Source organism: Streptomyces sp. NPDC020780 (assembly GCF_044334475.1).
Taxonomy (GTDB): domain Bacteria; phylum Actinomycetota; class Actinomycetes; order Streptomycetales; family Streptomycetaceae; genus Streptomyces.
Genome location: NZ_JBIRTB010000012.1, coordinates 113906 through 227374, shown reverse-complemented (window position 1 = coordinate 227374; position 113469 = coordinate 113906). Strand labels below are relative to the sequence as shown.

Here is a 113469-nt window from a genome sequence, read left to right as displayed (position 1 = left end):
CCGGGTCGGCTCGCCGAACGGGTCGTTGCCACGCCAGCCCACGGTCCAGAGACCGAAGGTGAACCTGTCCGCGGGGGTGGGGGTGAAACGGTCCGACATTGATCAGCCTCTTGTCGCCGAAGGCCCGGGCGGCAGCTCTGCCGCCCCGCCTATTTGTTTGCTTGCAGTACTAATACTCCATCCGGCCGGGGGTTTCTAGACCGTTTCCGTGACGTATCGCTCACGTGGCGCCATCGGGGCCGATCGGGCATGGGTGGTGAAGCTCGCGGTATCCGGGCAATCCGGCTGTTCCTGTCGTGCACCGATCCTGGCGGTGGCATTTGTTTTGTGTACGATCAAAATCGAGGGGACCCGCCGCCGCGCTGACCGCAGCCGCACTGACGTCCCGCATCCCAGAACCTCCGACTCCCGTACTTCCGAGACGGATGAAGGACCACCCCCATGAAGTTCACCGACGGCTTCTGGCAGTTGCGCAACGGTGTGCACGCCTCCTACGCCACCGAAGTCCGCGACGTCCGCCTGGAGGACGACCGTCTCGCCGCCTACGCCGCCGTGAAACGCGTCGAGCGCCGCGGTGACACGCTGAACGCGCCGCTGATCACCGTGGACGCCTACGCGCCCGCCGAGGGCGTCATCGCCGTGCGTCTCACCCACCACGCGGGCAGGCGTGGCAAGGGGCCCGACTTCGAGCTGCCGGGCGCGGCCGCCCGGTCCGCCGCCACCACCCGTACCGAGGGCGCGACCGCGGAGCTGACCAGCGGGCCGCTCACCCTGCGCGTCCCCACCGAGGGCACGTTCGGCCTGGAGTTCCTCGACGGTGACGGACGGCTTCTGACCTCCGCGGGCCGCAAGGGCACCGCCTTCGCGACCGTCCCCGACGGCAGCCACCACATGGTCGCCCAGCTCGCCCTCGGCGTGGGGGAGACCGTCCACGGCCTCGGCGAACGCTTCACTCCGTACGTGAAGAACGGCCAGGTCGTCGACATCTGGCAGGCCGACGGCGGCACGAGCAGCGAGCAGGCGTACAAGAACATCCCGTTCTACCTCTCCTCACGCGGCTACGGCGTCTTCGTCAACCACCCCGGCAAGGTCTCCTTCGAGGTGGGCTCGGAGGCCGTCGGCCAGGTGCAGTTCAGCGTCGAGGACCAGACCCTTGAGTACTTCGTCGTCGCGGGCCCCACGCCGAAGGAGGTGCTGTCCAGGTACGCCGCCCTTACCGGCCTCCCCGCCCTCCCGCCGGCCTGGTCGTTCGGGCTCTGGCTCACCACGTCGTTCACCACGGCCTACGACGAGGCCACCGTCACCTCCTTCGTCGACGGCATGGCCGAGCGCGGCATCCCGCTGAGCGTCTTCCACTTCGACTGCTTCTGGATGCGCGAGTACCAGTGGTGCGACTTCGAGTGGGACCCGGCCGTCTTCCCCGACCCGGAGGGCATGATCTCCCGGCTCAAGGACAAGGGCCTGAAGATCTGCGTCTGGATCAACCCCTACATCGGGCAGAAGAGCCCCCTCTATGAAGAGGGCGCGGAGAAGGGGTACTTCGTCGAGACGCCCGGCGGGGACATCTGGCAGTGGGACAAGTGGCAGGCCGGCATGGCGCTGGTCGACTTCACCGACCCCGAGGCCACCGCGTGGTTCCAGGCCAAGCTGAAGGTCCTCCTCGACCAGGGCGTCGACGGCTTCAAGACCGACTTCGGTGAGCGCATCCCCACCGACGTCGTCTGGCGCGACGGCTCCGACCCGGAGCGCATGCACAACTACTACACGCACCTCTACAACAAGGCCGTCTTCGAACTCCTGGAGACCGAGCGAGGCCAGGGTGAGGCCGTCCTCTTCGCCCGCTCGGCGACGGCCGGCGGCCAACAGTACCCGGTCCACTGGGGCGGCGACTGCTGGTCCTCCTTCGAGGCCATGGCCGAATCCCTGCGCGGCGGCCTCTCGCTGTCCCTGTCCGGGTTCGGGTTCTGGAGCCACGATATCGGCGGCTTCGAGGGCACCCCCGACCCGGCGGTCTTCAAGCGCTGGCTCGCCTTCGGCCTGCTCTCCTCGCACAGCCGGCTGCACGGCTCGTCCTCGTACCGCGTGCCGTGGGAGTTCGGTGACGAAGCGGTGGACGTGGCCCGGCAGTTCACCCGGCTGAAGCACCGCCTCATGCCGTACCTGTACGGCGCCGCGGTCGAGGCCCACCGCACGGGCGTGCCGACCATGCGGCCCCTGCTGCTGGAGTTCCCCGAGGACCCGACGGCCCGCACGGCGGACCGCGAGTACCTGCTGGGCCCGGACGTCCTCGTCGCGCCGGTCTTCACCGAGGACGGTCAGGTCGAGTACTACGTCCCCGAGGGCACCTGGACCCGTCTGCTGACCGGCGACACGGTGACCGGTCCCGCCTGGCGCCGCGAGATCCACGGCTTCGACAGCCTGCCCCTCCTGGTCCGCCAGGGCGCGGTCCTGCCGCTGGGCGCGGACGAGTCCCGCCCGGACGGCGAGTGGCTGGACGGCCTGGAACTGCGTGTCTTCGCCCCGGCGGGCACCGGCGACTTCACCCGCACGGTGACGGTCCCCGACCGCACGGGCGCGGTGGCGGCGACGTACGAGGTGGTCCGCGAGGGCGGCGAGGTCCGGGTCACGGCGGACACGGACCGGCCGTACACGGTCACGGTGGTCGGCGAGGAGGGACTGACGGCCGTCAGCCGCTGAACCCGCCCCCGGGCAGGCAGCCGGAGCGCCGTGACGACGGCGGTCCAGCCGCCTGCCGGGGACGTCGCCCCGAGCGACGCCGATGGACGAACCGGGCGGAACACCCGCTCACCCGGTCGCCCTGTGACACTCCGGCGGCCTCCCGCGGGCGGCGTCGCGCGGAGCCGTAGGCTCGGGTCGCTCTGTCGGGGCGAGCCTTGTCCTCCGGGGCCCGGGGGAATGCGATCGTGGGCCGGCAGGTTGGCACCAGCGGCACACACGTTCGCATACGGCGCACAGAGCGGAAGCACCCATGGGTGAGTTGATCCTGATCCGGCACGGCGAGACCGAATGGTCCCGGTCCGGGCAGCATACGAGCTGGACCGACCTGCCCCTGACCGAGCTCGGCGAGCGGCAGGCCCGCGCCCTCGTGCCGCTCCTCGCCGAACGGGAGATCGGCCTCACCCTGGTCAGCCCCTACCTGCGCGCCCGGCGTACCGCCGAACTGGCGGGACTGGCCGCGCCCCGGGAGACCCCGGACCTGCGGGAGTGGGACTACGGGGCCTACGAGGGCATCACCACGGTCGAGATCCGCCGCACCCGCCCCGACTGGAACCTCTGGACCGACGGAGTCGCCGCAGGCCCCGAGGAGCACCCGGGGGAGAGCCCGCAGGAGGTGGGCGACCGGGCCGACCGGATCCTGGCGGAGGTCCGTGCGGCCGCGTCCCGTCTCGGCGAGGCCGACATCGTGCTGGTCGCGCACTCGCACTTCCTGCGCGTGCTCACCGCGCGCTACCTGCGGCTGACGCCCGCGAGCGGGGCGCTCTTCCAGCTCGCCACCGGGGCGGTCTCCCGCCTCGGCAAGGAACACGACAAGCCGGTCGTCACCGCGCTGAACATGGCCCTGCCGGAGAAGCTGTTCCACGCGATCGCCTGACCCGCTTCAGAGCGAGCCGGCCCTGAGAGCCTCGACGAAGCGCGTCCAGTGGGCGGCGCCGAAGGTGAGCGTGGGGCCCTCGGGAGTCTTGCTGTCGCGTACGGGGACGAGACCGGGAAAGGCGTCGGCGACCTCGAGGCAGCTGCCGCCCTCCCCGTTGCTGTAGGACGACTTACGCCAGACCACCGTGCGCGGATCAGGGGCGGTTCCCATGAGGTGCGTGCTCCTTCGCTGCGGATTCGAGCATGACCTGCGAGGCATCCGGTGAGAGTGCCATGGCCCGCGTCAAATTCGACTGCCGGGCCAGCAGGCTCAGTCGCTGCAAATGCCCGCCGCTGCACAGCAGTTCACCGAACCTCTGGGAAAGGTCCACCTGCGGGCGCCGCTCGGCCGCCTCGAAGAGCCCGATGTACGTCCCCGAGCAGAACGCCCGCTCGCCCAGCTCGTTCTGTGACAGCCCCGCCGCGTCCCTGAGGCGGCGCAACTCCGCCCCGTAGAAGGCACGGGGGTTCGCGTAAGGGGCCAGGTCCTTCGACAGTGGCATGGACCGGAAGCGAGCGGTTACCCCGCCCCCGTATGCGGCACGCCCGTTGAACTCACTCGGACGAGTGGGAAAGCCTTTCTGTGTGCGGCGTTTACATGATGTGAGGTCGGCGCTAGCCTCCGATTATGGGAGCGCTCCCAAGCTTGCATCGCATTCCGGCCCCACCCGGCGCCGCAGCGAAGGGACGTACATCGTGATCCATCTGTCCAGGCACCGATTACTGGCGGGCACCCGCCGCAGAGCCCTACTCCTCACCCTGCTCGCCCTCCTCACCACCGTCCCCGCCCTCGGGCTCGTCGTCACGGCGGGGGAGACGGCCGAAGCGCACGGCACCCCGATGAAGCCCGCCAGCCGTACCTTCCTGTGCTGGCAGGACGGGCTCACCGACACCGGTGAGATCAAGCCCGTGAACCCCGCGTGCAAGGGCGCCGCGCAGCAGAGCGGGACCACTCCGTTCTACAACTGGTTCTCCGTGCTGCGCTCGGACGGCGCCGGCCGTACCCGCGGCTTCGTGCCCGACGGACAGCTGTGCAGCGGCGGCAACACCAACTTCACCGGGTTCGACCAGGCCCGCGGCGACTGGCCGGTGACCCACCTGACCGAGGGGGCGACCATCGACTTCTCGTACAACGCGTGGGCGGCGCACCCGGGTTGGTTCTACGTCTACATCACCGAGGACGGCTTCGACCCGACGCAGCCGCTCACCTGGGACGACATGGAGGAGACCCCCTTCCTTTCCGTCGACCACCCGCCGCTCAACGGCACCCCCGGTACCGTCGAGGCCGACTACCGATGGTCCGGCGCACTGCCGGACGGCAAGGACGGCCGCCACATCATCTACATGGTGTGGCAGCGCTCCGACAGTCAGGAGACCTTCTACTCCTGCTCCGACGTGGTCTTCGACGGCGGCAACGGAGAGGTGACGGGCGTCAAGGAGGGGTCCACCACCCCGACCGAGCCCCCGCCCGGCGCGTGCACCGCGACGCGTAGCACCACCGGCAGCTGGGACGGCGGTTACCAGTCCCAGGTGACCGTCACCAACTCCGGTACGGTGCCGATGCTGGGCTGGATGGTGGAGTGGACGCAGCCCGCAGGTCAGAGGGTGGCCAGTCTCTGGAACGGTGCGATGACGACCCAGGGGCAGGCGGTGATGGTCCACAACGCGGACTGGAACGGGTCGCTGGATCCCGGTGAATCCACCACCTTCGGATACGTCTCCGAGGGCGGCGCGGCGGACCCGGTGCTACAACTCGGCTGCACGGTCGGATAGCCCGCAGACACGGCAGCGCGGACGGCCGGTACCTCTGCCCCCGAGGTACCGGCCGGAGCCCATGAGACGGAATCGGACCGCGAGACGGAATCGGACCGCGAGGCGGGATCAGACCGCCTTCTTCAGCGACGTGAGATGGGCGAAGACGACCACGTTCGCCGAGTAGCCCGCCTTCTTGTCGAAGCGTCCCCCGCACGTCAGCAGCCGCAGTTCCGGCCGCCCGGTCGCCCCGTACACCTTCTCGTCGGGGAACTCGTCCTTCGTGTACGTCTTCACCGTGTCGACCGTGAACACCGCGGTCTTCCTGTCCGCCCGTGTCACCGTGACCTTGTCCCCCCGGCGCAGCGCGTTCAGGTTGAGGAAGATCGCCGGCCCCGTCTTCGTGTCCCGGTGGCCCACGAGCAGGGCCGTGCCCGCTTCGCCCGGGGAGGGGCCCTTCTCGAACCAGCCGGCCAGCTTCGGCTTGCTGAGCGGAGGCGCCCCGAGCCGCCCCTTCGCGTCGAGGCCGAGGCCGACGACCGGGGCCTCGATGAAGATGGCGGGAATGGCGACTTTCAGCGGGCGGGAGTGCACCAGGGGCGCGTGCGAGGCGGGTACGTGCTCCTGCGGCTTGTGCGGTGCCCGGCGGAACGGCGCCTGCCCGCCGCCCGCGGCGTCGGTGCCGCGGGCGGCGGTGACCGACGGGGTGTCCTCGGAGGAGTCCGAGGACATCCAGGCGATGCCGGTCACCAGTGAGGACGTCACGCACAGCGTCATGGTGAGACGGCATGCGCGACTCGGTCCTCGTCGTCGTCGCCGTCGGCAGCGGGCGTTATGCCTCGCCACGGGCACGGCGACGTGCGGTCCGTCGGACCATGACCAGGCCGGCGACTCCCGCGGCCCCGGCGACCAGCGCGGCCGTGGTCCCGACGTTCGAGTCGCTCTCGGAGCTCACGCTCTCCATGTCCGGGACACCGCCGCCGCCCGCGGGCACCGCGCCGGACGGCTTGTCGTACTCCTTCTCGGCTGACGCCTCCGACGACGAGCCCCGCTCGCTGGTCCGGTCGCCGCCGTCCCCGCGGCTGCCGCCCTGGCCGCGCTTGGAGCAGTCGACCTCGAAGCTCTTCTGCTTCGGGCCCGCCGGGACGACCCACACCAGCTGGTAGGTGCCCTCCGGGAGCAGGTACTCCTGGCTGCGCGCCGCGCCGTTGATGAGCGGCAGGGTGCCGAGCAGCGTGTCGCCCGGCGGGACGGTCGGAGGCTGCTCGGTGATCGTCCAGGGGACGGCGGGAAGCGACTCGAAGTTGCTCGCCGCGAGCACGAACTTGCAGACCTCGACGCCGTCGCGGTCACCGCGCGAGTGCCAGCCGACCGAGGTGACGTCGATGTTGCCGCTGTCGCCGGGGGCGGCGTAGGCGGCGGGAGCTCCGGCGAGGGTGGCGCCGGCTACGGCGACCGCTGCGGCCACCGTGGTGCCCGTGCGAACGCCGCGGGAGCGGACGGAAGCGGAAATGCGCATGAAGGGCTCCTTCAAGCCGAGATGATTGTCGTACTGATCACCTGATCGCTTAAGGCTTGCCATGGATCACCGTAAAAGTCAGATAAGACACTGAAAAAGCGTCAGAAGTACCCTGATCGGCAGACAGCGGGCCGATGGCAACCGGGTGGTGGAGCCGGAACGCGGCGGAGTAGCGGACGCGGTGGTGCCGGAAACGCGGTGGTGCCGGAAACGCGGCGGTGCCCCTCCCGGCGGACCTCGCCGGAAGGGGCACTCTGCACCGAGGGAGCGTGCGGACGGACTACTTCTGGCTGATCAGCTCGATCTCCGCCAGCGTCGCCGTGCCGTCCAGGACCAGCCGGTACTTCGCGTAGGCGCCGGGCCTGTCCACGGAGAACACCCGGGTCTGCTTGTCCCAGGCGAACGTCTGTCCCGACCGCTTGTCGAGGTCCTTCCAGACCGTCCCGTCCGAGGAACCCTGCAGCACCCACCCCTTCGGCGCCTTCGCCGCCGCGGCCGACGTCAGCGTGTACCTGAGCGCCTTGGTGCCGGCCCCGGCCGGCAGGTCCACCGACCCGACCGCGGCCGAGGTGGCCGAGGTGTCGTCGTAGAGCGCGCCGTCACCCGCGAGCACGTCGCCGGCGGGCGCCGGCACCCTGTCGTCCTGGGTGATGGAGACCGGGGCCGCGTTCTTGCCCGTGCCCCAGGCGGAGGGCTCGGCGCCCATGTCGAACTCCAGCACGCCGCCCTTGGCCAGCAGGTCGTGCGGCAGTGCGGTGGACGTCCACTTCTTGCCGTTGACCTTCAGGCCCTGCACGTAGATGTTCCGGTCGCTGTTCTTCGGCGCCTTCACGACGAGTTCGCGCCCGTTCTCCAGGTGCACCGTCGTCTTCGTGAAGAGCGGCGAGCCGATCGCGTACTCACCGCTGCCCATCACCAGCGGGTAGAAGCCGAGCGAGGAGAAGAGGAACCAGGCCGACTGCTCGCCGTTGTCCTCGTCGCCGTGGTAGCCCTGGCCGATCTCGCTGCCCGTGTACAGGCGGCCGAGGACCTCGCGGACCTTCTCCTGCGTCTTCCACGGCTGCGAGGCCGCGTTGTACATGTACGTGACGTGGTGCGCGACCTGGTTGCTGTGGCCGTACTGCCCCATCCGTACGTCCCGGGCCTCCGTCATCTCGTGGATGACACCGCCGTAGGAGCCGACGAACTCCGGTCCGGCCGTCTCGGGTGTGGCGAAGTACGTGTCCAGTTTCTGGGCGAGGCCGTCGCGGCCGCCGTAGAGGTTGGCCAGACCGCGGCTGTCCTGCGGGGCGGTGAAGGCGTAGCCCCAGCCGTTGGTCTCGGTGTAGTCGTAGCCCCAGACCCGCGGGTCGTACCGGTCCGAGGGCAGGCGCCAGTCACCGTTCGCCTTCTTGCCCTGGAAGAAGCCGGCCTTGCCGTCGAAGAGCTTCACGTAGTTCCGGGCACGGTCGAGGAAGTACGCGGACTCCTCCTTGTAGCGCGCCTTCTTCGTCTTCGTGTAGAGCGCCTTGCCCATCTGCGCGATGCCGTAGTCGTTGAGGTAGCCCTCCAGCGACCACGAAAGGCCCTCGTGCGTCGAGGTGTCGGCGTACCCGGTGAAGACCGAGGTCTCCATGCCCTTGCGGCCGACGCCCGGCGACGGCGGGGCCACGGTGGCGTTCTTCACCGCCGCGTCGTAGGCCGCCTCCGCGTCGAAGTCCACGCCCTTGACGTACGCGTCGGCGAAGGCGACGTCCGAGCTGGTGCCGGTCATCAGGTCGGCGTACCCGGGGGAGGACCAGCGGGAGATCCAGCCGCCGTCCTTGTACTGCTGGACGAAGCCGTCGACCATCTTGCCCGCCTGCCCCGGGCTGAGGAAGGAGTACGCCGGCCAGGTCGTCCGGTAGGTGTCCCAGAAGCCGTTGTTGACGTACACCTCGCCCTCGACGATCTTCGCGCCGGTGCGGGTCGGTGTGTCGGCACCGGTCCGCGGCGAGAAGGGGCTCGCGTAGGTGCTCCTGCCGTCGACCTGCTCGAAGCCCGAGTTCGGGTAGAGGTAGAGGCGGTACAGGCTGGAGTAGAGCGTGGTCAGCTGGTCGGCGTTCGCGCCCTCGACCTCGACCTTGCCGAGGATCCTGTCCCAGGCCTTCTGCGCGTTCTTCCGCACCCGGTCGAAGGAGGTCTTCGCCGGGAGCTCCATGGCGAGGTTCTTCTTCGCCTGGTCCACGCTGATCAGTGAGGTGGCCAGCCGGAGGTTGACCGTGCGGTCCTTGCCCGCGTCGAAGCGGAAGAAGCCGGTGACGTCGTCACCGCCGCCGCCCTTCAGCCTCCCGCTGCCGGTGACCGGAGCGTCGAAGTCGCCGTACACGAAGAGCCGGGTGGCGCCGGTGGAGAGGCCGCTCTTCACGTCGGAGTAGCCCGTGAAGGAGCCGGTCTCCGGGTCGAGGGTGAGTCCGCCGTCGTTGGACACGTTGTCGAAGACGATGCTCGCGTCGTCGCCCGGGTAGGTGAACCGCATCCGTGCCGCGTGGTCGGTGGGCGTCATCTCGGCCTGGAGGCCGTTCTCGAACGTCACCCCGTAGTAGTGCGGCCGCGCCGTCTCGTTCTCGTGGCGGAACGGCAGCGCGCGTGCCGTGCGGGAGGCGTCCGGGGTGCCGGAGGCCGCCGACGGCATCAGCTGGAACGTCTGGCGGTCACCCATCCACGGACTCGGCTCGTGGCTCGCGCTGAACGCCTGCAGTGTGGGCAGGTTGTCCGCGTTGTTGCCGCGCGCGTAGTCGTACAGCCAGCTGGTGGAACCGGCGTTGGTCACCGGTGTCCAGAAGTTGAAGCCGTGCGGGACGGCGGTCGCGGGGAAGGTGTTGCCGCGCGAGAAGCCGCCGCTCGAGTGCGTGCCGCGGACGGTCGAGGCGTAGTCCGCGAGGTGCGCCTTGCGCTTCTCCGGCGCCTGCGGGGCGATCGTGATGTCGTCGATCCACCCCTGGAACTTCGAGGGGCCCTTGGGGGAGTCGTAGGCCACCAGGATCCGGTCGACGGTCTTGCCGGCCGCGACCGAACCGATCGAGGAGGCCACCTTGTTCCACTGGTTGACGTACAGCCGCTTGGCGTCCGCCTGGCCTTGGGGGGTCAGCGGACCGCCGTGGCTGTCGGTCGCGCCGAGGTCGCTCAGATAGGTGCCGTCGGTGAAGGCCAGGTCCACCGCGACGTGGGTGGCCGCGTAGCTGAGATCGTTCCCGGCCATCTGCGGGTAGACCAGGTAGGAGAGCCGCGTGTTCCTGGTGACGGCCGTGTCGACGTCGAAGACCTTGTTGTACGAGTACGCGCGGCCGTCCGGCTTGTGCGTGCCCGCGTAACGCAGGGCCTTCTTTCCGGTGAAGCCCGCGCCGGACTTCGCGGTGGGTGAGCCGGACGGTCCGCGGTCGGTCTGGGTGCGCATCTCGTCGGGGGCGGGGGCGGAGGTGTCCCCGTTCGAGAACTGGACGTCGGCGAGCTGGAGCGCGTCCGCAGCGCCGTTGTTCCGGGTGATCTCCAGCCGGAAGTGCTGGTACGCCGTGTCCGTCGAGACGTCGTACGACTTCGTCTGGAAACGTTCCGAGAAGGTCTGGCCGGTCCGGGTGTCCAGGTCCGTCCACGTCCTGCCGTCGGCGGAACCCTTGAGCGTCCAGTCCCTGGGGTCGCGCTCGGCGTGGTCGTTGGCCGAAGTCAGCGCGTACGTCACGACCTTGGTGGGCTGAACGAGGTCGAACTCGACCCAGCCGGACGGGGCGAAGGCCAGCCACTTGGTGCCGGACGCCACGTCGACGAGGTTCTCCTTGACCTCGCCGCCCCCGGTGTTCTCGCCACTGGCGCGCAGATCCGTGACCTGATCGGTGACATTGCCCGGAATTCCGGCGGAGAACCCGCCGTCGACACCCGATGCCCTCTTCTTTCCGCCGGAGTCCTCTTCGACGGTATTGCGCCAGTCCGGCTGCTTCTCGTCTGCCTCGAAGGAGGTGCTGAACGACGTGTCGCCGGGGGGCTTCTGCGAGGGTCCGGACGGTTGCGCGAAGGCCGCGGTGGGGGCGGCCGCGACCAGCACGAGAGAAGCCGCGAGGACCGCGGCGGAGTGGCTTTGTCTCTTACGGGAGCCTTGGTGAAGACCACGTAGGGGCTGCATACGGAGCCGTTCCTCCTGGGGGCATGCAATGGACAACGTTGTCATGACGCGATGCGGGTTCCAGTAGGGAGTCAAGTGACTGCATGTGTCAAGGGTGTTGCGCGGGGCCCGCAGGGCGAATCGGCCATTATGCGGAAAAGTACGTTCCGCCGTGAGGGCGTGCGGTGCCGAGGAGTCCGCGAGGTCTCAACTCGGGAAAGACTGCCGTTCAAACCTGCATTCGATCTTGCTCAGTTGGCGACAAGTGGACTATACCTGTCGGCGTCCGCACGGCCGTTCCACACGGTCCGCGGGCACGGGGGAACCGGGGGACGGATGTGGGGCGCCGAGGGTGGCTCGCTGTACGGTTCCTGGAAACTCCCCCACTGCACCTGGAAATCCGGCAATCTGCACGACCCAAGCGCAACTGACCGCGGTGGCGGGGCCCTTCGCCTGAGGCGAATTCACTACGGGTGACCGGTACACCGCCTGAGTCCTGGAGAAGGCGAGGACTTGAGCATGGGATCCACCTCCGCCCACAAGAATGAGGGCCTTGGCCGTCGCGATGTGATCAAGCGTTCTGCCGCACTCGGCCTGATCGCTGTTCCCACGATGAGCTTCCTGTCGGCCTGCGCGAGCGGCGACAGCGGCACCGACGACAAGGTCGAGAAGGGCACCAAGAGCGCGAAGAACCCGCTCGGTGTCAACGAGACCGCCGGCCTCGAGGTCGTCATCTTCAACGGCGGTTTCGGTGAGCAGTACGCCATCGACGCCGAGAAGAAGTACAACGAGGCGTTCCCCAAGGCCCCCAAGGTCAAGCACGCCGCGACCGAGAAGATCCAGTCGCAGCTGCAGCCGCGCTTCAACGGAGGCACCCCGCCGGACCTGATCGACAACTCAGGCGCCGAGCAGATGGACATGGGTGTCCTGGTCGGCAAGAAGCAACTGCTCGACCTCACCCCGCTGATGGACGCCCCGTCCTACGACGACCCGGCCAAGAAGGTCCGCGACACGCTGCGCCCCGGTGTCCTGGAGATGGGCCAGTTCGACGGCGACCCCGTCTGGATCATGTACTACGCGTACACGGTCTACGGCGTCTGGTACTCGCAGACCAACCTCGAGAAGCTCGACGCGGCGTACCCGGAGACCTGGGACGACATGCTCGCGCTGTGCGCGAAGGCGAAGAAGAAGGGCATCGCCGGCTGGACCTACCCCGGCAAGTACCCCTACTACCTCCCCTTCTCGCTCTACCCCTTCATCGGCAAGATCGGTGGCCGCGAGGTCCTCGACAAGATCGACAACCTGGAGCCGAACGCCTGGAAGGACCCGGCCGTCAAGGCTGCCTTCGAGGCGTACTACGAGCTCTTCCAGAAGGGCTACATCCTCAAGGGCACGCCCGGCCTGACCCACATCCAGTCGCAGACCGAGTGGACCAAGGGCAAGGCGCTCTTCATCCCGAACGGTTCATGGGTGGAGAACGAGGCCGCGCCGACCACCCCCGACGACTTCAAGATGATGGTCGGCGCGCCGTCCAGCCTGGACGCCTCCGACAAGATGCCCTTCGGCACCATCTGGGCCTCCGGCGGCGAGCCGTTCATCGTCCCGGCGAAGGCGAAGAACCCCGAGGGCGCGATGGAGCAGCTGCGCATCATGCTCAGCGAGGACTCCTCCAAGAACTTCACCAAGTCGGTCAAGTCGCTCAGCGCCTTCAACGGCGGCACCGACGGTCTGACCTTGTCCACCGCCATGCAGTCCGGCGTCGACGTCCTCAAGAAGGCCGGCGACAACGTGGTCAACCCGCGGCTGCAGGACTGGTACGTGAAGCTGCAGAAGGAGCAGATCGGAATCGCCGGCATCGGCGAGATGATGGCCGGCCGCGCGACCCCGGCGGAGACCATCAAGAAGATTCAGGCCTTCGCGGACGCCGCGGCCAAGGACCAGTCCATCAAGCACTACAAGCACCAGTGAGCCACCGTCACCAGCGGCGGCACCCGCTCAGAGATCGGGGTCGGTAAACGATGCAGCACGGCAAGTACCGGTTCATCGCGGGGTTTCTGGCAGCTCCGCTGGCGTTGTACGCCATATTCGTCATCTGGCCCTTCGCCCAGTCCATCTACTACTCGTTCACGGACTGGACCGGACTGAGTCCGGACTTCCAGATGGTCGGCTTCGACAACTACAGCCGGATGCTCGACGACGAGATCTTCTGGAAGTCCTTGCAGCACAGCGTGCTGCTCGTGCTGCTGCTGCCGCTGGTGACGCTGGGCCTCGCGCTCTTCTTCGCCTTCATGCTCAACGTCGGCGGTCGACGGCGCAAAGGCGCCGCGATCGCCGGCGTGCGGGGTTCCTCGTTCTACAAGATCGCCTATTTCTTCCCGCAGGTCCTGTCGATCGTGATCGTGGCCCTGCTGTTCCAGTTCGCTTTCAATCCGACGTCGGGAATGCTGAACGCGACGCTGAAGGCCATCGGGGCGAAAAGCCTTCAGCCGGACTGGCTCGGTGACCCCGACCTCGCGCTGTACTGCGTGATGGTGGTGCTCATCTGGTCGACGGTCGGATTCTTCGTCGTCCTCTTCTCCGCCGGAATGGCGTCCATTCCGAAGGACTTCTACGAGGCGGCGCTGCTCGACGGCGCCAGCCGGATCACGACGTTCTTCAAGATCACGCTGCCGCTGCTCTGGGACACCGTGCAGTCCGGCTGGGTCTACATGGGCATCCTGGCGCTCGGCGTGGAGGCCTTCACCGCCGTACAGGTCATGACGGTGGGCCCCGGCGGCCCCGACTACTCCACCACCGTCCTGCCGCTGTACGTCTACCAGACGGCCTTCCGAGACGCCCAGGCCGGGTACGCGACCACGATCGGTGTCGGGCTGCTCATCGTCACCATGCTCTTCGCCGCCGTCGTGATGCGACTGGGCCGGCGCGAGCGGCTGGAGTTCTGATGCGGGCCCTTCAGGAGTACGGCGACCGGGCTCCCGGCTCCACGCAGATCAGTTCGGTCCCGGTGGCCGGCTCGACAGTTGTACGAGGTGAGCACACGTGAAGGTCACTGAGACTCCTCCCGCCGTTCCGGCCCCGCGCTCGCCGGTGCGCACGACGGACGCCCCGGCCGCGGAGCCGGCGAAGAGCAGCGAGGGCAAGGTCCTCAACGTCTTCTCGCACGGCGTACTGATCATCTGGGCCGTTCTGGTCGTCATGCCGCTGCTCTGGGCGGTGATGTCGTCCTTCAAGTCCGACGACTCGATCCTGTCGACACCGTGGCAACTGCCGGACAGGCTTCACTTCGAGAACTGGACGCGGGCCTGGACCCAGGCCCACATGGGTGACTATTTCCTGAACACCCTTCTGGTGGTGGGCGGTTCACTCATCGGCACGCTGCTGCTGGGCTCGATGGCCGCGTACGTCCTGGCGCGCTTCGACTTCCCCGGGAACCGCTTCATCTACTTCCTCTTCATCGGAGGGATGAGCTTCCCGATCATCCTGGCGCTGGTCCCGCTGTTCTTCGTCATGAACAACATGGGCCTGCTGAACACGGTGCACGGGCTGATCCTGGTCTACATCGCGTACTCGCTGCCGTTCACCGTCTTCTTCCTCACCTCGTTCTTCCGGACCCTGCCGACCTCCATCGCCGAGGCGGCCATGCTGGACGGCGCCTCGCACACCCGGACGTTCTTCCAGGTGATGCTGCCGATGGCGAGGCCGGGCCTGATCAGCGTGGGCATCTTCAACTTCCTCGGGCAGTGGAACCAGTACATGCTGCCGACGGTGCTCAATACGGACCCGGACGGCAAGGTCCTCTCCCAGGGCCTCGTGGAACTGGCCACCAGCCAGGGCTACAAGGGGGACTGGTCAGGTCTCTTCGCGGGACTGGTCATGGCGATGCTGCCGGTTCTCGCCGCGTACATCGTCTTCCAGCGCCAGGTGGTCGCGGGACTGACGGCGGGGGCGCTCAAGTAGGGAGCGCCGGGCCGCCCCGGTAACAGATCTTGTCGGCACCGAGACAACAGCACCGACCAGAACCGAACACACACTCCGCTCCGTAAGCCGCCCTCGGTCACCTACCGAGGGCGGCTTACGGCTTTCCAGTCGTATTGTCCGGTGTCGGTACGTGAAGGCCCCGCGCTCATCGGAGGCTCTCACTGCTCAAGGTCTTGACGGGGACCACCCCAAAACGCTCAGCTTAGGGTTCACATGTTAGAGAAAACGGCAGGAGTGAGAGAGTCGATGGAGACTCCGGGGTCGCAGACATCTCTGCATCGGGCCAATCTTGAGCGGGTCGTACGGGCCGTACGGATGGCGGGGTCGCTGACCCAGGCCGAGATCGCCAGGAGCACCGGCCTGTCCGCGGCCACCGTCTCCAACATCGTCCGTGAGCTGAAGGACGGCGGCACCGTCGAGGTGACGCCCACCTCGGCGGGCGGGCGCCGCGCCCGTAGCGTCTCCCTGAGCGGGGACGCGGGCATCGTCGTCGGCGTCGACTTCGGCCACACCCACCTGCGGGTGGCCATCGGCAACCTCGCCCATCAGGTGCTCGCCGAGGAGTCCGAGCCGCTGGACGTCGACGCCTCGTCGGCCGAGGGCTTCGGCCGGGCGGAACAGCTGGTCAACCGCCTGATCGAGACCACCGGGATCAGCCCCGGGAAGGTGATCGGTGTCGGCCTCGGTGTTCCGGGGCCCATCGACGTCGAGTCCGGCACGCTGGGTTCCACCTCGATCCTGCCGGGCTGGACGGGCATCAATCCCAGCCAGGAGCTCGCCGGGCGCCTCGGAGTGCCCGTCTACGTGGACAACGACGCCAACCTCGGGGCGCTCGGCGAGCTCGTCTGGGGCGGCGGCAGGGGGGTCAAGGACCTCGCGTACATCAAGGTCGCCAGCGGTGTCGGCGCCGGACTGGTGATCGACGGGCACATCTACCGGGGGCCCGGCGGGACGGCCGGCGAGATCGGCCACATCACCCTCGACGAGTCGGGCCCGGTCTGCCGCTGCGGGAACCGCGGCTGCCTGGAGACCTTCACCGCCGCCCGGTACGTCCTGCCCCTGCTGCGGCCCAGCCACGGCCCGGATCTCACCATGGAGCGGATGGTCCAGCTGGCCCGAGAGGGTGATCCGGGCTGCCGCCGGGTCATCGGCGACGTCGGCCGGCACATCGGCAGCGGTGTGGCGAACCTGTGCAACCTGCTCAATCCGAGCCGGGTCGTGCTCGGCGGATCCCTCGCCGAGGCGGGGGAGTTGGTACTGGCCCCTATCCGTGACTCGGTCTCGCGCTACGCCATCCCCAGCGCGGCGCGACAGCTCTCCGTGCTTCCCGGGTCCCTCGGGGGGCGGGCCGAGGTGCTGGGCGCGCTGGCCCTCGTACTCAGCGAGATGGGCGATTCAACCCTTTTGGAGAGCACCGTCCACGCCGGGACGCCTGCCTTCACTTAGATAACGAATGGCACCGTTGTCATCTCGTTAAGAATTTACTCCTTGACGCCGCCCGTGCGGCCGAGTTGACTTCCAGCCACCTCGGCCGCAACGTCGCGGCCTCGTCAGGGAGGTTCGAAATGAACACGCGTATGCGTCGTGCCGCCGTTGCCGTTGCCGCCACCACCATGGCCGTCTCGCTCGCAGCGTGCGGGAGCGCCAAGGAGTCGGGCGACAAGGCCGGCTCCGAGCCGGCGGCCAAGAAGGGCGACGATCTCAAGATCGGCCTGCTTCTCCCCGAGAACGTCACGGCCCGTTACGAGAAGTTCGACAAGCCGATCATCGAGAAGAAGGTCGGCGAGCTGACCGGCGGCAAGGCGGAGGTCGTCTACGCCAACGCCAAGCAGGACGCCACCCTGCAGTCGCAGCAGGTCGACACCATGATCACGAACAAGGTCGACGCCCTCATCATCGACGCCGTCGACGCCAAGGCGATCGAGAACAGCGTGAAGAAGGCCAAGGCCGAGGGCATCCCCGTCGTCGCCTTCGACCGCCTCGCCGAGGGCCCGGTCGACGCCTACACCTCCTTCGACAACGAAGAGGTCGGCCGCGTGCAGGGCAAGGCCCTGCTGGAGGCCCTGGGCGACGCCGCCAAGCCCACCGTCGTGATGATGAACGGCTCGATCACCGACCCGAACGCCGCGCTCTTCAAGAAGGGCGCCAAGTCGGTCCTTGACGGCAAGGTGACGTACGGCAAGGAGTACGACACCAAGGAGTGGAAGCCGGAGAACGCCAACGCCAACATGGAGGGCGCGATCACGGCCCTGGGCAAGGACAAGATCGCCGGCGTCTACTCCGCCAACGACGGCATGGCGGGCGGCATCATCCAGGCCCTCAAGTCCGCCGGTATCTCCAAGCTCCCGCCGGTCACCGGCCAGGACGCCGAACTCGCCGGCGTGCAGCGCATCGTCACCGGTGAGCAGTTCATGAGCGTCTACAAGTCCTACCCGCAGGAGGGCAGGGTCGCCGCGGAGATGGCCGTCGCGCTCGCCAAGGGCGAGAAGCTCGACTCCATCGCCACCTCCAAGGTCGACAACGCCAGCACGAAGGGCATCGCCACCGTCCTGGTCCCGGTCGTCTCGCTGACCAAGGCCAACATCAAGGAGACCGTCATCAAGGACGGCATCCACACGCTCGACGAGATCTGCACGGCCAAGTACAAGGCCGCCTGCGCCTCCGTGGGCCTGAAGTAGGACCCCACCGCCCGGCCGGCCCTCCACGGCCCGCCGGGTGGACCCGAAGCCTGTCCGGCGCCCCGCCCACCAACTGTCCCGCTACCGGGCGGGGTGCCGGACGGAACGCTTCGCAAACCCTTCCGAGCTCTTCGGAGCTCTTCCCGATTCTTCTGCTCGACCACCGCGCCTTCCCCCAGGCGCGGCATCCCCGCCGGGTCAGGCGGCGAAGGAGATGGTTCACGTGTCCGCTACGCCCGTGTTGGCGTTGCGAGGGGTCTCCAAGCGATTCGGTGCCGTCCAGGCGCTCACCGACGTAGAGCTTGAGGTCCACGCCGGCGAGGTGGTCGCCCTGGTGGGTGACAACGGCGCCGGTAAATCAACGCTGGTCAAGACGATCGCCGGAGTACACCCCATCGATGACGGCGTCATCGAGTGGGACGGCCGGGCCGTCCAGATCAACAAGCCGCACGACGCCCAGAACCTGGGAATCGCGACCGTCTACCAGGACCTCGCGCTCTGCGACAACATCGACGTCGTCGGCAACCTCTACCTCGGCCGGGAGCTCCGTAAGTTCGGAATCCTCGACGAGGTCGAGATGGAGCGCCGCTCCCGCGAGCTCCTCAGCACGCTGTCGATCCGTATCCCCAGCGTCCGCATCCCGATCGCGTCGCTCTCCGGCGGTCAGCGCCAGACCGTCGCCATCGCCCGCTCCATGCTGGGCGAGCCCAAGCTCGTCATCCTCGACGAGCCCACCGCCGCGCTCGGCGTCGAGCAGACCGCGCAGGTCCTCGACCTCGTCGAGCGGCTGCGCGAGCGAGGCCACGCGGTCATCCTCATCAGCCACAACATGGCCGATGTGAAGGCCGTCGCCGACAAGGTCGCCGTGCTCCGGCTGGGCCGGAACAACGGGGTCTTCGACGTGAAGACCACCTCGCAGGAAGAGATCATCTCCGCCATCACGGGTGCCACGGAGAACGCCGTGACCCGTCGTGCGGCGCGCAACGCGGAGGCCCAGAAGTGACAACCGACAAGACGTCCACCCCCGTGGTCAACCCGGAGGCGGCCAAGGGCGCCGACACGGTGGTCGACCCCCGGCTCCTCGTGCGCGAGCAGGGCCTCGGCGGCTACCTCACCGAGTTCAAGCGCAAGATGCGCGGCGGTGACCTCGGCTCGATCCCCGTGATCATCGGCCTGCTCATCATCTGCGTCGTCTTCCAGAGCCTGAACTCCGAGTTCCTCTCGGCGAAGAACATCAGCGACATCGCCGTGACGATGGTGGCGACCGGCATGATGGCCGTCGGCATCATCTTCGTGCTGCTGCTCGGGGAGATCGACCTCTCGGTCGGCTCGGTCAGCGGTGTCTCGGGCGCCGTCGTCGCCGTGCTCAGCGTCACGCACGGCATGAACGAGTGGCTCGCCGTCCTCGTCGCGATCGCCAGCGGCGCGGTCATCGGAGCCGTCCACGGCTTCTTCTTCGCACGGATAGGCGCGCCCGCGTTCGCGGTGACCCTGGCCGGTCTGCTGTTCTGGCTGGGCTTCATGCTCCAGCTGCTCGGTGACACGGGCACGATCAACCTCGACAGCGACGGTGTCGTCGGCAAGCTGACCACGTACTACTTCTCCGACGTGGCGGCGGCCTACGGCCTCGCCGTCGTCGCCGTGGCCGGATACTTCCTCTCCGCCTTTCTCGACACCCGCCGCCGCGAGGCCGCGGGCGTCCCGTCGCGGCCGCTCGTCGACATCGTGGTCCGCACCGTCGTGCTCGCGGTGTTCGGCTTCGGCGCGGCGTTCATGTTCAACCAGTACCGCGGTCTCCCGCTGGCCCTGGTCCTCTTCCTCGTCGTGCTGGTGGGCACGGACTTCGTCCTGCGCCGTACCGCCTACGGCCGGAAGATCTTCGCGCTCGGCGGCAGCGTCGAGGCGTCCCGCCGCGCGGGCATCAACGTCACCGCGATCCGTGTCTCGGTCTTCGCCATCGCCGGCACCTTCGCGGCGATCGGTGGCCTGTTCTGGGCGTCCAAGATCGCCGCGGCCAACCAGGGCTCCGGCGGCGGCGACCTTCTGATGAACGTCATCGCCGCGGCCGTCATCGGCGGCACCAGCCTCTTCGGTGGCCGGGGCCGCACCTGGAACGCGCTGCTCGGTGTCATGGTGATCGTCTCGATCCAGTACGGCCTGGCGCTGGAGGGCATCGCCACGCCGATCAACTACATGATCACGGGTGCTGTTCTTCTCATCACGGTCGTCATCGACTCCATCACCCGCAAGACGCAGAAGACCGCAGGCCGCGCCTGACCGTCGTACCTGCGCACCTGTGCCCGGCATCCTCCGCGATGCCGGGCACCCGCGCGTCCGGCGCTCCCGGCACGACGGGGCTGAACGCGCCGCCCGATGACCGGGCCCGCCGGCGGAACATTAGACTCATCGGATCGGCTCGCTCGACCAGCTCACACGCAAGGAGGCACGGGTGGATCTGCTGACCCGCATCAGGGGACCGCGCGACCTGGACCGGCTCGACTCCGAGCAGCTCGAGCAGCTCGCCGGCGAGATCCGTACCTTCCTCGTCGAGGAGGTGTCCAAGACCGGTGGCCACCTCGGCCCGAACCTCGGTGTGGTGGAGCTGACCATCGCCCTGCACCGGGTGTTCGAGTCTCCGCAGGACAAGGTCCTCTTCGACACCGGCCACCAGAGCTACGTGCACAAGCTGCTCACCGGCCGGCAGGACTTCTCGAAGCTCAAGAGCAAGGGCGGTCTCTCCGGATACCCCTCCCGCGCCGAATCCGCGCACGACGTCATCGAGAACTCGCACGCCTCCACGGTCCTCGGCTGGGCCGACGGCCTCGCCAAGGCCAACGAGATCCTCAAGAAGGACGACCACGTCGTCGCGGTCATCGGCGACGGCGCGCTCACCGGCGGTATGGCCTGGGAGGCGCTGAACAACATCGCCGCCGCCAAGGACCGGCCCCTCGTCATCGTGGTCAACGACAACGAGCGCTCGTACGCCCCCACCATCGGCGGCCTCGCCAACCACCTCGCCACCCTGCGCACCACCGACGGGTACGAGCGGTTCCTGGCCCGTGGGAAAGACCTCCTGGAGCGCACGCCGGTCGTCGGCAGGCCGCTCTACGAGACCCTGCACGGCGCCAAGAAGGGCCTCAAGGACTTCATCGCCCCGCAGGGCATGTTCGAGGACCTCGGCCTCAAGTACGTCGGCCCGATCGACGGCCACGACATCGAGGCCCTGGAGTCCGCGCTGCAGCGGGCCAAGCGCTTCGGCGGCCCCGTCATCGTCCACTGCATCACCGAGAAGGGCCGCGGCTACACTCCGGCCCTGGAGGACGAGGCGGACCGCTTCCACGCCGTCGGCAAGATCCACCCGGACACGGGTCTGCCCATCTCCACCTCCGGCCTGGACTGGACCTCGGTCTTCGGCGAGGAGATGGTCAAGCTGGGCCACGAGCGCGAGGACATCGTCGCCATCACGGCGGCCATGCTCCAACCGGTCGGCCTCGGCAGGTTCGAGGAGGCCTTCCCGGACCGGATCTACGACGTCGGGATCGCCGAACAGCACGGCGCGGTCTCCGCGGCCGGCCTCGCCACCGGCGGGCTGCACCCCGTCTTCGCGGTCTACGCGACCTTCCTCAACCGCGCCTTCGACCAGGTCCTCATGGACGTCGCCCTGCACAAGTGCGGGGTGACCTTCGTCCTGGACCGGGCCGGAATCACCGGGACCGACGGCGCCTCGCACAACGGCATGTGGGACATGTCGATCCTCCAGTGCGTGCCGACCCTGCGCATCGCCGCCCCGCGCGACGCCGACCAGGTCCGCGCCCAGCTGCGTGAGGCCGTCGACGTCAAGGACGCGCCGACCGTCGTCCGCTTCTCCAAGGGCGCGGTCGGACCGGCGGTCAAGGCCGTCGGCACGGCGGGCGGCATGGACATGCTGCGTACCGCGGACACGGACACGCCCGACGTCCTCCTGGTCTCCGTCGGGGCGCTGGCCCCGATGTGCCTGGAGATCGCCGGTCTGCTGGACGCCCAGGGCATCTCCACCACCGTGGTCGACCCGCGCTGGGTCAAGCCCGTCGACGAGGCCCTCGCCCCGCTCGCCGCGCGGCACCGGGTCGTCGTGACCGTCGAGGACAACAGCAGGGCCGGCGGGGTCGGCTCCGCCATCGCCCAGGCACTGCGCGACGCGGGTGTCGACGTACCGCTGCGCGACTTCGGCATCCCCCCGGTCTTCCTCGACCACGCCTCCCGCAAGGAGGTCATGGCGGAGATCGGACTCACCGCGCCGGACATCGCCCGCCAGGTCACGGGTCTCGTCGCCCGGCTCGACGGACGGTACGAGAGCCGGGCCGTGGAGCCCGTGCGCGACTGATCCGTCCGCGTCGCCGTTGGGCCGGCCGCCCACCCTGTACGGGTGGTCCGACCGGCCCATTCGCGTGAAATCGGGGCGAATGGCGCGTTTCCGGGACAGCCGGATCCGAATCATGGCGTGCACGACGAGTGCGTGGAGGTACGCCGGTGAGCACGCAGCAGGACACGCCCCCCAGCGGAAAGGGACTGTTCAGGACCAAGACGGTCGAACAGTCCATCCGCGATACCGAAGAACCGGAGCACGCCCTACGGAAGTCGCTCTCCGCGCTGGACCTCACGGTCTTCGGCGTCGGTGTCATCATCGGGACGGGCATCTTCGTCCTGACCGGCAAGGTCGCCAAGGAGACGGCGGGCCCCGCCACCGCGCTCGCCTTCGTCGCGGCGGGCATCGTCTGCGCCCTGGCCGCCCTCTGCTACGCCGAGTTCGCCTCCACCGTCCCGGTGGCCGGATCCGCGTACACCTTCTCGTACGCCTCCCTCGGCGAGCTCGTCGCCTGGATCATCGGCTGGGACCTGGTGCTCGAATTCGCCCTGGGCACAGCCGTGGTGGCGGTCGGCTGGTCCGGTTACGTCCGCTCGCTGATGGACAACATCGGCTGGACGATGCCCGACGTCCTCGCCGGCCCCGACGTGGCGAGCGGCGTCGGCTTCGACATCCTGGCCTTCGGCCTGGTGCTGGTCCTCACCGTCATCCTGGTGCTCGGGATGAAGCTCTCCGCCCGGGTCACCACGGTCGTCGTGGCCATCAAGCTCGCGGTGGTGGGGATCGTCATCATCGCCGGCCTGTTCTTCATCAAGTCGGCCAACTACACACCCTTCATCCCCGAGGCCCAGCCGCTTCCCCCGGGCTCCGGCCTGAGCGCCCCGCTGGTCGAGCTGATCTTCGGTTACCAGCCGACCAACTTCGGCGTCATGGGCATCTTCACCGCCGCCTCCATCGTCTTCTTCGCCTTCATCGGCTTCGACGTCGTGGCCACCGCGGCGGAGGAGACCAGGCTGCCTCAGCGGGACATGCCGCGCGGCATCCTCGCCTCGCTGGTCATCTGCACCCTGCTCTACGTGGCCGTGTCGATCGTGGTCACCGGCATGCAGCACTACTCCGAACTCTCCGTCAGTGCCCCGCTCGCCGACGCCTTCAAGGCCGTCGGGCACCCCTTCTACGCCGGCGTCATCAGCTTCGGCGCCGCGGTCGGGCTCACCACGGTCTGCATGATCCTGCTGCTCGGCCAGACCCGGGTCTTCTTCGCGATGAGCCGCGACGGGCTGCTCCCGCGCTTCTTCTCCGTGACGCACCCGCGCTTCCGGACCCCGTACCGGCCGACCATCCTGCTCGGCCTGATCATCGCGGTCGTGGCCGGTTTCACGAGCATCAACGAGCTGGCGACCCTGGTGAACATCGGCACGCTCTTCGCGTTCGTGGTCGTCGCCCTCGGCGTCATCGTGCTGCGCCGTACCCGCCCCGACCTGCACCGGGCCTTCCGGACCCCGTGGGTGCCGGCGCTGCCGATCGCCTCGGTGGCGGCCTCGCTCTGGCTGATGCTGAATCTGCCGGCGGAGACGTGGCTGCGGTTCGCGATCTGGATGGTGATCGGCGTGATCATCTACTTCGCGTACGGGCGCGGGCACAGCCGGATGGCGAGCACACCCACCCGCTGAGCCCGCCAGGCCCGGGCGGCGCACGGCCCGCCGAGCCGCGGGGAGGCGGTGGCAGCCGACTCGGGGGAGGGGCTGCACGGTCTGCGTACCGGCTATGGGTTGCGGCAGCGGCTTTCTTCCCGTGTGTCGCGGGTCTGCGTACCGGGCGTCAGGCAGCGACGGGCGGAGGGGCCCTCCGGGGCTACGCCCGCGGCCGCACCGTACGAGGTCCCGTGCAGCGGGCCCCGTACGCCTCGACCCGCTGCCGCAGTTCCCGGTCGGCCGTGACCACGAGACAGTCCCGTTCCGCTCCGTTTCCCGGAGCGTGGGCGGCGGCCAGTTCGACGATGAGGTCGTCACCCTGGCCCGGCGCCGACTCCACCCGCACACCCGGTACGGATTCGACGCCCCGCGCGGCGCCCTCGACGACCAGCACCACCTCGAGCGGTCCGGTGAGCCCGGGCAGCCCGGCCGCGGCGTACGGGACCAGCGAGTCCCGCAGCCGCTCGGCGGCGCCTCGCCGGTCCAGCCACCACTTGTCCGGCACCGACCCGACGACGTTCGCGGCGTCGACGATCAGCAGTGTCCTCGCGCTCGGCATCCCAGCAGGATGACAGGTCAGCCGCCGGTGGCCGGCGACTTCTTCGCCGACTCCGGGATCGTGGCGTCCGTCCGGATCGCCTTCCACAGATCGCCGGCCTGCGGCTCGGCCGCCACCACGCGGTTCGGGTCGGTCTTGTCGTAGGCGACCGGCAGCATGAGCGTCTCCATGCTGGAGGGGTCAACGCCGTTCATCGAGCGGGCGAAGTCGCTGAGCGAGGTGAGGGAGGCGAGCCCCTCGTCGGTGGTGAGCGACTTCGTGGCGGAGTTGGCGATCTTGTACGTGGTCGCCGGACTGCCCAGCAGGTCCTGCGACTTGATCTCGGTGAGCAGCGCGAGCAGGAACTGCTGCTGGAGCCCGATCCGGCCCAGGTCGCTGCCGTCCCCGATGCCGTGCCGGGTACGGACGTAGGCGAGGGACTCGGTGCCGTTCAGCTTGTGTGTGCCGGCGGAGAGGTCGAGTCCCGAAGCCTTGTCCTTGATCGGCTCCTCGACCTTGACGGTGACGCCGCCTATCGCGTCGACGAGATCCTTGAACCCGGCGAAGTTGATCTCCAGGTAGTGGTCGATCCGGACCCCTGACATCTTCTCCACGGTCTTCACCACACAGGCCGGACCGGCCTGGGAGTAGACGGAGTTGAACATGACCCGCTCGGCCGGGGCGATCGTCGAGCCGTCGGACGTGGCGCACTCCGGCCGGCTCACCAGGGTGTCGCGAGGGATGGACACGGCGACGGCCTGGGTGCGTCCCTCCGGTATGTGCACCACCAGCGCGGTGTCGGACCGGGCCCCGCTGACGCCGCCGCCTCCGCCGAGCGCCTTGTTCTCCGCCCCGGCCCGTGAGTCGGAGCCGAGGACGAGCAGGTTCTGACCGGTGGTGGGGAGCTTCTCGGGACGGTCCTCGCCGAGCGCCTTGTCGATGTCGACGCCCTTGATGTTGCCGTCGAGGTCCTGGTACATCCAGTACGCGGTACCCCCGCCCGCGAGCAGGAGGACGAGCAGTACCCCGAGCGTGATCTTGAGGCCGCGGCGCTTGGGCTTGTTCCTGCGGCCCCGCGCGGAGGATCCACTCCGGCGTGAGGCGCGCCCGCCCGGAGGCATGACGTCGTTGCTCATCCTGTTCGAGTCCCTTGTTCTCGCGGCCCGATAGGGCTGTGGGGCGGGTTGGACTCGGGTGGGGGGAGGAACCGGTCCGACTTCGGTGTGGGTAGCACTATAGACAGTCCGTCGTGCGCCTGTACGAGCGCTGTGGGGCCCGGCTCGCGCCACGTCGCGCTTCCACGGGATGAGCCGCGAGCTGTGGGCCGTCACGCTTCGGCCACCCAAAATCCTCTCATGTGAGGGTCTAGGATGGGCCAGATTCGAAATCATGCGCGATGCGCCGGACGCCTGGAGAGGTGACTGCGGAAAATGCTCGGACAAGGTGCCCGGGCGACCTCGAAGGTCGCTCCCGGCGCAGGAGTACTGCAGGGCATCTGGCTCACCCGGGGCAGGGAAGGGCGCCTGACTGCGTACGCGTCCGCGGAGGCCGGCCTCCGGCGCTGGACCGAAAACCGGCCCGGGCGACTCGACTGGAGAGACCCCGAGCTCATACCTGTGCCGGGTCTCACGGATCTGTCCGTCACCCAGGACGACAGCGCGTACGTCCACTTCGTCGGGCGCCGTGAGCGTGGGAACGCCGACCGGCGGACCGCCGTCGACGTCGTGTACGCCATCCAGTACCAGTCGGGGCGGCCGGTCACCCAGTGGCGTTCGCTGGGCAACCCGCACAAGGACGCCGAGCAGGGGAGCCGGCTCGGCCGGCCCGTGGCCGTGGTGGCGGCTTCGCGCATGGTGCACATCTTCGTCCGCACCGCGGACGGCGGCCTGAGTCTGCGGCGTGAGCAGAGCGACGGCAAGTGGCGCGGCTGGGAGGACCGTAAGGGCGTCGACGGCATCGAGGGCCCCCTCGCGGCCATCGCCCTGTCCTCCGGGCGCATGGAGCTCTTCGCCACCACCACCGAAGGGACGCTGCACTGGTTCCAGCGGGAGCCGGGCGGGGGACTGGGAGACGGCCAGCCGTCACGTCTGGCGGTGGCGCCGGGCACGCTGGCCGTCCTGGAGACCGGCCCGGACCGGCCCACGTTCTACTGGACCGACCAGGGGGGCCGCGGAGTGGTGGCCTACCGGGCGGGCGGGTGGCCCATGGCTCTCGGCGGCACCCCGGGCGAAGGCCCCCACGCGGCCGCCCGGGCGTTCCTGGACGGCTACGACTGCACGGTCCTGGCCCACCAGGGAGCCGAGGGAACCGCCGTGGTCGGAGTGTGCGTCACCGAGGACGAGGGCAACGGCATGTGGTGGTCCGACACGGGCGTGCGGTGTGTCGCCGCCCCCGCGCTCGCGCAGGACGCCTTCGGCAGACTCGTCATCGCGCTCGTCGGTGAGGACGGGGCGCCGCGGTTCGCCCAGCAGACAGATGAACCGGGCCTGTCGCTCTCGCCATGGCGGACCTTCTGACGCCAGGCCGGGCGGAAGGCCGGATCGCCTGCTCCGGAGAGACATCTCCGGCCCGTCGAGAACGATCGATGAGCGGCGAGGATGGTTGTGTGCCGGGCAGTATGGCGTGTGTCACGCGTCTCTGTCGAGCATTGAGCGCGATCTTGCACATAATCACCACGTTGACATCCTTTAATGTTCACTTAAGATTTGGCACTGAAGCGACGTTCGAGAGCTGGGCCGCAAGCGCTCGACGGGGGGTGACCGGTCGCGGGTCGATGACGACTCGAGGCCGGTCGGTGCGCGGAAGTTGTAGTCGGTATGGCGCAGGCTTTCTCCTGCCTCGAACTGGAGTGTGAGCTATGGCCGACAGGCCCCGTCTGAGCGTCATCGTCCCTTTTCAGGACGTTGAGACCTACCTCACGGAGTGCCTGGAGTCCATCGCGCGGCAGACGTTCCGCGACTTCGAAGTGATCATGGTCGACGACGGTTCGACGGACACCTCGACAGCGATCGCCGAGCAGTTCTGTGCCGACGACTCACGCTTCCGGCTGATTCGCCAGGAATCGCACGGTCCGGGTCATGCGCGCAACACGGGTCTCCGTGCCATGCACCCCGAAGGTGAATTCCTGGTGTTCGCCGACGGCGACGACGTCATTCCCGAGTACGCCTACGAGTTGCTGATCCGGACGCTTACGGAATCCGGATCGGACTTCGTGTCGGGAAACGTCCAGATGATGAACTCCACGAAGAAGTGGCAGTCGCCCCTGCACAAGGGACCGATGCAACGGGACCGCAAGGGGACCCACATCACCCGCTTCGAGGCGCTGATCTACGACCGCACCGTCTGGAACAAGGTGTTCCGGCGGAGCTTCTGGGACTACCACTTCATCCAGTTCCCCGAAGGCGTCCTCTACGAGGACTCCTGGGTCAACATGTTCGCGCACTTCAAGGCGGCCAAGGTCGACGTCATCAGCGACATCGTCTACTTCTGGCGCAGGCGGGACGGCGGGGCCGCCCCCTCGATCACCCAGCGGCACACCGAGCTCAGCAACCTCCAGGACCGCGTCGCGGCGGTGCAGTCCGTGAGCCGCTTCCTCGGCCAGCACCGCTCACGCTCGTTCCGGGACCACAAGCGCAAGTACGACCTCGCCTGCCTGAAGTCGGACCTGATGCTCCACCTCAAGGTGCTCCCCGACGCGGACGAGGAGTACCGGGACGCGTTCATGTACTCGGCCCAGGAGTTCCTGTCCGAGGCGGACGACGACATCATCGAGGAACTCCCCGCCGACGCCCGCGTGAAGTGGCTCCTGGTCCACCAGGGCCGCCTCGACGAGCTGCTGGACGTCCTGGAGTTCGAGCGCAAGGGCGGTCCGCTGCCGGTCCGCAGGAGGTTCCGCCGGTACCTGAACTACCCCCACCTGGGTAACCGGGACACCGGCCTCTACAAGCGTGACTACCGGCTCGACAAAGAACTGTCCCCGTTCAGTTCCCTCACCGAGGCGCGGTGGACGGGGGAGCGGCTGACCCTGACCGGTTCGGCCTACGTGCGCTTCATCAACGTGCACAAGCGGCACATGTCCACCAAGATGCTGGCCCTGCGGAACAAGAAGACGGGCAGCACGCTCGTCAACCTGGCGAAGACCACCTTCTACCCGCAGGCCACCGAGTACTCGAACCAGAACCGCTACTGCTACGACTGGGCCGGGTTCGAGAGCCGTTTCGACACCACGCGCCTCAAGAAGAAAGGGGAGTGGGTCGAGGGAACGTGGGACGTCGCGGCCGGGGTCTTCAGCCGTGGGCTCTTCCGCTACAAGAGCATCGGACGCGGAGGGGCGGGTTCGGCCGCCAACCCGCCGGCCCGTTACGTCGACAGGAACACGCGCATCGTGCCGCTGTTCGTCCAGGGCGGCCTGAAGATCCGTGTCGAGCGGGTGCGGTGCCGCATCACCCGCCACCGTGTGACGGGACAGCACCTCGAACTCGGAGGCGTGTACCTCGGGCCCAAGGTCCCGGAGTGGGGCAAGGTCCGGGTCACGAGCATGAACGGCGCCGGACGGCACGACGCCTGGATGTCCTTCCAGCCCGGTGGCGAGGGGTGGTGCACATTCGTCGCGCGGATCCCGCTGAGCACCATGGTGCCGGGCTCGCGCGGGTCCGGCGACGGGTCCGTACCGCAGGCATGGACCATGGGAAGCAACGGCTGGAAGACGACGGTGCACGTGGAGGGCCGCAAGACGCCGCTGTACCCCGTGATGGCCGAGGACACCGATGACGGCCACTACCGGATGCCCGCGGGCCTCCAGACGGAGGAGGGCGACCGGGAGATCGTCGTCCACCGCAACGGAAGCGGCTACGTGGTCCTCTTCGAGCGCGCCGCGCTGCCGCTGGTGACCGACCACTGCTGGCGCGAGGACGGTTCGCTCGAACTCATCGGCCGTTACTCCTGTGCGGACCTGCTGGCACCCGCGGACAGGATCGCGGCCCACATGGTGGTCAGGTCGCGCGCGCACGGCGCCGAGCGTGCCGTGCCCATCGAGTGGGACGGGCACATCTTCCGCTGCGTGGTCACGCCCGCGGCGATGAGCACCCTCGCCGGCGCCATCCCGCTCGCCGCCGGACGGTGGGACTTCTTCCTGCGCCGCCAGGACCCGTCCGAGGTGGCACCGGACCAGCGCCTGACCGACCTGATGATGAAGATCCAGCAGAGCCTCATCAGCACCTTGCCGCAGGAGATCGAGGCAGGCGGCCGGGGATACGAGCTCCAGGCCGAGGCGTACGACCGGCTGTCGCTGCTCGTGCGCTCCGCGATGGCCGAGAACGCCCGGGGACCGTACCGGCAGAAGCTGCTGCGTACCAGGGACTATCCTCAGGCCCGCCGTGAGCCGATCAAGCCGGCCGTCCTCTTCGACGCCTTCAAGGGCACGCAGTTCTCGGATAGCCCACGAGCGGTCCACGAGGAGCTGGTCCGCCGTGGAGCCGCCCTGGAACACCTCTGGGTCGTGCGCGACGACCAGGTCCAGGTACCGCCGACGGCCCGCCCCGTGCGCATGTGGTCGCAGGAGTGGTACGAAGCCCTGGCGACCTCCCGCTACGTCGTGGCCAACAACCACCTCCCCGACTGGTTCGTCAAGCGCCCCGAGCAGGTCGTCGTGCAGACCTGGCACGGCACCCCGCTCAAGAAGATCGGCCACGACATCGAAGCCGTGCACTTCGCCGACCAGCGCTACCTGGAGCGGGTCGCGAAGGAGGTGCAGAACTGGGACATGCTCGTGTCCCCCAACAGCTTCTCCACCCCGATCCTCAAGCGGGCCTTCCAGTTCCCCGGGGAGATGGTCGAGTGCGGCTATCCCCGCAACGACATCCTGCGCCGCCCCGGAATGGGGCGACGTGCCGCCGAGATCAGGCAGCGCATCGGCCTGCCCCCGGGGAAGCGCGTCGTCATGTACGCCCCGACCTGGCGCGACGACCAGTTCTACGCGCCCGGGAAGTACAAGTTCGACTTCCGTATCGATCTGGAGGACGCCCGGGCCAGGCTCGGCCGGGACCACGTCCTGATGGTGCGCCGGCACCCGAACGTGGTGGACCCCGTCCCCGGAGCCGGCGACGGCTTCGTATTCGACGTCTCCGACTACCCGGACATGGCGGAGCTGTCCCTGATCACCGACGTGATGATCACCGACTACTCGTCACTGATGTTCGACCATGTCAACACGGGCCGCCCGATCCTGTTCTTCACCTACGACCTGGACCACTACCGCGACACCCTGCGGGGCTTCTACTTCGACTTCGAGAGCAGCGCTCCCGGCCCCCTGCTGTACGAGTCCGAGCAACTCGTCTCGGCGATACGCGACATCGACCGCATCCAGGCGATGTACGCCGACCGCTACCGGTGGTTCCAGGACGAGTTCTGCGACCTCGACGACGGGTACGCCTCGGCGCGCCTGGCGGACCGCATCCTGGTGGCCGGCGGAGACCTCGACCCCGGCAGTGCCCAGGCGCCGGCCGTCATGCGGGACGCCGTGCACAACCGCGCGCCGATGCGGGCCATGCTGCCGCAGGCGACCTCCCCGGAGCCTGTCCACGAGGTCAGGCCGCAGGCGACCTACCAGGAGCCTGATCACGAGGTCGGGCCGCACCATCAGTCCCTGGCGCGGACGGAGACCCAGCCCCACCCGCAGATCATGTCCGTGTTCCCGGGCCAGCGAGCCGCACAGGCCCTCACCGACCGCCGTGTCCACGAGGGAGTGATCGTGTGACGCGAAGGCCGCCCCGCGCGGCGCTCGGACGCCCCCGACCCGCCTCCTCAGCGGCAGACGCCGCCTGACCTCGGAGACCGACGACTGTGAAGATCGCCTTTCTGCTCCATGACGCCTACGGGATCGGTGGCACGGTGAGCGCCACCCTCAACCTCGCCGGCGCCCTGGCAAGGCGTCACGAGGTCGAGGTCGTTTCCATCTTCCGCACCCGTGATACTCCGCAGGGCAACGTCGAACCAGGGGTGAGGCTGACTCCTCTGATCGACATACGGGCCGGCAGCGCGGACAAGGACCACCCCCTGTCCCGGCAGCCCTCCGTGGTGAGCCCCCGCAGCCCCTCATTCTCCCAGTTGTACAACGCGCTCTCGGACCAGCGGATAGGCCAGTACCTGGATCGGACCACCGCGGAGGCGGTTGTGGCCACCCGGCCGGTCCTGCTCATGTACCTGTCGCACTTCGGTGAGCGGCACTACCTGAGGATCGGTCAGGAGCACCTGACCCACGACTCGCAGATTCCCGAGCAGCGGGAAAGGCAGAACCAGATCATCCCGGACATGGACGCCTTCGTGACCGTGTCCCACGCTGACGCCGAGATCTACCGGCAGGTCCTGCCGCACGCAGCTTCCCGCATCCTGTCCATCCCCAACCCGGTGACACCCCCCACCGCGGAGCCCGCCCGGAGTAACCAGCGGATCGTGGTCGCGGCCGGACGGCTCGTCAAGGTCAAGCGCTACGACGTGCTCATACGCGCCTTCGAGCAGGTCGTGCGCACCCGGCCCGACTGGAGCCTGAGGATCTACGGCTCCGGCAAGGAGGAGGCGTCCCTGCGCGAACTCGTGATGGAACGCGGTCTCTACAACCACGTCCGGCTCATGGGCGCGCACGCGCCCATGGAGGTCGAGTGGGCCAAGGGCGACATCGGGGCCGTCACCTCGGACAACGAGTCGTTCGGCATGACCATCGTCGAGGCCATGCAGGCCGGTCTCCCAGTCGTAGCCACCGACTGTCCCCTGGGGCCCCGGGAGATCATCCAGCACGGGATCGACGGTTATCTGGCGCCTCCCGGTGATCCGGACGCGGTGGCCCAGGCGCTGCTCGCCGTCATGAACGACGACGAACTGCGTCTGCGGATGAGCGAGGCCGCCCGGCAGAACTCGTACCGCTTCGCACCCGAGGTCATCGCCCAGCGCTACGAGGAGCTCTTCGACCGGTTGCTCGTCAGCCGGGTCCGGCAGCAGGTGCGGCCGGTCTCCCGGTTGTCGCCGCAGGGGCGCTTCAGCGCCGATCCCAGCGGTCTCTTCCGGCTGTGGCTCAAGGTCACCGGCGAGGTGCCGGCCGGTTACGGGGTGGGCCTCAAGCTGCGTGACAGCCCTGAGCTCCGTACCGTCCCGGTCGTCCCCGGCCCCCTGACCAAGGACCCCAAGGGGAGGCTCTGGGCCGAGGTCATGATCGACCCGCGCCTGCTGCGCCCGCACGAGGGAGTCTGGGACTTCAGGCTGCTCTCCCCGGAGGGGACGGACGAACGGATCGTGGCCCAGGGGGTGGAGACCCAGCACCTCAGCGGCCAGGCCCCCTGGCTCGACCCGCAAGGGGTGTCCTCAGCCATCCCGTACCGCACGATCGACGACTTCATCGCCCTGCGCACGTGGTACCGAGCCGCCCACGCGGAGATCGAGCAGGTGGCGGTCGAGGCCGGAAGCACCCGTGTCCTCGCGCACCTGCTGCTTCCGCAGCCGCCGCCCCCCGGAGCCGTGCCGCAGGCAGTGCTGCGCCACCGGAGCGACGCCACCGTGGAGTTCGCGGTCCCGGTCCAGCCGGCCGGTGGCGGCAGCATCGTGTTCGCCGTCCCGCACCGGGAGTTCCTGGCCCGCCGTATCGGCGCCACGGACCTGTGGGACCTGTGGATCTCGGTCGGGGCGGGGGCCCCGGCGGCGCGGGTCGGGCGCATAGGCGGCGACATCATCCGCCGCAAGCACACCGACCGGTTCCCGTCCTCGGTCGACCGGACGGACCTGGGCGTCGCCCACCGGACCGTCGCCTACGTCACCGACGACAACGACCTCTCGTTCTCGGTGAAGCATGCTTGAGTCCTGCCGGAACGCACGCGAGTGCTCGTCGATGCCTGTGCCGCCGGGACCTGGCAGGCGTCGCGTACGACGTCCCGGCCCCAGAGAGGAGTCCCCGCGCCGTGTCCAAAGCCCCAGGCCGTGAAACGCACACCGGTATCGACGTCTCAGGCCCGTATCCCGTCGAATACCGCTTCTCGCACGCCAGAAACGGCAATCAGCACCTCGTGGTAGTGTTCGCCAACTTCTCGGTCCCCGGTGACTACGGATGGTCGAACGGAGTCTTCGACACCCTCCGCTCGAACGTGCTGTGGATCCGCGACCGGTTTCACGGCAAGAACAGCTACTACCTGTGCAAGGGCATGGACTTCGGGCTGGAGCAGTCGGTCGCCGGCCTCATATCGAACGTGCTGGGATCCCTGGGGCTCACGCGTGACCAGTGCACGATGTGGGGCGGCTCCAAGGGCGGGAGCGCCGCTCTCTACTTCGGCCTGAAGTACGGCTTCCGCAACATCGTGGCCATGGTCCCGCAGTTCCGCATCGGTACGTACGTCCTCCAGTACCCCTCCATCGCACAGCACATGATGGGCGAGGTCACGGAGCGCAACACTATGATCATCGATGACGCCATCCCGAGCCTGGTGCGCGCGGGAGCGAACCAGACCGCGAACATCTATCTGCTGTCCTCGCCCCAGGACGAGCAGTACAAGGACCAGGTGGAGCCCTTCCTGGCGCTGTTCGGCGGGTACGACAACCTCAACTTCATCTTCAGCGACTCCCCCCACATCGTGGACCACGCCCATGTGACGGGACGGAACCTCCCCGTGCTGATGGGGCTCGTCAACTTCCTCATCGACGGCATAGCGCCGAGGTACGGCTTCGTCCGCAGCGGTGGCGAGAGGCCCGACGCCGACCGCTCCTCGATCGACGCGTACCTCAAGGCGACCTCACAGGTGCAGGAGGACTTCGCCGCCCCCCTGATCTTCACCCCTGGTGCCGGACAGACGGTGCAGGGGCAGTCGGTGACGTTCACCGGCTCCGCCCGGGGTGCCGTGCGGCTCAGCATGTGGGAGCACGGCAAGTTCCTCGGAGCGCCCGACGTCGCCCCGGACGGTTCGTGGTCATGGGACCTCGGCCGGCCGTGGAGCCTCGGCAAGCACGCCGTCCGGGTCCTCGGGGTGGACGCGGCCGGCTACCACTCCCAGCGGGCCGAAGCCACCTTCACCGTGACGGCGGCGGACGCGGGTACCGCCGGACACGGTACGGCGGCCGGCCCCACGGGGCAGGGTGCGGAGGTGCGGACGGCCGTGTCCACGCAGGCGCCGTCCACTGCCGTGCAGGGTGTACTCGCCCCGGTGATCGCGGTACCCGCACCCGGGCAGCAGGTCCCGGGACCGGTCGTCGCCCTCATGGGATACGCCCGCGGTGCGGTGCGGGTGGAGTTCGTCGAGGACGGCATGAGGTTGGGGATAGCCCAGGTGGCGCCCGACAGCAGCTGGTCGTGGGAGTCGGGATGGTCCTGGGTGGACGGGGTGCACACCGTGGAGTGCCATGCGGTCGACCCGGTCGGCAACGAGTCCCAGCGGGCCGTCGTCACCTTCGGCGTGGGGAACGCCGAAGCCTCACCGACGCCGGAGCAGCACCGCGTTCCCGGCTACTGAGCGGTGACGTCAGCCGGCAGCGATCCCCAGGAGCAGCGCACGGTGGTCCGAGGCCCCGGTCGTACGCACGGAGCAGCCGGTCCTGGGCAGGGCGGTGAAGAGGTAGTCCACCTTGTCACCGGAGAGCAGGGTCGGCCGGCCCTCCCGTGAGGCGAGGGAGGTCTGGTCGCACTCCCGGTACCGGCCGTAGACGGCGTCGGGCCAGATCCGGCTGCCGCCGCCGGTCGCGGGAGGCGCGCTGTTCAGGTCACCGCCGAACACGGTACGCCCGTCGGCGGCCCCCACCAGCGCCCTCAGCTGGTCGTCACGGAACTCCCAGCCAGGATGCTCGAGATCGCTGCCCGGCAGGCTGAGGTGTGCGTTGCACACCCGGACTTCGGGCGTGGCTACGGCAGCGCAGACGATACCGCGGTGCAGCCCGACGGCCGGCTGCTGTGCGTCCGGTACCGAGACACGGGTGAGGGGGGAAGCGGCGAGGATCGCGAGGCCTGCCGGTCCCTGGCCGTCCTCCGCGCACGCGACCGCCGTACGGCGACCCGAGGCCTCGCGGTAGGCGTAGGGACGGAAGACGCTGCGCCATCCCCTCCCCAGCTCCCGCCGCGCGGTCTCCAGGTCTCCGGAGCAGACCTCCTGGAGCATGACCACCCGCGCGTCGTCGACCTCGGCCAGCCGCTTCAGCGCCCGGATCTTCTCACCCCGGTTCCCCGTGTCCTGGCAGTTCCACTGCCGGACGCCGCACATGTTCCAGGTGGCGATCCGGAGCCACCCGGTCTCCCCGAGCGGTCCCGCGCCGCGCGACGGAGCGGAAGGCCCCAGCAGGGCCAGGGCACAGACCGTGCCCAGCAACCATCCCAGCCGGCGCGCCACCGCCGGGCCCCTGACCGCCGTCCCGGCGCCGTGCCCCGTCATCCGGTGTCCCTGCCCCGTCCTCGGCCCCGCATACGGACGGGCCGCACGGAGATGATCCCGTACGGCCCGTCCTCCGCGTCATTCACGTCACGCGGGAACGCTCGCCACGCCCGGTTCCAGGAACCGCTTGCCGGTGACGCGCTCCGAGACGCCCTCGCGGTCCAGGTACGGCGTGATGCCGCCCAGGTGGAAGGGCCAGCCCGCGCCGGTGATCAGGCAGAGGTCGATGTCCTGGGCCTCGGCGACGACGCCCTCGTCCAGCATCAGGCCGATCTCCTGCGCCACCGCGTCCAGGACGCGGTCGCGGACCTGGTCCTCGGTCAGGACGGTTTCGCCCTGCGTGAGGAGGGCGGCGACCTCCGGGTCCAGCTCCGGCTTTCCGGAGTCGTAGACGTAGAAGCCGCGCTTGCCGGCCTTGACCACGGCGGCGAGGTTCTCGGAGACCGTGAAGCGGTCCGGGAACGCGCCGTTCAGCGTCTCCGAGACGTGCAGGCCGATGGCCGGGCCGACCAGCTCCAGGAGCACCAGCGGGGACATCGGCAGGCCGAGGGGTTCGATGGCCTTCTCCGCCGTCTCGACGGGGGTGCCCTCGTCGATGATGTTCTGGATCTCGCCCATGAAGCGGGTGAGGATGCGGTTGACGACGAACGCCGGGGCGTCCTTCACCAGGACCGCGGTCTTCTTCAGCTTGCGGGCGACTCCGAAGGCCGTGGCCAGCGAGGCGTCGTCGGTCTGCTCGCCGCGCACGATCTCCAGGAGGGGGAGGACCGCGACCGGGTTGAAGAAGTGGAAGCCGACGACCCGCTCGGGGTTCTTCAGCTTCGACGCCATCTCGGTGACCGAGAGGGACGAGGTGTTCGTGGCGAGGATCGCGTGTGCCGGGGCGACCGCCTCGACCTCCGCGAACACCTGCTGCTTGACGCCGATCTCCTCGAAGACGGCCTCGATGACGAAGTCGGCGTCGGAGAAGCCCTCCGCCTTGTCCAGCACCCCGGAGACCAGACCCTTGAGGCGGTTGGCCTTGTCCTGGTTGATGCGGCCCTTGCCGAGCAGCTTCTCGATCTCGGCGTGGACGTAGCCCACACCCTTGTCGACGCGCTCCTGGTCGATGTCCGTGAGGACGACCGGAACCTCGAGGCGGCGCAGGAACAGCAGGGCGAGCTGGCTGGCCATCAGGCCCGCGCCCACCACGCCGACCTTGGTGACCGGGCGCGCCAGCGCCTTGTCCGGGGCGCCGGCCGGGCGCTTGGCGCGCTTCTGGACCAGGTTGAAGGAGTAGATCCCCGCCCGCAGTTCGCCGCCCATGATCAGGTCCGCGAGGGCCTGGTCCTCGGCGTCGAAGCCGGCGCTCAGGTCGCCGTCCTTGGCCGCGGCGATGATCTCCAGCGCGCGGTACGCGGCCGGGGCGGCGCCGTGCACCTTGGAGTCGGCGACGGCCTTGCCGCGGGCGACGGCCTGGTCCCAGGCGTCACCCCGGTCGACCTCGGGACGCTCGACGGTGATCTCGCCCTTGAGGACGGCCGCCGTCCAGATCAGCGACTGCTCCAGGAAGTCCGCGCCTTCGAAGAGCGCGTCGGCGATGCCGAGCTCGTAGACCTGCGCGCCCTTGAGTTGGCGGTTCTGGTTGAGCGAGTTCTCGATGATCACCGTGACGGCGCGGTCGGCGCCGATCAGGTTGGGCAGCAGCGCGCAGCCGCCCCAGCCGGGGACCAGGCCGAGGAAGACCTCGGGCAGTGAGAACGCGGGCAGCGCCGTGGAGACGGTGCGGTACGAGCAGTGCAGGCCGACCTCGACACCGCCGCCCATCGCCGCGCCGTTGTAGTACGCGAAGGTCGGGACCGCCAGGCCGGACAGGCGGCGGAAGACGTCGTGGCCGCCCTTGCCGATGGCCAGCGCGTCCTTGTGCTCCTTGAGGAGCTCGACGCCCTTGAGGTCGGCGCCGACCGCGAAGATGAACGGCTTGCCGGTGATGCCGATGCCGGTGATCACGCCCTCGGCGGCCTCCTTCTCGACCTGGTCGATCGCGGCGTTCAGGTTCGCCAGCGACTGCGGTCCGAAGGTGGTCGGCTTGGTGTGGTCCAGGCCGTTGTCCAGCGTGATGAGTGCGAACCTGCCGGCGCCCGCCGGAAGGTCGAGGTGGCGTACGTGCGCCTGCGTGACGACCTCGCCGGGGAACAGCTCGGCCGCACCCTTCAGGAGCTCGGTGGTGGCGGTGCTCACTTGCTGCCTCCGGCTGCGTTGTCGAAGTGCGGGTTCTCCCAGACGACCGTGGCGCCCATACCGAAGCCGACGCACATCGTCGTCAGGCCGTAGCGGACCTCCGGCTGCTCCTCGAACTGGCGGGCCAGCTGGGTCATCAGGCGGACGCCGGAGGAGGCCAGCGGGTGACCGTAGGCGATCGCACCGCCGTACTGGTTGACGCGGGCGTCGTCGTCGGCGATGCCGTAGTGCTCCAGGAAGGCGAGCACCTGCACGGCGAACGCCTCGTTGATCTCGAAGAGACCGATGTCCTCGATGGAGAGGCCAGCCTTGGCCAGGGCCTTCTCCGTCGCCGGGATCGGGCCGTAGCCCATGACCTCGGGCTCGACGCCCGCGAAGGCGTACGACACGAGGCGCATTTTGACCGGGAGACCCAGCTCGCGGGCCACGTCCTCGGCGGCGAGCAGGGAGGCGGTGGCGCCGTCGTTGAGCCCCGCGGCGTTACCGGCCGTGACCCGGCCGTGTGCGCGGAACGGGGTCTTGAGACCGGCCAGGGACTCCATCGTGGTGCCCGGGCGCATCGGCTCGTCGGCGGTGACCAGGCCCCAGCCCGTCTCGCCCGCCTCGGGGTTCGTGCGGCGTACGGAGACCGGTACCAGGTCCTGCTGGATCGTGCCGTTGGCGTACGCCTTGGCGGCCTTCTCCTGCGAGCGGACCGCGTACGCGTCGGCGCGCTGCTTGGTGATCGTGGGGTACCTGTCGTGCAGGTTCTCCGCGGTCATGCCCATGAAGAGGGCGGACTCGTCGACCAGCTTCTCCGAGACGAAGCGCGGGTTCGGGTCCACGCCCTCGCCCATCGGGTGGCGGCCCATGTGCTCGACACCACCGGCGACGACCACGTCGTACGCGCCGAAGGCGATGGAACCGGCCGTCGAGGTGACGGCGGTCAGGGCGCCCGCACACATGCGGTCGATGGAGTAGCCGGGCACCGACTGCGGCAGACCGGCCAGGATCCCGGCGGTGCGGCCGAGGGTGAGGCCCTGGTCGCCGATCTGGGTGGTCGCGGCGATGGCGACCTCGTCGATCGTGGCGGGGTCCAGGTCCGGGTTGCGGCGCAGCAGCTCCCGGATGGCCTTCACGACGAGATCGTCGGCGCGGGTCTCGTGGTAGATGCCCTTCGGGCCCGCTTTGCCGAACGGGGTGCGGACGCCGTCGACGAAGACGACGTCCCTGATGGTACGAGGCACGGTGGCTCTCCTCCAGGGTGCGGGATGGCACTGCTGCGGGACGCGCCGGTGAGCGCGCCGCGCCCCTCATGCTACTTGCGGGTAACCAGACTGCCCACCCCCCATGGCGGGAGCGGTGAAGGTCACACGGCCCGGGACGCTCCCGGTCGGGCCGGGGGCGCGAGGAACTGGCGTGAAATCGATCCCCGGATCCGATCCTCGCCGATGGGCGGGGCGTCCGCACCGCCCCGACACGCGCGCGTCCTGACGGGTCGGGCACGCGTGCGACGCGCGCACGCCCCCGGCCGGGCCGGCCAGGGGCGTGCGGGAGGTGCGGGCGTACGGGGCGATGTGCGTGCGCGGGCCGACCGCGGCGGTCCGGCGGGTCCGTCCCGGTCGAAGGGGACGGGCCGGACGGGTCCGCCGTCGTCAGGCGTGGGCGGCCAGGGCCCGCAGCAGCAGCGGGGCGACCTGTTCGATCTGCCAGCGACGGGCACCGTGGGCGGCGAGGGCGCTCTCCACCGTCTCCGGGGTGAGCGCCTGGGGCGGCTCCCAGCAGATGCGGCGCACCGTGTCCGGGGTGATCAGGTTCTCCTGCGGCATGTGCAGCCGCTCCGCGAGTTCCGAGACCGCCGAGCGGGCAGCCGACAGCCGGGCGGCGGCGGCCGGGTCCTTGTCCGCCCAGGAACGCGGCGGCGGGGGGCCCGCCGGCTGCTGGCCGGGCTGCGGGAGCTCCGACTCGGGCAGCAGCTTCGCCCGGTCCACGGCCGCCTGCCACTGCTCCAGCTGGCGGCGGCCCATGCGGTGGCCGAAGCCGGGCAGGGCGGTGAGGGCCTGTACGTTCACCGGCAGCGCGAGGGCCGCCTCGATGATCGCGGCGTCGCCGAGCACCTTGCCGGGGGAGACGTCACGGCGCTGCGCGACCTGGTCACGGGCGGTCCACAGCTCCCGTACGACCGCGATCTGACGGCGGCGGCGCACCTTGTGCATGCCGGAGGTCCGGCGCCAGGGGTCCTTGCGCGGGGGAGCCGGCGGGGCCGAGGCGATGGCGTCGAACTCCTCCAGGGCCCACTCCAGCTTGCCCTGGCGGTCGAGCTCCTTCTCCAAGGCGTCGCGCAGGTCCACCAGCAGCTCGACATCGAGAGCGGCGTAGCGCAGCCAGGGTTCGGGCAGCGGGCGGGTGGACCAGTCGACCGCGGAGTGGCCCTTCTCCAGCGCGTAGCCGAGGACGTTCTCCACTATGGCGCCCAGGCCGACCCGGGGGAATCCCGCCAGCCGTCCGGCCAGCTCCGTGTCGAAGATCGAGGTCGGGATCATGCCTATGTCGCGCAGGCAGGGCAGATCCTGCGTTGCGGCGTGCAGGATCCACTCCGTCCCGCTGAGGGCCTCGCCCAGGCCCGACAGGTCCGGGCAGCCGACCGGATCGATCAGCGCGCTGCCCGCGCCCTCACGGCGCAGCTGTACGAGGTAGGCGCGCTGCCCGTAGCGATAGCCGGAGGCGCGCTCGGCGTCGACGGCGACGGGGCCGGTGCCCGCGGCGAAGGCCGCGATCACCTCGGCCAGCGCGTCGTCGGTCGCCACCACCGGGGGAATGCCCTCGCGTGGTTCCAGCAAGGGGATCGGCGCCGGGGCGACGTCGTCCGGGGGAGCGCCCCCGGTGGTTCGCAGTGAAGTGTCTGCTGCGGTCTCTTGGGCGTCGGTCACATGCCAAGGGTATCTGTGTGAGCACGGCGTCCGTCGACGGAACGTTCCGTCGACGGACGTCCATGCGCGTAAACCGGCCGGTCGCGCATCCGCGCACGTCCGGGGCGTCTCGCTCGGATCCCGCCCGGCTTCGGCCGGTCCTGCGTGATCCGGAGGCCTGAGCCCGGGCGGGGAACAAGGGAGAAGGGAGAGAGGAGGGGGAGGCAGGGAGAGGTAGGGAGGGAGAGGGAGGGGGCGGGAGGGGAGGGTCAGTGGATGATGCCCGTGCGCAGGGCGACGGCGACCATTCCGGCGCGGTCACCGGTGCCGAGCTTGCGGGCGATACGGGCGAGGTGGCTCTTGACGGTGAGGGCGGAGAGGCCCATCGACACGCCGATGGCCTTGTTGGACTGGCCTTCGGCGACCAGGCGGAGGACCTCCACCTCGCGTCCGGAGAGTTCGCGGTAGCCGCCCGGGTGGCTCGGGGACCCGGGAGGCCTGCGGTGCATACGGGCGGCGTTGGCACCGATCGGGGCCATGCCGGGGCGGGTGGGGTGGCCGATGTTGGTACGGGTGCCGGTGACGACATAGCCCTTCACACCGCCCGCGAGGGCGCTGCGTACGGCGCCGATGTCGTCGGCGGCGGAGAGGGCGAGGCCGTTCGGCCAGCCGGCGGCTCGGGTCTCGGACAGCAGGGTCAGCCCGGAACCGTCGGGCAGGTGGACGTCGGCGACGCAGATGTCGCGTGGGTTGCCGACGCGGGGGCGGGCCTCCGCGATGGACGACGCCTCGATGACGTCACGAACTCCGAGGGCCCACAGATGGCGGGTGACGGTGGAACGGACGCGGGGGTCGGCCACGACGACCATGGCCGTCGGTTTGTTCGGGCGGTAGGCGACCAGGCTTGCGGGCTGCTCGAGGAGAACGGACACCAGGCCTCCTGGGAAGTGGCGGGACGGGCCGGCTCGGGGGTGAAGCCGGGGCGAACCGTGCTTGAAGGGTCATTGACCTCTTCGGCAGCAGGCACGTCCTCCTTTAGAGGAAGATCACGATTTAGTGAGTAACAATTCGGGCAAATAGGACGCGCGATCGATTGTACGAAAAGAGAGCCGGTCCCTGTGCGACCGGCTCCCGGAAAGGTGACGCAGGGTTATGGGGCCTGGGGGCCGCGCCGCTGAGGCAGCGTCACCACCGTCGCGTCCGCCGCGTCGGACGGCGGCAGGCCGGCCAGCTGGCACAGCAGATCGGTCCACGCAGTCAGGTGTCCCGCCACGTCCGGAACGCTGCCGCGCCCCTCGCGCGGGGTCCACGAGGCCCGGATCTCGATCTGCGTCGCCGGACGGCGCGCGGACAGCGCGCCGAAGTAGTGCGAGCCGGCGCGCGTCACCGTACCGCTCGCCTCCCCGTACGCCAGGCCCCGCGCCTCCAGCGCACCCGTCAGCCACGACCAGCACACCTCGGGCAGCAGCGGATCGGCCGCCATCTCCGGTTCGAGTTCGGCCCGCACGAGGGTCACCAGCCGGAACGTCCCCTTCCACGCCTCATGGCCGGACGGGTCGTGGAGGAGGACCAGGCGGCCGTCGGCGAGGTCCTCGTCGCCGTCCACGACCGCCGCCTCCAGGGCGTAGGCGTACGGGGCCAGCCGCTGCGGCGGCCGCGTCGGCTCGACCTCGAGTTCGGGGCGCACACGGGCCGAGCGCAGCGCCTCGACCGCCGACCGGAACGCGGGTGGGACGGATCGGTCCTCCGCGCCTTCCTTGCTGTCAGTGCCGTCGGAATGATCGGAATATTGTCCCTGAGCCGGAGCCATGCGGGGAAGAGTAGGCGGAACGGGAGCTTCGTGCAGGGAGGGACACCCGTGCGGGGTCCGGCTCCTTCGGCCCGCGTGCGAAGATTCTGTGTGTGAGTGCCAACGAACGCCCTCCGGGCCCCAAGACGACATCCGCCACCCACGGGTCGGCGTTCCTCAAGGCGTGCCGACGCGAGCCCGTGCCGCACACCCCGGTCTGGTTCATGCGCCAGGCGGGGCGCTCACTGCCCGAGTACCTGAAGGTCCGCGAGGGCATCGCGATGCTCGACTCCTGCATGATGCCGGAGCTGGTCACCGAGATCACACTGCAGCCCGTACGTCGTCACAAGGTCGACGCCGCGATCTTCTTCAGCGACATCGTCGTCCCGCTCAAGGCCATCGGCATCGACCTCGACATCAAGCCCGGGGTCGGCCCGGTGATCGCCGAGCCCGTCCGCACCCGTGCCGACCTGGACCGGCTGCGCGACCTCACACCCGAGGACGTCACCTTCGTCACCCAGGCCATCGGCATGCTCACCGCCGAGCTCGGTTCCACACCGCTCATCGGCTTCGCGGGGGCGCCCTTCACTCTCGCCAGTTACCTCGTGGAGGGCGGCCCGTCCCGCAACCACGAGCGCACCAAGGCCATGATGTACGGCGACCCGGAGCTGTGGGCCGACCTCCTCGACCGGCTCGCCGGGATCACCGGCGCGTTCCTCAAGGTCCAGATCGAGGCCGGCGCGTCGGCGGTCCAGCTCTTCGACTCCTGGGTGGGCGCGTTGGCACCGGCGGACTACCGCCGCTCCGTGATGCCCGCGTCCACCAAGGTCTTCGACGCCGTCGCCGGGTACGGCGTCCCGCGCATCCACTTCGGCGTCGGCACCGGCGAGCTCCTCGGCCTGATGGGTGAGGCGGGCGCGGACGTCGTCGGCGTCGACTGGCGGGTCCCCCTGGACGAGGGCGCACGCCGGGTCGGCCCCGGCAAGGCGCTCCAGGGCAACCTCGACCCGGCGGTGCTCTTCGCGCCGACCGCGACGGTCGAGGCGAAGACCCGGGAGGTGCTCGACGCGGCCGCCGGCCTGGAGGGCCATGTCTTCAACCTCGGGCACGGGGTCATGCCGACGACCGACCCGGACGCGCTGACGCGTCTCGTGGAGTACGTGCACGAGCGGACGGCCCACTGAACGACCGCCTCCGGGGGCGGGTCGCACGCCCTCGGGGGCAGTACCGGGACGCCGGTGCCGCGACCCGCCGCGGTCAGGCGCTGCCGGCCTCGCGTACCGCCGAGGCCGCCTTGCGGGCGGCCACCAGGACGGGGTCCCAGACCGGGGAGAACGGCGGGGCGTAGCCGAGGTCGAGTGCCGTCATGGCCTCCACCGTCATCCCGGCGGTGAGCGCGACCGCCGCCACGTCCACGCGCTTGGCCGCCCCCTCGCGGCCCACGATCTGCACACCCAGGAGCCGGCCGGTGCGGTACTCCGCGAGCATCTTCACCGTCATCGGCCGTGCCCCCGGGTAGTAGCCCGCCCGGCTCGTCGACTCGACCGTCGCCGTGACGTACCGCAGGCCGACCGCGCGGGCGTCCTTCTCACGCAGGCCGGTCCTGGCGATCTCCAGGTCGCAGACCTTGCTCACCGCCGTACCGACCACACCCGGGAACGTGCCGTAGCCGCCGCCGATGTTGGCCCCGATGATCTGGCCGTGCTTGTTGGCGTGGGTGCCGAGCGCGATGTGGCGGGTACGCCCGGCCACCAGGTCGAGGACCTCCACGCAGTCGCCGCCCGCCCAGATGTCGTCGTGGCCCACGACCCGCATCGACAGGTCCGTCAGCAGCCCACCGTGCGCCCCGAGCGGCAGTCCGGCCGCGCCCGCCAGGGTGGTCTCCGGGCGCACGCCGATGCCGAGCACGACCACGTCCGCCGGGTACGTCCCCTTCTCCGTGACGACCCCGGTGGCCCTCCCGTCCCGGCCGGTCTCGATGCGGGTGACGGCCGCGCCGTTCACCGTGGTGATGCCCAGGCCGTCCATGGCCTCGTGGACCAGCCGCCCCATGTCCGGGTCGAGGGTGGCCATGGGCTGCGGGCCGCGGTTGAGCACCGTCACCTCGAAACCGCGCTTGAGCATCGCCTCGGCCATCTCCACGCCGATGTAACCCGCACCGACGACGACCGCCCGCCGCCCGGGGGCCTTGTCCAGAGAGTCAAGGAGCGCCTGGCCGTCGTCGAGGGTCTGCACGCCGTGCACCCCCGGGGCGTCCATGCCGGGCACGTCCGGGCGGACCGGCCGGGCGCCGGTGGCGATCACCAGCTTGTCGTAGGGCGTCCAGTACCTCTCGCCGCTCTCGCGGTCCAGGGCGCGCACCCGCCGGCCCTCCACGTCGATCTCCGTCACCTCGGTGCGGGTGCGCAGATCGATCGCGCGGGCCCGGTGCTCCTGCGGGGTACGCGCGATGAGCTCGTCGCGCCCGTCGACGTCGCCGCTCACCCAGTACGGGATGCCGCAGGCGGAGTACGAGGTGAAGTGGCCGCGTTCGAAGGCGACGATGCCCAGCTCGTCCGGTCCCCTGAACCTGCGGGCCTGCGACGCGGCGGACATACCCGCCGCGTCGCCTCCGATGACCACCAGTCGCTCCGCCGCCATGCCCGGTCCCTTCGCCGCAGTGTCAGGGACCCACGCTACGGCGCTACGGTGCCGGCGGAGCTTCCGGGCCGCGGCCCGGAGACGCGGCGGGTGAGGCGGGCGCGGCAGCCGGGGGGCCGCCCGCCGCCGTCCCGAAGGGCGCGCGTGCGGGTGCGCCGCGCCGGGCCGTGCGGCGGCGGTGCAGCAGACGCCACAGGAGCGCCAGGACGGCGGCCGTGGCCAGGAAGGGCGCCGTGGCGCCCAGGGCCACGGCGATCCACCGCAGCATCCCGAGGAACGCGCTCCAGCCGGCACCCAGCGCGTCGAGGAAGCCGGGCTCCTCGTCGCCGTCCGTCCGGTCGTCCGCGTACGGTTCGTAGAGGTCGAGCGTGACCGTCGCCAGTGAGGTGCGGTCCTTCAGGGACGCCTGCCGGGCGAGCAGCGACTCGAGGTCCGCCTGACGCCTGCTCAGTTCGCCTTCCAGGGTCACCACGTCGGAGAGCTTCTCCGCCTTCTCCATCAGGGAGCGCACCCGCGCCACACTGGCCCGCTGGGTGGAGATCCTGCTCTCGACGTCCACGACCTCGCCCGTGACGTCCTTCGCCCCGGACGTGCGCGATTGGAGCTTGCCGGCACCCGACAGGGCACGCAGCACGGAGTCGTACCGGTCCTGCGGGACGCGCAGCACGAGATGCGACGTCTCGTGGGTGTCGTCGACCCGTTCCGTCGTCTCCTCCGCGACGAGCCCGCCCGCGCCTTCCGCGGCGCGGCGGGCCGCGGCCACCGCCTTCGGCACGCTGGTGACCTCGATGTCGAGCGTGGCCGTGCGGATGACGTGCACCGCCCCCGCGGCGCCCGGCTTCGGAGCCGCCGGACTCCCGTCGGCAGGCTTCTCGGCGGACCGCTCGCCGGCGCCCGCGCCCTCCGGGGCGGCGGCCTTGCGGTCGTCCGCGACGCTCCTGTCGGCCGAGCTGCCGCCCTCCCCGGCGCCGCAGGCCGCGGTGGACAGGAGGACGGCGAGCAGCCCGGCGGTCAGGACGGCGCGCCGGCGGCGCCGTCCCGGGTGAGCGGTCGGACGGCTGTCCGTGTGACGGTCGATGTGCATGACGTGTCCCCCCAGGGCCGTGTGTGTCAGTGCCGGTTCGACGTACGGGGCCCGCCCGCGGGTTGCCGGTCCGCGGTTTCGAAGCGGTCACGTTCGTGACTCGGAACGGGTTTGAGAGAGTGGACCCATGCAGCGTCCTCTTCAGCGCGACACCACACGCACGGGCCATGTCGTCGTCATCGGCGGCGGAATCGCCGGACTCGCCGCCGCCCACCGGCTGCTGGACTCCGGTCTGCGGGTCACCGTCCTGGAAGCGACGGAGCGGCTCGGCGGCAAGCTGGTGACCGGCGAGATCGCGGGCGCGCCCGTGGACCTCGGGGCCGAGTCCCTGCTCGCCCGCCGGCCCGAGGCGGTCGATCTGGCCACCGCCGTCGGGCTCGGCGACCGGCTCCAGCCGCCCGCCACCGCGACCGCCTCGCTCTGGACCCGTGACGCCCTGCGCCCCATGCCCAAGGGGCACGTGATGGGCGTCCCCGGCGACCCGGCGGCGCTCGGTGACGTGCTCTCGCCCGAGGGACTGGCCCGGATCGCGCAGGAGCGCGACCTCACCCCGACCGCAGTCGGCGACGACGTGGCCGTCGGCGCTTACGTGGCCGACCGGCTGGGCCGCGAGGTCGTCGACCGCCTCGTGGAGCCGCTGCTGGGCGGGGTGTACGCGGGCGACGCCTACCGCATCTCGATGCGCGCCGCCGTACCGCAGCTTTTCGAGGCGGCGAAGGAGGGCGGCTCGCTCCTGGACGCCGTACTCCGTATCCAGGAACGGGCCGCCGCGCGTCAGCGGACCGGGCCGGTCTTCCAGGGCATCGCGGGAGGGGTCGGCACGCTCCCGGACGCGGTCGCCGACGCCGTACGGGCCGGGGGCGCCGACATCCTCACCGCGACTCCCGTGCTCGGGCTCACCCGCACCGGCGACGGCTGGCAGGTGCGCACCGACACGCGGATGATCACCGCGGACGGCGTCGTCCTCGCCACCCCCGCCTGGTCCGCGTCCACCCTCCTCGCCGCCGAGTGCCCCGCGGCCTCCGTCGAGCTCGCCACCGTCGAATACGCGTCGATGGCGCTGGTCACCCTGGCCTTCCGGCGCTCCGACATCGCGGGGACCGAGGCGCTCCGGGGGCGGTCCGGATTCCTCGTACCGCCGGTCGACGGGCACACGATCAAGGCCTCCACCTTCTCCAGCAACAAGTGGCGGTGGGTCGCCGACGCCGCTCCCGGACTGTTCGTGCTGCGCACCTCCGTGGGCCGTTACGGCGAGGAGGACCACCTGCACCGTGAGGACTCCGAGCTCGTCGGGGTGTCGCTGCGCGACCTCGCCGCCGCCACGGGGCTGACCGCCCGCCCCGTCGACACCGAGGTCACCCGGTGGATCGGCGGACTGCCCCAGTACCCCGTGGGTCACCTGACCCGGGTCGCCAGGATCCGCGAGGCCGTGGACGCCCTGCCGGGCCTGCGGGTGTGCGGAGCGGCGTACGACGGGGTCGGGATCCCCGCCTGCGTCGCGAGCGCGCGGCGGGCGGCGGACGAGATCGTCCACGACGTGACGGGCCGGAAGGCGGAAGATCGCCGGGACGGCAGGGAGGGAGATCATCGCCACGCCGACCCGGGTTCAGGGCACTCGGAGCGAGGCGGGACAATAGCCGTATGAGTGCGCCAGAAAAGCTTCCGAACGCAGGCAAGAAGGCCAAGGACCTCAACGAGGTCGTGCGCTACACCCTGTGGTCCGTCTTCAAGCTGCGAGATGTGCTTCCCGCCGACCGCGCCGGTTACGCCGACGAGGTCCAGGAGCTGTTCGACCGGCTCGCCGCCGAGGACATCACCGTCCGCGGTACCTACGACGTGTCCGGCCTGCGGGCCGACGCCGATCTCATGATCTGGTGGCACGCGGAGACCGCCGACGAGCTGCAGGGGGCGTACAACCTCTTCCGGCGCACCAAGCTGGGCCGCTCGCTGGAGCCGGTCTGGTCGAACATGGCCCTGCACCGCCCGGCCGAGTTCAACAAGTCGCACATCCCGGCCTTCCTGGCCGACGAGACGCCGCGCGACTACATCAGCGTGTACCCCTTCGTACGGTCGTACGACTGGTACCTGCTGCCGGACGAGGACCGCCGCCGCATGCTGGCGGACCACGGCAAGATGGCCCGCGGCTACCCGGACGTGCGCGCCAACACCGTCGCCTCCTTCTCCCTCGGCGACTACGAGTGGATCCTCGCCTTCGAGGCGGACGAACTTCACCGTATCGTCGACCTCATGCGCCACCTGCGGGCCTCCGAGGCGCGTATGCACGTGCGGGAGGAGGTCCCCTTCTACACGGGGCGCAGGAAGTCGATCGCAGACTTGGTGGCCGGTCTCGCATAGCCAGCGTTTCCGGCCGCCCCGACCCGGAAGATCAGTTGGCGGGCAACGGCGTGTGTGACGCCGCCCGTCGTTCCAGCGACACCGGGTCCGGTTCCGGGCACACATCGGCCTGTGACCGGCGAACGGCGGTGGCCTGCGGGGGAGTCAGCCATACCTCCCCGCCGGCCGCCGCTCCCCGCCGTGCACGGCCGATGTGGCCCGGGCCGCACAGCAGGCGTGCGCGCCTGTCGGGCCGTCCCCGCGGGGGCGGCCTTCCGCATTCTCCCGACACCTCCGCCTTGTAGGGTGCGTCGGCCTGCAGCCCGTGCAGCCCCTGCCGCCCCCCTGCCGAGGAGCCGAGAGATGAGCACCACCCCCGCCACACCGGCCGGCGACGGTGAACTGACCCGGCGCCTGGGCGTCTTCGACGCCGTCGTGATCGGTCTCGGCTCGATGATCGGTGCCGGCGTCTTCGCGGCGCTCGCGCCCGCCGCCGGAGCCGCCGGCTCCGGCTCCGGGCTGCTGACCGGCCTGGTCCTCGCGGGCGCGGTGGCCTACTGCAACGCCACCTCCTCCGCCCGGCTGGCCGCCCGGTACCCGGCCTCCGGCGGCACGTACGTCTACGGCCGTGAGCGGCTGGGCGCGTTCTGGGGATATCTGGCCGGCTGGGCGTTCGTCGTCGGCAAGACGGCCTCCTGCGCGGCCATGGCCCTCACCGTCGGCTCCTACGTGTGGCCCGGCCACGCGACCGCGGTGGCGGTCGCCGCCGTGGTGGCGCTGACCGCGCTCGACTACACCGGCGTGCGGAAGGCGGCCCTGCTGACCCGCGTCATCGTCGCCGTCGTCCTGGCGGTCCTCGCCGCCGTCGTCACCGCCTGCCTGACCGGTGCCCCCGGCGGCCCCCGCCCGGGCATCGGCGTGGGCACGGGCATCGGCGGGGTCCTCCAGGCCGCCGGGCTGCTGTTCTTCGCCTTCGCCGGGTACGCCCGCATCGCCACCCTGGGGGAGGAGGTGCGCGACCCGGCACGCACGATCCCCCGTGCGATCCCCCTCGCCCTCGGCATCACCCTGGGGGTGTACGCGGCCGTCGCCGCTGCGGTGCTCTCCGTCCTCGGCGCCGGGTCACTCGCCGACGCGACGGCGCCCCTCGCGGACGCCGTACGCGCGGCTGGCGCCCCCGCCCTCGTACCGGTGGTGCGCGTCGGGGCGGCCGTGGCGGCGCTGGGCTCCCTGCTCGCCCTGATCCTCGGCGTCTCCCGTACCACCCTCGCCCTGGCCCGCGACCGCCACCTGCCCCACGCCCTGGCCGCCGTCCACCCCCGCACCCGGGCGCCGCACCGCGCGGAACTCGCCGTGGGCGCGGTCGTCGCCGTGCTGGCCGCGACCGCGGACCTGCGCGGGGCGATCGGCTTCTCCTCCTTCGGCGTCCTCGCGTACTACGCCGTCGCCAACGCCGCCGCGCTCACGCTCACCCCCGCCGAGGGGCGGCCACCGCGCGCCGTACCCGTCGCGGGGCTGGCGGGCTGTCTGCTGCTGGCCTTCGCCCTCCCGGCGGCCTCGGTCCTCACCGGTTCGGCCGTACTCGCGGCCGGTGCCGGGGCGTACGGGCTCCGCACGCTGTACACCCGCGCCCGGCGCTGACGCCGTCGCCCGCCGAGGCTCAGAGGGCGGGGTGCGCGGGGCGGCCGCCGCGCAGGGCCGCCCGCAACTCCGGGTCCTGCAGGGCGTCCACGCCCCGTACGGCCACCGCCGCGAGCAGGTCGCGGTCGGCGCCGCGCACCGGGGCGGGCAGCGAGTCCAGCCACCGCTGTCCGGACGGCGAGGCCCACGGACTGTACGGGTGGTTCTCCACCCGCGCGATGGCCAGGCACCCCAGGGTCAGGACCAGCGGCAGCCCGAACCAGGCCGCCACCGGGCCCGCGTAGCCCGTCTCCTGACCGGGCATCAGCATCGCGGCGGCGGCCAGTACCACCACCAGCACGGCCGCGCCCCGCACCGCCCGTAGCGCCGACTCCAGAGCGGTCCGCGTCCCGTGCGGGACGGCGAGGCCCGCCGCCACGAGCCGGTCCGCCAGGGCGCGTACGGCGTCGGCCGCAGCGGCAGCCGCCCGTATCGGAGCTATCCGGGACTGGCCTTCCGGGCCGATCGCACGGATCACGGTGCGCTCCACCTCGTCCCGGCCCTCCGGGTCGACGACGGTCGCCCAGCCGGTGTGGGCGAGCAGCAGCCGGTGCCGCAGGTGCATGGAGACCAGGGCCAGATCGGCGACCCGGTGCGGGCCGCCTGCCAGGAACGCGGTCTCGTACAGGTTGAGTTCGCGCGGGGACGGGCCCTCGGCGGCATCGGCCGGCCGCACGGCCGCGCCGGCGGTGACGAGGCAGAGCCGAATACAGGTGACGGCCGCCGCACCCCACGCGACCAGAAGGAGTAGAACCCAGAGCATGGCGGATTTCTATGCGAGGCGGACGCGCAGCGCCATGACCTGTTCACGATACGGACAGAATTCGGTCACAGCCGGTCGGTCACGGGTGGCCGTATTCCGCGGCCCTCCCGGTGGACCGGACCGGACCGTGCCCGACCGGAGGTCAGGAGCCGCCGCAACTGGAACCCCCTCCGCAGCTCGAACCGCTGCTGCAACTGGACCCGCTGCCGCTGCCGCAGCTCGACCCGCCGGCACCGCCGCAGCTGCTGCCCGCACCGCACGAGGCACCCGTGCCGCAGGAGGAGCCCGACCCTGATCCGCCCCCGTCGCCGGCACTTCCGCAACTCCCGCCGCCGGGACCCGCACCGGCGCACCACACCACCGGCACGAGCGCCGCGGCGCTGCCTGTGGAGGCGGTCGACGACGCGGCGGACGGGCGGATCCGGGCCGGCCGGTAGCGGGCGGCCTCCGCCAGCTGCGCCCGCAGGGCGGGATCGGGGAGCGCCCGCAGCCCCTGCGTGGCCACCAGGTGGGCGGGGTCCGTCACCTGGGCACAGGCGGCGCGGTAGGCGTCCAGGGCGGCCCGTCCCGCCTTCGTGACCCGTGCCTTGGCGGACGAAGCGGTGATCAGGCCGACCACGCCGCCGGCCACCAGAGCGGGCAGCACCTTCACGACGAAGGGGAACGGCACGTCCTGGTACCCCTCGTGGAAGGCGTACTGCAGGACGGTGAGGACGATGGCGACCGGGACGGCGGCCAGGCAGGCCACGGCCTGGACAATCGCCCAGCGGCGGCGGGTACGGCTTTCACCCGGCGCGACGAGCAGCCCGCGCGCCGCGAGCCCGTCGCCGATCTCCTGCACCGCCGGGTGCCGCATCACTGCCTCCCGCAGCAGGTGCAGCGCCCCGCTCGGAGCCGCGGCCAGCTCCTGGAGCACGGCGCGTTCCACCGCGCCGCGGGCCTCCGCGCGCCGGACGGCGACGATGCCGGGGCCGCCGACGGCCAGCCGCCCGTCGGTGTGCAGGGCGGTGAGGGCGGTGTCCACCGTCCTGGCGGGTCCGCCGCTCAGGAACGCGGCCTCGGAGAGGTCGTGCGCGTACGCGCCGGGGTCACCGCGCCGGCCGGACCTCACGGTCGCGACCACCAGGAGCGTCGAGGAGACCGCCACGGCCAGGGTCAGGAGAAGGGCGAGTGCGTTCATGGCGCTCACTTCCCGGTCAGGACGGCACGGGCGGCCCGCACCAGCCGGGTCCGGCGGCGCGGCGGGTACGGCGCCGACCGGTCCTGCCACCAGTGCGTCAGCCTGCGCCTCGCCGCGTCGTCGGCGGGGTGGCCCGTGATGAGCAGCTGCTCGGCGAAGTCCAGGGCGTCGCGGCGGTAACCGGCGGACATGGGCCGGGACCTGGCGTACGCGAGGAACGCGGAGCGGTAGCCGTCGCCGAGTATCTCGGGCAGCTCGGGCGCCACCCGGGCGACGACCCCGGCCCGCTTGGCGGCCAGGGCACGGCTCTGCACCCCGAGACGCCGGTGGTCGAATCCCTCCGGCACGGGCGTGCCCGCCACCAGGTGCGAGAGCAGCGCGGTCTGCGCGACGGCGGCCCGGCTACGGGCTGTCGTCGTCCCGGGGGCTGTCTCCCCGGTGCTCACGGTCGCGGCGGCCGGCTCCCCGGTGTTCGTGCGGGGGGCGAACGGCTCCCCGGTGGCTGCCTTCCGGGGGTTCGCCGAGGCTGTCGTCCTCCCGGCGTCCGCCTCCCCGGTGTTCGTGCGAGGGGCGAACGGCTCCTCGTGGGGCGTCACTCGCCTGCTCGCCGTGGCTGTCGTCCCTCCGGCGGCTGCCTTCTGGGGACCCGCTTCGGTGGCGGTCCCCACCTTCGGGGCCGCCTCCCGGATCTTCGTCGGGCCGGCGGCCGGCTCCCCGGTGCTCGCCTTTCCGGTGACCGTCTCTCCGCCGGAAGGCCGCACAGGCGGTGCGTGACGCCCTCGGCCGGACGTCCCACCGGCCGCCGCACCGGCCAGCGTGGCCCGGATCGAGGCCAGTTCACCCGCCAGCTCCGCCGTCGGCGGGAAGTCGTCGTCGCGCTCCAGCAGGACGCCCGGCGGATCGACCCGGGCCCGGAGTTCGGCCAGCACGCCCAGGACGGGGGCCGTCACCGGGTGGGCGTGCGTGTCGTGCCAGACGCCGTCCTTCTCGACGCCTCCTGCCACATGCACGTACGCGATGGCCTCCACGGGCAGTTCGTCGAGTGCCGTCGAGGGGACCTCGCCCCGGTTCACGTGATTGGTGTGGAGATTGGCGACGTCGATCAGCAGCCGCACACCGGTGCGCTCCACCAGCTCCGCGAGGAACTGGCCCTCGGTCAGTTCCTCGTCCGGCCAGGAGATCAGTGCCGCGATGTTCTCCAGGGCAAGCGGGACGGGCAGGCAGTCCTGCGCGATCCGCACGTTCTCGCACAGCACGTCCAGCGCGTCCCAGGTCCGGGGCACGGGCAGCAGATGGCCCGCCTCCAGCCTCGGCGACGCCGTGAGCGGCCCTCCCGCCCGTACGAACGCGATGTGCTCCGTCACCAGCGGTGCGCCCAGCAGCGCCGCCCGCGCCGCCAGTCCGGCGAGGCGCTCCGGATCGGGACGGTCGGCCCCGCCCAGTCCCAGCGAGACGCCGTGCGGCACGACCGTGACCCCGCGTTCGCGCAACCGCACCAGTGACGCGGGGAGCCGGCCCGTGCAGATGTTCTCCGAGACGGCTTCCACCCAGTCGATCCCCGGCAGTGCTTCGACGGCGTCCGCGATCTCCGGCCGCCAGCCGATCCCGATCCCCAGCTTCATGATGTGCCTCCCCGTTCTGTGCAGGGGTCATGGCCCCGCCAAGCGGCGCCGAACCCGGAAAGGGGGACGTTCAGAGCTGGATTTGAGGTTCCCGGAGGTGGCTGGTCTGCTTCGTCACCTGACCCCGACCCTGACTCCCCTTGTCCCGATCGGTCGGCAGACCGCCGGCCTGCGCAGACGCACGGGTTCACGGAGAGGGCCGGGAGCCGGGCCTCTCCGGGGCGTGTGAACGACGACCGGTACCGAGAACAGGCCGCAAGGGTCCGACGGTCCTCGCCGGCCCGTGTCCGCGTCAGCCCCGCAGCGCCGGATGGTCGGCGACGACCGTGCAGGAGCCCGGGGCGATCTCGGTGAACCCGGCGTCCCGAACCACCGGGAGCCCGCTCACGGTCAGTTCTCGCCACCGGGCCGGGTCCGGGGCGGCGACGGAGAGCGGGAAGCCCGCCTCGCGCCACGCCTTGCGCTCGGTCTCCGACAGCTCCCACCAGGCCAGCTGCGCACCGTGTCCGGCCTGCGCCATGGTCTTGCCCGCCGACATGTCCAGCCCGGGGTTGAGCCAGAGGACCGGACCGGCCGGATCCGGCGCGGCAGGCACCTCCGGGTCGTCCAGGTCCGTGCCCGACACCTGGAGCTTGGCCAGCTCCTTGGGCCAGCCGTCCAGCGGCACCGGAGGGAACACCCGCACCTCCGCCCGGGCGCCCGTGATCGTGATCCCGGGCAGCGCGGACGCCTTGCGCCACTCCGCTCCGCGGGCCCGCCGCACCACCTTGCGGATCCGGGCGTCCTGCCAGTCCCGTACGAGCCGCGCCCACTCGCCCTCGCCCAGGGAACGGTCGTCCGAGAGCATCGTCAGCACCGCACGGGCGGCGGTGACCAGCGCGTCCGTACGCGCCGGGGGATCCGCCTTCTCGATGCGCACCACCAGCGGCAGCACGTACTGCCGCGCCTCGTCCCGGGACGTCTGCTCCGTACGGAACGGGCTGCCGGCGGGATGCGCGGTAGCCGTCGGCTCGGGAGGGGTCTCGGAAGGGGTCTCGGAAAGGCTGTCGCTGCTCACGTACACCAGTCTGCCAGGCCCCTGCGACAGCCCTCCGGGATCCGCCCTTGGCGGAACGTGGACCTCCGGGTGAGGATGCCCGGCATGAAGAGCGACCTCTTTTCCAGTACGCACATGGCCGGGCCGGCTTCCGCCCCCGGTATGTCCCTCCAGAACGCCAAGTCCGTCAAGTACGTCGTCAACGGGGAGATGCACGCCCGCCAAGGCTCGATGATCGCCTACCGCGGCACCCTGCAGTTCGAACGCAAGGGCCAGGGCATCGGCGGCATGCTCAAGCGCGCGGTCACCGGCGAGGGGCTGCCGCTCATGGCGGTCCGGGGCCAGGGTGAGGCCTGGTTCGCCCACGAGGCCGCCAACTGCTTCATCGTGGAGATGGAACAGGGCGACGTCCTGACCGTCAACGGCCGCAACGTCCTGTGTTTCGACGCGAGCCTCTCCTACGAGATCAAGACCGTGAAGGGCGCCGGAATCGCCGGCGGCGGGCTCTTCAACAGCGTCTTCAGCGGATTCGGCAAGCTCGGCCTGATATGCGAGGGCCACCCCATCGTGATCCCCGTCAGCGCACAGCAGCCGGTGTACGTCGACACGGACGCGGTGGTCGGCTGGAGCGCCCAGCTCACCACCTCCCTGCACCGCTCGCAGAGCATCGGCTCCATGGTGCGCGGCGGTTCCGGCGAGGCGGTCCAGCTGGTGCTGCAGGGCGAGGGGTTCGTGATCGTACGACCGAGCGAGCTCAAGCCGGAGAAGGCGTCCTCCCACTGACCCCGGCCCCCGGAAGGAACGGGCTGCCGTACGGCCCCGCCGCGCCGCTCGGCGTCCTCGGCCGGGCCCGGTCCCGGCCGAGGACGCCGAGGCGTACGCTCGGACGCATGAACCGGCACAGCGGCGAACGCACGGACGACGGGTACTGCGGGACGCGCCCGCCGGCCCCCGTACCGGTGGACGCGGGACCTCCGTACGCCGCGTGCGTGCTGTGCGGGAAGCCGACGGAATACCCGGAGTCGACGAAGGGCAGCACGCTCTGCCCGGTCTGCGAGTGGCAGGAGGCCGGGCGCACCGCCTGCTCGGGCTGAGAGGCGGGTACGGGCCCTCACCTCCCCATCCGGCCCGGCCGGGCCGGGAGCCGGCACGCCGTGGAACCAGGTTCAGCCCCGCATCAGCTCGGAGACCTTCACGAAGCGGTACCCCTGCCTGCGCAGTTCCGGGACCACCCGGCGTACGGCCTCGGCGGTGACGGGCGCGGCGCTGCGGGTGCAGTGCATGACCACCAGTGAGCCCGGCCTCACCCCGTCCAGCACCTGGTCCGCCACCGCGTCGGCGTCCGTGGCGAACGCGTCGCCGCTGACGACGTCCCACTGCACGGCCGTCACCCCCGTGGGCGCGAGGGCCTTCAGCGAGGTGTCGTCGTAGCAGCCGCCGGGGAAGCGGAAGTACGGTACGACGTTGGTGGCCCCGGCCTTGCGGATCTCCGTGAACGCCCGCTCCACATCGCCGCGCATATCGGCCTTCGCCACGGTGGGCAGCCCGTAGCAGGGGGTGGAGAAGGCGTAGTGGCTGTACGAGTGGTTGGCGATCTCGAACAGGGGATCGGTGCCGATCGCGCGTGCCTGGGACGGGTACTCCCGCGCCCAACGGCCGGTCATGAAGACCGTCGAGGGCACCTCGAGCCGGCGCAGCAGGGCGATCAGCTCCGGATTGTCGAAGTGCTCTCCCGCCGCCGCGCGCGGCCCCTGATCCGCCGTCATGTCCGCGTCGAAGGTGAGCGCCACCACCTTCTCGTCCCTGCCGGCGGAGCCCCCGGTCCGTCGCTCGAAGACCGGGGTGAGCCCCGCCGGGCCCGGCGCCGTCGTGGGCGGTTTCCTCCCCGCCTCGGCGGCCACCGAGGGTGCGGCGGAGGCGGGGGCCGGGGGAGTGCCGAGGGGAGTGGCCGGGGGTGCGGCGGCCTGGGTGCGGGCGTCCTCCGCGCTGCCGCAGCCCGCGAGGACCACGGCCAGGGCCGCCGCCGCTGTCATCACTGTCATCGTACGAACAGATTTGATCACTGGAGGACGTTAGCTGATGAGTCGTCAGCGAGCGCCGCGCCGCTCCGGCCGAGCCCGCGGGGGCGGCCGGACGGGCGACCGCCCACCCGGCCCCGCGGTCTGTTTCCGCGCCACCGGCTCCCGCACGTCCCGGGCGACGACGGCTACGGCACCTGGCCGCGTTGCCGGGACGTCCACGTACCTCCGGTCCGCGGACGTCCCTCCGCCGTGCGGTGGACGGCCGCCGGTGCCGCCCGCGGGTCCACCGGGACGTGCGGGAGGGGCCTCAGGCAGGTCAGTGCCAGGGCCCCGTCACCGCGAACGTCGTCCCGGGCGTGTAGCAGTTCACGAACATGGTGGCGCCGTCCGGCGCGAACGTGACCCCGGCGAACTCACCCCACTCGGGTTCCTCGGGCGTCCCGGTGTTCTGCCGGCCCCGTGCCATCGGGTACACCTCACCGCGCCGCGTCACCCCGAGCACGTACTGCGCGCCGCCGCCGTCCTCGCAGACCATCAGGCCGCCGCCGGCGGCGAGACAGATGTTGTCCGGGGACTCGCCGGGCAGCTGGACGTCCGTGTCCGGCCCGAAGACGACCACCAGCGTGAGCCGCCGCCGCTTCGGCTCGTACCGCCACACCTGGCCGAAGTGGTCGGCCGCCGACCCCTGTGCGCTGCGGGCGAAGCTGGAGACGAAGTAGACGGACGAGCCGCCCCAGTAACAGCCCTCCAGTTTCTGGGCGTGGGTGATGCCCTTCGGGCCGAAGTCCTGGTGCCGGACGGGCGTGGAGGCGGCCAGCGGATCCGGTACGGGCACCCATTCGATCCGGTCGAAGGCCGCGCCGGTCTCCTGGATCGCGGAGAGGTCGGGCACTCCGGGCACCCGCATCGCCTCCAGCGTGCCGCCGGCCCGCAGCGAGCCCGTCCCGCCGAGGGGCTTCTCGGGGAGGAAGCGGTAGAAGAGGCCGAACGGGCGCTCGAAAGCGTCCTCGGTCTCGTACACGATCCCGTTCCCCGGATCGATCGCGATCGCCTCGTGCTGGAAGCGGCCCATCGCGGTCAGCGGTACCGCTCCGGTGCGGCGCGGGTCGGCGCCGTCCACCTCGAAGACGAATCCGTGGTCCTTGGTGTAGCCGTTGGTGCCGGCCTTGTCCTCGGTCTCCTCGCAGGTCAGCCAGGTACGCCACGGGGTGGGACCGCCCGCGCAGTTGACGGCCGTACCCGCGATGGCGACCCGCTCGCCGAGGACGTGGTTGCGGCCGTCGAGTTCCAGGGCCGTACAGCCGCCCTTGCCCATCGGGTCGTAGGTGAGGCCCTCGATCGTGGGTACGGGGATGCGGGCGTCGGCTCGGTTCTCGTGGTTGCGCACGAGGTGGACGCGGCCGTGGCGGCCCGCGAAGGCGGCCATGCCGTCGTGGTGGCTGGGCACCCGGCCCTCACCGGAGCGGAGGGCGTCGCCCTCCCGGGAGAGGACCCGGTAGCGGAAACCTTTCGGCAGGTCGAGCAGGCCGTCCGGGTCCGGCACGAGCGGTCCGTAACCGCTGTGACCGCGTGCGGCGGCCGTGCCGGCGAAAAGTTCGGTGAAGGCCCCGGTGAAGGCGACCGAGGCAGCGGCGGCGCCGCTCCCGGCCAGGACCTGTCGTCGTGTCGCGGGCCGTCGAGGTGCGGATGACATGAGGCAACTCCCTGTTGGCGGACAGGTGACGTGACCCGCATGTGTGTACCACGCGTGGTGCCGCACGGGAACCACGCGCACCACGGAGCCCTTGTGTCCCCGGGGCGGCGGACGCCCCGGGGACCCGCCGGATCAGACCAGCGACGCGGTGAGCGTGATCGTCGTGCCCGTGAGCGCCTGGCTGACCGGGCAGTTCGCCTTGGCGTCCTCGGCGGCCTTCACGAAGCCGGCCTCGTCCAGACCCGGGACCTCACCCTCCACCGTGAGGTGGATGCCGGTGATGCCCGTGCCGGGCTGGAAGGTGACCTCGGCCTTGGTGTTCAGCCGGGTCGGCGGATTGCCCGCCGAGGCAAGGCCGTTGGAGAGCGCCATCGAGAAGCAGCTGGAGTGCGCCGCCGCGATGAGCTCCTCCGGACTGGTCCTGCCGTTCGCCTGCTCCGCACGGGACGGCCAGGAGACCGGGTACTCCCCGATCCCGGAGGAGTCGAGGGTGACGACGCCCGAGCCCTCGAGCAGATTGCCTTCCCAGACCGTGTGCGCCTGACGCGTGGTAGCCATACGGGGTCCCTTCAAAGGTGTACGCGGTGGTGCGCTCACGCACGCGGCACTCGGGGAGCGCCACGGACGCGGTACGCCCCCCGAACCTACTGCGCCACCAGACCCTTCGCGTCACGCGCCAGGGCGGTCAGCCGCGAGATCGCCCGGAAATACTTCTTGCGGTACCCGCCGTTCAGCATCTCGTCGCTGAACAGCCGGTCGAACGGGAGCCCGGAGGCGAGCACCGGCACCTCGCGGTCGTACAGCCGGTCCGCGAGCACCACGAGCCGCAGAGCCGTCGACTGGTCGGGCACGGGCTCGACGTCCGTGAGGCAGACGGCCGCGATGCCGTCGGTCAGCGCGCCGTACCGGCTGGGATGGACGCGGGCGAGGTGGTCGAGCAGCGCCGGGAAGTCGTCCAGGGAAGCGCCCGCGGTGGCGTACGCGGCCTTGGTGACCTGGTCGCTGGAGTACGGCGGCGGGGCCTCGGGCAGCCCGCGGTGGCGGTAGTCCTCGCCGTCGATGCGCAGGGGCCGGAAGTGGGCGGAGAGCCCCTGGATCTCCCGCAGGAAGTCGGCCGCCGCGAACCGGCCCTCACCGAGCTTGCCCGGCAGCGTGTTGGAGGTGGCGGCCAGCGCCACGCCCGCCTCGACGAGCCTGCTGAGCAGCGACGACACCAGGACGGTGTCCCCCGGGTCGTCGAGCTCGAATTCGTCGATGCAGAGCAGCCGGTGCCCGCTCAGGGTCTGCACGGTCTGCTGGAAGCCGAGCGCGCCGACGAGGTTCGTCAGCTCGACGAACGTCCCGAAGGCCTTGAGCGAGGGAGCGGCCGGTGTGGCGTGCCACAGGGAGGCCAGCAGGTGGGTCTTGCCGACGCCGTACCCGCCGTCGAGATAGACGCCGCGCGGGCCCGTGGGCGCGGCGGGCTTCCTGCCGAACCACTTGCGCTTCCCGGAGCCCGTCGCGTGGGCCCCGCCGAGCCCGGCGGCGAAGGTGCTGAGCACCTCGACGGCCTCGGTCTGGCTCGGCCGGTTCGGATCGGGGACGTACGTCTCGAACCGCACCCCGTCGAAGCGCGGCGGCGGCACCATCTCCGCGACCAGCCGGTCGGCGGGCACGCGCGGTTGGAGGGCGCACAGGGACAGCGGGGCCGTTTCGGCTATGGGGCTCTGCCCCGGCACGGCGGTGGAGGACGACACAACCCCCCAGCTTAACGGCCCCGCCCGGCGGGCTCTCCCGGGGCCGTTCCGCCGGGAAGCGTGGGACAGCCCTTACCGAAGGCGGGGGCGTCAGGCGCCGTGCCAGACTTCACCGCATGCGACGCCTGCTTCCCGTGACGGACCGGACCGACCCAGCCACCGCCCCCGGCGCCACCGACCGCGAGTGGACACTCGACGAGCTGGCCGACGCCTACGCGTACCCCGACAGGGAGGGGGAACCCTGGCTGCGGGCGAACATGGTGTCCACCCTGGACGGCGCAGCCCAGCACGACGGCCGCTCCCAGGGCATCTCCGGTGCCACAGACATGCGGATCTTCGGCACCCTGCGGGGACTGGCCGACGCGGTCGTCGTCGGCGCGGAGACCGTGCGCCTGGAGGGGTACCGCCCCGCCCGGGCCCGCGAGGCCTTCGCAGCCCGGCGTGCGGCGGCCGGCCAGGGCCCCGCCCCCGCGATCGCGGTCGTCAGCGGAAGCCTGGACCTGGACTTCTCGCTTCCGCTCTTCGTCTCCCCCCTCGTCCCGACCCTGGTCGTCACGGGGGCGGCGGCTCCCTCCGACCGGATCCACGCGGCCAGGGAGGCGGGCGCGGAGGTGCTGATCGCAGGAGAAGGCGCCACGGTCGACCCGGCGCGCGCGGTGGCGGAACTGGCGGGACGCGGCCTGACCCGGCTGCTCACGGAAGGCGGCCCCCGGCTGCTCGGGCAGTTCGTCGCGGCGGGCGTGCTCGACGAGCTCTGCCTGACCGTCTCCCCGATGCTCACGGCAGGTGGTGCGCAGCGGATCGCGCGGGGGCCCGCGGTAGCCGTGCCGGATCGTTTCTCCCTCCTGTCGGTCCTGGAAGAGGCAGGATTTCTCTTCACGAGGTACGCGAAGGGCTGAGACTTAGCGGAATGTGCCGTTCCGGTTGGCTCCGGATGGGCACACTTGGTGCTGAAACCCCGTGCAATTGCGGGGCAGGATGGTTTCAGCAGTCGCGGCCGTCCACGGCCGACGAGATGAAGTGGAAGGGCGCCTGTCGTGTTCACAAGCGTTTTGATGATCGAGAAGCCCCTCACTCCGGAGGACGTGGAGTTCGTCACCACCCTCCACGGGGAGGAGCAGATCTCCTTCGTCGTACTGATGCAGCCCCGCGGCGACCAGGCCGACGTCCTGCTGCGCGCGATCGACGACGTGGCGATCGGGGAACTGCGCGAAGCGGCCCGTGAAAGCGAGGAGCCGGAGGGCCGGGAGGCCCGCGAGCCCGCCACGATCGCGCTGGAGTACTCGCTCCAGGAACTGCGCAAGGCAGGGTCCGAGGCGGTCGGACAGGTGGTCGAGGACCACCCCCTGGACAAGCTGAAGACCGTGGTCGACGACTCCCGGGCCGACGAGGTCATCGTGCTGACCGCACCGCACTACGTCGAGGAGTTCTTCCACCGGGACTGGGCTTCCCGGGCTCGGCACAAGGTCGGCGTACCGGTGCTCAAGCTCTTCGCGCACAGCGAATAGGCTGGGGCGGACCGCACTCACGTCGCACCCTCGGGAGACACACGCATGGCACCCGGTATTCCTGCCGCCCTGGAACGGCCGCACTTCATCGGCATCGGCGGCGCCGGAATGTCGGGCATCGCGAAGATCCTCGCCCAGCGGGGCGCGAAGGTGGCGGGCAGCGACTCCAAGGAGTCCGCCACCGCGGAGGCCCTGCGCGCGCTCGGGGTGACCGTCCACATCGGGCACGCCGCCGGCCATCTGGCGGACGACGCCTCCTGCGTCGTCGTCTCCAGCGCCATCCGCCCGGACAATCCCGAGCTGGTCCGCGCCGCCGAGCTGTCCGTCCCGGTCGTGCACCGCGCGGACGCGCTCGCCTCCCTGATGGAGGGCCTGCGCGCCGTCGCGGTCGCCGGGACGCACGGCAAGACCACCACGACGTCGATGCTCGCCGTCGCGCTGTCCGGCCTGTCGCTGGATCCCTCGTACGCCATCGGCGGAGACCTGGAGGGGCCGGGCACCAACGCCGCGCACGGTGGCGGCGACATCTTCGTCGCCGAGGCGGACGAGAGCGACCGCAGCTTCCACACGTACGACCCCCAGGTCGCGATCGTGCTGAACGTGGAGCTGGACCACCACGCGAACTACGCCTCGATGGACGAGATCTACGACTCCTTCGAGGCGTTCGTCGGCAAGGTCGTGCCCGGCGGCACCCTCGTCGTCTCCGCCGACCAGGCCGGCGCCGTGGAGCTCACCCGCCGGGTCCGCGACACCGCCTCGCTCACCGTCGTCACCTACGGCGAGGCCGAGACCGCCGACGTACGGGTGCACAAGATCACCCCGCGTGGCCTGACCAGCGAGGTCACGGTCGTCCTGGACGGCAAGTACCTCACCTTCACGGTCTCCGTACCCGGCCGCCACTACGCGCTCAACGCGGTCGCCGCCCTCGCCGCCGGTGTCGCTCTCGGCATCCCGGCACACAACCTGGCCTCCGCCATCGGCACGTACACGGGCGTCAAGCGCCGCCTCCAGCTCAAGGGCGAGGCGGCCGGCGTCCAGGTCATCGACTCGTACGCGCACCACCCCACGGAGATGGCCGCCGACCTTGAGGCCATGCGCGGCGCGGCCGCCGGGTCCCGGCTCCTGGTGGTCTTCCAGCCCCACCTGTTCTCCCGCACCCAGGAACTCGGCGCCGAGATGGGCCAGGCCCTCGCCCTCGCCGACGCCTCCGTGGTCCTGGACATCTACCCGGCCCGCGAGGACCCGGTCCCGGGCATCACCAGCGACCTGATCATCGACGCTGCCAGGACGGCGGGCGCCGATGTCGCAGCCGTCCACGACAAGGCGGCCGTCCCCGCCGTCATCGCGGGAATGGCGAAGCACGGCGATCTGGTTCTCACCATGGGAGCGGGCGATGTCACCGACCTCGGCCCGCAGATCCTGGACCACCTGTCGAGCTGAGGGAGCCACCGTGGCGTACGACGTCGAGAAGCCGGACGAGCAATGGCGGGCGGAGCTGACGCCCGCCGAGTACGCGGTGCTGCGCAAGGCCGGCACCGAGCCCGCGTTCGTGGGCGAGTACACCGACACCAGGACGGCGGGGGTCTACTCCTGCCGTGCCTGCGGGGCGGAACTGTTCCGCTCCGACACCAAGTTCGAGTCCCACTGCGGCTGGCCGTCCTTCTACGACCCCAAGGACAGCGACGCGGTCGAACTGCTCCAGGACAACAGCCTGGGCATGGCCCGCACCGAGGTGCGCTGCGCCCGCTGCGGCTCGCACCTGGGCCACGTATTCGAGGGCGAGGGCTACCCGACCCCCACGGACCAGCGGTATTGCATCAACTCGATCTCGCTGACCCTGGCGCCGGACGAGAGCTGAGCCCGACGGGGGCCGGCCCGGGAGGGCTGAGCCCTGCCGGACCGGGCCGACGTGCGGCGCGTGGAGCGGCGGAGAGGCGGCCCCGCCGTCAGGAGGTCCGCTTCTGACGGCGGCCGGCGGGGCGGGGCGGCCCCGCCGGTGCCCCTCAGGTCGGGGACACCGGCGCTCTCACGTCTTCACGAGTTCCACCGGCTCCCGCTGCACCGGGATCTCGCGCTGTAGCCGTTCGCCCTCGATGTCGAGGTCCGGCAGGATCCGGTCGACCGGGCGGGGCAGCCACCACGCGGCGCGTCCCAGCAGATGCATCACCGCCGGCACGAGGGCCATGCGGACGACGAAGGCGTCGATGAGCACGCCGATCGCCAGGGCGAACCCGATGGACTTGATGATCGGATCCGGCATGAACACGAATCCGCCGAAGACCGCGGTCATGATCACTGCCGCCGCCGTCACCACACGCCCGTTGTGGCCGACACCGCTGATGACGGATTCGCGGGCATCGGCGCCGTGGACGAAGTCCTCCCGCATCCGCGAGACGAGGAAGACCTCGTAGTCCATGGCCAGGCCGAAGAGGATGCCGATCAGGAGGATCGGCAGGAAGCTGACCAGCGGCCCGGGGGTGTCGAGGCCCACCAGCTCCGCCAGATGGCCTTTCTGGAAGATCGTGACGGTGATTCCGAAGGTGGCACCGATGGTCAGCAGGAAGCCCAGTGCCGCCTTGACGGGTACCAGGATCGACCGGAAGACGAGCATCAGCAGCAGGACGGAAAGCCCGACCACCAGCAGGAGATAGACCGGCAGAGCGGCGGCCAGCTTCTCGGAGACGTCGATACCGACCGCGGTGGCACCGGTCAGGGAGACGGTGGCGCCCTCGACGTCCGCGACCCGGTCACGGATCTCGTTGACGGTGTCCTCGGTCGTGGCGGCGGTGGGACCGGTTGCGGGGATGACGGCCAGGAGGGTGGTGGTGCCCTTCTCGTTCGTCTGCGGGGCAGCTACGGCCAGTACCCCGTCGGTGTCCGTGATGAGCGCGGCGGTCTCCTCGGCCGCCGTAGCGGTCGCCTGCGGGGTGCCGGCGGACACCACGGCGACCAGTCGGCCGTTGAAGCCCTCGCCGAACCCCTCGGTGGTCAGGTCGTAGGCCTCCCGGTTGGGCGACCCGACCGCCTCGGTGCCCGCGTCGGGCAGCGCCAGACGCATGTCCTGCACGGGGAGGGCGAGAGCGCAGAGGCCGACGACCCCGAGCACGAGGGCGGGGATCCGCAACCGTGCCACGATCCGGCCCCAGCGGAAGCCGAAGCCGGCCTCGGTCTCGGTCTCGACGGGAGGGGAGGCGGCCGTACGGACCTGTGCCCGGTGCTTCCGGGGCAGGACGCGGGTGCCGGCGAAGCCGAGGACGGCCGGCAGCAGAGTGAGGGACACCAGCACCGCGAGAGCGACCGTGGCGGCGGCGGCCAGGCCCATGACCGTGAGGAAGGGCACGCCTGCGACCGCGAGCCCGGCCAGTGCGATGACGACGGTGGCGCCCGCGAAGACGACGGCCGAACCGGCGGTCCCGGCAGCCCTGCCCGCTGCCTCCTCCCCGTCCATGCCGTCCGCGAGGTAGTGACGGTAACGGGAGGTGATGAACAGGGCGTAGTCGATGCCGACGGCCAGGCCCAGCATGAGCGCCAGGATGGGCGCGGTGCTGGTCAGCTCCACCGTACTGCTGAGGGCGAAAAGCCCGGCCATACCGGCCGCGACGCCGACCAGCGCGTTCAGCAGGGTCATGCCCGCCGCCACCAGCGAACCGAAGGTGAGGACCAGGACGAGGGCGGCGACGGCCACACCGATGATCTCGGTCGAGCCGACTTCCGGGACGCCCCGCATGATCTCGCCGCCGTGTTCGACGCGCAGATCCGCGACCGACGCGCCCGCCTTCCTGAACGCCTCCCGCTGCGTGTCGGTGATCCCGTCGACACCTGACGCGAACTGCACCTGGATCAGGGCGTACCGGCCGTCCCGCGACACCGCCTTGGCCTCGAAGGGGTCGACGGCCGCGAGGACACCGGGGACCTCGGCGGCCTCCTCGGTCACCGGGGCCACGGCCGAGGGCGTGAGCGTCCCGCCCTCGGGCGCGGCGACGACTATGGTCCCCGTCGCGCCGCCTGCCTGCGGGAATTCCCGGGCGAGCGAGTCCAGGGCCTTTTGGGACTCGGTGCCCGGGATCGAGAACTTACTGGTGGTGGGCCCGCTGAAGGCTGCCGCGCCCGCGCCGAGCAGGGCGAGCAGCAGGAGCCAGAGGGCGAGGACACGTCCTCGGCGGCGGAAGGACAGCCGGCCGAGCCGGTACAGCAGGATTGCCATGCGAGGGAAGCGTCTTTCTCTTCGGTCTGGACGACTACTGTCAGCCGGTCGGATGCCCGAGGGTTCTCCGTGCTCCCTGGACAAGTTCGGCACGCATCGTGCCGGGGTCGACGTCCACGTCGGCAGCGACCGTGACAGCCACGCCGCCGATCACCATCTGGGCCAGGACGCGCGCACGTGGTTCCGCCGAACGGCCGCCCAGCGCATCCGCGAGCTGGTCGACCGCCCGGGGGATGACGGCCAGGACCGGATGGCCGAGCATGTCGGGCAGTTCGGCGAAGATGATCTTTACTTCGAGGTGGTAGCGCATCGCGAGGCCGACATAGCCCGTGACGGCCGCCTCGACGGCCTGATCGCCGTTCAGCGCCGCCAACTCCTCGCTCAGGGCGGAGAGACTCTCGGCCGGCGGAGTCAGCAGTTCGGTGAGGATCGCGTCCTTGCCGGTGAAGTGGTAGAGCAGGGACGCCTTGGAGCAGTGCGCCTCCACGGCGATGTCGTGGAGCGAGGTCCCCTTGAAACCGTGCTCGGCGAAGAGACGCAGGGCGCAGTCGAGAATCTGACGGCGCATCGCGGACGGCGGACGTGGCATGGCCCCACCGTAGCTGACCGATCGGTCAGGGGATCATCGGGATGCCCGTCACTTTGGCCGTCACTCCGGTCGTTCGTCGTCGAGCCGTCGTCCCGTCGGCGGCGGGGGCGCTGGCGTGGCGGCCGCTCGGACGGCGGGCGTACCCGGACCGAGGCAGGGCGTCGGGGGAGGACGGCCGGCCGCGGCGGCGTCGGGGCCTCGGTGCACCGGAACTCAGGTCGGGTCTGTCGGGCGCATGCCGGGCGGCCTCGGGGCCGAGCGCGAGCCCTCCCCATGGCGGTCAGGTGCGGGTGGTCGCTGTGGCGGCTTCGCGGCCAAGGGCTGCCACCACCACACGTGTTTCACTCCTGGCCGGACTCCGTGCTCAGCTCCGCCCGCAGCAGCGGGTGTACGACGCCGGGGAACACACGGGCGTGCACGACCTCTTCCGCCGACCCGCCCTGGACCACGGTTTCGGCAATGCCCCACGGCCGCCCGGTCAGCCGGACGGTCAGGGTGTAGGAGGACGAGCAGCCCAGGCACTCGTAGCGGTCCGCCCAGACCTCCACGTCGGTGACGCTGCCCGGGTACCGCTTCACGTGCCGGTGCCAGGCGTGGCAGTGGCCGCACCTCTCGCCCGGCTCGCAGGTGCCGCCGCACGGACAGGGCACGTCCAGCGACTCGGCAGGCTGCCAGCGCTGGACGAGCATGGCGTCGCGGGTGGCGCCCATGTCCTTCATGGCCTTCAGATTGCGCGCGGCGACGTTGTACGACTCTCCGGTCGCGGCCATCCGGTCCCGGATGACGTCCTTGCGCCCGCGGTTTGTCGTCATGTGTTCCTCCTGGGTGTACGCAGCCCGCCAGGAGGCCCACGAAATCGTCCCTCCTACGGTACCTGGCGCTGTCCGCTCCCAGGCCCGGCCGCCGCCCCCGCCGTCTCCGCCGGTGCCCTGGTGACGCGGGGTCGCCCGGCGCCGATACGGCAGGTGCGGTCTGCGGGAATCCCGTAGGGCGGAGTGCGACATCTGTCCGGGATTCGAACGGCATGGCTGTTCTTCGTGATCCTGACGCACGGCGGCGCGCCGTCGTCGAGTCGGTTCGGCTTGTTTTTCGCGTGGGCTCCGATTTTTCTGTGAAGCGATGGTGAATTGAATCTTCATACGCTGGTGGGGAAATCCTCTGACCATGTCGAATCATTTATCGCCGATCCGGCCAGGTGGTGTCACCGGATGACCGAATCACTACCTTGACCGGTTCTCGTGGGGAGATACACACTCGCCAGAGGCACTCATGTGTCAGGAGCCACGAGCGCGGATGCGGATGGCCCTGCGAGACCAGATATCGCACGGGGTGAACGACGGGGGATACACGCGGGGGGATCGTGTGTGCGTATTTGACGTATGCATGCAATTCGCCCTCACCTCTCCTCTCATCTCTTGGTGCGCGAAGGGAATGGAGGGGGAATGTCGACACACATGGGCTATCCCGGTGTGTACATCGAAGAACTTCCCAGCGGTGTCCGTGCGATCGCCTCGGTCACCACCTCGGTGACCGCGTTCGTGGGGCACACGCGCCGGGGACCGCTCAACCAACCGGTACGGATCACCAGCTTCGCCGACTTCGAGCGCCGCTTCGGCGGACTCACCTCGCAGAGCGCCCTCAGTTACGCCGTGCACCAGTTCTTCGGCAACGGCGGTACACGCGCGGTGATCGTCCGGGTGGCCAAGGCAGGCACGGGTGAGGAGGCCTGCGTCACCCTCCGCTCCACGGAGGGGCACAGCGAGTGCCCGGTCCTGGAGGTGCACGCGAAGGAGCCGGGAGTGTGGGGCTCGGGCCTGCGGGTGGCCGTCGACCACGACACCCCCGCACCGGACAGGACGTTCAACCTCCAGATCCTCGACGCCCGTGGCGGAAGCCGGGAGTCGTTCGCCGGCCTGTCCATGGACTCCGGCCACGGACGCTTCGTCGAGACCGTCGTCAACGCGGGTTCCTCCCTCGTCAGGGTGAAGGCCCTCGACGGGGACCGGCCGGACCCGTCCGGCACGGTCTCCAAACCGTTCGCGGCGGAGCTGCCCGGCCTGGAAGTCGAGCTCAAGGTCAAGATCGGCCATGTGGAGCGTGAGTTCACGCTCTTCGAGCCCGACGGTGACGGCGAGCCGCCGAGCAGTGTCACCGAGTTGGCCCTCCTGCTCGAGCGCAAGCTGCGCGCGCTGCCCGACGCCCCCGGGAAGCACGCCTTCGCCGGTTCCCAGGTCACCGCCTTCGGCAGGCGGCTCCAGGTCGTCGCCGGGTCCGTCGACCCCGAGGACGTGGTCCGCTTCGTCGGCGAGTGTGCCAACGACCTGGGCCTGGAGGCCTCGGTCAACCCACCCGTCTTCGTTCTGGAGGGCGGCAAGGACGGCGACGTTCCGGGCCCGCGCGACCTCATCGGCAGCGAGGGAGGCAAAACCGGTCTCCAGGCGCTGCGTGACGTGGACGACGTCAATCTGCTGGCGCTGCCGGAGCTGTCGGCGTACGAGTCCACCGAGGACATGGTCACCGTCCTCTCGGCTGCCGAGCGGCTCTGCCAGGAGCGGCGGATCTTCCTGCTCGTCGACTCGCCCTCGACCTGGGGCAGCGTCGACGCCGCCCGGGCCGGCATCGGCGCGTTCGAGCCCGTACGCAGCAACCACGCGGGGCTGTACTTCCCGCACCTCCAGCTGACCGACCCGCTGACCGGACGGCTGCGTTCCTTCCCGCCGTCGGGTGCCGTGGCAGGGGTGATCGCCCGTATCGACGGCGAGCGCGGGGTGTGGAAGGCGCCGGCCGGGACCGAGGCGCGCCTCGCCGGTGTCCGGTCGCTGACGGTCAAGCTGAGCGACCGGGAGAACGGACTGCTCAACCCGCTGGGCGTGAACTGCCTGCGCACCTTCCCCGTCGTAGGGCCGCTGGTCTGGGGCGCCCGCACGCTCGAGGGCGCCGACGCGCTGGACAGCGAGTGGACGTACGTGCCGGTGCGACGGCTCGCGCTGCACGTCGAGGAGAGCCTCTACCGCGGTCTGCAGTGGGTCGTCTTCGAACCCAACGACGAACAGTTGTGGCAGCAGATCCGGCTCAAGGCGTCGGCCTACCTCAACGACCTCTTCAGGCAAGGCGCGTTCAAGGGCGGCACACCGCGCGAGGCGTACTTCGTGAAGTGCGACAAGGACACCACCACCGACGCCGACATCGAGCGCGGAGTGGTCAACGTCCTGGTCGGAATCGCCCCCGTCAAGCCCGCGGAGTTCGTGATCGTCAAGATCCAGCAGTTCGCCGGGCAGTTCGACCTCTCGTAGCCGACCCTTCCTGGCCTAAAAATGGAACACGAAGGAATCCGATGGCTGAGTTCCAGATCAATGCCCATCGCTTCGACCCCTACAAGAATTTCAAGTTCCTGGTCCTCTGGGACGGTCGAACGGTTGCGGGCATCAGCAAGATCAGTCCTCTCAAGCGCACCACCGAAGTGGTCAAACACCGTCATGGAGGTGACCCCAGTTCGCCGCGCAAGTCGCCGGGCCGCTCCGAGTTCGAGGGCGTCACGCTCGAACGCGGCGTCACTCATGATCCCGAATTCGACCGCTGGGCCAACAAGGTCTGGCAGGTGGGCGCCGGGCTCGGCTCGGAGGTCTCGCTCCGGGACTTTCGCAAGGACATCATCATCCAGGTGCTCAACGAGGCCGGACAGGTGGCCGTCTCGCACAAGCTCTACCGGGCCTGGGTCAGTGAATACCAGGTCGTCGGCGAGCTCGACGCGAACGCCAACGCCGTCGCCATCCAGAGCGTGAAGCTGGAGTGCGAGGGCTGGGAACGCGATTACGAGATTCCGGAACCGGTCGAACCGTCGTTCACCCACCCGGCTTGAACGTCGTCGTGAACCCCGGAACGGCCCCCACGGGGCCCGCCGAGCTGCTGGCCACCTGGGAGGCCGGGCTGCCTCTGGGCGCGGCGGAGAAGTCGCTGCTGCTGCACCGGGCGGCCCGCCCGGGGGCCGCGACGGACGCGTTGCTGTCCGTACCGGTCGGTGAGCGGGAGGCGGACCTGTTCGCGTTGCGCCGGTCGCTGTTCGGCGAGCGGATGCAGGTGCGGACCGAGTGCGGTGCCTGCGGCGAGGCCATGGAGTTCGACCTCGACGCCGGCGCGCTGGGCGCCCGTCCGGCGGCGGAGCACCGGCTGCTGTGCGTGGCGGAGGACGACTGGGTGGTCGAGTTCCGGCTGCCCACCGTCGCCGACCTCGCAGCGGCCGGTGCGGCCGCCTCCCCCGCGGAGGCACGCCGACGACTGGTGACGGGCTGTACGGTACGCGCCCTGCGGGCCGGTGAGAGCGTCGCCGCGGAGCGACTGGCCGCGCTGCTGCCCGAACGGGTGGAGCGGCTCATCGCCGAGAGGGCTGCCGAGGCGGACCCGACGGCCGAGGTGACGCTGCACGTGGCGTGCCCGGAATGCGGCGAGGCCACCCCGGCCGAGCTGGACATCACCTCCTACCTCTGGACCGAACTGGACAACTGGGCGAGGGACCTGCTCGTCGACGTCCATCTGCTCGCCACCGCCTACGGGTGGAGCGAGCCGCACATCCTGGCGCTCAGCCCTCTTCGGCGTCGTTACTACCTGGAGCTGTGTACCGATGGCTGACTACTTCGACCGGCTGCTCGCCCGGTACACGCCGGTCGGCGCGGCCGACGGCACCGGTGGGACCGGCACCCGGGTACGGGTGCGGCCACGGCTGTCCGGTCCGTTCGAGCGGACCGAGGCGCTGCGGTACGGCCCGCCCGAGCCGGACGAGCCGGCCGCGCTGATCCCCTCCGCCCCCCTGGCGGACCCGGACGGGCCCAGGCCGATGCGGCCGGACCGGGAGGTGCGTACGGAGCGGCACACCGTGGTGCGCACCGAGCGCGCGCCGCAGCCCGACGGGACGGGACAGCCGGTCCGGCCCGCGGCAGCGGCCCCGGCCCCGCCGCCGCGGCTCCCGGTCGCTCCGGTACCGGAGGCCCGGCCCGGCCCGGCGGAAGGCACGCGTGCGGCACGCCGGCGGCGGTCCTCCCCTCCGGGCGAGCCCTTGGCGGCGCCCGCCGGGGCGGCCGCGCCGGCGCAGGTGGCTGCCGCACCGGCGCGTGCGGCGGCGCTCGCCCCGGCGCAGGGCCCCGACTCCGCCGCTGCGCGGGGCGCCGCGCTCGGATCGGTGGGGCGGCGCGCGCCACGCCCGGCCGAACGCGTCGTGCACGTGCAGATCGGCCGGCTGGAGGTCAGCGCGGCGCCGCCGCCCGGCGCGAACGCCTCACCGGCCGTGCCCCCCGCGCCGCCGGCCGGCCGGCCGGCCCCCGTACTGACGCTGGGCGACTTCCTGTCGCGTGGCGGGAAGGGGGACTGAAGGCATGAGCAACGCACTCGCCGTCGCCACGGTCACCCAGGCGCTCGCCCTCCTGATCGAGAGCAACCTGGGACCCGAGATGGACATCGCGGTCAAGGTGGAGACCCGTAAGCCGCCGTCGGAGCCGCCGGTCGAGCCCACCATCACGGTGTTCCTCTACCAGGTGACCCCGAACGCCGCGCTGCGCAACAACGACCTGCCGACACGCGCCGCCGACGGCACCCTGCGCAACCGGGCGGCAGCACCGCTGGACCTGCACTACGTGATCAGCGCGTACGGGGAGGAGACGGAGCTGGTCGGACAGCGGCTGCTCGGCTGCGTGGTCCGGACCCTGCACGAGATTCCGGTGCTGCCCCGGGAATTGATCGAACTGGCCGCCGAGCGACCGCATCTGGCGGGCAGCGACCTGGCGGACTCCCCGCAGCAGGTCCGCTTCACACCGACGGTCATGGACGTCGACGAGACGTCCAAGCTCTGGGGAATGCTGCACCAGACCCCGTACACCCTGTCCGTTGCCTATCAGGCTTCGCTGGTGGTGATCGAGGGCCGTGAGAAGCCGGTCCCGGCGAAGCCGGTGGTGCAACGCACGGTACGGGTGGTGCCGTCCGGGGTGCCGGCGGCTCCGGTGCCTTCCGAGGCCGGGAAGCCGGAGGCTTCGGCGGCAGCCGTCACTCCGGCGGCCCCGGCCGTTCCCGCCGCTCCCTCGAAGAGAGCGGCACCGAAGAAGGCGGCACCGAAGAAGGCGGCACCGAAGAAGGCCGGCCCCGCGAGGGCTGCCACGGCGAAGGACTCCGCCGAAGGCACGGTCCGGGCTCCTGCCAAGTCCACCGAGGCCGCGACCGGGCGAGCGGCTCGACCGCGTCCCCGCAGGGCCGCCGGGAGCGACACATCGGCGCCGGACGACAAGGGCTGAGCCGCGATGCGGAACACGGGGGGTGAGGACATGGGCGTGGGCGACGCGGAGGCCGGCCGAGGCCGGGGCCGTGACGAGGCGGCACAGGGGCGGGCACTCCTGGCGGCCGTCCACGCCGTGCTGGCCCGCGTCGACACCCACGCCGGGCGCGCGACGCGCGATTCGGGACCGGCCGGGTCCGAGCAGCCGGCGGAGAGCACGGACCCCGGCGCCACCCCGGCCGCGTCCCCCGGCCCCGCGGCCCTCGCCGCCCTCGTCGACTGCTTCGGCCTCAGCCCGTTCGAGCGCCAGGTCGTCCTTCTGGCCGCGGCGGCCGAGCTGGTCCCCACGACGGCCGCCCGCTGTGCGGCGGCCTGCGGTGATCCGGAACGGGCGTACCCCACGTTCTCGCTCGCCCTCGCCGCGCTGGAAGATCCGCACTGGAGCGCACTGACACCCGTCGCCCCGTTGCGGCGCTGGCGGATCGTCGAGCTCGACGACGAGACCCGGCTGACCACGTCCCGGCTCCGGCTCGACGAGCGGATCCTGCACTTCCTGGTCGGCTCGCCCTATCTGGACGCACGGCTCCACGGGCTGCTGCGCCGGACCACCGCGCCGGACACGCTGCCCGCCTCCCACGCCCTGGCGGCGGACCGGGTCGCGGCCGGCTGGGCGGGAGCCGGGCGCGGTGCGCCGCTCCGGGTCGAGCTGGTGGGAGCCGACTTCCGTACGCGCGCGGACATCGCCGCGGTCGCCGCGCGCCGCTCGGGACTCGGCCTCTACGAGATGTCGGCCGCCGACCTTCCGGCCGCCCCGGCCTCACGCGACCTGCTGGCCCGACTGTGGCAGCGCGAAGCGGTTCTGCTGCCGGCCGCGCTGCTGCTGGAGGCCGGTGACCTGGACCGTGAACAGAGCGCGGCCACCGACGCGTTCGTCGAGAGCGCCGCCGTGCCGCTGGTCGTGTCCAGCTCCGGTCCCCGGCAGACGGCCCGCCCCCGCGGCGAGCGGGTCGTCGTACCGCCGCTGGACGCGGACGAGCAGCTCGGGGTGTGGACCGGCGCGTTCGCCGCAGTGCCCGAGGTGTCGGAGGGCGACTTGCGTGACCTCGTCGCCCAGTTCTCGCTGCCGGCCCACCTGGTCCGTTCGGCGGGCGCGTCGGTGGCCAGGGACCTGCCCGGCGAGGACGAGCTGGACGCGACCGGACTGGCCTGGCGGGCGGGGCTCGCCGAGGCCCGGATGGGCATGGACGAGCTCGGCCGCCGGATCGAGCCGCAGGCCGTCTGGGACGAACTGGTGCTCGCGGAGCGGCAGTTGAGGATGCTGCGCGCGATCACCGCGCATGTGCGGCAGCGGCCGACCGTGTACGACGAGTGGGGCTTCGCCGGGACCCTGCGCCGTGGGCTGGGAGTCACCGCGCTCTTCGCGGGCGGCTCCGGCACCGGCAAGACCCTCGCCGCCGAGGTGATGGCGAAGGAGCTGGGCCTGGACCTCTTCGTCATCGACCTCTCCCAGGTGGTCAGCAAGTACATCGGTGAGACCGAGAAGAACCTGCGCAAGGTCTTCGACGCCGCCGAGCAGGGCGGGGCTCTGCTGCTCTTCGACGAGGCCGACGCCCTGTTCGGCAAGCGCAGCGAGGTCAAGGACTCCCACGACCGCTACGCCAACCTCGAAGTCAGCTACCTGCTGATGCGGATGGAGGCGTACCGGGGACTGGCGGTCCTCACGACGAACATGAAGCAGGCGCTGGACACGGCGTTCATGCGCCGCATCCGCTTCGTCGTCGACTTCCCGTTCCCGGGCGAGAGCGAGCGGGCCGAGATCTGGCGCCGCGTGCTGCCCGCGCGTGCGCCGACGAAGGGTGTCGACCCCGCCCTGCTGGCGCGCCTGACCGTGGCCGGCGGTTCCATTCGCAACATCGCGCTCTCCGGTGCGTTCCTCGCGGCGGAGGAGGGCGACCACCTGCAGATGCGCCACCTGCTGGAGGCCGCCCGTACCGAGTACCTGAAGCTCGACCGCTCCCTGACACCGGCGGAGGTGCACGGATGGGTGTGAACGAGCAGCGCACGGTACGGGTGGACATCGGCGAGCTGGTGCTCGAGGGGTTCGGACGGGTGGATCCGGAGCGCGTGTCGGAGGCGTTCCAGGCGGAGTTGGGCCGGCTCGTACGGGACCGGGGCGTGCCGCTCGCAGCCGACGGCGGACAGGCGCTGGAGGCCCTGGCGGGGCTGCCCCCGATGCCCGCGAACCTCTCCTCGCGGCGCCTCGGCCGGGAGCTGGCGCGCGCGGTGCACACGGGCCTCTCGGGCGGGGGTGAGGTGACGCGATGAGTACGTCCCACGCGCAGGAGACACGGTCGGACCAGGCCGGCAGGCGCCGCAAGCGCAAGGACCGTGCCGCGGCCCGCGCGCCCGAGCCGAAGAACATCGTCAGCGGCGCGGGCCAGCCCCTCGACCTGAGCGTACGGCGGGAGCTGGAGGAACAGCTCGGCCACGACTTCGGCCGGGTACGGCTGCACACCGACCGGAACGCGGGCGCGCTCACGGAGATGCTCGGCGCCGACGCGGTGGCGGTCGGCCAGGACATCTTCTTCCGCGAGGGTGCGTACCGTCCCGGCACGCTGGACGGTCAGCGGCTGCTGGCCCACGAGCTGTTGCACACGGTGCAGAACCCGCACGGTCTCGGGGCGCTGCGGGCCGGGCGTGACCTGGGCGCGGTGAGCCTGCCGCAACAGGCGGTGGAGCGCGAGGCGGAGTCGGCGGCGCAGGAGTCCGTACGGGACGGCGAGGCGGGAACCCAGGTCGGGGAGGGGCAGTCGACGCCCGGCTGGCTGCGGTACGCGACCGTGGACGCGGACCGGAACAAGCTGGAACAGATCGACCCGGCCACGCTGGTGGAGCGGCTGGCCAACTCGGTCGTGCGTTCGCTGCGCGGCGACCCGGAGGACCGCTCGAAGCGCACCCGCAGGCAACTGGCCCGGATGCCGGAGGAGTTGCAGGAAATCGTCCTGGAGCGCCTGGAGACCAGGCTGCTCAGCTCGGAGCACGAGCGGGTGCTCGACCTCGTCGACGAGGTGGAGGCCTACGACGATGTGGAGCGGGACTCGCTGGACGCCCCGGCCGTCGAGGAAGATCCGGTCGAGGAACTGCGGTACGAACGGGAGACGGAACGGCGCTCGGCCGAGGAGCGGCGGGAAGAGGAGCAGCAGCCCGCGCCGGCGCCGGGTCCGGAGAAGGACCACGACGACGAGGGCGGTGCTCCCGGGAGTACCCCGAAGAACGGACGTACTCGGCTGGGCGGAAAGCAGGAACAGGGCTCGGGCGCCACTTCGGCGGCCCCGGTTCCCGCACCTCAGCAGCAGGAGACGTCCGCTTCCTCCGGCTCGGCCTCGTCCACGTCCCCGGGCGGGGAGTCCGAGGCCGGCGGCAAGGAGACCACCAGCTCCGGTGAGGGAAAGGAAGGCCAGGAACAGCAGGGCGCCCCGGCCGCGAGCAAGGAGGAGTCCGCGGCCAGGAACCGTCCGGGAGCCGTCGATGCGCTCGTGGCGGGACAGCAGCTGAAGCCGGAGGACAAGGGTGGCTCGGAGAAGCCCACGGGTTCTCCGTCCGCGGCCGGCAAGGATGCCCAGTTATCCGGGGCGTTCAGCACGCTCGACGGAGTACGCAACCAGGATCTCGACGGCCCGGAGCAGAGATCCGACGACGATCCGTTCGGTTCCGGCAGCGAGTCGGAGGTGGAGGCCGGCGGGGAGCCGAGTGCTTGGGACGTCAAACTTCAGCCGGAGGACTTCCTGCCGACGCAGGACCTGGATGTGTCCGCCGTACCGACGGTGGACAAGCTGGACCCCTCCTCGCCAGGCACCGCGGCCGCCCCGTCGTTCCCCGCCCCTCCGGTGACGAAAGCCGACCTGGTGCAGGCTGAGCGGGACGCTGAGGACGCGGCGGCGGAGTCCGAACCCGAGCAGGACAGTGCCGGTCCACCCGCGGACGCGGAACCGTCGGCCGAGGCGGACCAAGACGCGCAGGGAGACGCACAGCCCGGCGGACTCGCGCTGGAGCAGGCCGCCGAGGTACGGCCGGTGACGGACTCGCGCGACCCGAAGAGCGGCGCCGACCCGAAGGCGGGTCCCGTCGCCGCGCAGACGGCCGTCCAGGAGGCGCCCGGCACGTCGGAAGCCGGAAGCGACTCCAAGGAGGCGGCCGAGAAGGAGGAGAAGGGCACTCCCGCCGGGGGAGACACGGCGGTGGGTGCGCAGGAGAAGGCCTCGCCTCAGGCGGTGGCCGGCAACGCGGCGGCGCCGGAGCCGGCGGCCAAGGAGGAGCAGAAGAAGACGGACGCGGCACCGACGGGCCGGAGCGAACCGACGGCGGACTCACAAGCACCCTCGCCCGCACGGGACACCCACGTCTCCGGCGGGTCCCACGCGGATACGTCGGGCGGAGCGCCGAACGAGTCATCCGGAAGCGGCCCGGCGAAGAGTGAGCCCTCTGTTCGTACGGAGAGCCCGGCGCCCACTGCGGCCGCTGAACCCACGAAGACTCCCGACGCGCCGACAGCGGCGAAGGCCGCACCGGCTTCCAAGGCCACGGTGTCCAAGCCGGCTCCCGCCCGTGCGGGATCGGGCGGTGGCGGCGGAGGCGGTGGGGCCAAGCCGGCCGGACCAGGCAGGGGCAAGGGCAGGAAGGACTCGGGCGCGGCCCCGAACCTCTCCGGGGTGGCTCCGGAGGCGGGCCTGACCACGGCCTCGAAGCTCAAGCCGCACAAGGCACTTCAGGCGATGAGCGGCGTGAGCGGATCCGTGGACCGCACCGTCGGCGACGAGCACAGGACCCTCGCGGCCGCTCCGCCCTCGATGCAGCGCCCCGCCGGCGCCCCGCAGACCCTGGAGGGCAAGCCGAAGGCCGACGCACCGGCCGAGTACTCCCAGGATCCGGCGGCGAAGTCGGAGGCTCCGGCGGAGGAGAAGGCCGAGGTCGAGGGGGCCAAGGAGCCCGAAGGACAGATCGAGGCCGAGAAGGCGGAGGAGCCGGGTGGCTGGGACACCTTCAAGATGGCCCTGGGCTTCGGCATCGGCAAGGTACTGAGCTGGGTCGGCTTCGAGGTGGACGCGTCGGAACTGGCCGCCAAGTTCGCAGGGCTGCCGACGAAGGACGAGGCACTGAAGAACGCCCAGGCAGGCAACGCCCCGGGCGTGGAGATGCAGGGCGCCGCCGAGCAGACGGCAGGTGAGCAGGGCACTGCCGTCGATACCAAGGGACAGGAGACCGTCACAACGGGCCGTGACGACGCCGCCCGCCCGATGGGGGAGAACCAGGTCTACCCCAACGCTCCCGAGGAGCAGATGACGGCGAAGGTGCCCGGCGGGCAGGGCGGCAGCGGAGGCGTGCCCGACGGCGGCGCCGGCTCGGGGGCCGTGCCTCCCGAGGCAGCCTCCGAAGTGGCTGAGCACGAGCAGGGACCACAGTTCCAGGCGGCATTCAGCGACGGCCGGAAAAGTATGTCCGAGGGCAGGCAGACCAAGGACAGGGACTTCCGCGACTCGCAGCAGAAGCACAAGGCGAAGGTCGACGCAGAGATCGCGGCCAACACCGAGAGCCAGACGGGCGAGCGCGACAAGGCCCTGGAGGAGGTCACCGCCGAGCGGGCCGACTGGCGTACCGAGCAGGACGCGGAGCTCAAGACCCTCGGCACGAAGAAGACCGAGCGGCACGTGAAGGTCCGCACAGATGTCGAGGACAAGGAGAAGAAGACCGACGAGGACGTCGTCAAGGAGAAGGAGGATGGCGACAAGAAGATCCAGGACGAGAACACCAAGGCCGAGAGGGAGGCCGAGAAGAAGCGCGACGACAGCGTCGAGGAATCGGGCAACTGGGTCAGCAAGGCCTTCGACTGGATCAAGAAGAAGGTCATCGAGATCAAGGACGCGATCGTCCGCGTCATCAAGGCGGCGCGCGACGCGGTCGTCGGCTTCATCAAGAACTTCAAGGAGACGGTCGAGCGCTGGATCAACGAGGCCCGCAAGTTCATCGTCGACGCGATCAAGAAACTGATCGACGATCTGATCGAGTTCGCGAAGGCGATGGTCCGGGGGATCATCGACCTGGCCAAGCGGATCAGGAAGTTCATCACGGGGCTGATCGCGGCGGCGATCGCCCTGGTCAACAGGCTCGCCACGGCGCTGAAGCAGGCCATCACCGATCTGCTGGACGCCATCGGCAAACTCCTGAGCAGCATCCTGGACTTCCTCAAGAAGATGCTTCAGGCCGCCCTGAAAGCGGTCGTGGCGGCGGTGAAGGCGGTACTGGACTTCGCCTCGAAGCTGCTGAGCGCGCTCGGCGACTGGATGCTGATCGCGGTCGACTTCCTCTCCGACCCGGGCGGCTGGCTGGGGGGTGCCAAGAATTCCGCGGTGGACGGCGCGAAGAACCACCTGTTCCGGGAGGTCAAGTCCGCCGTCAAGCAGTGGTTCACCGACAAGATCCAGGAGATCATCGGCGTCCCGAAGGCCATCTTGGACAAGCTGCTCAAGGGCGGCATCAAGATGGAGGAGATCGTCAAGGAGGCCTGGGACGCCGTAGTCCCCCAACTCCCCTTGATCATCGGCGAACTGGTCATGACCAAGATCGTTGCCAAGCTGATCCCGGGCGCGGGCTGGGTCATGGCAGTGATCGACGCCATCCGCACGGCCTGGGGCGCGCTGAGCGCCATCCTGAGCGCGCTGGGCATGGTCCTGGACTGGCTGAAGTCGGTCCGGAGCGGCGGCGCCGGCATCCTCTTCGCCAAGGCGGTCGCGGCGGGCGTGGTCGCCCTGCTCGAAGTCCTCTACCAGGCGCTGATGACCGGCATCGGCAAGTACGTCTCGAAGGTGGGCAAGCGCCTCAAGGGCGTCGCCGCGAAGCTGGGCAAGGGCAAGGGCGGGGACAAAGACACAAACAGGAACAAGGACGGCGCGGGCTCGGACGACAAGGGCGGCGGCAAGCAGAGCCAGGGCCAGGACCCGAAGAAGGACACGCCTGCGCCGGGTAACCGCCCCACCACCACGACTACGAAGCCCGACCTCACCAAGCCCGGGAAGCCCAAGAGCACCCCGGGCACAGGCAAAAACGCCAAGCAGAAGGACAAGAACGACACCAAGCCGGACACCCGCCCGACCCCGTTCCCGAAGCCCAAGCCCAAGCCGGAACCCCCGGCGAAGCCGAAGACCGAGCCGGACACGAAGCCCAAGCCGAAGGACGACACCCCGGGCAAGCACAAGGACTCCACGAAGCCGAAGGACGACGGCAAGGGCGGCCCGAACAAGGCGATGGACCAGGACCCGCAAAGGCCCAGGCCCAAGAGCGACGACAAGAACGGCCCGGGCAAGCCCGTCAAGGAGAAGGGAAGCGGAGGCAGGCAGCCGAAGCCCAACGACGGATACGAGGGTCGGGAGAAGCCGAGGTCGGCCAAGGACAAGGACGGGAAGCCGAAGGACAGGGACAAGGACAAGGACACGGCCAGGGAGAAGCAGGGCAAGAAGGACCGGCGGAAGAAGGAAGAGAGCTCGAAGGAGTCCAAAGAGGAACGGCTGCGAAAGATCGTGGCACGGATGCGCCCCAAAATTCGACCGATGCTCAGACGTGGTGTCAAGGGGGCATTACTCCGCAGCGCTTTGACAGGCATGAGGGTCTGGTATCGCCTGACCGAACTCGCTCTTCGGGGAGACGCCAGCGGTGCTCTGCACGCGGCGCTCAATCCAGAGATGGATGTCGAGACCTTCAAGAAACTCCAGGCACTTCAAGCGGCTAACCGTGCCACGCGCGAAGCGCGGGACAAGACCAGGAAAGAGGAGGGAGAGAAGAAGGAGACACCCGATCCGCTGCATCTGAAGAGCGGTATTCCGCTCGTTGAGCAAGCTTTTGCATTCGAAGAGTGGGTGAGCGGGCTACCGAAGAGCGGAAAGCAAGGGCGAGTTGTGCACCCGCAGGTGGAAGAGGCGCAGTCCCCTCGTGTGAAATTCGGCTTCAAGACCGACCCGGCGGCACCGATCATGAGTCCGGAAAACAAGATGGAGACGTATCAGGACCGTGCGGCTTTCGCTCGTGAGCAGGGATTCGGCTCGGATTATCTGACAGCGTCCGCCGACGTCAGTGAAGGGCGAGTTTCAAATATATCAGCGGAACTGCTGAGTGAGGCCGTATTTGATCGCGTATTGCGTGAGCTGGACGAGAGTATGCGGTCGCCGCTTATGCGCCTCGTAGGTCGCGGAGAAATTCGCTGGGCCCAGCAGGGGAAGGACGAGGAAGAGAAGAAACAGCGGGTGCAAGAGATTTTTCGTCGTGGACTCATGGTCCAGCAGAAGCCGGTCGCGGCGTCCGCGCAGGTGCACAAAATTTTGAAGCTCATGGGCAGTCGGGAACCCGGAGCCCCCATGTCTCACTTCAGCGAGGCGGAGCTGGAGCAGATGGCAGCACTGCTGGAGCCGGACAAGAAGAAGTTCTCTGCGGGGAAGAGCGCCTCGAAGAGGTGGGCCAAGAGGAGAGGGATGGTGACGCCGACGGATGAGCAGCTCCGAGAAAGCGTGGAGACTCCGGAACGATATGTGAATCGCTCGGTGCTCTGGTTGGATCGGATTTCCAACTTCGACGACATCCTCGTCTCTCCGGAGACGCAGGAGAGTGTGGCGAAGTTGCTCCGTCAACGTATTCGAGATGCCCGCAACGCGGACCCTGACATCGAGGAAAAGGTCCCGTGGCTCTGGTTGCCGACCCGCAAGGAAGGCGAGTAGTGAGAGAAGAAGGTCGAGTTTTGGTGGAAGTACCTGAAAGTTGTCATGGTGATCGCTTGATCCTGTCCCGTCCCTCAGCCGAAGCTGAAGTGATGCTCTTTGTCGAGGGGGCGGGTTTCACAGAAGGTCGCGAAAATAATACACCTTACGGCTCTGAGCGGGTCTGGGTGATCGCCGGTCGGCTCTTCTTCCACTATGTAGACAATGTGCAGGCTGGTGTTGCATATGTTCAAGTGACCGGAGGGAGTGAGGTTGATGTCGAGCGTTTCACCGAACTGGCCAGGTCATTCTTCAGCCCCCCGGGCGTCGCCGAGTTGATCGACAGGGTTCATTCCGCAGTAATCCGTGAGGATCTGGCGACTTCCTTGGTGCAGCTTGCCGTGGGACTGCCGTCTGCCCCGCCTGATGAAGCCCTCCAGCTCATTCGGGGCGCCTTTGTCGACGATGATCCTTCGTTGCGGAGGGCTGCACTGCTATCAGCTCTCTATCTGAGCTGGGAAATCGTCGGTCCCTGGGTGAAGCGAATGGCAAAGGATGACGCCGCGGAAACGCTGCGGATGCAGGCGAAATATTTCGTCGACAGGAACGAGGGATCCGCGTGACCCGCTACGCAGACATCCCCAAGCCCATCCGCTCCGGAATCGTCGTCGTCGATCCCGAACGCGGCACCCCCCAGCGCATCATCGTCCTCCAGTTCAACCCCGACACCCTGGAACGCAGCCTCGCCCCCCAGTCCGCCGGCGGGAGCGGGGACTCAGGCGGAGGGGGCAGTGGGACTGGGGACCGTAACGAGGCCCTCCGCCTCAAGGGGCCTGCCCAGGAGACCTGGAAGTTCACCGCCGAGATCGATGCCACCGACCAGTTCGAGGTCGCCGCCCCCGACGGGATCCACCCCGAGCTGGCCACCCTCGAAATGCTCGTGCACCCGACCACCGCCCAGCTGCGCGAGGCGAGCCGGCTCGCCAGGAAGGGGACCATCGAGATCAGCCCGATCGAGATGCCGCTCACCCTCTTCACCTGGGGCAGCAAGCGGGTCATGCCCGTGCGGCTCACCGAACTGTCCATCAACGAGTCGGCGTTCGACGTGAACCTCAACCCGATCCGGGCGAGCCTCAGCATCGGCATGAAGGTGCTCAGCGTCAGCGATCTGCCCGCCGGACACCGCGGGGCCGATCTCTACATGGCGCACCTCGCGCAGAAGGAGCAGCTCGCCAGGGCCGCACGTGGCGGTGGCGGACTTCTCTCGCTGGGGCTGGCCGGGAACCACACCGTCCTGGGGAGGGGCTGAGCGGCATGGCCGAGATCGAACCGTACGAGAACGCGCTGGACGCCGTACCGGGCGCCCACCCCTACCCCCGCTCAAGCCGCTACCACGACGTCGAGATCGGCGTGCACCGGATGCCGGACGGGACCGAGGTGCGGTATGCCAAACGCCGGTTGCTCCCGCCGCTGAGCGAGGCGGCGCAGGAGAGCACCCCGCACACCGTCAGCAGCGGCGACCGGCCGGACCTGCTCGCGCAGCGGTACATCGGCGACCCGGGGCAGTGGTGGCGGATCGCCGACGCCAACCCGGTGCTGGACCCGCACGAGCTGACCGAGGAGGCGGGCCGCATCCTGGCGATCCCGGGAGCCGACGGTCTTCAGGGGGCACGGTATGTCTGACCAGCCCGTGGGGAGGGGGCCCATCCACATCGCGCTGCGGACGGGGCCCCGGCTGACCCGGCCGGTACCGCCCGAGGTCACCGAGGCGCTGCTGTCCGTCCAGATCACCGCCACCGCGGGCGAACGCAGCGGGTTCCAGATGGCGTTCGACCTCACCAAGCACGGTGCGCTCTCCCGGAGGCTGCTGCCGGAGGGCTTCTTCGACCCGAAGACCAGGGTGATCCTGTCCGTGAGCGTGAAGGGCACGGCATGGGTGCTGCTCGACGGGCTGATCGTGCGCCAGGAGGTCGGCGCGAGCAACCAGCCGGGGCACTCCACCCTCACGGTGACGGGTGAGGACCTGACCCTCCTCATGGACCTGGAGGAGCGCACCGACCGGTACCCGAACCTGCGGCCGTCCGGACGCGTCGCCCGCATCCTCGCCAAGTACGCCGACTACGGCATCGAGGCCCGTGTGTTCCAGGAACAGATCGAGCAGCCGCCGCGCGAACAGTTAAGAGTCGACTACCAGTCGGGCACCGACCTGAGCTATGTGAACGACCTGGCCCGGGCCAACGGCTACACGTTCTACCTCGAACCCGGGCCCCGCCCCGGCCACTCCACCGCCGTCTGGGGCCCCGAGGCCCGCACCGGGCAGCGGCAGCACGCACTCAACGTCAACATGGACGTCAACTCGACCGTGGACCAGCTGACGTTCGCGTACGACGGGACGGCCAGGGAGGAACCGCAGGTCCGGGTGCAGGACCCCGCCACCCGGGACAGCCGGCTCCTGCCGCAGCCCGACATCGGGCCGCTGCGCCCCCCGCTCGGCCGCCGCGCCACCCCCGCCCTCAAGCGCCGCACGCTGTCCGGCACGGCGAAGAAGGAGTCGGCGCAGGCTCAGGCCGAGCTGCTGGCGCGGGCCGCGCTGTCCGCCGACGCCATCTCGGGGTCCGGGTCGCTGGACGTCAACCGGCACGGGTACATCCTGCGCCCGCGCGAGCTGGTCGGTGTCCGGGGCGCCGGGGTGACGTACGACGGCGACTACTTCGTCAAGTCCGTCACCCACACCCTCAGGCCCGGCTCGTACCAGCAGAACTTCACGCTCTCGCGTGAGGGCCTCATCGCCAGGAGCGGCACCGTACGACCGTGACGCCCGCGACAGCGGAAACGGAACAGGACCAGGAGAGCTACGCATGGCTGCAGGACCGAACAACCGGTTTCTCGGCAAGTTCCGGGGGCGGGTCGTGGGCAACGACGACCCGCTGCGGATCGGCCGGGTCACGGTCAAGGTGCCGGACGTCCTCGGCGACGAGACGTCCACCTGGGCCATGCCCTGCCTGCCGTTCACCGGACCGCAGTCGGGGCAGTACGCCGTCCCCGCCGAAGGGGCGGGCGTGTGGGTGGAGTTCGAGCAGGGGGACGTCAGCTTCCCCATCTGGACGGGCTGCTGGTACGGCGATTCCTCCGAGCTCCCGCCCGACGCCCTGACCGGGACGCCCGCGCACCGGAACGTGGTGATCCAGACCTCCGACCGGCACAAGCTCGTCATGGGCGACGTGCCGGACGGCGGGAACGGAATCCGTCTGCAGGCCGCGACCGGCGCCTACATCCAGGTCGACGAGAAGGGCGTGACGATCGCCGACGGCCAGGGTGCCTCGATCGTGCTGACCGGCGGCGAGGTCGACATCAACGACGGCCGGCTGATCGTGGCGAAGAAGCAGTGAGCAGGGCGGCAGTGCGGCAGCGCGGCAGTCGCAGACAACGGGGAGAAGAGACATGTCCACCAGTTCAGGGACCATCGTCAGCGCCGCAGCGGCCCTTCGCTGCCCCCACGGCGGCCGGGCCTCCGCCGCGAACGCGCACGCGGCCGTGCGCCTGGACGGGCTGCCCGTGCACACCGCCTCCGACGCCTTCGTGGTGACCGGGTGCCCGCACACCGTCGGGGGTGTGCCGCATCCGTGCACCACCGTCCGGTGGAGCCCGCTGCCGGGCGGCGGCGTGCGGGTCGACGGCGTATCCGTCCTGCTGGACACGAGTGCGGCGCAGTGCCTCGGCGCGGCGCTCGTGCCGCAGGGGCCGCCGGTCGTCGTAGCGGCACTCAGGGGGGTGACGTGCCGATGAGGACCGTACGCAGCGACCTCGCGTTCCCGTTCCGCAGCGACCGGCGCGGCAGGACGGCGCACGCCCGGTACGACGAACACGTGCGGGACCTGGTCGAGCAGGTGCTGTTCACCAGCCCCGGCGAACGGCTGATGCGCCCCGACTTCGGCTGCGGGCTGCTCGACCTGGTGTTCACGCCCAACAGCCCCGAGCTCGCCTCGGCCATGGAACTGTCCGTACAGGCCTCGCTGCAGCGATGGCTGGGCGAGCTGATCGATGTGGAATCCCTGGACGTGGTGAGCGAGGAGAACGTCGTCCGGGTGTACCTGCGTTACGTGGTGCGCTCCACCGGGAGCCGGCGCGACGAGGTCTTCGAAGGGAGCGGGTCCGCATGAACGGCACGGGCAGGGAGCTGGCCTGCCGGACGGACGGCAGGCGCGGCACGGTGCGCGCGGCACGGCTCCACGGCGTGGACGCGGTGGAGGCCGGCGACGACGGGCTGACGCTCACGGTGACGTTCCTCGGCAAGGCCCCGCACGGGCTGTGCCCGGAGAACGTCCGTATCGACGGCGGCCGCCGCGTCACGGGCATCGAGGCGGTCGAGGTGACCGTGGAGAGGGAGGAGGACCCGGAGCTCGACGACCGGCTGCTCGTGACCGTCGACCGGACCGGGGACACCTCGCGCTACCGGCTGTCGGTGGTGGAGACCGATGCGTACGGGCGGCCGGGCACGGTACCTTTCCCCGGCTTCGACCAGCGATATTTCCGGGCGGAGTTCGCGTTCCGGCCGGCCCGTCCCACGCCCTTCGACTGCGCGGACGACCCGGCGGCCGGCGACCCCGGCCCCGGCGCCGAGGCACCCGTCATCGACTACACGGCGCGCGACTACGACTCCGTACGCCGCCTCCTCCTCGACCGGCTCGCGCTGACCGCGCCCGACCGGGTCGAGCGCAACCCCGCCGACCTCGGCGTCACCCTCGTCGAGCTGCTGGCCCACACGGCCGACCGGATCAGCTACCACCAGGACGCGGTCGCGACGGAGGCGTACCTCGACACCGCCCGCAGGCGGGTGTCGGTGCGCCGGCACGTCCGGCTGATCGACTACCCGATGCACGACGGATGCAACGCCCGGGCCCTGGTCACCGTCGAGGTGACGAAGCGGCTGACGCTGCTCCCGGGGACGTTCCGCTTCGCCGCTGTCGACGTCCGCACGCCGGGGCTCCGCGACCGGCCCGAGACCGGTACGGTCCTCGAGGACGGTGAACTGGCGGCCCTCGCCGAGCGCGGCGCGGTAGAGGTCTTCGAGCCGGTGGTGGACACCGAACCGGCCGAGCTGCGCCCGGCGCACAACACCATCCGCTTCTGGACCTGGGGCGAGGAGTTGTGCGCCCTGCCGAAGGGCGCGGTGTCCGCGACGCTCCGGGACGCGTGGACCGACAAGAAGTGCACGGTGCGCTCGCTGGCCCTGGCCCCCGGCGATCTGCTGGTGTTCGAGGAAGTGCGCGGAGCCCGTTCGGGTACGCCCGGCGATGCCGACCCCGCGCACCGGCAGGCGGTACGGCTGACCTCGGTCACCCCGGGCGTGGACGAACTGGCCGGACAGCCGGTCCTGGAGGTCACCTGGGCCCGCCAGGACGCGCTCACCTTCCCCCTGTGCCTGTCGACGCACGGCGGGCCGGACTGCGCGCCGGTGGCGGATGTGAGCGTCGCCCGCGGCAACGTGGTCCTCGTCGATCACGGCCGTTCGCTGACGTTCGGTGGAGCCGCGCCGGAGACGGTGCTCGTGCCGCCGGAGCCCGCTGTGCCCGGCTCCTGCGAGCCCTCCGGCTCCGGCTGCGGGGACGCCGACCGGGGCAACGCGACCGCCCGGCTCCTGGCGGAACGACTGGAACAGACCCGGCGCGGACGGCTGCTCACCGCCGCACAGGTGCGGGAGCTGTCCGAGCGGGCCGGTGACGACCAGGTGACACGCGCCGGGATCGGCCTGGAGCTCGCCGGGCGCCGCCGCGAGAAGGTCGTACCGGGTACGGCGTACGAGCAGGCCGAAGCGCTGGCCACGCTCCTCGCGCAGGTGGTGTACCCCGGGATCAGGCCGAGGTTCCGCCCCGTACTCCAGCGCTCACCCGTGGTCCAGGCGGCGCCGTTCCCGCTGCCGGAGCACGTCTCGGCAGGGCAGGCCGACCGGCTGGCCGCCGTACCCGGGCGGGTCCGGGAGCGGCTGGTGGAGCTGTGGCGCAGCGCGCGTGACCGCGACGGGCTGACCGAGGCGGAGGTCGAGGAGCTCACCGTGCTCTTCGGGCTGCGGACGCTGGAACACCTGGAGCTGCACCTGCACCCCGTACGCGCGCTGCGTGAACTGCTGCACCGGGCGGACCGGCTGCTGGCACCGAAGCTGCGCAGGCTCCACGTGCTGACGGCCCGCGCCCGAGCGGGTGCGGTGCTCGACGCCGGCATCGCCTGGGAGATCGCGCGGACCTGGGGCCCCGGCCACGCGTCAGGGCTGCATCCGGACGAGCCGGTGCTCCGGGGCCCGGCCGCCGCCCTGGTCCAGGATCCGAGGGCCGCGCTGCCGCAGGTGACGGCCGTGGACGGCGACGAGGAGTGGACCGCACAGCGGGACCTGCTCGCGGCCGGCCACCGTGACCGGGCCTTCGTCGGGGAACTGGAGGACGACGGGCGGATCGCGCTGCGCTTCGGAGACGGGCGCCACGGCGCCCGGCCCCGGCCGGGAGCCCGGCTGGAGCTTCGCTACCGGCTCGGCGGCGGCACGGCCGGCAACGTGGGCGCGGAGGCCGTCAACCATCTGGTGCTGCACCGCCCCCTCGGGACAGAGGACGCCGGGGAGGCGCCGCCCGTCGCAGGGGTACGCAACCCGCTGCCGGCGGTCGGCGGCACCGCACCCGAACCGCTGGATCAAGTAAGGCAGTTGGCCCCGCTCGACCTGAAGCGCACCATCCAGCGGGCGGTCACCGCCGAGGACTACGCGGCACTGGCCTCCGTGCTGCCGGGCGTGCAGCGGGCGGCGGCGGAGATCCGCTGGACGGGCAGCGTGCAGGAAGCCCATGTCGCTGTCGACCCCCTGGGGGCCGGCGACCCGGCGCCCGAGCTGCTCGACTCGGTGGCGTACGCGCTGGAACGCTACCGGCGGATCGGACACGACCTGGTGGTCGGCCCCGCGAGTGACGTGCCCCTGGACATCGCCCTGTCGGTCTGCGCGTCCCCCGGACACCAGCACGGGCAGATCCTGGCCGAGCTGTACCGGCTGCTGGGCCGCGGGCGGCTTCACGACGGGCGGCTCGGCTTCTTCCACCCCGACGCCCTGGTGTTCGGCGCACCCGTGCGGCTCAGCCGGCTGGTGGCCGCCGCAGCCGGGGTGCGGGGCGTGGAGAGCGTCACGGTGACACGGCTGCGCCGGCTCTTCGGCGACGCCGGAGACGGCACGGCCCTGGAGACAGGCGTGCTGCGGCTCGGCGCGCTGGAGATCGCACGCTGCGACAACGACCCGGACCGCCCCGACAACGGGCGGCTGACCATCGAACTCGCCGGAGGTAACCGATGAGCGGCGCGGGCGGCTGCGGCTGCGGTGGACACGACGAACGCCGGGCCCCCGAGGCTCTGTACAACCCGCCCGGGCGAACCGCCCTCCACTACCGGGTCGGGGACCACGGATCGTTCCTGGCGGCCATGGTGGACCGGCTCGCCTCCCCGGCCTATCCGGCGCTACGGGGACTGACGGTCCGCACCCCGGACGATCCGGCGATCCAGCTGCTGGACTCCTGGGCCGTCGTCGGAGACCTGCTGACGTTCCACTCCGAGCGGATCATGGATGAGGCGTACCTCCGCACCGCGAACGAGTACCGCTCGCTGGCACTGCTCGGACGCCTGGTGGGACACCACCCGAGGCCGGGCATCGCCGCCGGCACACATCTCGCGTACACCCTGGACCGGGACCCGCGAGGCGTGGACGTGGAGGTGGTCGTTCCGCGTGGGGCGCGCAGCAACAGCGTTCCGCTCACCTCCGAGGAGGAGTCGCAGGTCTTCGAGACGGACGCCGACCTCGTCGCCCGCGCCTCGTGGAACGAACTCGCCGTACGCCGGCGCAGGCCCGCGTTGCTCACCGAGCAGGATCTGACCCGGCGCTCCGAGATCCAGGTGGCCGGCACCACGACCGGCCTGCACCCCGGGGACCGCCTGCTGTTCGTCCTCAAGGGCCAAGGCGGCGACGGCACTCCGGGTCAGCGGCTGCTCCGCACCGTGGTCCGGCTCCGTGTCGACCGGGAGGACGACGTGACGGGGATCGGGCTCCAGCAGTCCGCCCCGCCGTCACTGAGCGAGCTGGTGGCACTGCTCCGCGAGTGGATCACCGAGGACGAGCGGGCGGTCGAGGACGGCGAACCCACGCCCGACAACCCCAACCCCCGGCCGGTCAGCCGGTTCATCGCCGACTTCGACGCCCAGGTGCTCGCGCCTCTTCGGGCCGACCTGGACTCCGTCGCCTCGCCGGCCGCCCTCGCGGCCCGGTTGGCTGAGCCGCACGAGCGGCTGGCGGAGGCGCAGGCCGTCGCCCGCGGGCACGCCGATGTCGTCGCCTGGTTCGAGCAGTTGGAGGCGACGGTCGGCGCCGTGATCGCACAGGCGGCGGACCTGGAGCCCTCCCGGCCGGCGCCCGCTGTGCCGGGTGCCGCCGTGCCGGGTGCCGCCACGTCGGCGTCCGCGGCGCTGCGGGCGCTCGGAGCTCTGCTCCCCGCGCTGCGCGGCGAGGCCGTGCGCCCGTCCCGTGACCGGCCGGTGCCGGCGTACGCCGGTGCGCCACCGGGAGCCCCGGGCTCCGATCTGGGCGCGCGGCTGCTGGCGGCGCTCGACCCGCGGATCGCCGACGGGATGTACCCGGCGTGGCGGCGGGCGGCCCCCACCACGCCGTCGCTCCTGCACGAGGTGCAGGCGCTGCGCGTGACGGCCGCCCCGTTCGGGGCGACGGCCCCGCTGAGGCCGGTGCAGGACGAGCGGGGGCGGGTGATCAGGCAGGCGGACTGGCCGCTGACCGGCTCGGCCCTCACGACGATGCGGGTGGTGTTCGACACGGCGGGCAGGGTCCCGGTGCGTGCCGAGTTCCAGCACACCGAGACGGGGTCGTCCGTCCAGCACGCGGAGAACCTGCCGTCGGAGGCCACGTTCGCTCTCGGGCCCGGCCGGGTCGTGGTCATGACCCGGACCGCTCAGGACCACGATCCGAGCGGGGTGAACGGGCGTCCCGCCGACTCGCGGGAGCCGGGTGTGACCGCGCGGTTGCTCGACGGACTGCCCGCACGGACGCTGTTCGTGTCCCGGCCCGCGGACGACGGCCGTGTCCATGTCGCCGTGCACAACGGCGAGCCGGCGAGCTGGGACCTGGCGCCCGGCGACCACCGGCAGATCAGGTACGCGGGACACGAGCTGACCGTGCGCTACACGGTCGGCGGTGAACCCGCGAACGTGGTGATCGGCATCGCCACGGTGCCGGAACCCGCCGACCGGCGGGTGATCGCGCTGGACTCGGTGTACGACACGATCACGGTCGGCAGCTGGGTCGTGATCGAGCGCCCCCGCAAGGGATCCGCGGGGCCGGACGGCATTCCGGGCGATCCGGCCCTCGGACGCGTCACCACCAGGGTCACCTCCCTGCGCACCGTCGTGTACACCGACTTCGGCATCACCGGCCGCGGTACGGAGCTGACCCTGGCCGACCCCTGGCTCGACGAGCACGACGTACTGCTCTCCACCATCCGCGACGCCACCGTGCACGCGGGCGGGCAGGCGCTGCGGCTCGCCGACGAGCCGCTCGCCGAGGACGTCCACGGCAACGAACTGGAACTCGCCGAACTGTACGACGGGCTGCGCCCGGGACGGCGGCTGATCGTGTCCGGTGAGCGCACCGACGTACCGGCCGCCCCCGCCACCGAACTGGTGACCGTCGCCGGCGTCGAGCAGGTGATCGATCCGCTGCTGCCCGGCGACCACGTGCACACGAGGCTGACCCTGACGGCGGACCTGGTCCACCGCTACCGGCGCGCCACCGTACGCGTACGGGGCAACGTCGTGGCGGCCCGCCACGGTGAGAGCCGGGAGGAGGCGATCGGCAACGGGAACGCGGACCTCGCCCACCAGACGTTCGCGCTCTGGCAGGCGCCGCTGACCTGGCTGCCCGCCGACAACCCGCCGGGCGCGACCCCGGCCCTCGACGTGCGCGTCGACGGGCTGCTCTGGCACCGGGTGGACAGCCTCGCCGGACGCGGCCCGCGTGAGCGGGTCTACGTCTGCGGCTCCGCGGGCGGCCGGACGACGGTGACCTTCGGCGACGGGGTGCACGGCGCCCGGCTCCCCACCGGCCACGAGAACGTCCGGGCCCGCTACCGCTTCGGCACCGGCAGGGCCGCCAACGTCCGGGCCGACCGCGTCACCCAGGCGGTGACCCGCCCGCTGGGCGTCACCGGGGTCACCAATCCCCAGCCCGCGACGGGCGGCGCGGACGCGGACGGCCCCGGGCAGACCCGGTCCGCGATCCCGCTCGCCGTGTCCGCCCTCGACCGGCTGGTGTCGGTCGCGGACTACGAGGACTTCGCCCGCTCCCGGGCCGGGATCGGGCGGGCGGTGGCGCGCGAACTCTTCGACGGCAGGCGGCGGGTGCTGCACGTCACCGTGGCCGGGGTCCAGGACATCCCGATCGCCGAGGACTCCGACGTGATGGCCGCACTGCGCTCCTCGCTCGCCCGGTACGGCGACTCCCGGCTGCCCGTACGGGTGCAGGTACGCGAACTGCTGCTGCTCGTCCTCGCGGCGAAGGTGAAGGTGGCCGCCGACCACAGCTGGGGGATCGTCGAACCGAAGCTGCGCCAGGCCCTGCTGACCCGGTTCGGCAGCTCACGGCGCGAGCTGGGCAGCCCCGCACATCTGTCGGACGTGCTGGCGACGGCCCACTCCGTGCCCGGTGTCGACCATGTGGACGTGGACGTCTTCGGCGGAGTGCCGGCCTCCCTCGCTCCCGAGGGTCTGCCCGCCCTCGCGGACACGCTCACCGAACCGCGGACCACGGTCCCGGCACGGCTCGCCACATACGACGAGGACGTGCACCGGGTGACCGCGCCGGAGGGCGAGACGCTCACCTCGGTGGCCGCCCGGTACGGGATCGCACTCGCCGGACTACTGCGCCTCAACCCGGACATCACCGACACCCGGCGGCTGGAGAAGGGCCGCGCCGTGTGCGTCTTCCGTGGTATCCGGCCCGCACAGCTCGCCCTGTTGTCACCGGACGTCCCCGACACGCTGCATCTCACGGAGGTCACCGCATGAACACCCAGGAAGGGAGCGTCGCATGAGCAGGGAACCGGACGGGCTCGTGGAGCTGCTCCCGCAGTGGCACCGGCTGCGGGACGCGGAGGGCGGGGAGCTGCTGCGCGCACTGCTCGCGGTGATCGCCGAGCAGGTCGACCGGGTGCGGGACGGCGTCGACCAGAGCTACGAGGACCTCTTCATGGAGACGGCCGCCCCCTGGGCGCTGCCGTATCTCGGCGACCTGGTGGGCTACCGCCCACTCCCGGGGTACGAGCGGGTACGCACGGCCGGACTCGGTGGCACGGACGGCGGGAGAGCCCGGTCCCGGCTGGCCGAGGCGCTCGCCCCGCGCCGCGACGTCGCGGCCACGGTCGCCAACCGCCGCCGCAAGGGCACGCTCGCCCTGCTGGAGGAGCTGGCCCAGGAGGTCGCCGGATGGCCGGCCAGAGCCGTGGAGTTCTCCCGGCTGCTCTCCCACCAGCAGCCGGTCAGGCTGTACGGGACCGGGGCGGCCACCGGCGACGTACGCAGACTGGAGCGCGGCAGGCTGGCCGACGTACGCGACGGTGCGCGACTCGACCTGGCGGGCGGGCCGTTCGACGCGCTGGCCCGGTCCGTCGACGTGCGCAGGGCCGCCTCGCCGCGGCGGCAGGGCGGTCATTCACCCGCGGGGGTGGGGCTGTTCGTGTGGCGGCTGAAGCCCTACCGGGTGAGCCGGGCGCCGGCGTACTGCGTCGACCGCGCCCGCAACCTGTACACGTTCTCGATCCTGGGCAACGACACCGCGCTGGTGACCCGCCCGGTGCCGGAACCCTCCGCCACACACCTCGCGACCGTCGACCACGTGCCCGCATCCCTCAGCAGACGGCAGCTCGCGGACCGGCTCGCCGACCACTACGGTCCCGGCAAGAGTTTCACGGTCTGGCGTGACGGACAGGACGAGCCGGTGCCGATGTCGGACATCGTGGTGGCCGACCTGACCGGCTGGCGCTACCGTCCCAGGCTCGGCCAGGTGGCCGTCGACCCGGTGCTGGGCCGGATCGCCTTCGGGTCCCGCGGCGCACCCCGGCAAGGAGTCTGGGTCACCTACCACTACGCCTTCGGCGACGACACCGGCGGCGGCGAGTACCCGCGCGAGCGCGTCACCTCGCCCGCCGCCCGCGTGTACCGGGTCGGGCCCCGCCAGGCCCACCGGCGGATCATGGACGCCTACGCGCAGTGGCGTACCGACCGGGCGTCAGGGCACTGCGGTGCCGAGGGCGTCATCGAGATCACGCACAGCGGCGCCTACCAGGAGCAGCTCGACTTCGACCTCGGCCGCGGCGACCGGCTGGAACTGCGGGCGGCCGAGGGCTGCCGCCCGGTGATCCGGCTGCTCGACTGGTACAGCAACCGCCCCGACGCGCTCAACATCCGGGCGCGGGAGGATCCTCAGGGCACGGGCGACGCTCCCCGGATCGTCCTGGACGGACTGCTGGTCACCGGACGCGGGCTCCACGTCAGTGGCCCCGTCGGCGCGGTCGTGCTGCGGCACTGCACGCTGGTGCCCGGCTGGTCGCTGGAGACCGACTGCGAGCCGCACTCACCCGAGGAACCGAGCCTGGTCCTGGACCGGACCTCCGCCTGCGTGTCCATCGACCGCAGCATCCTCGGCACCATCGAGGTGATCGGCGAGGAGGTGAGCACCGACCCGCTGCCGATCCACATCCGCGACAGCATCCTGGACGCCACCGGCCACGGCCTTCCGGCGCTCTCCGCCCCGGACTGCCGACACGCGCACGCCGTGCTGCACGCGCACCGCACCACCGTCATCGGTGAGGTCCACACCCACGCGGTGCGGATCGCCGAGAACAGCGTCTTCACCGGGCAGGTGCGGGTCGCCCGGCGCGGCATCGGCTGCCTGCGGTACTCCTACGTACCGCCCGGTTCCCGTACCCCGCGCCGCCACCGCTGCCAGCCGGACCTCGCCGGTGCCGGCCTGGCCGGGCAGGTGCGCCCGCTGCTGAGCAGCGAGCGGTACGGCACACCCGCGTACGGGCGGCTCGCCGACGGCGGACCGTGGCAGATCCGGCGGGGCGCCGACGACGGCTCCGAGATGGGGGCCTTCCACCAGCTGTACGAACCGCAGCGTGAGGACAGTCTCCGGGCCCGGCTCGCCGAGTACACCCCGGCCGGTACGGACGCCGGGATCTTCCGCGTGACCTGACCTGACCTGCGCCGCCGCCCAGAACCGCCCGCCCCGCTCTCTTCCTGCTACGTACCTCCGAGGGGGACCCCTTCCCATGCACGCAGACCTCTCCCGCGACACCTTCCGGCCCGACCGGCACTACGCGGCGGTCCTCGCCCAGCAGGGCCGGGTCCAGCTGGACGCCGACGCCAACGAACAGGCCGCGATCCAGCTGCACCGGGCCCGGACCACCACCGCCGACCTCGTCGGGCAGCACGGCGGCCCGCGTGGCGCGGCCGGATTCGAGGTGGGGTTCCTGGGCGGCGGCCGGGAGCTCGACGACCTCTCACTCGGCGGCGGCCGCTACTACGTCGACGGGATCCTGCTGGACGCGACCCGCCCGGAACCCGGTGTACCGGCAGGGGAGGAGGCGGCCGCCGGCGGAGAGACCCCGGCGACCTGGACGTACTGGGATCAGCCGGACGGCCACCGGGACCCGGAGCGCCCCGGCGACCGGCTACCCACCCAGTTCCCGTATCTCGCCTGCCTCAAGGTGTGGGAGCGCTCGGTGACCGCGGCGGAGGACCCGCTGCTGCGCGAGGTGGCGCTCGGGGCGGCCATGCCCGACACGGCGGCCCGGATCAAGACCGTCTGGCAGGTGCTGCCGCTGCCCGGTGCGGAGCTGGAGCTGGCGGACGGGGCGACGACGGACCAGGTCCGCGAGGCGTTCGCGCGATGGGCGGCGGCTCAGGCGCCGACGGCGCGGATGGCGGCACGCAGTGAGCGGCCCGAGCACGCGGACGACCCCTGCCTGGTGGAGCCGGACGCCCGCTACCGAGGCCCGGAGAACCAGCTGTACCGCGTGGAGATCCACCAGGGCGGCCCGGCGAAGGACGCCACCTTCAAATGGTCGAGGGAGAACGGGTCCGTGACACTGCCGGTCGACGAACTCGATGGAACCTGGGTGGAGTTGGCCTCGCTCGGCAACGACGACAAGCTCGGTCTGAACGTCGGCGACCAGGTGGAGTTCGTGGACACCGGCTCCGTCAGCCGGGGCGAACCGCTGCCGCTGCTGCGGGTCGAGGAGATCGACCTGCCGGGACGGCGGGTACGGCTCTCGGACGAGCCGCACCCGTCGGTCGGGCGGCGCCCCGAACTCCATCCGTTCCTGCGGCGCTGGGACCAGCGGTCCGGCTCCCGGCACGGGGGTGGCCCGCGCGGCACCAAGCAGTCCGCGGCGGAGCTGCGGGGCGGGGCGGTCCGGATCGAGGAGGGCTGCTGGCTGTCGCTGGAGGACGGTGTACTCGTGTACTTCGAGCCGGGCGGGACCTACCGGTCCGGCGACTTCTGGACCCTTGCGGCCCGGACCGTGACGGGCGGCGTCGAGTGGCCCACGGACGCGGCCCGCCGCCCGCTGCTGCGGTCCCCCGAAGGCATCCGGGTGCACTACGCACCACTGGCCTGGGTGCTGGGGGAGGGATCGGTCGCGGACCTGCGCATGACGTTCGCGCCGCTGGCCGCTGTCGTCCCCGCGGCGAGCGAGCGGGAACTGGCCGCGGAGGCGGAGGCCGAAGCGGAAGCCGAGGCCAGGGAGAACACCCCCGCCCGCCCGGACGGACCGACGCCGGAGCGGGACGCGGGACAACCCGAGAACTGACGTATCACCTGGGTAAAGGAGCACCACGATGGCAACGCCCCTGTCCACCGCCAGACTTCTCAAGGCCCTTCGGGACGAGGGTCTGCAGATCGTCGAGCACCGGAGCTGGCGCACCCACAACCGCAACCACAAGGGCCCATGGGGGCCCGTGCACGGGGTGATGATCCATCACACCGTGACCTCCGGCACGCAGAGTTCCGTGGACCTCTGCTACGACGGCCACGCGAGTCTGCCGGGGCCGCTGTGCCACGGAGTGATCGCCAAGGACGGCACGGTCCACCTGGTCGGTCACGGCCGTGCCAATCACGCCGGCCTCGGCGACGGCGACGTCCTGCGCGCGGTGATCAACGAGACGGCCCTGCCCGCCGACAACGAGGCCGACACCGACGGCAACCGCTCCTTCTACGGCTTCGAGTGCGTCAACCTCGGCAACGGCAAGGACCCGTGGCCGGCCGCCCAACTGGAGGCCGTCGAGAAGGCGGCTGCCGCGATCTGCCGGGCCCATGGCTGGAACCAGCGTTCGGTGATCGGTCACAAGGAGTGGCAGCCGGGGAAGATAGACCCGCGCGGTTTCACGATGGACTCGATGCGCGGCAGGGTCAGGACGCGCCTCGCCGGCCCACCCGACGGCCCGGCGAAGCCGCCCGCCCCCAAGCCTCCGGCGGCGTACGAGCCGTTCCCCGGAGCCGCGTTCTTCCGGGCCGGCCGGCGCAGCGCCGTCATCACGGCGATGGGGAAGAGGCTGGTGGCCGAGGGGTGCGGAAAGTACGAGGTCGGCCCGGGCCCGGACTGGTCCGAGGCGGACCGCGCCTCCTACGCCGCGTGGCAGCGCAAGCTGGGCTACTCGGGAAGCGGCGCGGACGGCATCCCGGGCAAGGCCAGCTGGGACAGACTCAAGGTGCCGAACGTCTGAGCCCGTCGGGGCTGCCCGATACCGATGCCGACGACCGGCCGGCCCTCTCCTCACCGGGAGCCGCGGCGCCAGGCCGCTACCGCCACCACGACGTGCGCGCGGTGCCCGACCGCAGGGTGTGGGTCGGGCACCGCGCGTGGGGGTGGTCCCTGTCGGCTAAGGCGCGTCCACCAGAGTGCGGCCGTCGGCAGGAGCGAGCGAGGTGAGGCCGTTGGCGTAGGCGGTCTCGACGCGGGCTCGTTCCGTCGCGTTCGGAACCGCGTTCCTGCAACTGGTGCCCGCGCTCGACCCTGACATCAGCTGGGAGCACGGGCCGGGCTTGGTGTCGGGCAGGCCCAGGCTGTGCCCGATCTCGTGGGCGGCGATGCGGGTCTTGTCATAGCCCTGGGACACCGCCTCACTGCCCAGTTCGACTCGCACCTGGCCGCCCGGGCGCACCGGGCCGAGTGTCGCCTGCGGCCATCCGCTGGTGGCGACGATCTGGATCTCGGCCCGGGTGCCGGGTGCGGCTTCCACCAGCCTGACGTTTCCCACGTTCTGGTTCCACGAGGCGACTCCGGCGGTGATCGCCGCTTCCCAGCCGCCTGCCCGGCTGTCGTCGTAGCGGAGTGTCACCACCGCTGCCGCGGCCTCCGCCGCGGCCGGTTGCGGTGCGGGTGCGGCGTGCGTTGCTGTTGCTGCGGCCAGGGTGAGCGTGGCGGCGGTACAGGCTGCCTTCAGCCATAAGGAGTGCGGCATTGCTGTCCCTTCACTCGTGGGGGACTCGGCTCCGCTCGGAACCGAGAGCGGGGAGAGGGACTGCATCAGCGAAGTGGCAGGTCGCAGCTTCTCCCGGGGCCTCAGAACTATGCCCACCAGTCCCTGCTTTGCATGCCCCTGTCATTGAAATGGGCTGGAAGAGATGCCTCTCGCCGTTGTCCGCCGTCGGACGGGTGCGTCGCATCGCGGAGGAGCGTCCGCGTCCGCATACGGGGATGTAGGGGGACGTTCCGACAATGCGGCGAGGTGCCGTGGCTGTCGTCGGGCGCCCGCCGGGAATCGCGGGACAGCACTTGGCTGTTCCGGAATCAGGCGGGTTCGGACAGCTGCTTTCCCGCCGTCACCCCCGGCGCATCCGCCCCACGACGCGCTTGCCGAGCCGCCCGATCGAGCGGGACGGGCGGTTCCAGGTGCGGAAGGCGTCGAGGGTGCGGCTGCTTCCCCCGCGTTCGACGGCTCGCTCCACCGCTGTGACGCCCTCGGGGGACAGGGCGCGCACCGCGGGGCGCAGGACCTCGTCGAGCAGGGCGGTGCGGGTTTTCGTCCAGGCGTCACCCGCGTGCGGATGGGCGGTCCATACGGTGAAGCAGTCCGCCACGTACGCGGGTTCGTCCCGCAACCGGGCCAGGGTCACGTCGCGGTGGGCCTCCCGGCCGTAGCCCGCGATCAGGTCCATGTCGTCGCTGTGCACGAACGCGTACAGCTCCGCCTCGGGGCGGTCGGGGGCGAGCAGCCGCCGGGCCAGGGCGCCGTAGGCGTGCTCAAGGACCACGGGCTCGACCGGTTCGGCGAGGGTGCGCAGCGACCGGGCGCGTTCCGTCCAGCCGGGTTCCGCCGTACCGGAGCGCATATCGCGGGCGAAGTCCAGCAGCAGCAGGGAGGCGCGGTCCCGGGCGCCCATCTCCTGCGGGAAGCCGCGCAGCAGGTCGTGGGCGAGTTCCGGGGCGTCCTCGTCGTCGAAGGGGGCGCCGAGCGCGGCGTCCACCAGGCGCGCCCACGTGCCGGCCGTCCGATGGGCGTCGGACGTGGTCTCGCCCAGCAGCGAGCGGGCCTCGCCCGCCGTGGGGGTGTCCTCGCCCCACACCAGGCCCACCGCCGTGCGCAGCACCAGCGGCTCGGCGAACGGGGACATGCCCGCCGCCCGCAGTATCGTGTGCAGGACCGTCACCCGGCCCGTCCCGCGCGCCTTGGCACCGGGCGCCTCGGCGCACATCCGCAGATGCGGCAGTGCCTGCGTCCCGGTGAACGGCAGGGCGACCTGGAGAAGCAGCCGCTCCGTCCCTACCGGGTCGTCCGGAGCGAGCCGGTCCAGCTCGCCGAGCAACGCCGTACGCACGTCGAACTGTTCGTCCAGCAGGTCGAGCAGCGTGCGGCACCCGCCGGCCTCCGGGGCGTCGAGCAGGGCGCGGGCCAGCCGGTGGACGACGCCGGGGAGCAGCTTCTCGCAGTCCATACCGAGCAGCCGCACGATCCGCAGCAACTGCACCGTCCGCGCCACGCCCCGGGTTACTCCGGTGGCGAGTTCGGCCAGTATCTCGCCCCCGAGCTCATCGACCAGCGCGGCCACCGCCTGCTCCCCGGCGTCCTCGGCGAAGGCCGACCGAGCGGGCGGTTCGAGGGACGCGTCGCCGCCCCGTACCGCTTCCGTGACCAGCAACGCGGCCAGCGGCGCGGTGACGGCGGCGGGGCTGCGGCCGTCCAGTGCGGTGAGCAGCCGCAGTGCGGCGGCGCATTCGGCGGCCGTGCGGTCGTCGGCGGGCGCGGTCAGCGCGTCGGTCAGCTGCCGGGTCCGTTTCTCGTCCAGCGCGTACGGCCGCTCGGCGGCCCAGTCGGCGGCGGCGGCGCGCTCGGCCGAACCGAGCGGAATGCCCGCACCCAGGGCCGTCACGGCCAGCGGACCGGCGGCGAAGGGCTCGCCCGGCAGCTCCGCGGCCTCTCGGAAGAGCTCCGGGGCCCGGCTGCGCCAGATCCGGGCGGCGGTGCCTGCCCAGGCGTCCCGCACCGCCGCGGGCCGCGGGCCGGTCGTGGTGTGCACCCGGAAGCGGGGGTCGCGCACGTCGGGAGCGTCCTCGGGAAGGACCCCGACGGCCTGGTGCGAGGTGCGCCCGGGCTGCCGGGTGTACGTGGTGAAGGTCAGCCGCTCCGCGTGCTCCCGTGGCAGGACGGCGGTGGCGAGGGCGATCCACCGGGCCACGTCCGCGCTCTGCCGCTCCACGAGAACGACCTGCGGTGCTGACGGGTCCTCACTGACCCGTCGCAGATCGCCGAGGACGGCGGCGAGCCAGGGGCCGCGGGACACCGCGAAGTCACCGAGACCTTCGCGGGAGAGCCCCCGGGAGGGGCCGCTCGACAGAGCCATCGAGGTCAACGGGTCGGCCGGTGTACGGTCCGGCGCGGCGGAGAGCCATCCGGCGGCGCCCCACGCGGCGACCGGGAGCACCCGGCCGGGCAGGGGCGTACCTGCCGGGAGGTGCACGGCGTGGGCGTGGAACCCGCCCCCGCCCACGGCCACCGTACGACTGAGCAGATGGCTGCCGTCCGAGAGTGAGGTGAAGCCGAACGCGACCGGCAGCGCCCGGAGTTCGGCGTCGGTGAGTCGTCCGGGAGTGCCTGCGGGAGCCTCGTAGGCGAGGAGCGGGGCGGCCTCCGCGCGTGTCGGCCCGGGTATCGCGGGGTCGACGGCGGTGAACCGGCCCCCTGGCTCCCCGTCCCCGGCCGTGACGGAGATGTAGTGCAACTGCGGGAGGCTCATGCGTCGGCCCTCATCGTCCCTGCCACGTCCGGTCCCCATGACACGCACCGGCTTGCCGCTCGCCGCACTGTCGGGCGGCGGGGACCGGTGGAGCGACGACCCCGGCGGGGAGCTTTCCGCAGTCGTGCGGGCGACGTTATCAAGGCCTGACGCCCCGTTGGGCCGCATGCGGCCCGAAGCCGGGCTGCGGATCGCGCACGGAGGGCGGCAGGCCGGCCGCTCCGCCGCCACCTGTCGGGTGCCCGGCCCTCGGGGAGTGGACGGACCGCCCGGCGCCACCCTGCCCGCCCGGTTCCGTTGACAAAGCGGAGCGCTGCTCCGTAAGCTAAATGGAACAATGTTCCGATTTCAGTCTGGCTGAAGGGGACGCTTCCGACCTCACACCCGCCGCCGGCCGGACCTGCCCGGCGGCGGGTTGTTTCGAAGGGAAAGCGCATCATGACCGCATCGACCCGCACGGCCGGCATCGCCGGGCCGCCCACCCCGGTCCTCTCGGTCAGCCCCGTGGTGCTGCCGGTCCCGGGCCGGCCCGTGGATCTGGAGATACGGGTCTCCGCGCCCGTGGCCGGCAGCGGCCTTCCGGTCGTCCTCCTCTCGCACGGCCAGGGCCACTCGAACCACCTCTCCTCACTGAACGGGTACGCCCCCCTCGCCGGCTTCTGGGCGGCGCACGGCTTCGTCGTCATCCAGCCCACCCATCTGAGCTCCGCGACCCTGAGCCTGGACCCCGGTACTCCCGGGGCGCCGCTGTTCTGGCGCTCGCGAGTCGAGGACATGCGGCACATCCTCGACCGGCTCGACGTGATCGAGGCCGCCGTCCCGCAGCTCGCCGGCCGCCTGGACCCCGACAAGGTCGCCGTGGCCGGGCACTCCATGGGCGGACACACCGCGAGCCTGCTGCTGGGCGCCCGGGTCACCGACCCGCACGACGGCACGGACGCGGACACGGCCGATCCCCGCATCAAGGCGGGCGTCCTGCTCGCCGCGCCCGGCCGGGGCGGCGGGGCCCTCAGCGCGTCCGCGGCCGCCGGCCTTCCCTTCCTCCGGACCATGGACTTCTCCCGGATGGCGACGCCCGCGCTCGTGGTTGCCGGGGACAAGGACGACTCGGCCCACCTGACGGTCAACGGCTGGGAGTGGCACACCGATCCGTACGTCCTCTCCCCGGGGCGTAAATCCCTGCTCACCCTGTTCGGCGCGGAGCACGGGCTCGGCGGAGTGGCCGGGTACGACGTCGCGGAGACCACGGACGAGAGCCCGGCGCGGGTGGCAGCCGTCCAGCAACTCACCTGGGCCTACCTGCGTACCGAGCTCCACCCCGGAGACCCCGCCTGGCGGTCCGCGTGCGACGCGCTGACGGCCGGCCCCGACCCGTTCGGACGCGTGGAGTCCAAGTGACCCGAGGGGACGGGCGCCCTCCGCCGCCGTGACGGACCGTCCGGCCAGGTCCTGACGTCACCCCGAGGGGGACAGGGAAAGGCCCTGTCTGTGAACGTACTTCGGGAAGCCGTGGCGGCGCACAGGGCTACGCCAGGCCGCGGTCGGCGGCGCACGGCCGAGGTGACGGGTACAGGAGCGGCACGGGAACTCCGGTCCCGGGCACGGGAAGCGGCCCGGGCCGGGGAGGAAGGGAGTCAGCCGACGGGGGAGTGCAGTCCCCGGGAGAGTGACGTCAGCGCGCCCAGGGCCGCACCGAGGGCGTCGAGCTCCCCGTCGGTGAGGGTCTGGAGCGCGCGCGCCATGTGGGTCTCCTTCAACTGCCGCGCCTCGGCGAGCCGCCGGCGGGCGGTGGGCGTCGGATGCAGGTGCGCGACGCGCTTGTCGGCTACGTCCTGCCTGCGCTCCAGCAGCCCCGGTTCGGTGAGCTGGGAGACGAGCGCGCTGACGTTGTTCGGCTTCATCAGCAGGGCTTCGGCCGCTTCGCGGACGGTGATCCCCTCCCGCTCCTCGACCAGGAAGAGCAGCGCGAGCTGGCCGTCCGGAAGCCGGGGATGCGGGAACTCGTGGCCGACGTGCCGCTCGAGACCCCGGTGCAGCGCGGGCAGGGCCGCCACGAGCGCGGAGGCTACGTGGTCGACGGTCTGCTGCGGCGCACGGGGGTCGGGCATGTCCGCAGCATAAGTACGTGGCGTATACCTATGTCAACATAGCTAAATACGCTGTGCGTCCTGCGCGTGGGCCGTGATGGAATGTCTGCGGTGGAGGGCCCGGACGTACGGCTGAGAGCCCGGACGCACGGCGAAGGCGGTCGAGAGAAGGACCATGCACAAGCGCGACAAGCCCACGCACCTGATCGAGTTCGAGACCATGGTGCTCGGCCGGCACCTCCAGCCGAGCGCACCCCGCTCCAGGCGGGGCGGCGGACTGGACCGCAGCGCGTACACCCTGCTCAGCCGCATCCGTATGCAGGGCCCGATGTCCATCGGGCAGCTCAGCGACGCGTTCGGCCTGGACGCCTCCACCCTCAACCGGCAGACGGCCGCCATGCTGCGGGCCGGACTCGTGGAGCGCATCCCCGATCCGGACGGTGGCATCGCCCGCAAGTTCCGGATCACCGACGAGGGGCAGCGCGGTCTCGACGCGGAGCGCGCCGAGAACATCCGGGGTCTGGAACGGGTCATGGAGGAGTGGGCTCCGGAGGAGGTCGCCGACTTCGCCGGCTACCTCAAGCGCCTCAACATCGACATCGAGAACCTCGACGGCCGCCCCTGGCCCCGCCCCTGACCCGTACGGGCACGCGTTCGGCCGGCATGGATACCGCCCGGTCCGGTACGGCGCACGGGAAGGGGCTTCCCGCTCCCACGGTGTGAAGCACACTCCCACGGTGTGAAGCACAACTGCGGCGGCGCTTAAGAAATCCTCGATGGACCTCGGGCCCGGGGTGCGGCACATTTCTCTGTGACGGCAGAGGGCGGCGGCACGCGGAGCGGACGCACGCGTCCCGGCCTGTCCCGTCAGCCGTAACCCCCGTATACCCCGGGCCGCAGGCCGCCTTCGGCATGCCCCCGGCCCGGGGTATTCACCAGGTACCACGTACAGGGAGCCCCCGCAGTGAAGGCACTCGTGAAGCAGAAGGCCGAGCCGGGACTCTGGCTGATGGACGTACCGGAGCCGGAGATCGGCCCCGGGGACGTCCTGATCAAGGTCCTGCGCACCGGGATCTGCGGCACCGACCTCCACATCCGCGCCTACGACGGGTGGGCGCAGCAGGCCGTGCGCACCCCGCTCGTGCTGGGCCACGAGTTCGTCGGCGAGGTCGCGGACCTCGGTGCCGACGTCGTCGACATCAAGGTCGGCGACCTGGTCAGCGGCGAGGGCCACCTCGTCTGCGGCAAGTGCCGCAACTGTCTCGCCGGACGGCGCCACCTCTGCCGCTCCACGCTCGGCCTCGGCGTGGGCCGGGACGGGGCGTTCGCCGAGTACCTGTCGCTGCCCGCCTCGAACGTATGGGTGCACCGGGAGAAGGTCGACCTCGACGTCGCCGCCATCTTCGACCCGTTCGGCAACGCCGTGCACACCGCGCTCTCCTTCCCGCTCGTCGGCGAGGACGTGCTGATCACCGGCGCGGGCCCCATCGGCATCATGGCCGCCGCCGTCGCCCGGCACGCCGGCGCGCGCAACGTCGTCATCACCGACGTCAGCGAGGCCCGGCTCGAACTGGCCAGGAAGGTCGGCGTCAGCCTCGCCCTCGACGTCGGCAAGGAGACCATCGCCGACGGCCAGCGCCGCCTCGGCCTGCGCGAGGGCTTCGACATCGGCCTGGAGATGTCCGGCCGCCCCGAGGCCATGCAGGACATGATCGCCAACATGACGCACGGCGGCCGGATCGCCATGCTCGGACTGCCGTCCGGCCAGTTCCCCGTGGACTGGTCGCGCATCGTCACCTCGATGCTCACGATCAAGGGCATCTACGGCCGCGAGATGTACGAGACCTGGTACGCCATGTCCGTGATGCTCGAGGGCGGACTCGACCTCACCCCCGTGATCACCGGGCGGTACGGCTACCGCGACTTCGAGGCGGCCTTCGACGACGCCGCCAGTGGTCTCGGCGGCAAGGTCCTGCTCGACTGGTCCGCTTGAAGCTCTTCGTACGCACCCGTACCCACCTGGGAGACCTCCTCATGTTCGCCTCCGTACGCGACGACCTGCTCACCACCCTCGACGAGATCCGGGACGCCGGGCTCCAGAAGCCCGAGCGCGTGATCGGCACCCCCCAGTCGGCCACCGTCGCCGTCACCTCCGGCGGCCGCGCCGGTGAGGTGCTCAACTTCTGCGCCAACAACTACCTGGGCCTCGCCGACCACCCCGAGGTCGTCGCCGCCGCCCACGAGGCGCTGGACCGCTGGGGCTACGGCCTGGCGTCCGTCCGCTTCATCTGCGGCACGCAGGAGGTCCACAAGGAGCTGGAGCAGCGGCTCTCGGCCTTCCTCGGCCAGGAGGACACGATCCTCTACTCCTCCTGCTTCGACGCCAACGGCGGGGTCTTCGAGACCCTCCTCGGCCCCGAGGACGCGGTGATCTCCGACGCCCTCAACCACGCCTCCATCATCGACGGCATCCGCCTGTCCAAGGCCGAGCGCTACCGCTACGCCAACCGCGACATGGCCGATCTGGAGGAGCAGCTCAAGAAGGCCTCCGGTGCCCGCCGGCGGCTCGTCGTCACCGACGGCGTCTTCTCCATGGACGGCTACGTCGCCCCGCTGGCGGAGATCTGCGACCTCGCCGACCGCTACGACGCCATGGTCATGGTCGACGACTCGCACGCCGTGGGCTTCGTCGGCCCCGGCGGCCGGGGCACCCCCGAGCTGCACGGCGTCATGGACCGCGTCGACATCATCACCGGCACGCTCGGCAAGGCCCTGGGCGGGGCGTCCGGCGGCTACGTCGCGGCCCGCGCCGAGATCGTCGCCCTGCTGCGCCAGCGCTCGCGCCCGTACCTCTTCTCCAACTCGCTCGCCCCGGTGATCGCCGCCGCCTCCCTCAAGGTCATCGACCTCCTGGAGTCCGCGGGCGACCTGCGCGAGCGGCTCGACGCCAACACCGCGCTCTTCCGTTCCCGGATGAGCGAGGAGGGCTTCGACATCCTGCCCGGCGACCACGCCATCGCCCCGGTCATGATCGGGGACGCGGCGAAGGCAGGCCGGATGGCGGAGCTGCTCCTCGAGCGCGGTGTGTACGTGATCGGGTTCTCCTACCCCGTCGTGCCCCAGGGGGCCGCGCGCATCCGTGTCCAGCTCTCCGCCGGCCACTCCACCGAGGACGTCAACCGCGCCGTGGACGCGTTCGTCGACGCGCGGGCCGCGCTGGGCGAGTAGCGCGGGCGACCCCGCCGGCCTGGGACAATGGGCGCATGATCGATGCACGGCGGCTGCGTATTCTTCGTGCGGTGGCGGACCACGGCACGGTGACCGCGGCCGCCGCCGCGCTCTACCTCACCCCCTCCGCCGTCTCCCAGCAGCTCGCCGCGCTGGAACAGGAGACCGGGCACCGGCTGGTGGAGCGCGGGGCGCGGGGCGCCCGGCTGACGGCCGCCGGGGAGATCCTGCTGCACCACGCCAACGAGGTGCTCGCCCAGCTGGAGCGGGCCGAGGCGGAGCTCGCCGACTACGCGGCCGGGGTCGCGGGTACGGTCACCGTCGCGGCGTTCGCCACGGGCATCGCCCTGGTGCTCGCCCCCGCCATCGCCGGACTGACGCGCACCGCGCCCGGCATCCGGGTGCGGGTGCAGGACGCGGAGGGCGACGCGAGCGTGCCCATGGTCCTGGACCGGCAGGTCGACGTGGCGGTCGCCGTCGAGTACCGGGGCGCGCCCGGCGCGGACGACCGGCGGCTGACCCGGGTGCCGCTGTACTCCGAGCCCTTCGACGCGGTGCTGCCGGTCGGCCACCGTCTCGCCGGGAAGGACCACGTCGCCGTCGCCGACCTCGCCGAGGACCGCTGGATCGGCCCGTACCCCGGCAACCCCTGCCATGACGTGGTGGTCCTGGCCTGCGAGTACGCCGGCTTCGCGCCGCGGCTGGAGCACTCCTCGGACGACTTCCACGCGGTGCTCGCCCTGGCCGGGGCGGGGGCCGGGGTGGCCCTGGTGCCCCGGTCGGCACTGCGGGGCGCGGAACCCGGGGGCGTCGTCGTACGCCCCGTGGAGGGCAGCGCCCCGACCCGGCGGGTCTTCGCCGCCGTACGGCAGGGGGCCGAGGGCCACCCGCTGATCAAGCCGGTCCTGGACGCGCTGGGGGCGGCGGCCGGACTCGCGTAGGCCCGGCGGAGGGCCTGGTCCTCGCACGACGAAGGCGTCCCCCACACCTCGCTGATGGCCCGTTTCCGCGGGCGGTGCGGCGGCAGCCGGAGGCCAGGAGAGCGACGCGGGGCCGCGGTAGCGGCGCCGTTCCCCGTCGGGGCAGTATCTCTCCTTTCGGGAGGCGCGTCTCATTATGTGGCATGGGCGTTTGACATAGATGTGCTTATGGATAATAAAGGTGATGCTTTGGCCACTTATTCACATCCCGTCACCTGCGGGCTGTGAGGGCCACCCGTCCCCGAGATGAATGAGTACTGCCGTGCCCCAGTCCCCCGACCGCGCACCCGTCGACCCGGCGCAGGAGTGGGACGCCTGGCGTGCCGAGCGTCACCGCGCACTCACGGCTCCGACCGGAAACCTCGCCCTGGTCGAAACCCGCTGGGCGCCGACGGGGGAGGAGCCGGACGCGGAGGAGGCCCGCGCGGACCGGCCGGACACCGTGACGGTCACCACGCTCCGGCGCACCGACCTGGTCACCGGCGAGCCCGAGCACGGCCTGCGCTTCTGGGACGCCGCCGCGCCCGCCCTCCGCCATTTCGACCGGGTCGACGTCTTCCCCTACGACCCCGCCTGGGTCCTGGAGGCCTCGTACACGCCCGTCCCCGGCGCCCGGCGCGTCGCCTTCGAGCACATCCGGGACAACGGTGGCAGCCGCGACCTGGTCGTCCCGGGTGACATCACGCTCACCGTCGACGGCCGGGAGTACACCCTCAGCGCCTTCGACGACGACGGCACCCTGCTGCTCGTCTTCGGGGACCCCACCAACGGTGACACCACCTACGGGGCCGGTCGCTTCCTCTTCGTGCGGCGCACGGACGACGAGAGCCGGGTCGTCCTCGATTTCAACCAGGCCTTCGTGCCGCCCTGCGGATTCTCCGATCAGTACAACTGTCCGATGCCGCCGCGGCAGAACCGTTTCCACCTGCCGGTCGAGGCAGGCGAGAAGCTCCCCGTCTTCCGCGACGGCTTCGACGCCCAGCACTGATCCGCCCGCAGCTCCCCGCACCGAAAGAGTCCTGACCCATGAGCACCAAGAAGAACGTCCTGTTCACCACCGCCACCGTCGCCGCTCTCGCCCTGACCCTGACCGCCTGCGGCGGCTCCGGCGGCTCCGGCGGCACCGGCGCCTCGGGCGGCACCTGGGACAAGGACGCGGTCGTCAACATCGGTTCCCTCTACGAGCCGCAGAACCTCGACAACACCGCGGGCGGCGGCCAGGGCGTCACCGAGGCCCTCAACGGCAACGTCTACGAGGGCCTGTTCAGGCTCACCGACGACGGCGAGGTCGAGAAGCTCCTCGCCCAGGACTACGCGACGAGCGCCGACGGGCTCACCTACACCTTCACCCTGCGCGACGGCGTGAAGTTCCACAGTGGCAAGGAACTCACCAGCGAGGACGTCAAGTACAGCCTGGAGAAGGTGACGGCGGACGACTCCCAGTCGGCCCGCAAGAGCAACCTCGAGGTCGTCAAGGAGATAGCCACCCCCGACAAGCGGACCGTGAAGATCACGCTGTCCAGGAAGTCGATCTCCTTCGTCTACAACCTCTCCTACGTCTGGATCATCAACTCCCAGGCGAAGAACCTGAAGACGACCGAGGACGGCACGGGCCCGTACTCCCTGAACAAGTGGACCCGCGGGTCCGCGCTGAGCCTGAACCGCTTCGCGGGCTACTGGGGCGACGCCGCAGCCAACAAGCAGGTCGTCTTCCACTACTACAAGGACGCCTCGGCCCTGAACAACGCCCTGCTGACCAACGCCGTCGACGTGGTCACCAGCGAGCAGTCGCCCGACGCCCTGGAACAGTTCAAGAGCAACGGCACCTACAAGGTCAACGACGGCGACTCCACGACCAAGCTGCTGCTCGCGTTCAACGACAAGGCCAAGCCCTTCACCGACGTCAAGGTGCGCCAGGCCGTGTCCGCGGCCATCGACGACAAGAAGCTCCTGGAGTCCGTCTGGGGCGGCTACGGCAAGCAGATCGGCTCGATGGTGCCGCCCACCGACCCCTGGTACGAGGACCTGACCGACGTCAACGCCTACGACGTGACGAAGGCCAGGAAGCTGCTGTCCGAGGCCGGTTACGCCAAGGGCTTCAGCTTCACCCTCGACACCCCCAACTACGACCCGCACCCCACGGCAGCGACCTTCATCAAGTCCCAGCTCGCCAAGGTCGGCATCACCGTCAAGATCAACACGATCACCCCCGACGAGTGGTACACGAAGGTCTACAAGAACCACGACTTCACGGCCACGCTCCAGGAGCACGTCAACGACCGCGACCTCGTCTGGTACGGCAACCCGGACTTCTACTGGGGCTACGACAACCCGCAGGTCACCCAGTGGGTCGAACAGGCGGAGGAAGCTTCCAGCACCGCCGCGCAGACCGAGCTGCTGAAGAAGGCCAACCGGCAGACCGCACAGGACGCGGCCAGTGACTGGCTGTACCTCTACCCGCAGATCGTCGTCGCGAACGACAAGCTCTCCGGCTACCCCCTCAACGGGTTGAACTCGCAGTTCTTCGCCTACGACATCAAGAAGAAGGGCTGATGGCGCGCTATCTGGCGCGCCGGCTGGCCTTCCTCGCCGTGTCGCTGGCGCTGGCGAGCGTGGTGCTGTTCGTGCTGCTGCGCCTGCTGCCGGGCGACCCGGCCAACGCGCTCACCGCGGTCGGTGCCGGCCCCGAGCAGATAGCCGCGGCCCGGCACGCCATCGGCTCCGACCGCCCGCTGCCCGAGCAGTTCACCCACTGGCTCGGGCAGCTGGCGAGCGGCGACCTCGGTACCTCGTTCGTCAGCTCCCTGCCGGTCGGCCCCGAGGTCGCCGCCCGGATGGACGTCACCGTGCCGCTCACGCTGGCGGCGTTCGTCCTGGCCGTCCTGGTCGCCGTCCCCGCCGGCTTCACGGCCGCGTACAAGCGGCACACCTGGTACGGCGCGCTGCTGAGCGGCGTGTCCCAACTGGGCATCGCGATCCCCGTGTTCTGGCTCGGCATGATCCTCATCGCAGTGTTCGCGCTCAACGCCGGCTGGCTGCCCTCCGGCGGCTTCCCGCAGGACGGCTGGGCCGAACCCGCCGAGGCGATCCGCTCCCTCGTCCTGCCGGTCGTGACCATCGCCCTCGTGATGAGCGCGTCCCTGATCCGCTACGTCCGCTCCGCCACCCTCGACGTCCTGGGCAGCGACTACCTGCGGACCGCACGCGCCCTCGGCTCCTCCTTCGGCGGCGCCATGCGGCGGCACGGCCTGCGCAACGCCTCCGTGCCGGTGATCTCCGTCCTCGGCATCGAACTCGCCTCGACGCTGCTCGGTGCCGTGGTCGTGGAGTCGGTGTACGCGCTGCCGGGCCTCGGTTCGATGCTCGCCACCGGCATCGCGCAGCACGACTACCCGGTCATCCAGGGCGTGCTGTTCGTGTCCACCCTCGCGGTCCTGGTGATCGGCTTCGTGGCCGACCTGGTCCAGCGGATCATCGACCCGCGGCTGCGCGGCAGGCTCTCGGGAGGTTCCCGATGACCGGGACGGACCTGCTCGCCCCGACCAAGCGGCGCTCCCGGCGCTCCGTCACCCTCGTCGTCGGCTGCGTACTCGCCGGGCTCATCGGGCTCCTGGCCCTGGTGTCGCTCCTCTGGCTGCCCTACGACGCCGAGGACACCTCCGGCGGACGGCTCGCCGGACCCGGCGACGGCCATCTCCTCGGCACCGACAAGCTCGGGCGTGACCTGCTCACCCAGGTGATGACCGGCTCCCGCATCGCCGTCGAGGCGGGGCTCGGGTCGGTGCTCATCGCCGCCGTCATCGGAATCACCCTGGGCGTGCTCGCCGCGTACGCGCAGGGCTGGATCGACGACACGCTCTCGGCGTTCCTCGACATCCTGATCGCCTTTCCGACCCTGCTGCTCGCCATGCTCATCGTCGCCGCCCGCTCGGCGACACTCGGCTCGGCGGTCCTGGCGATCGGCCTCGCCCAGAGCGCCGTCGTGGCGCGCCTGGTGCGCATCCTGGTCAAACGGGTCCTGGCACAGGACTACATCACGGCCGCCCGGACCTCCGGTACCTCCTGGCCACGTACGGTCCTCTCCCACGTCCTGCCCAACATCTGGCCCACGCTGGTGGTCAACCTCGCCCTGCAGTTCGGCCTCGCCGTACTCGCCGAGGCCGGACTGTCCTACCTCGGTCTCGGGGCACCACCGCCCAACGCCTCCTGGGGCCGCATGCTCCAGGAGGCCCAGGCCACCTTCACCACGGCGCCGGCCGGTGCGCTCGCGCCCGGAATCCTGCTCGTACTGCTCGTCATCGGTGTGAACCTGATCGCCGACGGCCTGCGTGACACCCTCGACCCGGCCACCCGGCGGAGGCGCGCGTGACTCTCCTCGACGTACGCGGACTGACCGTACGGACCGACGACGGCCGGACCCTCGTCGACGACCTGTCCCTCACCGTCGCCGGTGGCGAACGACTCGGCATCATCGGGGAGTCCGGCTCCGGCAAGTCCCTGACGACTCTCGCGGTCCTCGGACTGCTGCCCGACGGTATGACCGCGACCGGCAGCGTGGAGCTCGCCGGGACGCAGACGGTGGGCGCCTCCGAGAGGAGCCTCACCGCCGTCCGCGGACGGGACGCGGCGGTCGTCTTCCAGGAGCCGCTGACCGCGCTGGACCCCCTGATGCGGCTCGGCCGGCAGATCGCCGAGCCGCTCGCCCGCCGCACCGGCCTCAAGGGCAAGCCCCTGCGCGCGGCCGTCCACGAGGCACTCGAACAGGTACGCCTCCCCGAGCCCGACCGCGTCTCCCGGGCCTTCGCGCACGAGATCTCCGGCGGACAGCGCCAGCGCGTCGCGCTCGCCATGGCCCTGGCCTGCGAGCCGAAGCTGCTCATCGCGGACGAGCCCACCACCGCCCTGGACGTGTCGGTGCAGGCGGAGATGCTGGAGCTGATCGACGGCCTGGTCCGGGAACGCGAGATGGCCGTGCTGTTCGTCAGCCACGACCTCGCCGTCGTGGCCAGGGTCACCGACCGGGTGCTGGTCATGAAGGACGGCCGGGCCGTCGAGCGGGGCGCGGTCCACGACATCGTGCGCGCACCCCGCGAGGAGTACACCCGGGCCCTGGTGGCCAGCGCCCGGAAACTGGAGTCCGCCCTGGACCTGAGGAGCGCACGATGACGCCCGTGCTGGAGCTGAAGGACGCCGCCGTACGCTACCGGGGGAGCACGGCAGACGTGGTCTCGGGCGTGTCCCTCGCCGTCGAGGCGGGCGAGAGTCTCGCGCTGGTCGGCGAGTCCGGCGCGGGCAAGACGACACTGCTCCGGCTGCTGCTGGGCCTGGCACGTCCCACGGCCGGTGCCGTCCACTTCGACGGGGCTGCCCTGGACCCGCGCGACCGGGAACAGATGCGCCGCTTCCGGCGCGGCGTGCAGTGCGTCTTCCAGGACCCGTACTCCTCGCTCGACCCCAGCCGCCGGGTCGGTGCGATCGTCGCGGAACCCCTGCGCTCCCTCGGCCTCGACACCCGCTCCACGGCGGCGCCCAAAGTGGCGGCCGCGCTGGAACGCGTCGGTCTCCCGGCGGACGCCGTGGACCGCTACCCGCACGAGTTCTCCGGTGGACAGCGCCAGCGCATCGCCATCGCCCGCGCCACCGTCTGCGATCCACGCGTCCTCCTGGCCGACGAGCCGGTCAGCGCGCTGGACGTCACCACCCGGGTGAAGGTCGTCGACCTGCTCGCCGAACTGAAGCAGGAGCGCGGCCTGACGCTGGTCATGGTCTCCCACGACCTGTCGGTCGTCGCCTCGCTGTGCGAGCGCACGGCCGTGCTGGAACGCGGCCGGGTCGTCGAGCAGGGAGCCACCTCCCAGGTGCTCGGTGAACCGGAGCACCCCTACACCCGCCGTCTGATCGACAGCGTGCCGCGGCTGCCCGTCTGACCTCCGGCAGCGGCTCCGGCCTTGTGGCTGTGGTGTTCTCGGGGCTTTCGGCCCTCGCCGTCGAGGGCGTGACGGACGAGGGCGGGGTCCTCCGGGTGTCTGCGCGAACCCGGGACGATCCGGGGCCGCGCCCGGCCGGTGGAGCGTTACCACGACCGCGCCGGCCTGGTGGTGCGGCTGCCGGACACGCCCTGACTCCCGCCCCGGCCACGTGCACCGGGGCCCGGCAGGCAGGATGTTGTGTGCCGGGCCGTCCCATCCCGCCCCGCGCCCCGTCCCGCGC

General features: G+C 71.0%; 85 protein-coding genes and 1 pseudogene. 57 read left to right on the top strand and 29 right to left on the bottom strand.

Annotation, left to right across the window (positions count from 1 at the left end; genetic code table 11):
• The first annotated feature begins 441 nt into the window (after positions 1 to 441).
• A complete protein-coding gene (gene yicI / locus ACH4VO_RS23865) occupies positions 442 to 2697 on the top strand; it encodes an alpha-xylosidase (RefSeq protein ID WP_360990100.1) in 2256 nt (751 codons plus the stop codon).
• A gap of 292 nt (positions 2698 to 2989) precedes the next feature.
• On the top strand, positions 2990 to 3613 hold the full coding sequence (locus tag ACH4VO_RS23860) for a histidine phosphatase family protein (protein WP_360990103.1): 624 nt from the start codon (positions 2990 to 2992) through the stop codon (positions 3611 to 3613).
• Between the two features lie 6 nt (positions 3614 to 3619).
• Here the strand turns inward: ACH4VO_RS23860 and ACH4VO_RS23855 are convergent, their stop codons facing one another.
• On the bottom strand, positions 3620 to 3826 hold the full coding sequence (locus ACH4VO_RS23855) for a DUF397 domain-containing protein (RefSeq protein ID WP_360990105.1): 207 nt from the start codon (positions 3824 to 3826) through the stop codon (positions 3620 to 3622).
• Positions 3810 to 4157: a helix-turn-helix transcriptional regulator gene (locus tag ACH4VO_RS23850; RefSeq protein ID WP_360990108.1), complete on the bottom strand. Its 348-nt coding sequence runs from the start codon at positions 4155 to 4157 to the stop codon at positions 3810 to 3812. The genes ACH4VO_RS23855 and ACH4VO_RS23850 overlap by 17 nt, the downstream gene beginning before the upstream one ends.
• A 193-nt stretch (positions 4158 to 4350) precedes the next feature.
• On the opposite strand from ACH4VO_RS23850, the gene ACH4VO_RS23845 reads away from it, so the two are divergent.
• Positions 4351 to 5427, top strand: coding sequence for a lytic polysaccharide monooxygenase (locus ACH4VO_RS23845; protein ID WP_360990111.1), 1077 nt, complete (start codon positions 4351 to 4353; stop codon positions 5425 to 5427).
• A gap of 108 nt (positions 5428 to 5535) precedes the next feature.
• On the opposite strand, the gene ACH4VO_RS23840 is transcribed toward ACH4VO_RS23845, so the two are convergent.
• The 3 genes from ACH4VO_RS23840 to ACH4VO_RS23830 all read right to left on the bottom strand — a co-directional run bounded on the left by ACH4VO_RS23840 (position 5536) and on the right by ACH4VO_RS23830 (position 11060).
• A complete protein-coding gene (locus ACH4VO_RS23840) occupies positions 5536 to 6183 on the bottom strand; it encodes a class F sortase (protein ID WP_360990114.1) in 648 nt (215 codons plus the stop codon).
• Positions 6184 to 6238: 55 nt separating this feature from the next.
• The gene (locus ACH4VO_RS23835; protein ID WP_360990117.1) at positions 6239 to 6925 is read right to left on the bottom strand and encodes a hypothetical protein; all 687 of its coding nucleotides are present in this window, start codon (positions 6923 to 6925) and stop codon (positions 6239 to 6241) included.
• Between the two features lie 280 nt (positions 6926 to 7205).
• On the bottom strand, positions 7206 to 11060 hold the full coding sequence (locus ACH4VO_RS23830) for a GH92 family glycosyl hydrolase (RefSeq protein ID WP_360990120.1): 3855 nt from the start codon (positions 11058 to 11060) through the stop codon (positions 7206 to 7208).
• A 498-nt stretch (positions 11061 to 11558) separates the two neighbouring features.
• Here ACH4VO_RS23830 and ngcE point away from each other — a divergent pair, with 498 nt between their 5' ends.
• From ngcE to ACH4VO_RS23785, 9 genes are all read left to right on the top strand, one after another.
• Positions 11559 to 13007, top strand: a complete 1449-nt coding sequence (ngcE, locus tag ACH4VO_RS23825; RefSeq protein ID WP_360990123.1) for an N-acetylglucosamine/diacetylchitobiose ABC transporter substrate-binding protein — start codon at positions 11559 to 11561, stop codon at positions 13005 to 13007.
• Between the two features lie 50 nt (positions 13008 to 13057).
• Entirely contained in the window at positions 13058 to 13981 is a 924-nt protein-coding gene (locus ACH4VO_RS23820; RefSeq protein WP_360990126.1) for a sugar ABC transporter permease, read from the top strand.
• A gap of 97 nt (positions 13982 to 14078) precedes the next feature.
• The gene (locus ACH4VO_RS23815) at positions 14079 to 14996 is read left to right on the top strand and encodes a carbohydrate ABC transporter permease (RefSeq protein ID WP_360990129.1); all 918 of its coding nucleotides are present in this window, start codon (positions 14079 to 14081) and stop codon (positions 14994 to 14996) included.
• Between the two features lie 267 nt (positions 14997 to 15263).
• Complete coding sequence (locus ACH4VO_RS23810; RefSeq protein ID WP_360990132.1) at positions 15264 to 16463, top strand: ROK family transcriptional regulator; 1200 nt, start codon at positions 15264 to 15266, stop codon at positions 16461 to 16463.
• A gap of 119 nt (positions 16464 to 16582) precedes the next feature.
• Entirely contained in the window at positions 16583 to 17695 is a 1113-nt protein-coding gene (locus ACH4VO_RS23805) for a substrate-binding domain-containing protein (protein ID WP_360990134.1), read from the top strand.
• 214 nt (positions 17696 to 17909) lie between these two features.
• Entirely contained in the window at positions 17910 to 18698 is a 789-nt protein-coding gene (locus ACH4VO_RS23800) for an ATP-binding cassette domain-containing protein (RefSeq protein ID WP_014153351.1), read from the top strand.
• On the top strand, positions 18695 to 19972 hold the full coding sequence (locus ACH4VO_RS23795; protein ID WP_360990136.1) for a sugar ABC transporter permease: 1278 nt from the start codon (positions 18695 to 18697) through the stop codon (positions 19970 to 19972). The genes ACH4VO_RS23800 and ACH4VO_RS23795 overlap by 4 nt, the downstream gene beginning before the upstream one ends.
• 172 nt (positions 19973 to 20144) lie before the next feature.
• Positions 20145 to 22058 carry a 1-deoxy-D-xylulose-5-phosphate synthase gene (dxs, locus tag ACH4VO_RS23790; protein WP_360990139.1) on the top strand — a complete coding sequence of 638 codons (1914 nt, stop codon included), beginning with the start codon at positions 20145 to 20147 and terminating at the stop codon, positions 22056 to 22058.
• A gap of 146 nt (positions 22059 to 22204) precedes the next feature.
• Positions 22205 to 23713 carry an amino acid permease gene (locus tag ACH4VO_RS23785; RefSeq protein WP_360990141.1) on the top strand — a complete coding sequence of 503 codons (1509 nt, stop codon included), beginning with the start codon at positions 22205 to 22207 and terminating at the stop codon, positions 23711 to 23713.
• A 181-nt stretch (positions 23714 to 23894) separates the two neighbouring features.
• Here the strand turns inward: ACH4VO_RS23785 and ACH4VO_RS23780 are convergent, their stop codons facing one another.
• Together ACH4VO_RS23780 and ACH4VO_RS23775 are read right to left on the bottom strand one after the other, a co-directional pair.
• Positions 23895 to 24293 carry an NTP pyrophosphohydrolase gene (locus ACH4VO_RS23780; RefSeq protein ID WP_360990144.1) on the bottom strand — a complete coding sequence of 133 codons (399 nt, stop codon included), beginning with the start codon at positions 24291 to 24293 and terminating at the stop codon, positions 23895 to 23897.
• A gap of 17 nt (positions 24294 to 24310) precedes the next feature.
• Entirely contained in the window at positions 24311 to 25408 is a 1098-nt protein-coding gene (locus tag ACH4VO_RS23775) for an LCP family protein (RefSeq protein ID WP_360990146.1), read from the bottom strand.
• Between the two features lie 480 nt (positions 25409 to 25888).
• Between ACH4VO_RS23775 and ACH4VO_RS23770 the strand changes: the two genes are divergently transcribed.
• The 4 genes from ACH4VO_RS23770 (at position 25889) to ACH4VO_RS23755 (ending at position 34753) form a co-directional block, all read left to right on the top strand.
• A complete protein-coding gene (locus ACH4VO_RS23770; protein ID WP_360990148.1) occupies positions 25889 to 26788 on the top strand; it encodes a hypothetical protein in 900 nt (299 codons plus the stop codon).
• 341 nt (positions 26789 to 27129) lie between these two features.
• Positions 27130 to 31026, top strand: coding sequence for a bifunctional glycosyltransferase family 2 protein/CDP-glycerol:glycerophosphate glycerophosphotransferase (locus ACH4VO_RS23765; RefSeq protein ID WP_360990150.1), 3897 nt, complete (start codon positions 27130 to 27132; stop codon positions 31024 to 31026).
• Positions 31027 to 31112: 86 nt separating this feature from the next.
• A complete protein-coding gene (locus ACH4VO_RS23760; protein WP_360990152.1) occupies positions 31113 to 33113 on the top strand; it encodes a glycosyltransferase family 4 protein in 2001 nt (666 codons plus the stop codon).
• Between the two features lie 101 nt (positions 33114 to 33214).
• On the top strand, positions 33215 to 34753 hold the full coding sequence (locus ACH4VO_RS23755; RefSeq protein ID WP_360990154.1) for a hypothetical protein: 1539 nt from the start codon (positions 33215 to 33217) through the stop codon (positions 34751 to 34753).
• Between the two features lie 9 nt (positions 34754 to 34762).
• On the opposite strand, the gene ACH4VO_RS23750 is transcribed toward ACH4VO_RS23755, so the two are convergent.
• The 6 genes from ACH4VO_RS23750 to ACH4VO_RS23725 form a co-directional block, all read right to left on the bottom strand.
• Entirely contained in the window at positions 34763 to 35662 is a 900-nt protein-coding gene (locus ACH4VO_RS23750) for an endonuclease/exonuclease/phosphatase family protein (protein ID WP_360990157.1), read from the bottom strand.
• Positions 35663 to 35749: 87 nt separating this feature from the next.
• Positions 35750 to 37882: a 3-hydroxyacyl-CoA dehydrogenase NAD-binding domain-containing protein gene (locus ACH4VO_RS23745; RefSeq protein ID WP_360990160.1), complete on the bottom strand. Its 2133-nt coding sequence runs from the start codon at positions 37880 to 37882 to the stop codon at positions 35750 to 35752.
• On the bottom strand, positions 37879 to 39108 hold the full coding sequence (locus ACH4VO_RS23740; RefSeq protein WP_360990163.1) for an acetyl-CoA C-acyltransferase: 1230 nt from the start codon (positions 39106 to 39108) through the stop codon (positions 37879 to 37881). The genes ACH4VO_RS23745 and ACH4VO_RS23740 overlap by 4 nt, the downstream gene beginning before the upstream one ends.
• 408 nt (positions 39109 to 39516) lie before the next feature.
• On the bottom strand, positions 39517 to 40791 hold the full coding sequence (locus ACH4VO_RS23735; protein ID WP_360990165.1) for an HRDC domain-containing protein: 1275 nt from the start codon (positions 40789 to 40791) through the stop codon (positions 39517 to 39519).
• A gap of 248 nt (positions 40792 to 41039) precedes the next feature.
• Positions 41040 to 41702 carry a response regulator transcription factor gene (locus ACH4VO_RS23730; RefSeq protein WP_360990167.1) on the bottom strand — a complete coding sequence of 221 codons (663 nt, stop codon included), beginning with the start codon at positions 41700 to 41702 and terminating at the stop codon, positions 41040 to 41042.
• A gap of 218 nt (positions 41703 to 41920) precedes the next feature.
• Positions 41921 to 42580, bottom strand: a complete 660-nt coding sequence (locus ACH4VO_RS23725) for a DUF3000 domain-containing protein (RefSeq protein ID WP_360990170.1) — start codon at positions 42578 to 42580, stop codon at positions 41921 to 41923.
• A gap of 92 nt (positions 42581 to 42672) precedes the next feature.
• Here ACH4VO_RS23725 and hemE point away from each other — a divergent pair, with 92 nt between their 5' ends.
• On the top strand, positions 42673 to 43743 hold the full coding sequence (gene hemE, locus ACH4VO_RS23720; protein WP_360990172.1) for a uroporphyrinogen decarboxylase: 1071 nt from the start codon (positions 42673 to 42675) through the stop codon (positions 43741 to 43743).
• Between the two features lie 73 nt (positions 43744 to 43816).
• On the opposite strand, the gene ACH4VO_RS23715 is transcribed toward hemE, so the two are convergent.
• Positions 43817 to 45199, bottom strand: a complete 1383-nt coding sequence (locus tag ACH4VO_RS23715; protein WP_360990175.1) for an FAD-dependent oxidoreductase — start codon at positions 45197 to 45199, stop codon at positions 43817 to 43819.
• Positions 45200 to 45242: 43 nt separating this feature from the next.
• Complete coding sequence (locus ACH4VO_RS23710; protein ID WP_360990177.1) at positions 45243 to 46283, bottom strand: DUF4349 domain-containing protein; 1041 nt, start codon at positions 46281 to 46283, stop codon at positions 45243 to 45245.
• A gap of 127 nt (positions 46284 to 46410) precedes the next feature.
• On the opposite strand from ACH4VO_RS23710, the pseudogene hemG reads away from it, so the two are divergent.
• The 3 genes and pseudogenes from hemG to ACH4VO_RS23695 all read left to right on the top strand — a co-directional run bounded on the left by hemG (position 46411) and on the right by ACH4VO_RS23695 (position 50258).
• Positions 46411 to 47920, top strand: a pseudogene (gene hemG, locus ACH4VO_RS23705) (protoporphyrinogen oxidase).
• A gap of 4 nt (positions 47921 to 47924) precedes the next feature.
• Positions 47925 to 48638 carry a hydrogen peroxide-dependent heme synthase gene (gene hemQ / locus ACH4VO_RS23700; RefSeq protein ID WP_360990180.1) on the top strand — a complete coding sequence of 238 codons (714 nt, stop codon included), beginning with the start codon at positions 47925 to 47927 and terminating at the stop codon, positions 48636 to 48638.
• A 342-nt stretch (positions 48639 to 48980) separates the two neighbouring features.
• Positions 48981 to 50258 carry an APC family permease gene (locus ACH4VO_RS23695; protein WP_360990183.1) on the top strand — a complete coding sequence of 426 codons (1278 nt, stop codon included), beginning with the start codon at positions 48981 to 48983 and terminating at the stop codon, positions 50256 to 50258.
• Positions 50259 to 50277: 19 nt separating this feature from the next.
• Here ACH4VO_RS23695 and ACH4VO_RS23690 read toward each other — a convergent pair whose 3' ends face one another.
• The 4 genes from ACH4VO_RS23690 to ACH4VO_RS23675 all read right to left on the bottom strand — a co-directional run bounded on the left by ACH4VO_RS23690 (position 50278) and on the right by ACH4VO_RS23675 (position 54919).
• On the bottom strand, positions 50278 to 51060 hold the full coding sequence (locus ACH4VO_RS23690) for a TIGR04222 domain-containing membrane protein (protein ID WP_360990185.1): 783 nt from the start codon (positions 51058 to 51060) through the stop codon (positions 50278 to 50280).
• Positions 51061 to 51202: 142 nt separating this feature from the next.
• Positions 51203 to 52240, bottom strand: a complete 1038-nt coding sequence (locus ACH4VO_RS23685) for a TIGR04222 domain-containing membrane protein (RefSeq protein ID WP_360990188.1) — start codon at positions 52238 to 52240, stop codon at positions 51203 to 51205.
• Positions 52241 to 52245: 5 nt separating this feature from the next.
• Positions 52246 to 53862 carry a DUF692 domain-containing protein gene (locus ACH4VO_RS23680; RefSeq protein WP_360990191.1) on the bottom strand — a complete coding sequence of 539 codons (1617 nt, stop codon included), beginning with the start codon at positions 53860 to 53862 and terminating at the stop codon, positions 52246 to 52248.
• Between the two features lie 292 nt (positions 53863 to 54154).
• Complete coding sequence (locus tag ACH4VO_RS23675) at positions 54155 to 54919, bottom strand: peptidyl-tRNA hydrolase (RefSeq protein ID WP_360990194.1); 765 nt, start codon at positions 54917 to 54919, stop codon at positions 54155 to 54157.
• A gap of 84 nt (positions 54920 to 55003) precedes the next feature.
• On the opposite strand from ACH4VO_RS23675, the gene ACH4VO_RS23670 reads away from it, so the two are divergent.
• Positions 55004 to 55681, top strand: coding sequence for an AIM24 family protein (locus tag ACH4VO_RS23670; protein ID WP_360990197.1), 678 nt, complete (start codon positions 55004 to 55006; stop codon positions 55679 to 55681).
• 107 nt (positions 55682 to 55788) lie between these two features.
• Positions 55789 to 55992 carry a hypothetical protein gene (locus ACH4VO_RS23665; RefSeq protein WP_360990200.1) on the top strand — a complete coding sequence of 68 codons (204 nt, stop codon included), beginning with the start codon at positions 55789 to 55791 and terminating at the stop codon, positions 55990 to 55992.
• Positions 55993 to 56064: 72 nt separating this feature from the next.
• On the opposite strand, the gene ACH4VO_RS23660 is transcribed toward ACH4VO_RS23665, so the two are convergent.
• The 4 genes from ACH4VO_RS23660 to zapE form a co-directional block, all read right to left on the bottom strand.
• Positions 56065 to 56931, bottom strand: coding sequence for a polysaccharide deacetylase family protein (locus ACH4VO_RS23660; RefSeq protein WP_360990204.1), 867 nt, complete (start codon positions 56929 to 56931; stop codon positions 56065 to 56067).
• Positions 56932 to 57235: 304 nt separating this feature from the next.
• Positions 57236 to 58612 (bottom strand): alkaline phosphatase PhoX, encoded by a 1377-nt coding sequence (locus tag ACH4VO_RS23655; RefSeq protein ID WP_360990207.1) that lies wholly within the window; start codon positions 58610 to 58612, stop codon positions 57236 to 57238.
• 132 nt (positions 58613 to 58744) lie between these two features.
• Positions 58745 to 59170 (bottom strand): OsmC family protein, encoded by a 426-nt coding sequence (locus ACH4VO_RS23650; protein ID WP_360990210.1) that lies wholly within the window; start codon positions 59168 to 59170, stop codon positions 58745 to 58747.
• Positions 59171 to 59256: 86 nt separating this feature from the next.
• Positions 59257 to 60348: a cell division protein ZapE gene (gene zapE / locus ACH4VO_RS23645; protein WP_360990213.1), complete on the bottom strand. Its 1092-nt coding sequence runs from the start codon at positions 60346 to 60348 to the stop codon at positions 59257 to 59259.
• A 116-nt stretch (positions 60349 to 60464) separates the two neighbouring features.
• Between zapE and ACH4VO_RS23640 the strand changes: the two genes are divergently transcribed.
• The 4 genes from ACH4VO_RS23640 (at position 60465) to msrB (ending at position 63714) form a co-directional block, all read left to right on the top strand.
• On the top strand, positions 60465 to 61247 hold the full coding sequence (locus ACH4VO_RS23640; RefSeq protein WP_360990216.1) for a pyrimidine reductase family protein: 783 nt from the start codon (positions 60465 to 60467) through the stop codon (positions 61245 to 61247).
• A 156-nt stretch (positions 61248 to 61403) separates the two neighbouring features.
• On the top strand, positions 61404 to 61856 hold the full coding sequence (locus ACH4VO_RS23635; RefSeq protein ID WP_360990218.1) for an indole-3-glycerol phosphate synthase: 453 nt from the start codon (positions 61404 to 61406) through the stop codon (positions 61854 to 61856).
• Positions 61857 to 61901: 45 nt separating this feature from the next.
• On the top strand, positions 61902 to 63296 hold the full coding sequence (gene murC / locus ACH4VO_RS23630) for a UDP-N-acetylmuramate--L-alanine ligase (RefSeq protein WP_360990221.1): 1395 nt from the start codon (positions 61902 to 61904) through the stop codon (positions 63294 to 63296).
• Positions 63297 to 63306: 10 nt separating this feature from the next.
• Positions 63307 to 63714 carry a peptide-methionine (R)-S-oxide reductase MsrB gene (gene msrB / locus ACH4VO_RS23625; protein WP_360990224.1) on the top strand — a complete coding sequence of 136 codons (408 nt, stop codon included), beginning with the start codon at positions 63307 to 63309 and terminating at the stop codon, positions 63712 to 63714.
• A 168-nt stretch (positions 63715 to 63882) separates the two neighbouring features.
• Here the strand turns inward: msrB and ACH4VO_RS23620 are convergent, their stop codons facing one another.
• The 3 genes from ACH4VO_RS23620 to ACH4VO_RS23610 all read right to left on the bottom strand — a co-directional run bounded on the left by ACH4VO_RS23620 (position 63883) and on the right by ACH4VO_RS23610 (position 67461).
• Positions 63883 to 66060, bottom strand: coding sequence for an MMPL family transporter (locus tag ACH4VO_RS23620; RefSeq protein ID WP_360990227.1), 2178 nt, complete (start codon positions 66058 to 66060; stop codon positions 63883 to 63885).
• Positions 66061 to 66100: 40 nt separating this feature from the next.
• Positions 66101 to 66649, bottom strand: a complete 549-nt coding sequence (locus ACH4VO_RS23615) for a TetR/AcrR family transcriptional regulator (protein ID WP_360990229.1) — start codon at positions 66647 to 66649, stop codon at positions 66101 to 66103.
• A gap of 341 nt (positions 66650 to 66990) precedes the next feature.
• Positions 66991 to 67461, bottom strand: a complete 471-nt coding sequence (locus ACH4VO_RS23610; protein WP_360990232.1) for a hypothetical protein — start codon at positions 67459 to 67461, stop codon at positions 66991 to 66993.
• Between the two features lie 630 nt (positions 67462 to 68091).
• Here ACH4VO_RS23610 and ACH4VO_RS23605 point away from each other — a divergent pair.
• The 20 genes from ACH4VO_RS23605 (at position 68092) to ACH4VO_RS23510 (ending at position 97453) form a co-directional block, all read left to right on the top strand.
• Positions 68092 to 69942 carry a phage tail sheath C-terminal domain-containing protein gene (locus tag ACH4VO_RS23605; RefSeq protein ID WP_360990235.1) on the top strand — a complete coding sequence of 617 codons (1851 nt, stop codon included), beginning with the start codon at positions 68092 to 68094 and terminating at the stop codon, positions 69940 to 69942.
• 41 nt (positions 69943 to 69983) lie between these two features.
• Positions 69984 to 70508, top strand: a complete 525-nt coding sequence (locus ACH4VO_RS23600; protein ID WP_069169413.1) for a phage tail protein — start codon at positions 69984 to 69986, stop codon at positions 70506 to 70508.
• The gene (locus tag ACH4VO_RS23595; protein ID WP_360990238.1) at positions 70505 to 71275 is read left to right on the top strand and encodes a hypothetical protein; all 771 of its coding nucleotides are present in this window, start codon (positions 70505 to 70507) and stop codon (positions 71273 to 71275) included. The genes ACH4VO_RS23600 and ACH4VO_RS23595 overlap by 4 nt, the downstream gene beginning before the upstream one ends.
• Positions 71268 to 72011, top strand: a complete 744-nt coding sequence (locus tag ACH4VO_RS23590; RefSeq protein WP_360990240.1) for a hypothetical protein — start codon at positions 71268 to 71270, stop codon at positions 72009 to 72011. Before ACH4VO_RS23595 ends, ACH4VO_RS23590 begins: the two co-directional genes overlap by 8 nt.
• Positions 72012 to 72015: 4 nt before the next feature.
• The gene (locus tag ACH4VO_RS23585; RefSeq protein ID WP_360990242.1) at positions 72016 to 72924 is read left to right on the top strand and encodes a DUF4255 domain-containing protein; all 909 of its coding nucleotides are present in this window, start codon (positions 72016 to 72018) and stop codon (positions 72922 to 72924) included.
• Between the two features lie 6 nt (positions 72925 to 72930).
• The gene (locus ACH4VO_RS23580) at positions 72931 to 74955 is read left to right on the top strand and encodes an ATP-binding protein (protein ID WP_360990245.1); all 2025 of its coding nucleotides are present in this window, start codon (positions 72931 to 72933) and stop codon (positions 74953 to 74955) included.
• Positions 74946 to 75230: a hypothetical protein gene (locus ACH4VO_RS23575; protein WP_360990248.1), complete on the top strand. Its 285-nt coding sequence runs from the start codon at positions 74946 to 74948 to the stop codon at positions 75228 to 75230. The genes ACH4VO_RS23580 and ACH4VO_RS23575 overlap by 10 nt, the downstream gene beginning before the upstream one ends.
• Positions 75227 to 81664, top strand: coding sequence for a DUF4157 domain-containing protein (locus ACH4VO_RS23570; RefSeq protein ID WP_360990250.1), 6438 nt, complete (start codon positions 75227 to 75229; stop codon positions 81662 to 81664). The genes ACH4VO_RS23575 and ACH4VO_RS23570 overlap by 4 nt, the downstream gene beginning before the upstream one ends.
• Positions 81628 to 82266 (top strand): hypothetical protein, encoded by a 639-nt coding sequence (locus ACH4VO_RS23565; RefSeq protein WP_360990253.1) that lies wholly within the window; start codon positions 81628 to 81630, stop codon positions 82264 to 82266. The genes ACH4VO_RS23570 and ACH4VO_RS23565 overlap by 37 nt, the downstream gene beginning before the upstream one ends.
• Positions 82263 to 82952, top strand: a complete 690-nt coding sequence (locus tag ACH4VO_RS23560) for a hypothetical protein (RefSeq protein ID WP_360990255.1) — start codon at positions 82263 to 82265, stop codon at positions 82950 to 82952. Before ACH4VO_RS23565 ends, ACH4VO_RS23560 begins: the two co-directional genes overlap by 4 nt.
• Positions 82953 to 82957: 5 nt before the next feature.
• A complete protein-coding gene (locus ACH4VO_RS23555) occupies positions 82958 to 83326 on the top strand; it encodes a hypothetical protein (protein WP_360990258.1) in 369 nt (122 codons plus the stop codon).
• Positions 83319 to 84458 (top strand): hypothetical protein, encoded by a 1140-nt coding sequence (locus ACH4VO_RS23550; RefSeq protein ID WP_360990260.1) that lies wholly within the window; start codon positions 83319 to 83321, stop codon positions 84456 to 84458. Before ACH4VO_RS23555 ends, ACH4VO_RS23550 begins: the two co-directional genes overlap by 8 nt.
• 43 nt (positions 84459 to 84501) lie before the next feature.
• On the top strand, positions 84502 to 85032 hold the full coding sequence (locus ACH4VO_RS23545) for a phage baseplate assembly protein V (protein ID WP_360990262.1): 531 nt from the start codon (positions 84502 to 84504) through the stop codon (positions 85030 to 85032).
• 52 nt (positions 85033 to 85084) lie between these two features.
• The gene (locus ACH4VO_RS23540; RefSeq protein WP_360990265.1) at positions 85085 to 85429 is read left to right on the top strand and encodes a hypothetical protein; all 345 of its coding nucleotides are present in this window, start codon (positions 85085 to 85087) and stop codon (positions 85427 to 85429) included.
• Entirely contained in the window at positions 85426 to 85803 is a 378-nt protein-coding gene (locus ACH4VO_RS23535) for a GPW/gp25 family protein (RefSeq protein WP_360990268.1), read from the top strand. Before ACH4VO_RS23540 ends, ACH4VO_RS23535 begins: the two co-directional genes overlap by 4 nt.
• Complete coding sequence (locus tag ACH4VO_RS23530; protein ID WP_360990271.1) at positions 85800 to 88967, top strand: putative baseplate assembly protein; 3168 nt, start codon at positions 85800 to 85802, stop codon at positions 88965 to 88967. The genes ACH4VO_RS23535 and ACH4VO_RS23530 overlap by 4 nt, the downstream gene beginning before the upstream one ends.
• Positions 88964 to 92734 carry a putative baseplate assembly protein gene (locus ACH4VO_RS23525; protein ID WP_360990274.1) on the top strand — a complete coding sequence of 1257 codons (3771 nt, stop codon included), beginning with the start codon at positions 88964 to 88966 and terminating at the stop codon, positions 92732 to 92734. Before ACH4VO_RS23530 ends, ACH4VO_RS23525 begins: the two co-directional genes overlap by 4 nt.
• Positions 92735 to 92756: 22 nt before the next feature.
• Positions 92757 to 94922, top strand: coding sequence for a hypothetical protein (locus tag ACH4VO_RS23520; RefSeq protein ID WP_360990277.1), 2166 nt, complete (start codon positions 92757 to 92759; stop codon positions 94920 to 94922).
• A 76-nt stretch (positions 94923 to 94998) separates the two neighbouring features.
• A complete protein-coding gene (locus tag ACH4VO_RS23515; protein WP_360990280.1) occupies positions 94999 to 96540 on the top strand; it encodes a DUF6519 domain-containing protein in 1542 nt (513 codons plus the stop codon).
• A gap of 28 nt (positions 96541 to 96568) precedes the next feature.
• Positions 96569 to 97453 (top strand): peptidoglycan-binding protein, encoded by an 885-nt coding sequence (locus tag ACH4VO_RS23510; protein ID WP_360990283.1) that lies wholly within the window; start codon positions 96569 to 96571, stop codon positions 97451 to 97453.
• A gap of 156 nt (positions 97454 to 97609) precedes the next feature.
• Here the strand turns inward: ACH4VO_RS23510 and ACH4VO_RS23505 are convergent, their stop codons facing one another.
• Both ACH4VO_RS23505 and ACH4VO_RS23500 read right to left on the bottom strand, forming a co-directional pair.
• Positions 97610 to 98191, bottom strand: coding sequence for a snapalysin family zinc-dependent metalloprotease (locus tag ACH4VO_RS23505; RefSeq protein ID WP_360990285.1), 582 nt, complete (start codon positions 98189 to 98191; stop codon positions 97610 to 97612).
• Between the two features lie 361 nt (positions 98192 to 98552).
• On the bottom strand, positions 98553 to 100964 hold the full coding sequence (locus ACH4VO_RS23500; RefSeq protein WP_360990288.1) for a GTPase-associated protein 1-related protein: 2412 nt from the start codon (positions 100962 to 100964) through the stop codon (positions 98553 to 98555).
• A gap of 438 nt (positions 100965 to 101402) precedes the next feature.
• On the opposite strand from ACH4VO_RS23500, the gene ACH4VO_RS23495 reads away from it, so the two are divergent.
• Positions 101403 to 102362, top strand: a complete 960-nt coding sequence (locus tag ACH4VO_RS23495; protein WP_360990291.1) for a chlorophyllase — start codon at positions 101403 to 101405, stop codon at positions 102360 to 102362.
• A 236-nt stretch (positions 102363 to 102598) separates the two neighbouring features.
• Here ACH4VO_RS23495 and ACH4VO_RS23490 read toward each other — a convergent pair whose 3' ends face one another.
• Entirely contained in the window at positions 102599 to 103072 is a 474-nt protein-coding gene (locus ACH4VO_RS23490; RefSeq protein WP_360990294.1) for a MarR family transcriptional regulator, read from the bottom strand.
• A gap of 154 nt (positions 103073 to 103226) precedes the next feature.
• Here ACH4VO_RS23490 and ACH4VO_RS23485 point away from each other — a divergent pair, with 154 nt between their 5' ends.
• The 10 genes from ACH4VO_RS23485 (at position 103227) to ACH4VO_RS23440 (ending at position 113186) form a co-directional block, all read left to right on the top strand.
• On the top strand, positions 103227 to 103688 hold the full coding sequence (locus tag ACH4VO_RS23485; protein ID WP_360990297.1) for a MarR family transcriptional regulator: 462 nt from the start codon (positions 103227 to 103229) through the stop codon (positions 103686 to 103688).
• A 327-nt stretch (positions 103689 to 104015) separates the two neighbouring features.
• Positions 104016 to 105044 (top strand): L-threonine 3-dehydrogenase, encoded by a 1029-nt coding sequence (gene tdh / locus ACH4VO_RS23480; RefSeq protein WP_360990300.1) that lies wholly within the window; start codon positions 104016 to 104018, stop codon positions 105042 to 105044.
• 41 nt (positions 105045 to 105085) lie between these two features.
• Positions 105086 to 106279 carry a glycine C-acetyltransferase gene (locus tag ACH4VO_RS23475; protein ID WP_360990562.1) on the top strand — a complete coding sequence of 398 codons (1194 nt, stop codon included), beginning with the start codon at positions 105086 to 105088 and terminating at the stop codon, positions 106277 to 106279.
• Between the two features lie 35 nt (positions 106280 to 106314).
• Positions 106315 to 107220: a LysR family transcriptional regulator gene (locus tag ACH4VO_RS23470; protein WP_360990303.1), complete on the top strand. Its 906-nt coding sequence runs from the start codon at positions 106315 to 106317 to the stop codon at positions 107218 to 107220.
• Between the two features lie 289 nt (positions 107221 to 107509).
• Positions 107510 to 108247 (top strand): DUF1684 domain-containing protein, encoded by a 738-nt coding sequence (locus ACH4VO_RS23465; RefSeq protein WP_360990305.1) that lies wholly within the window; start codon positions 107510 to 107512, stop codon positions 108245 to 108247.
• A gap of 38 nt (positions 108248 to 108285) precedes the next feature.
• Positions 108286 to 109812 (top strand): ABC transporter substrate-binding protein, encoded by a 1527-nt coding sequence (locus ACH4VO_RS23460; protein ID WP_360990308.1) that lies wholly within the window; start codon positions 108286 to 108288, stop codon positions 109810 to 109812.
• Positions 109812 to 110777: an ABC transporter permease gene (locus tag ACH4VO_RS23455; protein ID WP_360990310.1), complete on the top strand. Its 966-nt coding sequence runs from the start codon at positions 109812 to 109814 to the stop codon at positions 110775 to 110777. Before ACH4VO_RS23460 ends, ACH4VO_RS23455 begins: the two co-directional genes overlap by 1 nt.
• Positions 110774 to 111628 (top strand): ABC transporter permease, encoded by an 855-nt coding sequence (locus tag ACH4VO_RS23450; protein ID WP_360990313.1) that lies wholly within the window; start codon positions 110774 to 110776, stop codon positions 111626 to 111628. The genes ACH4VO_RS23455 and ACH4VO_RS23450 overlap by 4 nt, the downstream gene beginning before the upstream one ends.
• Positions 111625 to 112425, top strand: a complete 801-nt coding sequence (locus ACH4VO_RS23445) for an ABC transporter ATP-binding protein (RefSeq protein ID WP_360990316.1) — start codon at positions 111625 to 111627, stop codon at positions 112423 to 112425. The genes ACH4VO_RS23450 and ACH4VO_RS23445 overlap by 4 nt, the downstream gene beginning before the upstream one ends.
• Positions 112422 to 113186, top strand: a complete 765-nt coding sequence (locus tag ACH4VO_RS23440; protein ID WP_360990319.1) for an ABC transporter ATP-binding protein — start codon at positions 112422 to 112424, stop codon at positions 113184 to 113186. Before ACH4VO_RS23445 ends, ACH4VO_RS23440 begins: the two co-directional genes overlap by 4 nt.
• Positions 113187 to 113469 lie beyond the last annotated feature (283 nt).

Coding starts and splice junctions, on each gene's coding strand:
- ACH4VO_RS23470 (WP_360990303.1), top strand. CDS start 106,315: ATGATCGATGCACGGCGGCTGCGTATTCTTCGTGCGGTGGCGGACCAC.
- ACH4VO_RS23450 (WP_360990313.1), top strand. CDS start 110,774: ATGACCGGGACGGACCTGCTCGCCCCGACCAAGCGGCGCTCCCGGCGC.
- ACH4VO_RS23850 (WP_360990108.1), bottom strand. CDS start 4,157: ATGCCACTGTCGAAGGACCTGGCCCCTTACGCGAACCCCCGTGCCTTC.
- ACH4VO_RS23475 (WP_360990562.1), top strand. CDS start 105,086: ATGTTCGCCTCCGTACGCGACGACCTGCTCACCACCCTCGACGAGATC.
- ACH4VO_RS23520 (WP_360990277.1), top strand. CDS start 92,757: ATGAGCAGGGAACCGGACGGGCTCGTGGAGCTGCTCCCGCAGTGGCAC.
- ACH4VO_RS23810 (WP_360990132.1), top strand. CDS start 15,264: ATGGAGACTCCGGGGTCGCAGACATCTCTGCATCGGGCCAATCTTGAG.
- ACH4VO_RS23840 (WP_360990114.1), bottom strand. CDS start 6,183: ATGACGCTGTGCGTGACGTCCTCACTGGTGACCGGCATCGCCTGGATG.
- ACH4VO_RS23600 (WP_069169413.1), top strand. CDS start 69,984: ATGGCTGAGTTCCAGATCAATGCCCATCGCTTCGACCCCTACAAGAAT.
- ACH4VO_RS23455 (WP_360990310.1), top strand. CDS start 109,812: ATGGCGCGCTATCTGGCGCGCCGGCTGGCCTTCCTCGCCGTGTCGCTG.
- ACH4VO_RS23550 (WP_360990260.1), top strand. CDS start 83,319: ATGTCTGACCAGCCCGTGGGGAGGGGGCCCATCCACATCGCGCTGCGG.
- ACH4VO_RS23800 (WP_014153351.1), top strand. CDS start 17,910: ATGGTTCACGTGTCCGCTACGCCCGTGTTGGCGTTGCGAGGGGTCTCC.
- ACH4VO_RS23605 (WP_360990235.1), top strand. CDS start 68,092: ATGTCGACACACATGGGCTATCCCGGTGTGTACATCGAAGAACTTCCC.
- ACH4VO_RS23660 (WP_360990204.1), bottom strand. CDS start 56,931: ATGACAGCGGCGGCGGCCCTGGCCGTGGTCCTCGCGGGCTGCGGCAGC.
- ACH4VO_RS23615 (WP_360990229.1), bottom strand. CDS start 66,649: ATGCCACGTCCGCCGTCCGCGATGCGCCGTCAGATTCTCGACTGCGCC.
- ACH4VO_RS23685 (WP_360990188.1), bottom strand. CDS start 52,240: ATGAACGCACTCGCCCTTCTCCTGACCCTGGCCGTGGCGGTCTCCTCG.
- ACH4VO_RS23855 (WP_360990105.1), bottom strand. CDS start 3,826: ATGGGAACCGCCCCTGATCCGCGCACGGTGGTCTGGCGTAAGTCGTCC.
- ACH4VO_RS23575 (WP_360990248.1), top strand. CDS start 74,946: ATGGGTGTGAACGAGCAGCGCACGGTACGGGTGGACATCGGCGAGCTG.
- ACH4VO_RS23650 (WP_360990210.1), bottom strand. CDS start 59,170: ATGGCTACCACGCGTCAGGCGCACACGGTCTGGGAAGGCAATCTGCTC.
- ACH4VO_RS23540 (WP_360990265.1), top strand. CDS start 85,085: ATGTCCACCAGTTCAGGGACCATCGTCAGCGCCGCAGCGGCCCTTCGC.
- ACH4VO_RS23860 (WP_360990103.1), top strand. CDS start 2,990: ATGGGTGAGTTGATCCTGATCCGGCACGGCGAGACCGAATGGTCCCGG.
- ACH4VO_RS23525 (WP_360990274.1), top strand. CDS start 88,964: ATGAGCGGCGCGGGCGGCTGCGGCTGCGGTGGACACGACGAACGCCGG.
- ACH4VO_RS23530 (WP_360990271.1), top strand. CDS start 85,800: ATGAACGGCACGGGCAGGGAGCTGGCCTGCCGGACGGACGGCAGGCGC.
- ACH4VO_RS23820 (WP_360990126.1), top strand. CDS start 13,058: ATGCAGCACGGCAAGTACCGGTTCATCGCGGGGTTTCTGGCAGCTCCG.
- ACH4VO_RS23655 (WP_360990207.1), bottom strand. CDS start 58,612: ATGTCATCCGCACCTCGACGGCCCGCGACACGACGACAGGTCCTGGCC.
- hemQ (WP_360990180.1), top strand. CDS start 47,925: ATGAGTGCGCCAGAAAAGCTTCCGAACGCAGGCAAGAAGGCCAAGGAC.
- ACH4VO_RS23830 (WP_360990120.1), bottom strand. CDS start 11,060: ATGCAGCCCCTACGTGGTCTTCACCAAGGCTCCCGTAAGAGACAAAGC.
- ACH4VO_RS23715 (WP_360990175.1), bottom strand. CDS start 45,199: ATGGCGGCGGAGCGACTGGTGGTCATCGGAGGCGACGCGGCGGGTATG.
- ACH4VO_RS23485 (WP_360990297.1), top strand. CDS start 103,227: ATGCACAAGCGCGACAAGCCCACGCACCTGATCGAGTTCGAGACCATG.
- ACH4VO_RS23570 (WP_360990250.1), top strand. CDS start 75,227: ATGAGTACGTCCCACGCGCAGGAGACACGGTCGGACCAGGCCGGCAGG.
- ACH4VO_RS23490 (WP_360990294.1), bottom strand. CDS start 103,072: ATGCCCGACCCCCGTGCGCCGCAGCAGACCGTCGACCACGTAGCCTCC.
- ACH4VO_RS23775 (WP_360990146.1), bottom strand. CDS start 25,408: ATGAGCAACGACGTCATGCCTCCGGGCGGGCGCGCCTCACGCCGGAGT.
- ACH4VO_RS23695 (WP_360990183.1), top strand. CDS start 48,981: ATGAGCACCACCCCCGCCACACCGGCCGGCGACGGTGAACTGACCCGG.
- ACH4VO_RS23460 (WP_360990308.1), top strand. CDS start 108,286: ATGAGCACCAAGAAGAACGTCCTGTTCACCACCGCCACCGTCGCCGCT.
- ACH4VO_RS23710 (WP_360990177.1), bottom strand. CDS start 46,283: ATGCACATCGACCGTCACACGGACAGCCGTCCGACCGCTCACCCGGGA.
- ACH4VO_RS23680 (WP_360990191.1), bottom strand. CDS start 53,862: ATGAAGCTGGGGATCGGGATCGGCTGGCGGCCGGAGATCGCGGACGCC.
- ACH4VO_RS23610 (WP_360990232.1), bottom strand. CDS start 67,461: ATGACGACAAACCGCGGGCGCAAGGACGTCATCCGGGACCGGATGGCC.
- ACH4VO_RS23750 (WP_360990157.1), bottom strand. CDS start 35,662: ATGACGGGGCACGGCGCCGGGACGGCGGTCAGGGGCCCGGCGGTGGCG.
- ACH4VO_RS23780 (WP_360990144.1), bottom strand. CDS start 24,293: ATGCCGAGCGCGAGGACACTGCTGATCGTCGACGCCGCGAACGTCGTC.
- ACH4VO_RS23765 (WP_360990150.1), top strand. CDS start 27,130: ATGGCCGACAGGCCCCGTCTGAGCGTCATCGTCCCTTTTCAGGACGTT.
- ACH4VO_RS23835 (WP_360990117.1), bottom strand. CDS start 6,925: ATGCGCATTTCCGCTTCCGTCCGCTCCCGCGGCGTTCGCACGGGCACC.
- ACH4VO_RS23725 (WP_360990170.1), bottom strand. CDS start 42,580: ATGGCTCCGGCTCAGGGACAATATTCCGATCATTCCGACGGCACTGAC.
- ACH4VO_RS23580 (WP_360990245.1), top strand. CDS start 72,931: ATGCGGAACACGGGGGGTGAGGACATGGGCGTGGGCGACGCGGAGGCC.
- ngcE (WP_360990123.1), top strand. CDS start 11,559: ATGGGATCCACCTCCGCCCACAAGAATGAGGGCCTTGGCCGTCGCGAT.
- ACH4VO_RS23500 (WP_360990288.1), bottom strand. CDS start 100,964: ATGAGCCTCCCGCAGTTGCACTACATCTCCGTCACGGCCGGGGACGGG.
- ACH4VO_RS23440 (WP_360990319.1), top strand. CDS start 112,422: ATGACGCCCGTGCTGGAGCTGAAGGACGCCGCCGTACGCTACCGGGGG.
- ACH4VO_RS23670 (WP_360990197.1), top strand. CDS start 55,004: ATGAAGAGCGACCTCTTTTCCAGTACGCACATGGCCGGGCCGGCTTCC.
- ACH4VO_RS23535 (WP_360990268.1), top strand. CDS start 85,426: ATGAGGACCGTACGCAGCGACCTCGCGTTCCCGTTCCGCAGCGACCGG.
- ACH4VO_RS23585 (WP_360990242.1), top strand. CDS start 72,016: ATGAGCAACGCACTCGCCGTCGCCACGGTCACCCAGGCGCTCGCCCTC.
- ACH4VO_RS23465 (WP_360990305.1), top strand. CDS start 107,510: ATGAGTACTGCCGTGCCCCAGTCCCCCGACCGCGCACCCGTCGACCCG.
- ACH4VO_RS23545 (WP_360990262.1), top strand. CDS start 84,502: ATGGCTGCAGGACCGAACAACCGGTTTCTCGGCAAGTTCCGGGGGCGG.
- ACH4VO_RS23640 (WP_360990216.1), top strand. CDS start 60,465: ATGCGACGCCTGCTTCCCGTGACGGACCGGACCGACCCAGCCACCGCC.
- yicI (WP_360990100.1), top strand. CDS start 442: ATGAAGTTCACCGACGGCTTCTGGCAGTTGCGCAACGGTGTGCACGCC.
- ACH4VO_RS23515 (WP_360990280.1), top strand. CDS start 94,999: ATGCACGCAGACCTCTCCCGCGACACCTTCCGGCCCGACCGGCACTAC.
- ACH4VO_RS23690 (WP_360990185.1), bottom strand. CDS start 51,060: ATGCTCTGGGTTCTACTCCTTCTGGTCGCGTGGGGTGCGGCGGCCGTC.
- ACH4VO_RS23505 (WP_360990285.1), bottom strand. CDS start 98,191: ATGCCGCACTCCTTATGGCTGAAGGCAGCCTGTACCGCCGCCACGCTC.
- ACH4VO_RS23635 (WP_360990218.1), top strand. CDS start 61,404: ATGATCGAGAAGCCCCTCACTCCGGAGGACGTGGAGTTCGTCACCACC.
- murC (WP_360990221.1), top strand. CDS start 61,902: ATGGCACCCGGTATTCCTGCCGCCCTGGAACGGCCGCACTTCATCGGC.
- ACH4VO_RS23555 (WP_360990258.1), top strand. CDS start 82,958: ATGGCCGAGATCGAACCGTACGAGAACGCGCTGGACGCCGTACCGGGC.
- ACH4VO_RS23590 (WP_360990240.1), top strand. CDS start 71,268: ATGGCTGACTACTTCGACCGGCTGCTCGCCCGGTACACGCCGGTCGGC.
- ACH4VO_RS23665 (WP_360990200.1), top strand. CDS start 55,789: ATGAACCGGCACAGCGGCGAACGCACGGACGACGGGTACTGCGGGACG.
- ACH4VO_RS23495 (WP_360990291.1), top strand. CDS start 101,403: ATGACCGCATCGACCCGCACGGCCGGCATCGCCGGGCCGCCCACCCCG.
- ACH4VO_RS23510 (WP_360990283.1), top strand. CDS start 96,569: ATGGCAACGCCCCTGTCCACCGCCAGACTTCTCAAGGCCCTTCGGGAC.
- ACH4VO_RS23805 (WP_360990134.1), top strand. CDS start 16,583: ATGAACACGCGTATGCGTCGTGCCGCCGTTGCCGTTGCCGCCACCACC.
- ACH4VO_RS23620 (WP_360990227.1), bottom strand. CDS start 66,060: ATGGCAATCCTGCTGTACCGGCTCGGCCGGCTGTCCTTCCGCCGCCGA.